Source organism: Nocardia sp. PLKS1-43, assembly GCF_059510335.1.
Genome location: NZ_JCAJZQ010000002.1, coordinates 230,687 through 346,029 on the forward strand (window position 1 = coordinate 230,687; position 115,343 = coordinate 346,029).

Annotated in this window: 103 protein-coding genes (2 of these 103 running past the window's edge); 38 read left to right on the top strand and 65 right to left on the bottom strand. The window is 68.9% G+C overall.

Features of this window, described 5'->3' with window-relative positions:
* The 5 genes from AC5WS7_RS09005 to AC5WS7_RS09025 all read left to right on the top strand — a co-directional run.
* Positions 1-1,445, top strand: the 3' portion of a protein-coding gene (locus tag AC5WS7_RS09005; protein ID WP_495953951.1) for a TldD/PmbA family protein. Its footprint begins 82 nt before the window's first position; 1,445 of the gene's 1,527 nt are visible here — the last part of the coding sequence; its start codon lies beyond the left edge, outside the window; its stop codon occupies positions 1,443-1,445.
* 2 nt (positions 1,446-1,447) lie between these two features.
* Positions 1,448-2,836: a metallopeptidase TldD-related protein gene (locus tag AC5WS7_RS09010; protein WP_495954512.1), complete on the top strand. Its 1,389-nt coding sequence runs from the start codon at positions 1,448-1,450 to the stop codon at positions 2,834-2,836.
* Between the two features lie 109 nt (positions 2,837-2,945).
* Complete coding sequence (locus AC5WS7_RS09015; RefSeq protein ID WP_495953952.1) at positions 2,946-3,362, top strand: hypothetical protein; 417 nt, start codon at positions 2,946-2,948, stop codon at positions 3,360-3,362.
* A gap of 37 nt (positions 3,363-3,399) precedes the next feature.
* Positions 3,400-5,202: a hypothetical protein gene (locus AC5WS7_RS09020; protein ID WP_495953953.1), complete on the top strand. Its 1,803-nt coding sequence runs from the start codon at positions 3,400-3,402 to the stop codon at positions 5,200-5,202.
* Positions 5,202-5,984, top strand: coding sequence for an ESX secretion-associated protein EspG (locus AC5WS7_RS09025; RefSeq protein WP_495953954.1), 783 nt, complete (start codon positions 5,202-5,204; stop codon positions 5,982-5,984). The genes AC5WS7_RS09020 and AC5WS7_RS09025 overlap by 1 nt, the downstream gene beginning before the upstream one ends.
* A gap of 425 nt (positions 5,985-6,409) precedes the next feature.
* On the opposite strand, the gene AC5WS7_RS09030 is transcribed toward AC5WS7_RS09025, so the two are convergent.
* A complete protein-coding gene (locus AC5WS7_RS09030) occupies positions 6,410-6,889 on the bottom strand; it encodes a nitroreductase/quinone reductase family protein (RefSeq protein ID WP_495953955.1) in 480 nt (159 codons plus the stop codon).
* A gap of 98 nt (positions 6,890-6,987) precedes the next feature.
* Between AC5WS7_RS09030 and AC5WS7_RS09035 the strand changes: the two genes are divergently transcribed.
* Complete coding sequence (locus AC5WS7_RS09035) at positions 6,988-7,599, top strand: TetR/AcrR family transcriptional regulator (protein ID WP_495953956.1); 612 nt, start codon at positions 6,988-6,990, stop codon at positions 7,597-7,599.
* Here AC5WS7_RS09035 and AC5WS7_RS09040 read toward each other — a convergent pair.
* The 3 genes from AC5WS7_RS09040 to AC5WS7_RS09050 are packed head-to-tail and all read right to left on the bottom strand — an operon-like array spanning position 7,579 to position 9,658.
* Positions 7,579-8,568, bottom strand: coding sequence for an amidohydrolase family protein (locus AC5WS7_RS09040; RefSeq protein ID WP_495953957.1), 990 nt, complete (start codon positions 8,566-8,568; stop codon positions 7,579-7,581). The two genes, AC5WS7_RS09035 and AC5WS7_RS09040, sit on opposite strands and share 21 nt — an antisense overlap.
* Positions 8,569-8,597: 29 nt before the next feature.
* Positions 8,598-9,344, bottom strand: a complete 747-nt coding sequence (locus AC5WS7_RS09045) for an SDR family NAD(P)-dependent oxidoreductase (RefSeq protein WP_495953958.1) — start codon at positions 9,342-9,344, stop codon at positions 8,598-8,600.
* Complete coding sequence (locus AC5WS7_RS09050) at positions 9,341-9,658, bottom strand: hypothetical protein (RefSeq protein WP_495953959.1); 318 nt, start codon at positions 9,656-9,658, stop codon at positions 9,341-9,343. Before AC5WS7_RS09050 ends, AC5WS7_RS09045 begins: the two co-directional genes overlap by 4 nt.
* A 70-nt stretch (positions 9,659-9,728) precedes the next feature.
* On the opposite strand from AC5WS7_RS09050, the gene AC5WS7_RS09055 reads away from it, so the two are divergent.
* The gene (locus AC5WS7_RS09055; protein ID WP_495953960.1) at positions 9,729-10,607 is read left to right on the top strand and encodes a LysR family transcriptional regulator; all 879 of its coding nucleotides are present in this window, start codon (positions 9,729-9,731) and stop codon (positions 10,605-10,607) included.
* A gap of 240 nt (positions 10,608-10,847) precedes the next feature.
* Here AC5WS7_RS09055 and AC5WS7_RS09060 read toward each other — a convergent pair whose 3' ends face one another.
* On the bottom strand, positions 10,848-11,111 hold the full coding sequence (locus AC5WS7_RS09060; RefSeq protein WP_495953961.1) for a helix-turn-helix transcriptional regulator: 264 nt from the start codon (positions 11,109-11,111) through the stop codon (positions 10,848-10,850).
* Between the two features lie 100 nt (positions 11,112-11,211).
* Here AC5WS7_RS09060 and map point away from each other — a divergent pair, with 100 nt between their 5' ends.
* Both map and AC5WS7_RS09070 read left to right on the top strand, forming a co-directional pair.
* Positions 11,212-11,979 carry a type I methionyl aminopeptidase gene (map, locus tag AC5WS7_RS09065; protein ID WP_495953962.1) on the top strand — a complete coding sequence of 256 codons (768 nt, stop codon included), beginning with the start codon at positions 11,212-11,214 and terminating at the stop codon, positions 11,977-11,979.
* A 168-nt stretch (positions 11,980-12,147) separates the two neighbouring features.
* Positions 12,148-12,531, top strand: a complete 384-nt coding sequence (locus tag AC5WS7_RS09070; protein WP_495953963.1) for a PPOX class F420-dependent oxidoreductase — start codon at positions 12,148-12,150, stop codon at positions 12,529-12,531.
* A gap of 1 nt (position 12,532) precedes the next feature.
* Here AC5WS7_RS09070 and AC5WS7_RS09075 read toward each other — a convergent pair whose 3' ends face one another.
* Together AC5WS7_RS09075 and cobN are read right to left on the bottom strand one after the other, a co-directional pair.
* On the bottom strand, positions 12,533-12,940 hold the full coding sequence (locus AC5WS7_RS09075) for a PPOX class F420-dependent oxidoreductase (protein ID WP_495953964.1): 408 nt from the start codon (positions 12,938-12,940) through the stop codon (positions 12,533-12,535).
* 79 nt (positions 12,941-13,019) lie between these two features.
* Positions 13,020-16,631: a cobaltochelatase subunit CobN gene (gene cobN, locus AC5WS7_RS09080; RefSeq protein ID WP_495954513.1), complete on the bottom strand. Its 3,612-nt coding sequence runs from the start codon at positions 16,629-16,631 to the stop codon at positions 13,020-13,022.
* A gap of 282 nt (positions 16,632-16,913) precedes the next feature.
* Here cobN and AC5WS7_RS09085 point away from each other — a divergent pair, with 282 nt between their 5' ends.
* The 5 genes from AC5WS7_RS09085 to AC5WS7_RS09105 all read left to right on the top strand — a co-directional run bounded on the left by AC5WS7_RS09085 (position 16,914) and on the right by AC5WS7_RS09105 (position 21,359).
* Positions 16,914-17,168 (top strand): hypothetical protein, encoded by a 255-nt coding sequence (locus tag AC5WS7_RS09085; protein ID WP_495953965.1) that lies wholly within the window; start codon positions 16,914-16,916, stop codon positions 17,166-17,168.
* Positions 17,169-17,255: 87 nt separating this feature from the next.
* Positions 17,256-18,449, top strand: coding sequence for a precorrin-3B synthase (cobG, locus tag AC5WS7_RS09090; RefSeq protein WP_495953966.1), 1,194 nt, complete (start codon positions 17,256-17,258; stop codon positions 18,447-18,449).
* A gap of 73 nt (positions 18,450-18,522) precedes the next feature.
* A complete protein-coding gene (locus tag AC5WS7_RS09095; protein WP_495953967.1) occupies positions 18,523-19,158 on the top strand; it encodes a precorrin-8X methylmutase in 636 nt (211 codons plus the stop codon).
* Positions 19,155-20,735 (top strand): precorrin-2 C(20)-methyltransferase, encoded by a 1,581-nt coding sequence (locus AC5WS7_RS09100; RefSeq protein ID WP_495953968.1) that lies wholly within the window; start codon positions 19,155-19,157, stop codon positions 20,733-20,735. The genes AC5WS7_RS09095 and AC5WS7_RS09100 overlap by 4 nt, the downstream gene beginning before the upstream one ends.
* Before the next feature lie 69 nt (positions 20,736-20,804).
* Positions 20,805-21,359: a PadR family transcriptional regulator gene (locus AC5WS7_RS09105; RefSeq protein ID WP_495953969.1), complete on the top strand. Its 555-nt coding sequence runs from the start codon at positions 20,805-20,807 to the stop codon at positions 21,357-21,359.
* Here AC5WS7_RS09105 and AC5WS7_RS09110 read toward each other — a convergent pair.
* From AC5WS7_RS09110 to dprE2, 3 genes are read right to left on the bottom strand one after another with little or no spacing between them, the layout of a single operon-like run.
* Positions 21,356-22,126 carry a cobalt-precorrin-6A reductase gene (locus tag AC5WS7_RS09110; RefSeq protein ID WP_495953970.1) on the bottom strand — a complete coding sequence of 257 codons (771 nt, stop codon included), beginning with the start codon at positions 22,124-22,126 and terminating at the stop codon, positions 21,356-21,358. The genes AC5WS7_RS09105 and AC5WS7_RS09110 overlap by 4 nt on opposite strands.
* The gene (gene cbiE, locus AC5WS7_RS09115; protein WP_495953971.1) at positions 22,119-23,372 is read right to left on the bottom strand and encodes a precorrin-6y C5,15-methyltransferase (decarboxylating) subunit CbiE; all 1,254 of its coding nucleotides are present in this window, start codon (positions 23,370-23,372) and stop codon (positions 22,119-22,121) included. Before cbiE ends, AC5WS7_RS09110 begins: the two co-directional genes overlap by 8 nt.
* Complete coding sequence (gene dprE2, locus AC5WS7_RS09120) at positions 23,369-24,130, bottom strand: decaprenylphospho-beta-D-erythro-pentofuranosid-2-ulose 2-reductase (protein WP_495953972.1); 762 nt, start codon at positions 24,128-24,130, stop codon at positions 23,369-23,371. Before dprE2 ends, cbiE begins: the two co-directional genes overlap by 4 nt.
* Before the next feature lie 107 nt (positions 24,131-24,237).
* Here dprE2 and AC5WS7_RS09125 point away from each other — a divergent pair, with 107 nt between their 5' ends.
* Positions 24,238-24,645: a PPOX class F420-dependent oxidoreductase gene (locus AC5WS7_RS09125; RefSeq protein ID WP_495953973.1), complete on the top strand. Its 408-nt coding sequence runs from the start codon at positions 24,238-24,240 to the stop codon at positions 24,643-24,645.
* 4 nt (positions 24,646-24,649) lie between these two features.
* Here AC5WS7_RS09125 and AC5WS7_RS09130 read toward each other — a convergent pair whose 3' ends face one another.
* On the bottom strand, positions 24,650-25,777 hold the full coding sequence (locus AC5WS7_RS09130) for a M24 family metallopeptidase (RefSeq protein ID WP_495953974.1): 1,128 nt from the start codon (positions 25,775-25,777) through the stop codon (positions 24,650-24,652).
* Between the two features lie 97 nt (positions 25,778-25,874).
* Here AC5WS7_RS09130 and AC5WS7_RS09135 point away from each other — a divergent pair, with 97 nt between their 5' ends.
* The gene (locus AC5WS7_RS09135; protein WP_495953975.1) at positions 25,875-26,843 is read left to right on the top strand and encodes a 5'-3' exonuclease; all 969 of its coding nucleotides are present in this window, start codon (positions 25,875-25,877) and stop codon (positions 26,841-26,843) included.
* A 1,020-nt stretch (positions 26,844-27,863) separates the two neighbouring features.
* Here AC5WS7_RS09135 and AC5WS7_RS09140 read toward each other — a convergent pair.
* From AC5WS7_RS09140 to AC5WS7_RS09215, 16 genes are all read right to left on the bottom strand, one after another.
* Positions 27,864-28,586: a DUF4333 domain-containing protein gene (locus AC5WS7_RS09140; RefSeq protein WP_495953976.1), complete on the bottom strand. Its 723-nt coding sequence runs from the start codon at positions 28,584-28,586 to the stop codon at positions 27,864-27,866.
* Positions 28,587-28,771: 185 nt separating this feature from the next.
* On the bottom strand, positions 28,772-31,465 hold the full coding sequence (locus tag AC5WS7_RS09145) for a DEAD/DEAH box helicase (RefSeq protein WP_495953977.1): 2,694 nt from the start codon (positions 31,463-31,465) through the stop codon (positions 28,772-28,774).
* A gap of 3 nt (positions 31,466-31,468) precedes the next feature.
* Positions 31,469-32,458 (bottom strand): twin-arginine translocase subunit TatC, encoded by a 990-nt coding sequence (gene tatC / locus AC5WS7_RS09150; RefSeq protein WP_495953978.1) that lies wholly within the window; start codon positions 32,456-32,458, stop codon positions 31,469-31,471.
* 105 nt (positions 32,459-32,563) lie between these two features.
* Complete coding sequence (tatA, locus tag AC5WS7_RS09155) at positions 32,564-32,827, bottom strand: Sec-independent protein translocase subunit TatA (protein WP_495953979.1); 264 nt, start codon at positions 32,825-32,827, stop codon at positions 32,564-32,566.
* 63 nt (positions 32,828-32,890) lie between these two features.
* Positions 32,891-33,946 (bottom strand): 2-dehydropantoate 2-reductase, encoded by a 1,056-nt coding sequence (locus tag AC5WS7_RS09160; protein ID WP_495953980.1) that lies wholly within the window; start codon positions 33,944-33,946, stop codon positions 32,891-32,893.
* Positions 33,943-34,971 carry a helix-turn-helix transcriptional regulator gene (locus AC5WS7_RS09165; protein WP_495953981.1) on the bottom strand — a complete coding sequence of 343 codons (1,029 nt, stop codon included), beginning with the start codon at positions 34,969-34,971 and terminating at the stop codon, positions 33,943-33,945. The genes AC5WS7_RS09160 and AC5WS7_RS09165 overlap by 4 nt, the downstream gene beginning before the upstream one ends.
* Positions 34,968-35,963: a helix-turn-helix transcriptional regulator gene (locus tag AC5WS7_RS09170; RefSeq protein ID WP_495953982.1), complete on the bottom strand. Its 996-nt coding sequence runs from the start codon at positions 35,961-35,963 to the stop codon at positions 34,968-34,970. The genes AC5WS7_RS09165 and AC5WS7_RS09170 overlap by 4 nt, the downstream gene beginning before the upstream one ends.
* Before the next feature lie 166 nt (positions 35,964-36,129).
* Positions 36,130-36,966 (bottom strand): alpha/beta fold hydrolase, encoded by an 837-nt coding sequence (locus AC5WS7_RS09175; RefSeq protein WP_495953983.1) that lies wholly within the window; start codon positions 36,964-36,966, stop codon positions 36,130-36,132.
* A gap of 35 nt (positions 36,967-37,001) precedes the next feature.
* Positions 37,002-38,210, bottom strand: coding sequence for a cytochrome P450 (locus AC5WS7_RS09180; protein WP_495953984.1), 1,209 nt, complete (start codon positions 38,208-38,210; stop codon positions 37,002-37,004).
* A gap of 13 nt (positions 38,211-38,223) precedes the next feature.
* On the bottom strand, positions 38,224-38,670 hold the full coding sequence (locus AC5WS7_RS09185) for a PaaI family thioesterase (protein WP_495953985.1): 447 nt from the start codon (positions 38,668-38,670) through the stop codon (positions 38,224-38,226).
* A gap of 4 nt (positions 38,671-38,674) precedes the next feature.
* Complete coding sequence (locus AC5WS7_RS09190) at positions 38,675-40,417, bottom strand: fatty acyl-AMP ligase (RefSeq protein WP_495953986.1); 1,743 nt, start codon at positions 40,415-40,417, stop codon at positions 38,675-38,677.
* Entirely contained in the window at positions 40,414-41,649 is a 1,236-nt protein-coding gene (locus tag AC5WS7_RS09195) for a cytochrome P450 (RefSeq protein WP_495953987.1), read from the bottom strand. Before AC5WS7_RS09195 ends, AC5WS7_RS09190 begins: the two co-directional genes overlap by 4 nt.
* Positions 41,646-42,548, bottom strand: coding sequence for a class I SAM-dependent methyltransferase (locus AC5WS7_RS09200; protein ID WP_495953988.1), 903 nt, complete (start codon positions 42,546-42,548; stop codon positions 41,646-41,648). The genes AC5WS7_RS09195 and AC5WS7_RS09200 overlap by 4 nt, the downstream gene beginning before the upstream one ends.
* 2 nt (positions 42,549-42,550) lie before the next feature.
* Positions 42,551-42,808: an acyl carrier protein gene (locus tag AC5WS7_RS09205; protein WP_495953989.1), complete on the bottom strand. Its 258-nt coding sequence runs from the start codon at positions 42,806-42,808 to the stop codon at positions 42,551-42,553.
* 12 nt (positions 42,809-42,820) lie between these two features.
* The gene (locus tag AC5WS7_RS09210; protein WP_495953990.1) at positions 42,821-43,828 is read right to left on the bottom strand and encodes an acyl-CoA desaturase; all 1,008 of its coding nucleotides are present in this window, start codon (positions 43,826-43,828) and stop codon (positions 42,821-42,823) included.
* A gap of 157 nt (positions 43,829-43,985) precedes the next feature.
* The gene (locus tag AC5WS7_RS09215; RefSeq protein WP_495953991.1) at positions 43,986-45,179 is read right to left on the bottom strand and encodes a cytochrome P450; all 1,194 of its coding nucleotides are present in this window, start codon (positions 45,177-45,179) and stop codon (positions 43,986-43,988) included.
* Between the two features lie 247 nt (positions 45,180-45,426).
* Here AC5WS7_RS09215 and AC5WS7_RS09220 point away from each other — a divergent pair, with 247 nt between their 5' ends.
* The gene (locus AC5WS7_RS09220; protein WP_495953992.1) at positions 45,427-46,791 is read left to right on the top strand and encodes an NAD(P)/FAD-dependent oxidoreductase; all 1,365 of its coding nucleotides are present in this window, start codon (positions 45,427-45,429) and stop codon (positions 46,789-46,791) included.
* Positions 46,792-46,917: 126 nt separating this feature from the next.
* Here the strand turns inward: AC5WS7_RS09220 and AC5WS7_RS09225 are convergent, their stop codons facing one another.
* Together AC5WS7_RS09225 and AC5WS7_RS09230 are read right to left on the bottom strand one after the other, a co-directional pair.
* Positions 46,918-48,186 (bottom strand): cytochrome P450, encoded by a 1,269-nt coding sequence (locus AC5WS7_RS09225; RefSeq protein WP_495953993.1) that lies wholly within the window; start codon positions 48,184-48,186, stop codon positions 46,918-46,920.
* A 53-nt stretch (positions 48,187-48,239) separates the two neighbouring features.
* The gene (locus AC5WS7_RS09230; RefSeq protein WP_495953994.1) at positions 48,240-49,649 is read right to left on the bottom strand and encodes an NAD(P)/FAD-dependent oxidoreductase; all 1,410 of its coding nucleotides are present in this window, start codon (positions 49,647-49,649) and stop codon (positions 48,240-48,242) included.
* A 257-nt stretch (positions 49,650-49,906) separates the two neighbouring features.
* On the opposite strand from AC5WS7_RS09230, the gene AC5WS7_RS09235 reads away from it, so the two are divergent.
* From AC5WS7_RS09235 to AC5WS7_RS09245, 3 genes are read left to right on the top strand one after another with little or no spacing between them, the layout of a single operon-like run.
* Positions 49,907-51,568 carry an AMP-binding protein gene (locus tag AC5WS7_RS09235; RefSeq protein ID WP_495953995.1) on the top strand — a complete coding sequence of 554 codons (1,662 nt, stop codon included), beginning with the start codon at positions 49,907-49,909 and terminating at the stop codon, positions 51,566-51,568.
* 16 nt (positions 51,569-51,584) lie between these two features.
* Entirely contained in the window at positions 51,585-52,373 is a 789-nt protein-coding gene (locus AC5WS7_RS09240) for a ferritin-like domain-containing protein (RefSeq protein ID WP_495953996.1), read from the top strand.
* 4 nt (positions 52,374-52,377) lie between these two features.
* Positions 52,378-52,962 carry a PaaI family thioesterase gene (locus tag AC5WS7_RS09245; protein ID WP_495953997.1) on the top strand — a complete coding sequence of 195 codons (585 nt, stop codon included), beginning with the start codon at positions 52,378-52,380 and terminating at the stop codon, positions 52,960-52,962.
* 34 nt (positions 52,963-52,996) lie between these two features.
* Here AC5WS7_RS09245 and AC5WS7_RS09250 read toward each other — a convergent pair whose 3' ends face one another.
* Positions 52,997-54,064 carry an RNA-guided endonuclease InsQ/TnpB family protein gene (locus AC5WS7_RS09250; RefSeq protein WP_495953998.1) on the bottom strand — a complete coding sequence of 356 codons (1,068 nt, stop codon included), beginning with the start codon at positions 54,062-54,064 and terminating at the stop codon, positions 52,997-52,999.
* Positions 54,065-54,091: 27 nt separating this feature from the next.
* On the opposite strand from AC5WS7_RS09250, the gene AC5WS7_RS09255 reads away from it, so the two are divergent.
* Genes AC5WS7_RS09255 through AC5WS7_RS09265 form a run of 3 tightly spaced genes read left to right on the top strand, consistent with a single transcriptional unit; the run spans position 54,092 to position 56,074 of the window.
* Entirely contained in the window at positions 54,092-54,358 is a 267-nt protein-coding gene (locus AC5WS7_RS09255; protein WP_495953999.1) for an acyl carrier protein, read from the top strand.
* Positions 54,355-55,188: an SAM-dependent methyltransferase gene (locus tag AC5WS7_RS09260; protein WP_495954000.1), complete on the top strand. Its 834-nt coding sequence runs from the start codon at positions 54,355-54,357 to the stop codon at positions 55,186-55,188. Before AC5WS7_RS09255 ends, AC5WS7_RS09260 begins: the two co-directional genes overlap by 4 nt.
* Before the next feature lie 16 nt (positions 55,189-55,204).
* Positions 55,205-56,074 (top strand): acyl-ACP desaturase, encoded by an 870-nt coding sequence (locus tag AC5WS7_RS09265; protein WP_495954001.1) that lies wholly within the window; start codon positions 55,205-55,207, stop codon positions 56,072-56,074.
* A 49-nt stretch (positions 56,075-56,123) separates the two neighbouring features.
* On the opposite strand, the gene AC5WS7_RS09270 is transcribed toward AC5WS7_RS09265, so the two are convergent.
* Positions 56,124-56,588, bottom strand: coding sequence for a PaaI family thioesterase (locus tag AC5WS7_RS09270; RefSeq protein ID WP_495954002.1), 465 nt, complete (start codon positions 56,586-56,588; stop codon positions 56,124-56,126).
* Between the two features lie 154 nt (positions 56,589-56,742).
* Here AC5WS7_RS09270 and AC5WS7_RS09275 point away from each other — a divergent pair, with 154 nt between their 5' ends.
* Positions 56,743-57,939, top strand: a complete 1,197-nt coding sequence (locus AC5WS7_RS09275; RefSeq protein WP_495954003.1) for a cytochrome P450 family protein — start codon at positions 56,743-56,745, stop codon at positions 57,937-57,939.
* Positions 57,940-58,222: 283 nt separating this feature from the next.
* Here the strand turns inward: AC5WS7_RS09275 and AC5WS7_RS09280 are convergent, their stop codons facing one another.
* Together AC5WS7_RS09280 and AC5WS7_RS09285 are read right to left on the bottom strand one after the other, a co-directional pair.
* Complete coding sequence (locus AC5WS7_RS09280; RefSeq protein WP_495954004.1) at positions 58,223-58,918, bottom strand: DUF8020 domain-containing protein; 696 nt, start codon at positions 58,916-58,918, stop codon at positions 58,223-58,225.
* A 109-nt stretch (positions 58,919-59,027) separates the two neighbouring features.
* Positions 59,028-59,957, bottom strand: coding sequence for a PDR/VanB family oxidoreductase (locus tag AC5WS7_RS09285; RefSeq protein WP_495954005.1), 930 nt, complete (start codon positions 59,955-59,957; stop codon positions 59,028-59,030).
* A gap of 145 nt (positions 59,958-60,102) precedes the next feature.
* Here AC5WS7_RS09285 and AC5WS7_RS09290 point away from each other — a divergent pair, with 145 nt between their 5' ends.
* The 8 genes from AC5WS7_RS09290 to AC5WS7_RS09325 are packed head-to-tail and all read left to right on the top strand — an operon-like array spanning position 60,103 to position 67,895.
* Complete coding sequence (locus AC5WS7_RS09290; RefSeq protein ID WP_495954006.1) at positions 60,103-61,263, top strand: acyl-CoA dehydrogenase family protein; 1,161 nt, start codon at positions 60,103-60,105, stop codon at positions 61,261-61,263.
* Between the two features lie 15 nt (positions 61,264-61,278).
* Positions 61,279-61,803 carry a YiiD C-terminal domain-containing protein gene (locus tag AC5WS7_RS09295; protein ID WP_495954007.1) on the top strand — a complete coding sequence of 175 codons (525 nt, stop codon included), beginning with the start codon at positions 61,279-61,281 and terminating at the stop codon, positions 61,801-61,803.
* A complete protein-coding gene (locus AC5WS7_RS09300) occupies positions 61,800-62,705 on the top strand; it encodes an alpha/beta hydrolase family protein (protein WP_495954008.1) in 906 nt (301 codons plus the stop codon). Before AC5WS7_RS09295 ends, AC5WS7_RS09300 begins: the two co-directional genes overlap by 4 nt.
* Positions 62,706-63,878 (top strand): ABC transporter ATP-binding protein, encoded by a 1,173-nt coding sequence (locus AC5WS7_RS09305; RefSeq protein WP_495954009.1) that lies wholly within the window; start codon positions 62,706-62,708, stop codon positions 63,876-63,878.
* Positions 63,879-63,909: 31 nt separating this feature from the next.
* Positions 63,910-65,286, top strand: coding sequence for an ABC transporter substrate-binding protein (locus AC5WS7_RS09310; protein ID WP_495954010.1), 1,377 nt, complete (start codon positions 63,910-63,912; stop codon positions 65,284-65,286).
* Positions 65,283-66,137: a metallophosphoesterase gene (locus AC5WS7_RS09315; protein ID WP_495954011.1), complete on the top strand. Its 855-nt coding sequence runs from the start codon at positions 65,283-65,285 to the stop codon at positions 66,135-66,137. Before AC5WS7_RS09310 ends, AC5WS7_RS09315 begins: the two co-directional genes overlap by 4 nt.
* A complete protein-coding gene (locus AC5WS7_RS09320) occupies positions 66,137-67,090 on the top strand; it encodes a carbohydrate ABC transporter permease (RefSeq protein WP_495954514.1) in 954 nt (317 codons plus the stop codon). The genes AC5WS7_RS09315 and AC5WS7_RS09320 overlap by 1 nt, the downstream gene beginning before the upstream one ends.
* Entirely contained in the window at positions 67,080-67,895 is an 816-nt protein-coding gene (locus AC5WS7_RS09325) for a carbohydrate ABC transporter permease (protein WP_040822400.1), read from the top strand. Before AC5WS7_RS09320 ends, AC5WS7_RS09325 begins: the two co-directional genes overlap by 11 nt.
* 84 nt (positions 67,896-67,979) lie before the next feature.
* On the opposite strand, the gene AC5WS7_RS09330 is transcribed toward AC5WS7_RS09325, so the two are convergent.
* From AC5WS7_RS09330 to AC5WS7_RS09415, 18 genes are all read right to left on the bottom strand, one after another.
* Positions 67,980-69,353 (bottom strand): acetyl-CoA carboxylase biotin carboxylase subunit, encoded by a 1,374-nt coding sequence (locus AC5WS7_RS09330; protein ID WP_495954012.1) that lies wholly within the window; start codon positions 69,351-69,353, stop codon positions 67,980-67,982.
* The gene (locus tag AC5WS7_RS09335; RefSeq protein ID WP_495954013.1) at positions 69,350-69,880 is read right to left on the bottom strand and encodes an acetyl-CoA carboxylase biotin carboxyl carrier protein; all 531 of its coding nucleotides are present in this window, start codon (positions 69,878-69,880) and stop codon (positions 69,350-69,352) included. Before AC5WS7_RS09335 ends, AC5WS7_RS09330 begins: the two co-directional genes overlap by 4 nt.
* Positions 69,881-69,893: 13 nt before the next feature.
* Positions 69,894-71,636, bottom strand: a complete 1,743-nt coding sequence (locus AC5WS7_RS09340; protein WP_495954014.1) for an acetyl-CoA carboxylase carboxyltransferase subunit alpha — start codon at positions 71,634-71,636, stop codon at positions 69,894-69,896.
* Positions 71,633-73,201, bottom strand: a complete 1,569-nt coding sequence (locus AC5WS7_RS09345; RefSeq protein ID WP_495954015.1) for a PfaD family polyunsaturated fatty acid/polyketide biosynthesis protein — start codon at positions 73,199-73,201, stop codon at positions 71,633-71,635. The genes AC5WS7_RS09340 and AC5WS7_RS09345 overlap by 4 nt, the downstream gene beginning before the upstream one ends.
* Before the next feature lie 79 nt (positions 73,202-73,280).
* Positions 73,281-75,185 carry a hotdog family protein gene (locus tag AC5WS7_RS09350; RefSeq protein WP_495954016.1) on the bottom strand — a complete coding sequence of 635 codons (1,905 nt, stop codon included), beginning with the start codon at positions 75,183-75,185 and terminating at the stop codon, positions 73,281-73,283.
* A gap of 116 nt (positions 75,186-75,301) precedes the next feature.
* The gene (locus AC5WS7_RS09355) at positions 75,302-81,937 is read right to left on the bottom strand and encodes an SDR family NAD(P)-dependent oxidoreductase (RefSeq protein WP_495954017.1); all 6,636 of its coding nucleotides are present in this window, start codon (positions 81,935-81,937) and stop codon (positions 75,302-75,304) included.
* A gap of 30 nt (positions 81,938-81,967) precedes the next feature.
* Positions 81,968-82,573: an SGNH/GDSL hydrolase family protein gene (locus AC5WS7_RS09360; RefSeq protein ID WP_495954018.1), complete on the bottom strand. Its 606-nt coding sequence runs from the start codon at positions 82,571-82,573 to the stop codon at positions 81,968-81,970.
* The gene (locus AC5WS7_RS09365) at positions 82,570-83,823 is read right to left on the bottom strand and encodes an NAD(P)/FAD-dependent oxidoreductase (protein WP_495954019.1); all 1,254 of its coding nucleotides are present in this window, start codon (positions 83,821-83,823) and stop codon (positions 82,570-82,572) included. The genes AC5WS7_RS09360 and AC5WS7_RS09365 overlap by 4 nt, the downstream gene beginning before the upstream one ends.
* Positions 83,824-83,966: 143 nt before the next feature.
* On the bottom strand, positions 83,967-85,643 hold the full coding sequence (locus AC5WS7_RS09370) for an AMP-dependent synthetase/ligase (RefSeq protein WP_495954020.1): 1,677 nt from the start codon (positions 85,641-85,643) through the stop codon (positions 83,967-83,969).
* 87 nt (positions 85,644-85,730) lie between these two features.
* A complete protein-coding gene (locus tag AC5WS7_RS09375) occupies positions 85,731-86,663 on the bottom strand; it encodes a LysR family transcriptional regulator (RefSeq protein ID WP_495954021.1) in 933 nt (310 codons plus the stop codon).
* Positions 86,664-86,992: 329 nt separating this feature from the next.
* Positions 86,993-88,351 (bottom strand): Pup--protein ligase, encoded by a 1,359-nt coding sequence (pafA, locus tag AC5WS7_RS09380; protein WP_495954022.1) that lies wholly within the window; start codon positions 88,349-88,351, stop codon positions 86,993-86,995.
* A 184-nt stretch (positions 88,352-88,535) separates the two neighbouring features.
* The gene (prcA, locus tag AC5WS7_RS09385; RefSeq protein WP_495954023.1) at positions 88,536-89,327 is read right to left on the bottom strand and encodes a proteasome subunit alpha; all 792 of its coding nucleotides are present in this window, start codon (positions 89,325-89,327) and stop codon (positions 88,536-88,538) included.
* A gap of 67 nt (positions 89,328-89,394) precedes the next feature.
* Positions 89,395-90,234, bottom strand: a complete 840-nt coding sequence (gene prcB / locus AC5WS7_RS09390) for a proteasome subunit beta (protein ID WP_495954024.1) — start codon at positions 90,232-90,234, stop codon at positions 89,395-89,397.
* A 14-nt stretch (positions 90,235-90,248) separates the two neighbouring features.
* Positions 90,249-90,443 (bottom strand): ubiquitin-like protein Pup, encoded by a 195-nt coding sequence (locus tag AC5WS7_RS09395; protein WP_040823079.1) that lies wholly within the window; start codon positions 90,441-90,443, stop codon positions 90,249-90,251.
* Positions 90,444-90,619: 176 nt separating this feature from the next.
* The gene (gene dop / locus AC5WS7_RS09400) at positions 90,620-92,119 is read right to left on the bottom strand and encodes a depupylase/deamidase Dop (RefSeq protein ID WP_495954025.1); all 1,500 of its coding nucleotides are present in this window, start codon (positions 92,117-92,119) and stop codon (positions 90,620-90,622) included.
* Between the two features lie 200 nt (positions 92,120-92,319).
* On the bottom strand, positions 92,320-93,057 hold the full coding sequence (locus AC5WS7_RS09405) for a TetR/AcrR family transcriptional regulator (RefSeq protein ID WP_495954026.1): 738 nt from the start codon (positions 93,055-93,057) through the stop codon (positions 92,320-92,322).
* A gap of 61 nt (positions 93,058-93,118) precedes the next feature.
* Positions 93,119-93,484, bottom strand: a complete 366-nt coding sequence (locus AC5WS7_RS09410) for an arsenate reductase family protein (RefSeq protein ID WP_495954027.1) — start codon at positions 93,482-93,484, stop codon at positions 93,119-93,121.
* A gap of 68 nt (positions 93,485-93,552) precedes the next feature.
* Positions 93,553-95,751: a DEAD/DEAH box helicase gene (locus tag AC5WS7_RS09415; protein WP_495954028.1), complete on the bottom strand. Its 2,199-nt coding sequence runs from the start codon at positions 95,749-95,751 to the stop codon at positions 93,553-93,555.
* A gap of 314 nt (positions 95,752-96,065) precedes the next feature.
* Between AC5WS7_RS09415 and AC5WS7_RS09420 the strand changes: the two genes are divergently transcribed.
* Both AC5WS7_RS09420 and AC5WS7_RS09425 read left to right on the top strand, forming a co-directional pair.
* Complete coding sequence (locus AC5WS7_RS09420; RefSeq protein ID WP_495954029.1) at positions 96,066-96,677, top strand: TetR/AcrR family transcriptional regulator; 612 nt, start codon at positions 96,066-96,068, stop codon at positions 96,675-96,677.
* 109 nt (positions 96,678-96,786) lie between these two features.
* Positions 96,787-98,358 (top strand): FAD-dependent monooxygenase, encoded by a 1,572-nt coding sequence (locus AC5WS7_RS09425; RefSeq protein ID WP_495954030.1) that lies wholly within the window; start codon positions 96,787-96,789, stop codon positions 98,356-98,358.
* A 315-nt stretch (positions 98,359-98,673) separates the two neighbouring features.
* Here the strand turns inward: AC5WS7_RS09425 and AC5WS7_RS09430 are convergent, their stop codons facing one another.
* The 5 genes from AC5WS7_RS09430 to AC5WS7_RS09450 all read right to left on the bottom strand — a co-directional run bounded on the left by AC5WS7_RS09430 (position 98,674) and on the right by AC5WS7_RS09450 (position 102,226).
* Positions 98,674-98,895, bottom strand: coding sequence for a hypothetical protein (locus AC5WS7_RS09430; protein WP_495954031.1), 222 nt, complete (start codon positions 98,893-98,895; stop codon positions 98,674-98,676).
* Positions 98,896-99,146: 251 nt separating this feature from the next.
* Complete coding sequence (locus AC5WS7_RS09435) at positions 99,147-99,527, bottom strand: nitroreductase family deazaflavin-dependent oxidoreductase (protein ID WP_495954032.1); 381 nt, start codon at positions 99,525-99,527, stop codon at positions 99,147-99,149.
* 379 nt (positions 99,528-99,906) lie between these two features.
* On the bottom strand, positions 99,907-100,773 hold the full coding sequence (locus AC5WS7_RS09440) for a 5-oxoprolinase subunit C family protein (protein WP_495954515.1): 867 nt from the start codon (positions 100,771-100,773) through the stop codon (positions 99,907-99,909).
* A gap of 44 nt (positions 100,774-100,817) precedes the next feature.
* Entirely contained in the window at positions 100,818-101,480 is a 663-nt protein-coding gene (locus tag AC5WS7_RS09445) for a 5-oxoprolinase subunit B family protein (RefSeq protein ID WP_495954033.1), read from the bottom strand.
* Positions 101,477-102,226, bottom strand: a complete 750-nt coding sequence (locus AC5WS7_RS09450; protein WP_495954034.1) for a LamB/YcsF family protein — start codon at positions 102,224-102,226, stop codon at positions 101,477-101,479. Before AC5WS7_RS09450 ends, AC5WS7_RS09445 begins: the two co-directional genes overlap by 4 nt.
* Positions 102,227-102,385: 159 nt before the next feature.
* Here AC5WS7_RS09450 and AC5WS7_RS09455 point away from each other — a divergent pair, with 159 nt between their 5' ends.
* On the top strand, positions 102,386-102,907 hold the full coding sequence (locus tag AC5WS7_RS09455) for an NUDIX hydrolase (protein WP_495954035.1): 522 nt from the start codon (positions 102,386-102,388) through the stop codon (positions 102,905-102,907).
* A 1-nt stretch (position 102,908) separates the two neighbouring features.
* Here AC5WS7_RS09455 and AC5WS7_RS09460 read toward each other — a convergent pair whose 3' ends face one another.
* Positions 102,909-104,213 (bottom strand): aspartate aminotransferase family protein, encoded by a 1,305-nt coding sequence (locus tag AC5WS7_RS09460; RefSeq protein WP_495954036.1) that lies wholly within the window; start codon positions 104,211-104,213, stop codon positions 102,909-102,911.
* 271 nt (positions 104,214-104,484) lie between these two features.
* Here AC5WS7_RS09460 and AC5WS7_RS09465 point away from each other — a divergent pair, with 271 nt between their 5' ends.
* On the top strand, positions 104,485-105,210 hold the full coding sequence (locus AC5WS7_RS09465; RefSeq protein ID WP_495954037.1) for a peptidylprolyl isomerase: 726 nt from the start codon (positions 104,485-104,487) through the stop codon (positions 105,208-105,210).
* Between the two features lie 198 nt (positions 105,211-105,408).
* Here the strand turns inward: AC5WS7_RS09465 and arc are convergent, their stop codons facing one another.
* Positions 105,409-107,169 (bottom strand): proteasome ATPase, encoded by a 1,761-nt coding sequence (gene arc, locus AC5WS7_RS09470; protein ID WP_495954038.1) that lies wholly within the window; start codon positions 107,167-107,169, stop codon positions 105,409-105,411.
* A gap of 471 nt (positions 107,170-107,640) precedes the next feature.
* Between arc and AC5WS7_RS09475 the strand changes: the two genes are divergently transcribed.
* The gene (locus tag AC5WS7_RS09475; RefSeq protein WP_495954039.1) at positions 107,641-108,039 is read left to right on the top strand and encodes an MTB12 C-terminal domain-containing protein; all 399 of its coding nucleotides are present in this window, start codon (positions 107,641-107,643) and stop codon (positions 108,037-108,039) included.
* A gap of 15 nt (positions 108,040-108,054) precedes the next feature.
* On the opposite strand, the gene AC5WS7_RS09480 is transcribed toward AC5WS7_RS09475, so the two are convergent.
* On the bottom strand, positions 108,055-108,888 hold the full coding sequence (locus AC5WS7_RS09480; protein ID WP_495954040.1) for a tRNA (adenine-N1)-methyltransferase: 834 nt from the start codon (positions 108,886-108,888) through the stop codon (positions 108,055-108,057).
* Between the two features lie 71 nt (positions 108,889-108,959).
* On the opposite strand from AC5WS7_RS09480, the gene AC5WS7_RS09485 reads away from it, so the two are divergent.
* Positions 108,960-109,814, top strand: coding sequence for a RecB family exonuclease (locus tag AC5WS7_RS09485; protein ID WP_495954041.1), 855 nt, complete (start codon positions 108,960-108,962; stop codon positions 109,812-109,814).
* Between the two features lie 7 nt (positions 109,815-109,821).
* Here AC5WS7_RS09485 and hisG read toward each other — a convergent pair whose 3' ends face one another.
* The 6 genes from hisG to AC5WS7_RS09515 form a co-directional block, all read right to left on the bottom strand.
* Positions 109,822-110,670, bottom strand: coding sequence for an ATP phosphoribosyltransferase (gene hisG / locus AC5WS7_RS09490; RefSeq protein WP_495954042.1), 849 nt, complete (start codon positions 110,668-110,670; stop codon positions 109,822-109,824).
* A 70-nt stretch (positions 110,671-110,740) separates the two neighbouring features.
* Positions 110,741-111,004 carry a phosphoribosyl-ATP diphosphatase gene (locus tag AC5WS7_RS09495; RefSeq protein ID WP_067666519.1) on the bottom strand — a complete coding sequence of 88 codons (264 nt, stop codon included), beginning with the start codon at positions 111,002-111,004 and terminating at the stop codon, positions 110,741-110,743.
* Positions 111,005-111,018: 14 nt separating this feature from the next.
* Positions 111,019-111,621, bottom strand: a complete 603-nt coding sequence (locus AC5WS7_RS09500) for a GNAT family N-acetyltransferase (RefSeq protein ID WP_495954043.1) — start codon at positions 111,619-111,621, stop codon at positions 111,019-111,021.
* Between the two features lie 104 nt (positions 111,622-111,725).
* A complete protein-coding gene (locus tag AC5WS7_RS09505) occupies positions 111,726-113,573 on the bottom strand; it encodes a choline/carnitine O-acyltransferase (RefSeq protein WP_495954044.1) in 1,848 nt (615 codons plus the stop codon).
* Positions 113,574-113,669: 96 nt separating this feature from the next.
* Positions 113,670-114,509: a class I SAM-dependent methyltransferase gene (locus AC5WS7_RS09510; RefSeq protein ID WP_495954045.1), complete on the bottom strand. Its 840-nt coding sequence runs from the start codon at positions 114,507-114,509 to the stop codon at positions 113,670-113,672.
* Between the two features lie 12 nt (positions 114,510-114,521).
* Positions 114,522-115,343 carry the 3' portion of a HalD/BesD family halogenase gene (locus tag AC5WS7_RS09515; protein WP_495954046.1) on the bottom strand. The gene runs 69 nt beyond the window's last position, so only the last 822 of its 891 coding nucleotides appear in the window; the start codon falls outside the window, past its right edge — the gene reads right to left on this strand; its stop codon occupies positions 114,522-114,524.

Here is a 115,343-nt window from a genome sequence, read left to right on the forward strand (position 1 = left end):
CGCGTGCCGCCGGCGCCGACTACGCCGACCTGCGCGTGCACCGGCTCGTGCAGCAGACCATCCGACTGCGCGACGGCCGCGTCGAGGCGATCACCGATTCGACCGATCTGGGCTTCGCGGTCCGCGTGATCGTCGATGGCACCTGGGGTTTCGCCTCGCACGCCGACCTGTCCGCCGATACCGCCGCCGCGGTCGCCCGGCGCGCGGTGACCGTCGCGACGACACTGCGGGCGCTCAATCGCGAACAGGTCGTCCTCGCCGATGAACCCGTGCACCGCGACGCGCAGTGGGTCTCGGACTACGCCATCGACCCGTTCGAGGTGCCGACGCCGGAGAAAACGGCTCTGCTGCTGGACTATTCGGAGCGCCTGTCCGCCGCCGACGGCGTCGACCACGTCACGGCGCAGGTGTTGCAGGTCAAGGAGCAGACGTACTACGCGGATACCGCGGGGTCATCGATCACTCAGCAGCGGGTGCGGGTGTATCCGCTGCTGGAGGCGATCGCGGTCGACCCGACGGCCGGGGCGTTCGAGACGATGCGCACCCTGGCCGCACCGGCCGGGCGCGGCTGGGAGTATCTGACCGGCGAGGACGGCGTCTGGGACTGGGCCGGTGAACTGGCGCGGATCCCGGAGTGGCTGGCCGAGAAGGTGAAAGCCCCCAGCGTGGAGCCGGGGCCCGCCGATCTGGTCATCGACCCGACGAATCTGTGGCTCACCATCCACGAATCCATCGGCCACGCCACCGAGTACGATCGGGCCATCGGCTACGAATCCGCTTACGCGGGAACCTCGTTCGCCACCCCGGACAAGCTGGGCACGCTGCGCTACGGCACGCCGATCATGCACGTCACCGGCGACCGCACCGAACGGTACGGTCTGGCCACGGTCGGGTACGACGACGAGGGCGTGGCCGGGCAGCGCTGGGACCTGATCCGCGACGGCATTCTGGTCGGCTACCAACTGGATCGGGCGTTCGCGCCGCGGCTGGGCCTGGATCGTTCCAACGGCTGCTCGTATGCCGACTCCGCGCATCACGTCCCGATCCAGCGCATGGCCAACGTCTCGTTGCGGCCGGATCCGGTGCACAACACCAGCACCGCGGAACTCATCTCCCGGGTGCAGAACGGCATCTACGTCGTCGGCGACAAGTCGTGGTCGATCGATATGCAGCGCTACAACTTCCAGTTCACCGGACAGCGGTTCTTCCGAATCCGCAACGGGCGCTTGGCAGGTCAGCTGCGCGATGTCGCGTACCAGGCCACCACCACCGATTTCTGGGGTTCGATGGAGGCCGTCGGCGGCCCGTCGACCTGGGTGCTCGGCGGCGCGGCCAACTGCGGTAAGGCCCAGCCCGGCCAGGTCGCGGCGGTGAGCCACGGCTGCCCGTCGGTGCTGGTGCGGGGTGTCAATATTCTCAACACGCGATCGGAGGCGGGGCGGTGAGCGTGCTACACGGCGGAGAGGTCGTCGAGCGGGCGCTGGCCGCCTCGAAGGCGGACGAGGCGATCGTGATCGTCACCGACGCCTCCGAGGCATCGCTGCGCTGGGCCGGAAATTCGATGACCACCAACGGATCCACGACCTCGCGGGAGTGGTCGGTGGTGTCGGTCCTGCGTTCGGGTCCCGGTTCGGCACGTGTCGGCAGCGTGAGCGCGACGAGCGTGGACGCGGCCGATATCGAGGCGGTGGTGCGTGCGAGCGAAGAGGCCGCGCGCTCGGCCGCACCGGCCCGGGACGCGGTGCCGCTGCTCGAACCCGACGCGGTCGGGCGGCACCTGGACCCGGAGTGGGCCGCGGACCCGCCGGCCACCGGTATCGAGGTGTTCACCGGCCTGGCCCGCGATCTGGCCACCGGATTCGACGGCGCGGACCGGCTCTACGGCTTCGCCCATCATCAGCTGCACACCACCTGGCTGGGCACCTCCACCGGAATCCGCCGCCGCTGGACCCAGCCGACCGGATCGGTGGAGATCAACGGAAAGCGCGGCGCGGCATCGGACACCGCGAGCGCCTGGGTGGGAGCGGGCACGCTGGATTTCGCCGATGTCGACACTCCTGGCCTGCTCGCCGAACTCGCGCGGCGACTGGACTGGAACGCCCGCCGCGTCGAGTTGCCCGCCGGACGTTACGAGACGCTGCTGCCGCCGTCCGCGGTCGCGGACCTGCTGATCTACATGGCCTGGGAGATGCAGGGCCGCGGCGCGAACGAGGGGCATACGGCGTTCTCTCGCGCCGGTGGCACCCGAATCGGCGAGCGCCTGACCGATATTCCGCTCACCCTGTACTCCGATCCCAGCGCCAGGGGTCTGGAATACCGGCCCTTCGTGGCGACCGCCTCCTCCTCGGACGCGATGTCGGTATTCGACAACGGCCTTCCGGCGCAGCGCGTGGACTGGGTGCGCGAGGGCGTGATCGACAATCTGGTCTATCCCCGGGCGATCGCCGCGGAATTCGATGCGCCGGTGACGGTTCCGGGCGACAACCTGCTGATGACCGGCGGCTCCGCGGCCACTGTGCCGGAGATGATCGCCGGCACCGGCCGCGGCCTGCTGCTGACCTGTCTGTGGTACATCCGTGAGGTCGACCCGGCCACTCTGCTGCTGACCGGCCTGACCCGCGACGGGGTGTACCTGATCGAGGACGGCGAGATCACCGCCGCGGTGAACAACTTCCGGTTCAACGAGAGTCCGCTGGATCTGTTGCGCCGCACCACAGAAGCCGGGGCTACGGAGATCACCCTGCCGCGCGAATGGAAGGACTGGTTCAGCCGAACGGCCATGCCTGCCTTGCGAATTCCCGATTTCCACATGTCCTCGGTGAGCCGGGCGACCTGACACCGGCGCATCCGGACCGGACGTGGCCGGTGCGCGTGCGGTCGCGATGGCCACACAACCGACGATTGATATGGCAGAATCGCCGCCACACAGTCGAAGCGGGGGCAGCATGACAGACGACAGCGGGGGCCGGGTCTTCGGTCCACTGATCGAGCAGGCCAAGACCGGCTCGGTGTCGCTCGATGTGGAGCCGGAGGCGTTCCTGGCGCTGGATCGGGCTCTGCGACAACGCAAGACCGAGATCCAGGCGATCCAGAAAATCGTCCAGCAGGTGCAGACGCACGAGGTGTGGGGGCTGGGCGAGCAGGCCGACATCCTCACCTCGGCCCGCACGATCGCGCAGCGTTTCCGGGACAAGGGCGGCGGCGGGGCCAACAACGCCTACGACACGCTGCAGGACCACTGGCGGACCGCCGACGAGATGCAGACCCTGTTCCGCACGATCTGTGCTCGGCTACAGCAGACCGACAGCGAGTTCGCCGCGAAACTCCGTGCGGCACAGGCGGCTACGGAGGAGGCGCTGTGACCGCGCGCATGGTTGCGGTACCGGCGGAGGGGACGCCGTGACGACCTACGATCCACCGGGCATCACCGATCCGGAGAACGTCGACGCGCTCACCCATCAGCAGATCTACGACGCGTTCCAGACCGTCACGCAGAGCGCCGGTGACGTCGTCGCGGCCTGGCAGCAGGCCGGAAGTCAGTGGCGCACTTCCACTACCGGCCTGGTCCGAGCCGTTCGCTCGGCGGTGGACGGACATTGGACGGGCGCGTCCGCCGAGGCCGCGGTGAACGCCCTGGTCGATTACGGCAATCAGGCCGGAGAACTGGCGGATCTGTTCGATGCGGCCGGGCAGGCGGTCTCGAATACCGCGCAGGCCGCGCTCACGACCAAGGCGTACATTCCCAAACCCGTTCCGGTGAACGCCGATCAGACCAAGGACCCGTCCGGTTTCGATCGCCAGACCCGCGATGCGAGCAAGGCCCAGGACGACGCCCGCCAGGTGATGCAGCAGCGGTACGTGACGCCGTTCACCGACCAGGACAAGCGCATTCCCACCTTCCCCGCCGCGGTACCGGTCGGGAACGGCGACGCCGCCGCCTCGACGAGCGAGAGCGACTCGCGGGCTCCGGCCACGTCGACGAAACCGGCCGCGTGGCGCAATGGCACGCGGCCGGATTCGACCGCGCCGGCGAGCGTGACCTCGCTGTTGCACGATCTGCCGTTCCCGGCGTCGGTCGACGCGACGATCGGGCGCCTTCTTCAGAATCCGTCTTCGGCTATGCCGCCCAGCGCGGGCGACGTGCTGTTCCAGCAGCCGACGACGAGCCGTCCGGAACGAGCCGACCGGAACGAGGGAACACCGCCGCCCGCGGCCACCCGGCCGGCGAACGTTCCCGCCGCGTCCGCGCCGACCACGCCGTCGTCGGTACGCCCCGACGCCGCGGCGCCCAGCGCGGACGGCGAGCAGCGGGACCCGACGCAGCAGCGCCCGAATTCGGCTCCGCAGCAAGCCGATCCGCAACGGCCGCACAGCACCCCGGAACAGTCGCAACCGGCCGCGGAACAGCCGGCAGCGCCGGCCCGGACCCAGACTCAGGCCACCGGCACGTCGACCGATGCGGTCCGGCCCGGACACGACAGCGCGGCGACGCCGTCCACCGGCGGATCCTCGGCCAACTCCGCTCCCCCGCCGAGTTCGACTCCCGCGCCGAGTGCACCGCCCGCCGGTTCGTCCGGTCCGGTCCCGGGCGGTTCTACGCCGAACCTCGCCGGTCCGGCGCTCGGCTCGGCGGGGTCGATCCCGGCCGTGCCGTCGCCGGTACCGGGTACGCCCGCACCGGCACCCGCCACGCCGATGCCGGCTACGCCGGTGCCCAGCGCACCGACGCCGATGCCGAGCAATCCCGCGCCCGCACCGAATTTCGCGGCCCCGGCCCCGGCTCCGACGCCGAATCCGCCCGTGCCGGGAGCGAACGCGGCGACTCCGGCGCCGAATGTCCAGGTGCCGCCGCCGGGTTCCTCGGCTCCTTCGGCGCCCAAGCCGGTGCCGAGCACGCCCATGCCGGGCGCACACGCACCGGCGGCAGCCCAGGCGACACCCGCTCGCCCGACGGTGGATCCGCTGCCGCCCGATGTCCTCGCCGAGCCGGCCGCGGCCGCGGTCACCGGGGCGGCCACCGCGGAGGTGCTGTCCGAACCCGGCCACCACCACACCGGCGCGGACCATCGGCCACCACGACTACGGGTCAGATACGAGGGCGATCGGGATCGGACGGGCAAGAAGGTCGACCTACGGCACGAATCGCACACCGCGGAGATGGCCGGAAGAGATGAGCACGTCCAGCCGACGATAGGTGAATAATGGCCACTTGGTCGTTCGAGGACGAGGAATTCGCGGCACTGTGGTTCGGGCCCGCGAACGACCGAATGCTCTATCCGCTGCACTATCTGTCCCGATTCGGCCATGTCAACGAGCGCGACACCTACTGGGAGCAGGTCCGGCACAAGTATTCCGAACAGGGCCGGCTGACCTGGAATCAAGCCGACCTGCTGCGGCGGGCGTTCACGGTGCTGACCGATCCGGAGGTGTGGGCCGAGATTCACGGCGTCTCGGATCAGGCCGGGCCGATCCGGGTCGCCGCGGCTCGGCACGACCGGCATGCCGCTCTCGCAATACAATTCACCCGCCGACCGCGCATCGAACTCAGTATCGTGAGTTCGGATCGGCTCTCCGCGGTCCTGGCCGCTGTTCTGCCGAACTGTTCGCCCGGGAGACAGCCCGCTCAGGCGTTCGCCGCCGCCGACCTGTATCCCGAACGTCAGCCGGTGCTGAACTACTCCGGGGAATCGACTCCGCTGCAACGGTATCGGCGCCTGGTCCGGCGTCCTGCGAGTGGGGCGGGGGTGGTCACGGTGTTCCGCGGGCCGCGCAACCGGGGCGGTGAGCAACCCCGCAAGGTGGGTGCGGTGCGCTGGTACGACATTCACGACGACGGCCGCTATATGGAGACCGGCAGTCGCACGGTCACCGTCCAGCCCGCGGATACGCCCGCGATCCAGGCCGCTGTCGGCCGCCTGCTCGATCTAGCGCTGGCCGAGTATCGCGATTACGTCGACGACGTCGGGGAGTACGCACACCGGTAAGTCGGCGAAACCCGCTCTGCCGCAGCGTAAAACAGTTCGCATTCCGGTATGCCGCTCCCGGTCCGATCTGCGATCGGAAGATGATCGCGTAGCCGCGCAAGGAGAACGCGGCGCAGGATCTTCGCGACGACGGGAACGGGCAGACCGAGCTGATCGAAACGGATGCGATTGCGGTGCGTCCCGGCATTCGAAGCAAACCTACTCCCCCACAGCGCATTCCGCGCCGCCGAACGTCCCTCCGTCCGTACGGCCCGGGGCGGACCGCGATCGACCGGCCCACTCCGAGGTAAGGTGCTCTACTCACGGCGCCGAACTCGACGGCATATTCGATCGAAGCCTGCACGCTTGCCGCACCGCGCTGCCGAGCACGATCGCCGACAGCGGCGCCCTGCGCCCGGAGGTTGAGCGATCTCCGGCTCGTTCGATCAGATTGCGTCGTGCGGGTGCAGGCGCACGACAGCCGTCCCCCGCGCCAGCGCCTCCCGTAATTCGGCGCGGTTCACGCTGCCGTCGGCGTCGAGGCTGATCCCGGCGAACCGGCCGTGGACGGGGTTCTGCTCCAGGATGATCCGGTACAGCTCGGCGATCTGCTCCTCGTCGGTGATCACCGCCCAGTCGGCGCGAATGTCCTTTCCGCGCAGTGTGATCCGCACCGGCTCTCCCGCACGGAGGTTGCGCCGCCAGCGGGCCGCGGTGCCGACCAGCAGATCCCCTTCGTACGAGACGTATCCAACCGGGTTGGCGTACTCGCGCCCGGTCTTGCGGCCGACGACGGTGATGATCAGGAGTTTGCCGCTGAAGAGCCGATGCAACCGGGATCGCAGCAGGTAACGGACGGTGGTGTCCCAGGAACGTTGCAGCCGGGACTGGGCCGGCGCACTGGTCGTGGGGGCGGAACCGGACATGGCGAGTACCTCCGAATGAATTAATTCCTGAGTGTATACTCAGAAAATACGACGGGATACGGCATACTGCAAGGGCGAATCGAGTTTCAGGAGGCGATGTGGCACCCGACCGGGCAACTCGCGGCCGTCCACGCACCGGTGTGCGGGAGGCCGTGATCGCCAGCGCCCAGCAGACGCTCGCGGAATCCGGCCTGGCCCGCACGTCCACCAAGGAGATCGCCCGCCGGGCAGGCGTCGCCGAATCGAGCATCTTCTATCACTTCGGCGACCGCATGGGACTGCTGCACGCGGTGATCCAGCACCAGTTGCGACCATTGCGGGACCTCCTCGCGGACCGCCCCGGGACCGACCACAGCCTGCGCGAGGACCTGATCGATCTGCTGACCGCACTCGAAGAGTTCTTCTTCGCCGCCATCCCCGCCATCGCTGCCGTCCAGTCCGACGCCGAACTGCGCGAATCCTACGAAAAGCGCAGCCGCGACATGGATCTGGGCCCGCACCGCGCCCTCGACGCGATTCTCGCGCACCTGTCCCCCCGCGCCGCCGGCACCGACCTGCGCCCCGCGGCCCTTCTGCTGGCGGGTGCGGCACATCAGCGAGCGCTGCAACGTCACCTGAGCCCGCCCGACGCGCTCGCCGACCTGCCCTCCCGCGACGAGATCGCCGATTCCCTTGTGCCGGTGTTCGATTCAGCGCTGCGCGGTTGGTAGCCGGTCGGCGAGTCCGAACACCCGTTCGGCGGTACGGTGGCCGATCGCGATTCGCTGATCGTCGGTGAGCGGAGCGTCGCGCAGGAAGGCGATGGCCGCTACCGGATCCTCGTACGGATAGTCGATCGCGAACATGATCGAGTCCGCACCGACCGCGCGCACGGCGAGTTCGAGCACGTCCGGATCGTCGATCCCGCTGGTGGTGATCACCATGTTGCGGCGGAAGTACTCGCTGGGAATCAGCGACAGCTTCGGCATCGGCGTGGCCGCCCCGGCCGTGCGGGCGGCGAAGGCGTGCCGATTGTCTATTCGCCTGAGCCAGTAGGGAATTCCTTCGCCGAGATGTCCGAGCACGATGGTCAGCCCCGGATAGCGGTCGAGGGTGCCGCTGAGGATGAGCCGCATGGCGTGCAATCCGGCCTCGGCCTGATAACCCCAGATCGCCCCGGACATCCCGTAATCACCGTAGACGGGCATGCTCGGCGCACGGGGATGCAGATAGATCGGCGCATGGTTGGCCTCGGCGGCCGCCAGCAGCGGGGCGAATTCCGGTTCGTCCAGGTATCGCCCGCCGGTGTGCGAGTTGATCATGATGCCGTTGAGCCCGAGCGGGCCCATCACCCGTTCGATCTCCGTTGCCGCGGCCACCGGATCCTGCGGCGTCACCGTGGCCAGGCCACCGAACCGGTCCGGGTGACCTCGCACGATCTCGGCCAGCGCGTCGTTGAATCGGCTCGCCAGCGACACCGCATCGGCCGCCGGAAACGGCTGTGCGCCAGGTGTATTGAGACTCAGCACCGCCATATCCTGTCCGAGCGCGTCCATCTCGCGCAGCCGGGAGCCCAGATCGGTGAGCCGAGCGCGCAGAGCCGGATCGCGTTCCACCGTCCGAAGCAGATCCACCTCCACCGCATCGGCCGGGCCGACATCCAAACCGTGTGCGACACCGAGGAATTCCTCGGTGGACATATGCTCCTCAACCGCGATGACGCGCCCGCTCATGCCCGCCGCCCGCCGTCGACCGACAATGCGATTCCCGTGACGTAGGACGCGGCGTCCGAGCACAGCCAGACCGCCGCGGCCGCGGCCTCCTCCGGCGTGGCCAATCGCCCGAGCGGGGTGCCCGCGGCCTGTCGCGCGATCATGTCGGTACCGGCCGCCACCTGCTCGAACCCGGGCGTAAGGGTCGGGCCCGGACAGACGGCGTTGATCCGGATACCGCGGTCGGCGTAGTCGACCGCGGCGACCTTGGTGAGCCCGACGATCCCGTGTTTGGCCGCGACGTAGGCCGGTGCTGTCGGGATCGCGTAGAGGCCGCCGTTGGAGGCGACGTTCACGATGGCGCCGCCGCCCGCGAGCAGCGGCAGCTCGTACTTCATACACAGGAATGTCCCGGCCAGATTGACGCCGATCACCCGCTGGAATTCGTCCAGGGTCATCTTGTCGAGCCGCCGATGATGCGAGGCCAGCCCGGCATTGTTCACCGCGAAATCCAGGCCGCCGTATGCCGCGACGGTGCGCTCGATCCCGGCTCGCACCGAAGCCTCCTCGGCGATGTCGACGGTGACCGCCAGCGCCTCGCCGCCCTCCGCCCGGATCGTCTCGACGGTCTCGGCCGCCGCGTGCGGGTCGATGTCGAGGACGGCGACCGCGGCCCCGTCACGTGCGAAGGCCACCGCCGCGGCCCGGCCGATCCCGCTGCCCGCGCCGGTGACCAGGCCGGCCTTCCGGGATTCGCCGCTCATGCCAGCGGCTCGTGGTTGGCCCAGGCCACCTTGTACGGGTGCCGCGACTGCCAGCGGTCGATGACCTCGTGCAGACCGGGGTCCGCGAACGCCTTGCCCAGCGTCTCGACATCGGGCAGGGCGACCTGCACGATCGCCGTCGCGATCAGCGCCGGTATGGCTTGCTCGCCGGGAATCGGGATATGCCGCCGCGCCGCGACCGACTCGACGAGCCCGGTGTCCAGCATGCACTGTTCGATATCCGTCAGGTATCGGTCGAGCTCGCCGTCGGGCAATGGCCGATCGAAGGAAACAATCATCGTGTGGTTGATCATGAGGTAATTCTCGGTCGACTACCCGGCGCGCGTCCAAGATCGGTTCGTTATTCGGCGATAACCTGGAGGCATGGTCGAACTGGAAACCCGGGAGCTGGAGTACTTCATCGCGGTCGCCGACGAACTGCATTTCGGCCGGGCCGCGGTGCGGCTGTCGATCGCGCAGCCGGCGTTGTCGAAGGCGATCCGGCGGATCGAGAGCAGGCTCGGTGTTCCGCTGTTCGTGCGCTCGAGCCGCCATGTCGAACTCACCCCGGCCGGTGCGGCGCTGCGCGAGCACGGGCGGCACGCGCTCAATGCGGTCAGTGCCGCGGTGCGCAACGCGCGGCATGCCGGTGATGTCCGGGGTCACCTGCGGCTGGTGCTCAAACCGGGCGGCGATGCCGGGCTGCTGTCCGGAATGCTGGCCGAATACTCCCGTCAGCCGGACGCGCGCCGAGTCGAGATCCTGTTCAGCGGTCCCGTCGATCGCGCCGACTTCCTGCGCGAGGATCGCGCCGACGTCGGCCTGCTCTACGCGCCTTTCGACGACCTGAGCGGCCTGGCCCACGAGATATTGCGCACCGAGGGACGGGTGGTCGTCGTCCCGCGCCGCCATCGCCTCGGCGGCCGGACTTCGGTCCGCATGTCCGATCTGGACGGCGAGACGCTGCCGTACTGGAAAGGGCTCCCCGGCGAGGAGGGCACCGGCCCCGAGGTGTCCGATGTGGTTCAGATGATGCACATGATCTCGGTGAACCGCATGATCGCGATACTTCCCCGCTCACTGGTCGAGAGCACCCCGGCCGATCTGGTCCGCATCCCGGTCTCCGACGCCCCGCCCAGCCACCTCGTGCTCGCCTGGAACGAACTCGACCACCGACCGTCGGTCGAGTCGTTCGTGGCAGCCGCACTCGAAGCCTGCCGCGACGAATCCCGGTTGCGCACCGAAACCGTTGTGTACCAATAGTTTCGAGGAGATGGATACCTGACTCACGCGACCCCGTGCGATGGTCGGTCGCGTCGATTCGCCCCCAGCGTCGGCTTGTCCGCAGACGGAAAGCTCTATATCGCAGTCGATTCCAGTTCGACGGCACGAACCGAGCGAAGGGCCGACCGGCCGGAGACGTCGCTGCCGACGCTGCGGTGGCGCTTGAATGCAGCGCAACCCGCCCGTCGGCGGCGTTCAGCGTGAACGGCCCGCCCTTGTTCAGGCCGACTCGGCCAGGGCGGCAGCCTGCCAGACGTCGGCCAGATCCTGCAGAGGGACGTCCAGGGCCCGGCTCAGGCCGACGACGGTGCCGAAGGCGGGGCTGGGCAGTCGGCCGGATTCGATCTTGCGAAGTGTTTCCGGTGAGATTCCGGCGGACCGTGCGATATCGCCGAGATCCCGGCCCGCGCGTGCCGAGCGCAGGCAAGCGCCCAGGCGGCGGCCTGCCTCGATCTGGGCCGGGGTGAGCGGGAGACGGACCATCCGCACAGACTACCGAGCGGTATACAAATACCGCAAGCAGGTTGGTATACAAATACCGATTGCAGTACGGTGGTATTTAAATACCCCCGAGGAGGTACCCGTGGTCGAGCTGAAGACGCCCGACGAGATCGAGAAAATGCGCGTGACCGGACAGTTCGTCGCCCAGATCCTGGCCGAACTGCGCGAGCGCGCACAGGTGGGCGTGAATCTGCTCGACCTCGAACTTCATGTGCGGCAACGCATTCGGGAGCGCGGCGCGAAGTCGTGCTACTGGGACTATGCACCGTCCTTCGGCCGCGGCCCGTTCCGCAACACCGTCTGCCTGTCGGTGAACGACGCTGTGCTGCACGGACTTCCGTTCGACTATGTGCTGCGCGACGGCGACGTCCTGACCATGGACCTGGCCGTCGAGGTCGACGGCTGGGCGGCCGACTCGGCCGTCACGGTGATCGTCGGCACTCCCGCGGAGGCCGACCAGCGGCTCGTCGCCGCCACCGAGGAGGCGCTCGCGGCCGCCATCGAGGTGGCCGTGCCGGGCAATCGGGTCGGCGACATCTCCGCCGCGATCGCCGCCGTCGCCCGTGCGCACGGATACCCGATCAACACCCAATTCGGCGGGCACGGCATCGGCCGGACCATGCACGAGGATCTGCACATCCCGAACGACGGCCGGGCCGGACGCGGATTCACCCTGCGCCGCGGACTCACCATCGCCATCGAACCGTGGTTCGCGGCCACCACCGACCGCATCGTCGTCGATCCCGACGGCTGGACGTTGCGCTCGGCCGATGGCTCACGCACCGCCCACAGCGAGCACACCATCGCCGTCACCGATGAGGGACCGAGGATCCTCACCCTCGCCGCCTGAAACCGGGATGCGCCCGCCGAACCGGTTGCCGGGGAGAGCGTTCGGACATACCTCGGGCCGGTCGAGCGGGCGGCAGCGATCGACGCCGCTCACGCACCGTCGTGCTCCCCTCTCCGGACACGCGCACCGGCAGTGCCGGCCGCGCGGCGACAGCGATAGGCTGCACGCGTGGAGAACCCCTTCGGCGCGGTCGGCACCGCGAATTACGTGTTGCTGACCAGCTTTCGCAAGAACGGCACCCCGGTCGGCACGCCGCTGTGGGCCGCTCTGGACGACGGCAAGCTGTACGTCTGGACCGTCACCGACAGCTGGAAGGTCAAGCGGATCCGCCGCAATCCCGCAGTCACACTGCAACCCTGCACCGTCTCCGGCACTCCGCGCGGAGCGGTCGTCAAGGGCACCGCGCGCATCCTCGACGACGCCGGTAGCGATCGGGTGCGGCGAATGATCAAGCGCAAGTACTCGATTCAGGGCTGGCTGGTGGTGGCCGGCAGCCAGTTGCGTCGCGGACGGAAGGGCACCATCGGCATAGAGATCACCGCCGACGCCTGACTCACCCGCTCGCGACGGGGCCGCCGCTATCGGCCCGCGGGGTGATCGACAGCCCGACCGAGCCGTCGCTCCCCTTGATCAGTTTGTGCCCGCGGATGAGGAGCGTGCCGATCACGCCATACTTGTGGCCGACGATCCCCCGAACCCGCTCGGTCCCCGGCGCGTCGAGCACCTCGGCCGTACCCGTCAGCACCTCCTCGGAGGTGACGCGACCACGGCTGTCGCACGATTGCAGCCGGACCTGCGGATTACGGCGGATCCGCTGCACCTTCCACGACGAGCCGTAGGTCCACACCACGATCCGGTCGCCGTCCGGCGCCACCCACACGGGCGCACCCACCCCGGTGCCGTCCTTCTTGTAGCTCGTGAGCAGCGCGTACTTACCGTTCGCCAGTTCGTCCCAGGTCATGGCACAACGCTAGGCCGGGGCCCGCCGCACACACATCCGTCCGTGGTCGGACCCGGCAGTACGCCCACGGGTGTACCCGCTACTCGAGTTCACCCTCGGTCTCCAGGTACACCTGCCGCAACCTGTCCAGAGTCTCCTGTTCGGGCTGCTCCCACAGCTTGCGCTCGGCCGCCTCGAGCAGGCGTTCGGCGATGCCGTGCAACGCCCACGGATTCGACTGCTCCATGAACTTGCGGTTGGTCTCGTCGAATACGTAACTCTCCGAGAGCTTTTCGTACATCCAGTCGGCCACCACATTGGTCGTGGCGTCGTAACCGAACAGATAGTCCACGGTGGCGGCCATCTCGAACGCGCCCTTGTACCCGTGCCGGCGCATCGCCTCGAGCCAGCGCGGATTCACCACGCGCGCCCGGAAGACCCGCGCGGTCTCCTCGGACAGGGTGCGGGTGCGCACCGCGTCGGGGCGGGTGCTGTCGCCGATGTACGCCTCGGGATCGGCGCCGGTGAGCGCGCGTACCGCGGCCACCATGCCGCCGTGGTACTGGAAGTAATCGTCCGAGTCGGCGATGTCGTGCTCGCGAGTGTCGGTGTTCTTGGCGGCGACGGCGATTCGCCGGTAGGCGGCGCGCATATCGTCCGCGGCGGGTGCGCCGTCCAAATCGCGCCCGTACGCGAAACCACCCCACGCGGTGTACACCTGCGCCAGATCGTCGTCGGTGCGCCAGTTGCCCGAATCGATCAGCTGGAGCAGGCCCGCACCGTAGGTCCCGGGTTTGGAACCGAAAATGCGTGTGGTGGAACGACGTTCGTCGCCGTGCTCGGCCAGGTCGGCCCGGCTGTGCGCGCGCACGTAGTTCAGCCGATCCGGCTCGTCCAGGTTCGCGACCAGCCGCACGGCGTCGTCGAGCATGGCCAGGACGTGCGGGAAGGCGTCGCGGAAGAAGCCGCTGATCCGGACGGTCACATCGATGCGCGGGCGACCCAGTTCGTCCTGCGGGATCACCTCCAACGTGGTGACCCGCCGGCTGGCCTCGTCCCAGACCGGCCGCACCCCCAGCAGCGCCAGCACCTCGGCGATGTCGTCACCGGAGGTCCGCATGGCGGAGGTGCCCCACACCGACAGCCCGACCGAACGCGGGTAGTCGCCGTGGTCGGCCAGATACCGTTCGAGCAGCGACTCGGCCATGGCCTGACCGGTCTCCCAGGCGAGCCGGGAGGGCACCGCCTTGGGGTCGACCGAGTAGAAGTTGCGGCCCGTCGGCAGGACGTTGATCAGCCCGCGCAGTGGCGATCCGCTGGGCCCGGCCGGAATGAACCCGCCGTTCAGCGCGTGCAGAATGCGCGCGATCTCCACCCCGGTCTGCCGCAGGCGCGGCACCACCTCGGTCGCGGCGAAGCCGAGCACCCGGCGCACCGCGTCCAGGCGTTCGGGATCGGCACCGGAATCGGCGAGCAGACGCTCGGTGAGCGCATCGATCTCCGTGACCGCCCAGTCCGTCTCCTGCATGGCCGAGACGAGTTCGCGCGCCCGCCGCTCGAAGGCATCGACGCGTTCGCGCGATTCGTCCCCGGATTCGCTGAGCCCCAACGCTTCTCGCAGGCCCGGCACATGATCCTCACCGCTCCACAGCTGCCGGGCGCGCAACATGGCCAGCACCAGATCGACCTCGGCCGCACCGCTGGGCGCCCGGCCCAGCACGTGCAGGCCGTCGCGGATCTGCACATCCTTGATCTCGCACAGCCAGCCGTCGACGTGCAGCAGCATATCGTCGAAGGATTCCTCGTCCGGGCGCTCGGTCAGGCCCAGGTCGTGATCCATCTCCGCGGCGCGCATGAGGGTCCAGATCTGCTGGCGGATGGCGGGCAGTTTGGCCGGATCCAGCGCCGAGATGTTGGCGTGTTCGTCCAGCAACTGCTCGAGCCGGGAGATGTCGCCATAGGTCTCCGCCCGCGCCATCGGCGGAATCAGGTGATCGACCAGGGTGGCGTGGGCGCGGCGCTTGGCCTGGGTGCCCTCGCCGGGATCGTTCACCAGGAACGGATAGATCAGCGGCAGATCGCCCAGTGCGGCGTCGGTTCCGCACGCCGCGGACATGCCGAGCGTCTTGCCGGGCAACCATTCCAGGTTGCCGTGTTTGCCCAGATGGATCATCGCGTCGGCGGCGAAACCGTCCGGTGCGGCGAGCCAGCGGTAGGCGGCCAGGTAGTGGTGGCTCGGCGGCAGATCCGGATCGTGGTAGATCGCGACCGGATTCTCGCCGAAACCGCGCGGCGGCTGCACCATGAGCACCACATTGCCGAAACGCAGTGCGGCGATGACGATTTCGCCGCGCGGATCGGCCGACCGGTCGACGTACATCTCCCCCGGCGGCGGACCCCACGCCTGCACGACCGCCTCGCGCAACGCCGCGGGCAGGGTCTGGAACCAGGCGGTGTAGGCCGCCGCGCCGATCCGAATCGGGTTGCCCTCCAGCTGTTCCGCGGTGAGCCAGTCCGGGTCCTGACCGCCCGCCGCGATGAGGGCGTGGATGAGCGCGTCGCCGTCGGACTGCTCGAGGCCCGGGATCTCGCCCGGCTCGCCCAGATCATAACCGGCCGAACGCATCTCGCTCAGCAGCTCGATGGCGCTGGCCGGAGTGTCCAGGCCGACGGCGTTGCCGATGCGGGCATGTTTGGTCGGATAGGCCGACAGCACGATCGCGATTCGCTTGTCCGAGGCCGGAATATGCCGCAGCCGCGCGTACCGCACCGCGATCCCGGCCACCCGCGCGGCGCGTTCGGCATCCGGAACGTACGCCGACAGGCCCTCCTCGTCGAACTCCTTGAACGAGAAGGGAACCGTGATGATGCGACCGTCGAATTCGGGCACGGCCACCTGGGTGGCCACGTCCAGCGGCGAGAGGCCCTCATCGCTGTCGGCCCACTGCTCGCGCCCGGTGGTCAGGCACAGGCCCTGCAGAATGGGCACGTCCAGATCGGCGAGTGCGCCGATGTCCCAGGCCTCGTCGTCACCCCCGGCCGACGCGGTGGCCGGTTTGGTGCCGCCCGCGGCCAGCACCGTCACCACCAGGGCGTCGGCGGCGCGCAACGTGGCGATCAGCTCCGGTTCCGCGGTGCGCAGCGACGCGCAGTACAGCGGCAGCGGACGCGCCCCGGCCGCCTCGATCGCGGCGCACAGGGCCTCGACGTAGGCGGTGTTCCCGGCCAGATGCTGGGCGCGGTAGTACAGCACCGCGACCGTGGGCCCCGCGACATCCGCCCGCGCGGTCCGCTCGAGTTCGCCCCAGTTCGGCAGGTGCACCGGTGGCTCGAAGCCGTATCCGGTGAGCAGCACGGTGTCGGACAGGAAATTGTGCAGCTGCAGCAGATTCCCCGGACCACCCGCGGCCAGATAGTTGTGCGCGTCCGCGGCGACGCCGCCGGGCACGGTCGAGCACTCCATCAACTCGGCGTCCGGCGCCATCTCCCCGCCGAGCGCGACCAGCGGGACGCGGCTCGCGCGCACCGCTTCCAGGCCCTGCTCCCATGCCCGGCGTCCGCCGAGGATGCGCACCACCACCAGATCCGCACCCGCCAGCAGGGCGGGCAGATCGTCGGGCAGCAGTCGCGCCGGATTGCCGAGCCGGTAGTCGGCGCCGCTGGCCCGGGCGGACAGCAGGTCGGTGTCGGAGGTGGACAGCAGCAGGATCACGATCGGCCTTTCCTCGGGTGACGCGCCCATCAGGGTTTCGTGCCCGCCGGGAGGGTCTGACTGTCACAGTGGCGCGACCGCACCGGAATTGCACCGGTTTCCTCGGGGACAGGCGAGCACCCGGGATGCTACCGCGCCGCTCCGACACCCCCGCTCAGCGGCCGTAACGAGCTGGTTTACACCCTCCCGGAACGGACAACACGGGCGTACGCTCGACGTATGCCGAACTCACCAGGTTGGGCCAGGCGGAATCGCTTCGCCGCCTGGTCAGGAATCACGTGCATGATGGTTGCTGTCGCCTTGCTGGCAATGGCACTCGCGGCTGCTGCCGAGCAGCGCAACTCTCTGGCGATCATCGCGGCGTGCGTCTGCGCGGTAGTCGCGATCGCCGGTCTGCTGATCTTCGAATCCACGGCCCGCGCCGATCGGAACCGCCACCACAACGCTCCATGTCTGTTGTCCGACAGCTATATTCCGGCTCCACCGTGGGCGCACGGCGCCCGTGCGGTCGGCGGTACCGACCGAAAAGAACGCTGAGCGCGCGTTCGAGCGCGCCGCTCCCGGGCGTGGGCCCGCTTCACCCGCGGCGGATCTCGTCGGCACGAGCCGTACGCTGAACGGATCATGACTCGCTCCGCCCCCGATTCCTGCCCCGGTGTGCTGCGCCTGCACGAGGCCGCCGACGGACCGCTGGCGCGCATCCGCTTACCCGGCGGCCGGTTGCGCCCGGATCAGCTACTGACTCTGGCCGAGGCTGCTCGTGATCTCGGTGACGGCGGTATCGAACTCACCTCGCGCGGCAACGTCCAGCTCCGCCGGATCGGTGATGCCGATGCGCTGGCCGCCCGCCTCGGGACGGCCGATCTGCTGCCGAGCCGCACCCACGAGCGGGTGCGCAATATCGTGGCCTCGCCGCTGTCCGGCCGGGTCGGCGGACTGGCCGACATTCGGGACCTGATTCCGGAGCTGGACCGTGCCCTGCGGGCGACGCCGGCCTTGGCCGATCTGCCCGGCCGGGTGCTGTTCACCCTCGACGACGGGCGCGGCGATGTCAGCGGCCTCGACGGCGATTTCGGCATGCACGCCGTGGACGTGGACTATTACACGCTGCTACTGGGCGGCCGCGACAGCGGCGTCCGGGTGCCGGGCACACAGGCCGTCGAGGTTTTGCTCGCCGCCGCACAGGAGTTTCAGGGTGTGCGCGGTGAACAGTGGCGGCTGCGCGAAATCCCCGGCGGAGCCGCCCGGATCCTTGCCGCACTCGGCCTGGAACCGATCGAGAAACCACTGGAATTGCCCGCACCACAAGGTATTCCGATCGGCTGGTTCGCTCAGGCCGATGGCCGGGTGAGCCTCGGAGCGGGTGTGCGGCTGGGCGTACTGCCCGCCCGGACGGCCGAATTCCTCGCCGCCGTGGAGCGTCCGGTCGTCGTCACGCCCTGGCGCAGCCTGATCCTGTCCGACCTGGACGAATGGACCGCCGAACAGGTGGTGCGGGTGCTGGCCCCGATGGGCCTGATCTTCGACGCCGACTCCCCCTGGCTGCTGGTGACCGCGTGTGCCGGACAACCCGGCTGCGCCAAATCCCGCACCGATGTGCGCGCGGACGCCGCGGACGCGGTCACCGAGGGGCGGGTCGCACCGAATGGCACACCGTCCCGCGCGCACGGCTCGGCCGCCGCGGAAATCGCGGTTCCGGGACGTCAGCACTGGTCCGGATGCGAACGCCGGTGCGGCCGACCGCGCGGCGTCGTCACCGACGTGGTGGCCGCACCGGACGGCTACCGCATCACCCCGCCCGAACCTCCGCGCGCCTGATCGGCGTCGCGCCGCACACCCGCCGGCACACTCGGTCCAGGAGCCCGTCCGACCGGGAACTAGGGTGTACGCCATGTCCGACGTGCGTACCAGCTACCTCACCGACGGTGCCGAGATCTATCGGCGCTCGTTCGCGACCATCCGGGCCGAGGCCGATCTGGCCCGGTTCCCGGCCGACGTCGCGCAGGTGGTGGTGCGGATGATCCACGCCTGCGGGCAGGTCGATCTGGCCGCCGACGTGGAGCACAGCGAGCACGTCGTCTCCCGGGCCCGCACCGCGCTGCGAGCCGGTGCGCCGATCCTGTGTGATGCCACCATGGTTGCCGCCGGGGTAACCCGCAAACGCCTGCCCGCCGACAACGAGGTGATCTGCCTGCTCGCCGATCCCCGGGTCCCGGAATTGGCGCAGGCCATGGGAAATACCAGATCGGTTGCGGCACTGGAACTTCTGCGCGACCGCCTGGACGGCGCGGTGGTCGCGGTGGGCAATGCGCCGACCGCGCTGTTCCATCTGCTGGACATGCTCGACGCCGGTGCGCCCCGTCCCGCCGCGGTGCTGGGCATCCCGGTCGGCTTCGTCGGCGCCGCGGAGTCCAAACAGGCTCTGACCGAATTCGGCGGTGTGGAGTATCTGACCGTCCGGGGCCGGCGCGGCGGCAGCGCGATCACCGCGGCGGCACTGAATGCGATTGCGAGCGAGCAGGAATGAGCGATCAGGAGCGCGGACGGCGGAGCGGGAAACTGTGGGGCGTCGGACTGGGGCCGGGTGATCCGGAACTGGTCACGGTCAAGGCGGCGCGGATCATCGGTGAGGCCGACGTCATCGCCTTCCACAGCGCCCGGCACGGCCGCAGCATCTCGCGCGGGATCGCCGCGCCCTATATGCGCCCCGGGCAGCTCGAGGAACACCTCGTCTACCCGGTGACCACCGAGACCACCGATCATCCGGGCGGTTACCAGGGCGCCATCGACGAGTTCTACGAACAGGCCGCGGCCACCCTGGCCGCCCATCTCGCGGCCGGGCGCTCGGTTGCGCTGCTGGCCGCCGGAGATCCGCTGTTCTACAGCTCGTACATGCATATGCACCGCCGCCTGGCCGATCGGTTCGAGGCGGAGATCGTCCCGGGCATCACCTCGGTCAGCGCCGCCTCGGCGGCCCTGGGCACCCCCCTGGTGGAGGGGGACCAGGTGCTGACCGTACTGCCCGGCACCCTGCCCGCCGAGGAGCTGAGCCGGCGGCTGGCCGAGGCCGACGCGGCGGTGGTGATGAAGTTGGGGCGAACGTATCCGGATGTGCGGCAGGCGCTTTCGGACGCAGGCCGGTTGGACGACGCGTACTACGTCGAGCGCGCCAGCACCGGGCGGCAGCGGGTGTTGCGCGCGGGCGAGGTGGACGCCGCCGAGGTGCCCTACTTCGCCATCACCGTTGTGCCCGGCCCGACGCCCACGACCGAGATCGCGCTCACCGCAGCGGATTCCGCACGTTCCAACGCCACCGTCGCCTCGGAAACCGAAGTGGCGCAAGATGTTCACCCGGCGATCGGCGAGGTCGTGGTCGTCGGCCTCGGCCCGGGATCACCGGACTGGACCAGCCCGGAGGTCGCCCGCGCGCTGTCCGAGGCGACCGATCTGGTCGGCTACGCCACCTATGTCGACCGGGTGCCCGCCCGTCCGGGGCAGCGCCGCCACGCCAGCGACAACCGGGTCGAATCCGAACGCGCCGCCATGGCGCTGGATCTGGCCAAGCACGGCGCGCGGGTCGCGGTGGTCTCCTCCGGCGATCCGGGCGTATTCGCCATGGCCGCCGCGGTGATCGAGGAATCGGCCGATCCGCAGTGGCGCGACGTGCCCGTGCGGGTGCTGCCCGGGATGACCGCCGCCAGCGCGGTCGCGAGCCGGGTGGGAGCGCCGCTGGGACACGACTTCGCGATGATCTCGCTCTCGGATCGGCTCAAGCCGTGGGAGACGGTGGCCCAGCGCATTTCCGCGGTGGCCGCGGCCGATATGGCCATCGCGGTGTATAATCCGGCCTCTTCGCAGCGCACCTGGCAGGTCGCGGCGCTGCGCGATCTGGTGCTGGAACACCGCAAGCCGGATACGCCGGTCGTGCTGGGCCGCGACGTCGGCGGCCCGACCGAATCGGTTCGCGTGCTCACCCTGTCCGAACTCGACCCCGCCGAGGTGGATATGCGCACACTGCTCATCATCGGAGCCTCGACCACGACCGCGTTCGACACCCCTACCGGGCAGCGGGTGTTCACCTCCCGGCGGTATTCGACCCCCTGACCGCGCGCTCCGGTCCGAGCGTTAATATTCCAATGTGGAACGTTGATGGGTGGAAGGGGTGCGCACGATATGGCCGAGAGTGAACCGAAACGGGGGCTGAACTCCACCGCGGCCTCGCTGCTGGGTTTCCTGCACGAGGGGGCGATGGCCGGATGGGATCTGGTCAATCTCGCTCAGGAGCGGATCGGGGACTTCTGGACGATCACGCAGAGCCAGGTGTATCGAGAACTGGCCGCGATGGACCGGATCGGCCTGGTGGAGAAGGGCGAGACCGGAGTGCGCGAGCGCACGCCGTACCGGATCACCGAGGCGGGCCGAGAGGCCTTCGCGCAGTGGATCGCCCGCGATCCGGGCGCGGAAACCATCCGGGTGCCCCTGCTGCTGACCCTGGCGTTCGGCGAATTCGTCGAGCCCGAGCGGCTGAACCGGATCATCGCCGCCAATCGCATCATCCACGAGGAACGACTCGCGCGATACCTCGCGAGCATCGACGAGACGCGATCCCGATGTGAGAGTGCCACACTGGATTTCGGGATCGGCTACGAACGCGCGGTGCTGGAGTGGTTCGATCGGCTGCCCGGGTTGCTGGACCGGTCCGGCCGCGACCGGCCGGCTGCCGGTTAGCTGCTGCCGCACGGCAGTGTGCGCAGCCATTCGCACGCGGCGGCAACCGATTCCGCGGCTTGCGCACCCGCGGGCAAGCGCGGGCGATCGATCATGACGACGGGGATGCCGCAGGTTCGGGCCGCGATCAGTTTGGCCAGGGTGAGCTCGCCGCCGCTGTCCTTCGTGACCAGGACATCGATCCGGTGTTCGGTCAGCAGGCGAATCTCGTCCTCGACCGCGAAAGGCCCACGCGCCAGCAGCAATTCGTGGTCCGGTGGCAGCGCCGCGGTGGGCGGATCGATCGCCCGGATCAGGAACCACCGGTCGGTCAGGCCCGCGAACGCACCGGCCCCCTGACGACCGATCGTCAGGAATATCCGGTACCCGCGCTCGGCGACGGCGCCGACCGCCGAGGCGACGTCGGGAACCCGGATCCACTTGTCTCCCGGACGTTCTCGCCATCCCGGCCGACGTACGTGCAGCGCCGGCAGGTTCAGCGCCGCGGCCGCGGCGGCCGCGTGGGCCGAGATGACGCCCGCGAACGGATGGGTGGCGTCGATCACCGCATCGATGTCGTTGTCGCTCAGCCAGTTCCGCAGCCCGTCCACACCGCCGAAACCGCCGACCCGGACCTCTCCGGCCGGCAGCACCGGCTCGCGGACCCGGCCCGCGAGGGAGGATACGACCTGGAAACCGCTTTCCCCGCTGATCATTTCGGCCAGTTTGCGCGCCTCCCGGGTTCCGCCCAGGATCAGCACGCGGCGATCGTCGACGCGCTCACCCATCCTTCACCACCGCCCACTGGGTGATGGGCAGATGCGGACGCCAGGCGGTGAAGCCGCCGAGCGGTTCGGCGCGGTAGACCTGGAACCGGCTCAGCGCACCGCCGAATTCGGCGGCCCATGTGCTCAGTAGCGTCTCCGATTCGGCGGTGACCGCGTTGACGACCAACCGGCCACCGGAACGCAGTCGCACCCAGCAACTTTCGAACAGGCCCGGCTGGGTCAGCCCGCCGCCGAGGAATACCGCGTCGGGCGTGGGGAATTCGTCGTCCGACAGCTCCTCGAGCACCTCGCCCAGGACTGTGATTCCCGGCACGCCCAAGGCCAGCGCGTTGGCCGCGATCTGTCCGCGTCGCGCGCCGGATCGCTCGAAGGTGATAGCGCGGCAGGACGGATGGGTCCGGCACCATTCGATCGCGATGGTGCCCGAACCGCCGCCGACATCCCACAGCAGCTCGCCCGGGGACGGCGCGAGCGCGGCGAGCGACAGGACGCGCACCTCGCGTTTGGTGAGCTGGCCGTCGCCGCCGTAGCTCTCGTCCGGCAGTCCCGGTAGCCTGGTCAGCCGCGGGGCGGCCGGATCGGCGAGACAGTCCACGGCGACGATGTTGAGCCGATCGCCCGACGGTTCGGACCAGCGACCCGCGACGCCGTCCACCGCACGTTCGGCCGGACCGCCGAGCTGTTCGAGCACAGTCATCCGCGATGCCCCGAAACCGTTGTCCGACAGCAATTTCGCGAGTTCGGCCGGAGTGCGCTCGTTTTCGCTGAGCACCAGGATCCGGCGGCGGTGGGCCAGCTCGGGCAAGACCGTCTCGATCGGGCGTCCCACGGCCGTGACCACCGCGATCTCGGCCAGCCCCCATCCGAGCCGGGCACAGGCCAACGTGGCCGAGGACGGCTGCGGAAATACCCGAAGCGCCTGCGGCCCGAGCAGTTTCGCCAGCGACACGCCGATGCCGTAGAACATCGGATCACCGCTCGCGAGCACGCAGACATGTCTGTCGCGGTGCGCGGCAAGCAGGTCCGCCAGCGCGGGCAGCAGCGGCGAGGGCCAGGGCAGGCGGTCGGGCCCGCCCGAGGGGATCATCGCCAGCTGCCGATTCGAGCCGAACACCACATCGGCGTGCTCGACGGCCGCACGCGCCGCCGCGCCGAGTCCGTCCCAGCCGTCCGCGCCGATACCGACCACCGCGATCGGGGACCGGACGGGCCACGGTTCCATTCCCGGACCCGGTATGCCATTCATCGCGGCAACCGTCGCCAGACAGATCGCGGCAGGAAGCGCACGGCGAAGTAGAGCGGGCGCATCATCGCCGGGGCCCAGGCGATCGCGCGGCGGGCCCGCAGAGCCGCGACGACCACATCGGCGACCTGACCCGGCCGCACCGAGAAGGGCGCCGGATCCATGCCCTCGGTCATCCGGCCGATCACGAATCCGGACCGCACCAGCAGCAGGTGAACTCCGCTGCCGTGCAAGGCATCCGCCAATCCGGTGGCGAATCCGTCCAGGCCCGCCTTACCCGAGCCGTAGACATAGTTGGCGCGCCGGACCCGGAATCCGGCGACGGAGCTGAAGACCACCAACTGTCCGCTCCCCTGCGCACGCAGCATGGCCGCCAGGATCGTCAGGACGCTGACCTGCGCGATGAAATCGGTCTGCAGGACCGCGACCGCCGCCGCGGGGTCCCGCTCGGCCAGTTCCTGATCGCCGAGCACACCGAAGGCCAGCACGGCGACGCCGATCCGGCCGTGCTCAGCGGCGATCTTGTCCAGCAGCGGCTGATGCGAGGGCAGATCGTCGGCGTCGAACTCCACGGTGTGCACCGCCGCCGCGCCCGCGCGGTCGAGCTCGGCACGTTCGCCGGCCAGATCGGCGCTGCGCCGCGCGGCCAGGATCACCACTCGGCCGCGCGCCATCCGCCGCACGATCTCGAGGCCGATCTCGCTGCGCCCGCCCAGCAGTACGATCGCGCCCTCGTCGATCTCGTGTGCCCGCATTCCCATGACGAATAGTCTGCCACCGCCCCCAGGCCGAATCGGACACGTGGGTGCGGTCGGGTCCCTCGGGTGCGGGTGCGGGTGCCGCGGCGGCGATTGTTAGCGTCACATCCATGACCAGCACCGGCGCACGTATCGCACTGTCCGCGGCCGCCCTCGGATTCGTCGCCGAGCGGCGTGTGGCGACGCTGACCACACTCCGCGCGGACGGCACCCCGCACATGGTCCCGATCGGGTTCACCTGGGATCAGGACAGCGGCATCGTCCGCATCATCACCTCCGGTGACACGGTGAAGGCCCGCAACGTCCGCCGCACCGGTTACGCGGCGGTCAGTCAGGTCGACGGCGCCCGCTGGCTTACCCTCGAGGGACCCGCGGAAATCCTCGCCGATGCGGACGCGGTCACCGAGGGCGAACGCCGCTACGCCGAGCGTTACCGCACTCCGCGGATCAATCCCGCCCGCGTCGTCATCGCGATCCGGCCGACTCGCCTGCTCACCGGAGCGGCTCTGCGCGGCTGACCGCTCAGACGGCGGTCAGCCCGTGCGGGCGGTGGTTGACCGATTCGTGCCCGTCCTCGGTGACGACGACGATGTCCTCGATGCGAGCGCCCCATTCGCCCGGGAAGTAGATGCCGGGTTCGATGCTGAAGGCCATTCCGGGTTCGAGGACGATCTCGTTTCCCGCGACGATGTACGGCTCCTCGTGTACCGAAAGGCCGATGCCATGTCCGGTGCGGTGGATGAAGGCATCACCCAATCCCGCCTGCGCCAACACATTTCGCGCGGCGGCGTCGACCGATTCGGCGGTCACGCCGGGGCGTACGGCCGCGACGGCCGCCGCCTGGGCCTGCTCGAGCACCGCGATGCGTTCGGCGATCTCCGGATCCGGCTCGCCGACGACGTAGGTGCGGGTGGAGTCGGAGTAGTACCCGGGCTCGACCGGGCCGCCGATGTCGACGACCACCACATCGCCGGATTCGATCGTGCGCTCGGACTCCTCGTGATGCGGACTCGCGCCGTTCGGCCCGCTGCCGACGATGACGAACGCGGCCGCGGTATGCCCCTCCTGCACGATCGCGGCCCGGATGTCCGTGGCCACCTCGGCCTCGGTACGTCCGGCGCGCAACCACTCCCCGACCCGGGCGTGCACCCGGTCGATCGCCGCGCCCGCACGTCGCAGCGCGTCGATCTCGCTGGCGTCCTTACGCATTCGCAGCTGTCTCAGCACGGGCGTGGCCGAAACCGGCAGAGCGTTGAGCGTGTCCGCGATCGGCAGCAGATGCAGCGCGGGCATGGCATCGGCGACCGCGACTCGCGCCCCGGCGTTCAGCGTCGACTTGACGGTCTGGTGCGGATTGACCCCGTCGACCCAATCGATGATCCGGAGCCCGAGAGCGCCGGCCGCCGAACCGGCCAGACCGGCAAGTTCCAGTTTCGGCACGATCACCGACGGCGTCTCACCGCTGGCGGGCACCAACAGACAGGTCAGCCGCTCGAACGACTGCGCGCGGGACCCGATCAGATACTCCAGATCCGGGCCCGGCGTGATCAGCAACGCGTCCAGATGTGCGGCGCGTACCAGTTCCGCCGCCCGCTCCAACCGGCTTCCGTACACCTCGGCCTCGAACCGTGATTCCGTTTGCGCGCTCATGGTGATCAACGGTACGCGGTCGGGCGAGTCGCGACGCGGGTACCGGGCGCGCGCACCGGCGCCGCATTGTCGGACCGACCGGGTAGCGTCTGCAGCCATGAGTTCACCCGCCCCCGGACCACTGCTGCTGCTCGACGGCGCCAGCCTGTGGTTCCGCGCCTTCTACGCGATCCCGGAGAAGATCACCGCGCCCGACGGCCGGCCGGTCAACGCGCTGCGCGGATTCACCGACATGGTGGCGGCACTGATCACCCGGCACTCCCCCGCGCGGCTGGTGGTCTGCCTGGACCTCGACTGGCGTCCGCAGTTCCGGGTCGAGTTGATTCCGTCGTACAAGGCGCACCGCCTCGACCAGTCGGTGGATGCGGATCCCGGCGCGGAGGAGGTGCCGGACAATCTCACCCCCCAGGTCGACATGATCCTCGAGGTGCTCGAGGCGGCGGGCATCGCGACCGCCGGGGCGCGGGGCCTCGAGGCCGACGACGTGATCGGCACCCTGGCGACCCGCGAGTCCACCGACGAGGTCGTCGTCGTCAGCGGCGACCGTGACCTGCTCCAGCTGGTGCGCGACGATCCGCAACCTCCCGTGCGGGTCTTCTACGTAGGCCGCGGCCTGGCCAAGGCCGAACTGTTCGGACCCGCGGAGGTGTCCGCGAAATACGGTGTGCCACAGGACAATGCGGGCCCCGCCTACGCGGATATGGCCACCCTCCGCGGGGACGCCTCCGACGGCCTGCCCGGCGTGGCGGGCATCGGCGACAAATCCGCCGCCACGCTGATCTCCCGCTATGGCAGCCTGGAAGCCCTCGTTGCCGCGTCCGCCGACCCCGATTCCGACCTGGCCCGGGGCGTGCGCACCAAACTGACCGCCGCCGAGGACTACCTGAAGGCCGCAGCCCCCGTAGTCCGCGTGGTCCGCGACGCCGAGGTAACCCTCTCCCGCCCCGACGCCGTGCCCACCACGCCCGCCGACCCCGACCGCCTGCACACCCTCGCCGCCGCCTACAACGCCGAAAGCCCCATCAAGCGCCTGATCACCGCCCTGGAATCCAACGGCGCACGCTAGAGGTCAGGAGCGTCCTCGCTGTCCCCGGCCGAACGCGCAGCGAGCTGAGCAATCCCACGACACGTCCGCAGGCGTGACTCGTCTCCAGTTCGTAAAATACTTGGAACGCACTGTCGCACAAGACTTTCCGCTGACGAACGGTTCACTTCGATAGCTGTTCGAAAGACCACGACACTCTCGGAAAGACAACACCGCGCAGCGCACCCGTCGGCGAAGCAACTCCGCCCGCCCAGCCAATCGCGCCGAACGCCAATACCCAACGCTTTCAACGCAACCGGCACTCGGGCGCCTTTCCCGACGGGCGACGACGAATCACCCTCGGCGTACGGCCCCACCGTGTCCGTACGCCGAAACCATCAGACCAACCGTAGCCCACCCCAATACGACACCACTCCGCACCGACCTCGCCGAGGCGAGGCGAAACCCCAACGCGCCCAGCTATGAAGCGTCTCGGTGCGCTGTAAGTCGCCCGCGAAGCCAAAGATCCAACAACAACATCCCAAGATTCGGCACGGCCCGCACCGAACCCCTATCCGAAGCGAAGCAAGACGAAACCCCAACCCACCCAGCGGCGAAGCGTCTCCGCCCCCTGGAAGCGCCCCCGCGAAATCAAGAGTTCACCATCAACATCCCAAGGTTCAGCACAGCCCACACCCACCCACCGCCGAAGCGAAGCAAGGCGAAACCCCAACGCACCCAGCGGCGAAGCACCTCCGCCCCAGAAAGCACCCCACGAAACCAAGAGTCCAACAACAACCCAAGATTCAGCACAGCCCACACCCACCGCCCCGCCGAAGCGAAGCGAGGCGAAAGGTCAACGCGCCCAGCGGCGAAGCGTCTCTGTGCGCTGGAAGTCGCCCGCGAAGCGAAAGGTTCAACAACGCCAGCTCCAAGGTTTTCGGCGCGGGCTCGTCGTTCAGCCCTCGAAGCGCATGGCCGAAGGCCGAGTCTCGAGGGCTGAACGACGAGTCTTAAAGCGCCGAAAACAGCCGGAGCGGAGCGGAGGCCAAAAATACAGCACTAGTTCGGCCGGCCGACCTCGTAGGTGCCGTCGGACTTGGTGACCTTGATCGTCACGCTCTTCTGTTCGCCGCCCACCTTGAGTGAGCAGGTGAAGGTCTTGCCGACTTCCACCTTCTGCCCGGACGGGCAGCTGACGTTCTGGACGTCATCGATGCCGTAGGAATCCTTGAGCACCTTCTGCACCCCGGACTGCACGGCACTGTTGTCCAGCTTGTCGCTGCCGAGGAAGACCACGGCCAGCACCACGACCACCGCGATGACGACGACCGCGCCGATCCCGCCGCCGATGATCAGACCGCGACGCGACTTCTTACCGGTGGGCTGCAGCGAGAGCTGCTGTTCCTGATTCCACTGACCGGACTGGTTCCACTGCTGCGGTTGCTGCGGCGGCTGACCCCACTGCTGCTGCGTCGCCTCCCACGGCTGCGGCTGCGCCGGCTGCTGCTGCGGCCACGACGTCGCGCTCCCCTGTCCCCACTGCTGCTGACCGGCGGGCTGCTGAGCACCCCACTGCTGCTGGGTCGGATCGGCGTTGCCGCCGGCCTGCGGCGGCCACGACGTCTGCCCGGACTGACTCCACTGCTGCTGACCGGCCGGTTGCTGACCACCCCACTGCTGCGTCGGGTCGGCGGGCTGCTGACCGGTCCACTGCTGAGTCGGATCGCTACTGTGTCCCTCCCCTGGACCAGGGGTATCGTTCGGTCCGTACGGGCCGCTCATCTGCCTGCCTCCACTCGTCGTCCTACACACGCTTGCCCCCCGCGTGAGGTCGTCAGTCGCTCACCACGGTCGGTACTCGCAAGCATCAAATCACAGTTGAGCACAGTCTGTTCGCATTGGCTGTGTCTGTTCGCATGTGCCCCTCGACAGCAGGTCCCGCCGGTCATTCCCACGTTCGGCACCACTCACGCCGAGTCGACCGCGACCACACCGCGACGGATGGCGCGGACCGCCTTCGCCGCCGTTCCCGCCACTTCGACATCGTCGGCGGTGTTGTGGATCTGGTCGAGCAGATCGATCAACTGGCGGCACCAGCGCACGAAATCACCGGCCGAGAGCGCGTTACCCTGGTCGCCGCTGGCCAGCAGGGATTCGGCCAGTCCGTCGCCACGAGCCCACTTGTGCAGCCCCGTGACGAAGCCGAGGTCCGGTTCCCGGGTCGGGGTCAGTTTGTGCTGGGCCTCGTCGGTGCGCAGTTCACTCCACACGGCCATGGTCGCCGCGACCGCGCGCCGGATCGGGGCGGTCGGTCCCGCGGGGCCCAAATACCCTGTGTCCTGGCGTGATTCGTACACCAGCATCGAGACCACCGCGGCGAGTTCGGCCGGCCCGAGCCCGCGCCAGACGCCCTGCCGCAGGCATTCGGCGACGACCAGGTCGGCCTCGGTGTAGATGCGCGCGAGCCGGCGACCGTCGGCGGTCACCTCGCCCGCCTCGTCCACGTAGCCGCGTTCGGTGAGCAGCTCCACGATGCGATCGAAGGTGCGGGCCAGCGAGTTCGTCGCGGCGGAGACCTTCTGGCGCATCGCCTCGGTCTCGCGTTGCACGCGGTTGTAGCGTTCGCCGACGCGCGCCAACTGCTCCCGGTCCGGCCGCGAATGCGCCGGATGCGAACGCAGCGCGCGCCGCAAGGTGGCCAGCTCCCGATCCTCGCCGCCCTTGGCCTTGGTACCGCGACGCTGCCGGCCGGGTGGGGTGATGCCGGTGCTGCGCAGGGCCGAGGCGAGGTCGCGACGGGTGCGGGCGGTGCGGTGGTCGACATGGCGCGGCAGCCGCATCCGGCCCAGCGGCTGCGCGGGCGTCGGGAAGTCGGCCGCGGAGATGCGCCCGGCCCACTTGTCCTCGGTGAGCACCAGCGGACGCGGATCGCCCGGGGACTGATCGGGTTCCAGGATCACCGCCAGCCCCTGCCGCCGCCCGCTCGGGATGGCCACCACGTCACCGCGCCGCAGCGAGGTCAGCGACGCCACCGCCGCGCCGCGCCGATCCGCCCGGCCCTGCCGCTCGATATCGCGCTCGCGCTGGGAGATGCGCTCCCGCAGCGACATGTACTCCAGGAATCCGTCGTGGTCGATCTGCGACCGCAGTTTGCGCATCTGGCCTTCGTTGCGCTCGATGCCGCGCACCAGACCGACGACCGAGCGGTCCGCCTGGAACTGCGCGAACGAACGTTCCAGCAGCGCCCGCGATTCCTTGGCGCCCATCCGGTCGATGAGGTTGATCGACATGTTGTACCCGGGGCGGAACGAACTGCGCAGCGGATAGGTGCGAGTCGACGCCAGGCCCGCGACGGCGCTGGTGTCCACGTCGGGGTGCCACACCACCACCGCGTGTCCTTCGACGTCGATACCGCGCCGCCCGGCCCGTCCGGTGAGCTGGGTGTACTCCCCCGGCGTCAGTTCGGCGTGCGATTCGCCGTTGAATTTGACCAGCCGCTCCAGGACCACCGTGCGCGCGGGCATGTTGATGCCCAAAGCCAGTGTCTCCGTGGCGAATACGGCACGAACCAGGCCGTTGACGAACAACTCCTCCACGGTGTGCCGGAAGGCGGGCAGCATACCGGCGTGGTGCGCGGCAAGGCCGCGGAACAGCCCCTCGCGCCACTCCCAGTAGCCGAGCACCTCGAGGTCGGCGCGCGGCAGATCGCCGGTATGCGCGTCGATGATCTCCGCGATGCGCTCGTGGTCGTCCTCGCGGCTCAGATCCAGCCGGGAACGCAGGCACTGCGCGAGCGCGCCGTCGCAGCCCGCGCGGGAGAAGATGAACGTGATCGCCGGGAGCAGACCCTCCTCGTCCAGGCGCGCCAGCATCTCGGGGCGGTGCACCGGGCGGAAGTCGCGCCGCGGGCCGCCGCGGTGCCGCGGGCCGGCCCAGCCGTTCATCCGGTCGGCTTCCTCGCGGTGCTTGATGTACCGCACCAGATCCTCGTCGACGAGAACCTTCTGATCACTGGATTTCTGATCGAACAGATCGAACATCCGCCGCCCCACCAGCACGTGCTGCCACAGCGGCACCGGCCGGGTCTCGTCCACGATGACGGCGGTGTCCCCGCGCACGGTCTCCATCCACGCGCCGAACTCCTCGGCATTGCTCACCGTCGCGGACAGGCTCACCAACCGCACGTCCGGCGGCAGGTGCAGGATGACCTCCTCCCACACCGCCCCGCGGAAGCGGTCGGCCAGGTAGTGCACCTCGTCCATGACGACGTACGACAGGCCCTGCAGCGCGTCCGAACTCGCGTACAGCATGTTGCGCAGCACCTCGGTGGTCATCACCACCACCGGCGCGTCCGGATGCAGTGACTGGTCACCGGTGAGCAGCCCCACCTGACCGCGGCCGTAACGCTCCACCAGATCGGCGTACTTCTGATTCGACAGCGCCTTGATCGGGGTCGTATAGAAACACTTGCCACCCGCGGCCAGGGCCAGATGGACCGCGAACTCACCGACGACGGTCTTGCCGGCCCCGGTGGGCGCACATACGAGCACGCTGTGCCCATCCTGCAGCGCCTCGCACGCCTGCTGCTGGAACGGGTCGAGCGTGAATTTCAGTTCAGCGGCGAATGCCGCTAGTTCGCCGATCGGCGACCGTTGTGCCACTCGTCAGAGCGTATCGGAGTAGTCCGACACGGGGCGCGGTGTTTTCTCCGAGGCACCGGGCAGGATCGTCGCCGCCGGATCGATCGGCTGCACCGGGCCGACCGGCTCCACCTGACCGACCGCATCGGTTCCGGTCAGCGGAGATGCCTGGTCGTCGGACAGGTTGCTCCAGTCCTCCCGCTGCCGCGCGCGCCGCTTGTCGTTGACTCGGGCCACCTGCACCGCGACCTCGAACAGGACGGTCAGCGCGCAGGCCAGGGCCAGCATCGAGAACGGGTCCTGCGGGGTGACGATCGCGGCGAAGACGAACAGTCCGAAGACCATGCCGCGCCGCCACTTCTTGAGCCGCTCGTAGGTGAGCACACCGATGGCGTTGAGTCCGATGATCAGCAGCGGCGTCTCGAAGCTGACACCGAAGATGATCAGCAGTTTGATGATGAACCCGAAATACTGCGTACCGCTCAACGCGGTGATCTGGACGTTGTTGCCGATCGACATCAGGAACCGCAGCGCGTGGGCGACCACCCAGTACGCCAGCAGCGCGCCGACCACGAACAGCAATGCCCCGGAGGTCACGAAGCCGATGGCGTACTTGCGTTCCTTGGCGTACAGGCCGGGTGTGACGAACCCCCAGATCTGATACAGCCACACCGGGCTGGCCAGGACGATTCCGGCGGTCAGGCCGACCTTGAACCGGAGCATGAACTGCTCGAACGGTGCGGTGGCCAGCAGCCGGCAGGCGCCGTCGGCGCTCAGATTCGCCCGCGAGGAGGCGGGCAGCGAACAGTAGGGGCCGCGCAGGATGTCGCCCAGGCTGTGTACGCCGAGAAATCCGTACTGGTACCACAGGAAGCCCAGTACGGTGGTGAGACCGACGGCGAGCAGCGCCTTGAGCAGCCGCGAGCGCAGCTCCTCGAGATGTTCGACCAACGACATCGTGCCGTCGGGATTCGTTCTACGTCGGCTGTGCCGGGGGTCGAACGGAATGCGCATGGGTTCTGAAAGCCTCGCTGCTCGCCGGACGCCGGACCTGGACGACTCGCCCAGCGCCGCGATCGGGGACGTCCCGGTTCGGCGCGGGCGGAGCCGACGTCTCGGCTAAGCCTTGTGCACTTCCGGATTCGGCTGGGCCTGCGGAGCGGGCTGGGCCGGCTGCGAAGCGGGCAGCTCCTGCGGGGCGGGCGCGGGGGCGGGCTGCTGCGCGGATTGCGAACTCTCGGACTGCATCTCGCTCATCTCGCTCTTGAAGATGCGCAACGAACGTCCGAGGCCACGAGCCGCGTCGGGCAGCCGCCTGGCACCGAACAGCACCAGCACCAGGACCGCGATGATGATCCAGTGCGTCGGGCCGAATGTACCCATCGATTACCTCCAAAACTGTGGTAGGTCCGATGTTACCGGACCGGGGAAGAACGATAACGACCGTCAGGCGGGGTCCGCTGGACGGGCGGGGTCTGCGGCCGCATCATGTTTCGCCGCGCGCAACCGCGCCAGCAGATCCCGGGCGGTCCACCGGCGCGGATCGCCCCGCTCGGCCGCACCGATCAACTCGACCAGACAGGCATTGACCGGGGCCGGTATGCCGACCATCGCGCCCAGGCTCACGATCTCCCCGGACAACCACGCGATCTCGGTCTTGCGGCCGAGCCGCAGATCGTCCGCCATCGAGGAGCGGGCGTGGGGATCCACCGCCACCACCCGTCCGGCGAAGCGGCTGAACAGCAGATCAGGCACCGTCAGCAGCCGCACCATCACGCGCGGCGACAGTAGCGTCAGCCGTGCCGGGCGGATGTGCGCGCGGTGCATCACCGCCAGCGCCTCGCCTTGCGCGAGCGCCAGCGCGCGCCGGTAGTCGCGCTGACCGAGTTCCTCGCGCAGCGGCAGGCCGGACAGGGCGTTGATCGGGTTGTTCAGGTTCAGCAGCAGTTTGGCCCACTGCACCGGCAGCAGATCCGTGTGCCGCTCCAGCGGCAGGCCCGCACGCGCGAACAGCGGCGCGAACCGATCCAGCGCGGGGTCGTCGGCGACCGCCAGGCCCCCGGCCGTACCGCGATGGAAGCCTCCGCCGTCGTGGTGCACGACATTGAACATCACCATCCCCGCCAGCACCACGCAGGAGGGCAGGATTTCCTGGATCACCGTGTCGTTGCCGATGCCGTTCTGCAGGCTCAGCAACACCGTGTCCGGGCGCACCCGGCCCACCAGCTGTTCGGCCGCGACCGCCGTCTGCGGCGACTTCACCGTGACCAGGATCAGGTCCGCGGTGGCGGCCGAGGCCGGTTCGGTGTCCACGGCGAAGGCGCCCGGAGCAACCCGGTCGGCGCCGCCGTCCAGATCAGTGAGGTGCAGCCCGTTCTCGGCGATCTCGTCGAGCAGGCGCGGACGCCCCACGAAGGTGACATCGGCGCCGGCCGCCGCAAGTTTGCCGCCCACGAATATTCCGATACTGCCGGCGCCGAGCACCGTCACACGAAATGTCACGCGGGGCCTACCTCCTCGATCAGCGTGTCGCCGTAGCCCGGATCCTCGGCCAGCGCGGCGTAGGCCTCCAGGGCGGCGCTCGAGCGCTCCCGCACGGCCGTGACCAGTTCGGCCGGCCCCAGCACCGTCACCCCGGAGCCGAAGCCCAGCAGCAGTCGCGCCATCCAGTCCAGGGTCGCGAAGCGCATCGTGGCCTCGACGTCGCCGTCCGGCAGCAGCGCGGTGCGCTGCATCGGGTACTGATCCAGTACCCAGCCGTAGTCGGCACGAATTCGCAAGTGCGCCAACGGAACCGCAGCGTCCTCAGAGAACAGGTCGAGTGCGGCGGCCGCGTCGGTGGCATGGCTGGGCGGACGGGCCGGCTCGTCGAGTTCGGTGGCCTCCTCGATCCGGTCGAACCGGAACAGCCGCACCCCCTCGGCCCGGCGGGACCACGCTTGCAGATAGGAGTTGTTGTCCACCAGCACGATTCGAATCGGATCGACCACCCGCTCGGAGACCTCGTCCCGGCTCGCGGAGTAGTAGACCAGCCGCAGCGCCCGGTTCGCCGCCAGCGCCGAACGCACCGTCGTCACAGCCGGAGCCTCCAGTGGCGCAACCGATTCCGCTCCCGCCGGTGTGCCGGTCCCGGCGATGGCCGACTCGATCTTCGCCAGCGCCGCGTGTGCGGCCGTCGGATCGACCATGCCCGGAAGATCGGCGATCGACCGCAACGCCACCAGCAGCGCGGTCGCCTCGGTGGAGGTCAACCGCAACGGGCGGTCGATTCCCGCGGAGAAGGTGACCTCGACACTCTCCTCGGAGAACGACAGGTCGATCAGATCGCCCGGCCCGTATCCCGGCAGGCCGCACATCCACAGCTGGTTGAGGTCGTTCATCAGCTGTTTGGTGGTCACGCCCAGGTCCTCGGCGGCCTCCGCGGCGCTGATCCCCGGGTTGGCCAGGAAATACGGGACCATGTTCAGCAGCCGGGACAACCGCGTGGACAGCCGGCTGCTGCTCATGCGGGGGTTCTTGGGTGTCATGCCGGAACCTCTGTGCGCTCGAGCACCGACCGCAACCGCTCCACGACGTCCGCGCGCAACTGCGGCGGCGCCAGCACCAGCGCGTCCGGGCCGAGTCCGGTGATCAACCGGGCCAGCCAATCGCGCGACCGCACCGGAACCTCCACCACCGCACCCGCGCGACCGGCGACCTCGCGATCCTCCACGACCGCGCCGAGACGACGGATCTCCTGGCCGCGGCCGTCCGCCACCCACACCGTCGCGGTTCCCGTCACCGGGGCCGCGCCGGTCACCCGGGCGACCATCGCGCGCAGATCCACGCCGTCGGGTTTGCGCACCGCGTTCTCCGGGCCGTACGCGGTGACATCCTCGCCGATCCGGGACAGGCGGAAGGTGCGCACCGCGTCGCGGATCCGATCGTGCCCGACCAGATACCACCGTCCGTGATGGGTGACCACACCCCACGGCTCCACATCGCGCATCAGATACGGCGCGTTGTGCGAGTTGCGGTGCTCGAACCGGACCGCGCGTCCGGCATCGATGGCGGCCAGGAGCTTGCCCAGCGCCGCCTCCGATCCGCGGGTGCGGGCCGGCACCGGCGGCACCGAGGCCAGTGCCGCCTCGGGCTCGACGTGAATTCCGGCGGCTCGTAGTTTCAGCACTGCTCCCTCGGCCGCGGCGGCCAGTTCGGGAGAGTCCCACAGCTGCACCGCCACCGCTACGGCCGCGGCCTCCTGGCTGGTCAGATCGATTTCGGGAAGTTCGTAGGCGTCGCGATTGATCCGGTACCCCTCCTGGCTGGTGTACCGGCCGACCGGGCCGACCTCCAGGGGAATGCCGAGGTCGCGCAACTCGTTCTTGTCGCGCTCGAACATCCGGCTGAACGCCTCGTCACTGGCCGAATCCTCGTAGCCCGCCACGCTGTCGCGAATCCGTTCGGCGCTCAAGAACTGCCTGGTCGAGAGCAGCGCGATAACCAGATTCATCAACCGCTCGACCTTGGATATCGCCACTCGGACAAGAATAATGCGACTCGCCGCGCTGGTGTGCGCTGGTACTCGTATCAATACATCCGGACGGCGACCGCATGTCCAGGTCGGACGGTTTTCCTCGGCCGGCGCACCGCCGCGCCCATGCCGTTCGCGTCCCGCGACCGTGAACCGATGCCCGAGCTGGGGATCATCGCAGCGCGCTGGAACAGTCCACGGATTCCAGGAACCGGATCAGCATCGCGGTCACCGCCGCGGGCTGTTCGAGTGTGCTGGTGTGCCCGCAGTCCGCGACGAGATGGCACAGCGCGCCGGGAACCAGGTCGGCGATGCGGCGGGACCGGGCGGGCGGGGTGGCGCGATCGTCGGCGCCGACCGCGACCAGAGTGGGCATCGCGATCGCGGATATCTCGTCCTCGACCGAGGCGCGGTCGGCCACCCCGAGCACCGCGCGGCGCACACCGGCCCGATCGCACCGGGCCAGTCGCGCGGCCCACTCATCGATCACGGGCCGGCGCGCCCGGTCGGCGCGGATGGACGGACCGAACAGATGCGCCGCGATCAGGCCGCGGATCGGCCGCACACCGAACCATCGCAGCGCCAAGGCCAGGCGCTTGTATTCACCGATCTTCGCGGCTTCCTCGGCGCCGGCGCTGGTGTCCAGCAGGGTCAGCGAACGCAACAGCGCGCCGTGCCGGGCTGCGAGCCGCAACCCGACGAATCCGCCCATCGACAACCCCACCCAGTGCACCGGGCCGAGATCCAACGCGCGCAACAAACCGACCGCGTCAGCGGTGAGGGTGTCCATATCGTAGCCGTCGGCGGTGGCCGGGGTGCCGCCCTGGCCGCGCCAATCGATGCTCACGCAGCGGTAGCGCTCGCGCAGCGCCTCGATCTGCGGCCCGAACATCCAGCCGCCGAACAACAATCCGTGTCCGAACACGACGGTCGGGGCGTCCGGGCGGCCGGGCGGGACACCGGTGTCGGTGTACGCGATGGGTACGCCGTCGATGGTTGTGGTTGGCATGATCTCCTCATTTTCCCGGCCGCGCAGACGGCGGCCTACACCGTCACCGACAGCAGCGCCGGTCCGCGCACGTTGATCCGGCCGTTCCAGCGCACCTCGTCCAGTTCGGCGGATGGAAGGCGGGACACGAACAGCGGGAACACGATTCGCGCCTGCATCCGCACCAGGGCCGCGCCGAGGCAGTGGTGGATGCCCGCGCCGAAGGTCACGCTGCGGGCGGCCTCGGGCCGGTCCAGCCGCAAGGTGTCGGCGTCCGCTCCCCAGAACTCGGGATCGCGATTGGCCGCCGCCAGGCAGGCCACTACCCAGGCGCCGGCCGGAATCTCGTTGTCGCACACGCGCACCGGCGTCACGGTCACCCGCCGCATGAGGTGCACCGGAGTGTCGTAACGCAGCAGTTCCTCCACCGCGTTCGCGCTCAGTTCCGGCTCCTTACGCAGCCGCCGAGCCTGATCGGGATGCCGCAACAGTGCCAGCATGCCCGCGGCCAGGTGGTTCACCGTCGTCTCGTGCCCGGCGATGTAGAGCAGCATCACCTGCGCCACCAGTTCGTCCTCGCCCAGCACATCGCCCTCGTACTCGGCCGTGATGAGCGCGGTCAGCACGTCGTCACCGGGGTTGTCGCGTTTCCACCGGACCAGATCGGCCGTCATCGCGCGCAGTTCCGCGTCGGCCGCCCGGATCCTGGATTGCAGGGCCGGATCGGCGAGCGGCTCCAGAGCCAGCACCAGCACCGCGGTCAACTCGCGCAACCGGGCGCTCTCCAGCACCGGGATGCCCAGCATCTCGGAGATGATCGTGAACGGCAGCGGAAACGCCAGTTCCGCAACGAGATCGGCGTGGCGAGACGCCACGATCCGGTCCAGGGCGTCCGCCACGTGTGCGGCCGCGCGCAAGCGCAGCGCGTCCACGGCCCGGGGCGTGAACGCCTTGGCGACCAGCCGCCGCAGGCGAGTGTGGTCGGGCGGATCCTGATCCAGCATCGACAGCCCGCCCATGATGCGGTTCGCCCTGCCGAGCCGGGCGCTGTCGCTCTTCCAGGCGGGCAGGCGGGTGAGGTGTCGCTCGTCCACCGAATGGGCAGAGGACCGTTGCAGCGCAACAACATCCGCGTACCGGGACACCAGCCAGAAGCCCAGGGGATGTTCGTACGCGGGGGCCCGGTCGCGCAGCCTGGCGTAGTGCGGATAGGGGTCGGCGGCGAAGTCCGCGGCGAACGGGTCGAACACGAATGCCTCGGTCATGACAGCTCCCGGGTCAGGTTGTCGCCAGTTTCACGTTCCGCATGGTGACCAGCGCTGTGGCACAGAGGATTTCACCCTCGGGCTCGACGGAGAAGACCTCCGCCGCCGAGACCGTCAGGAGCGTGCCGGGGTTGACCACCCGGCCGCGAGCCACCACCGTCGCCCCCTTGGCCGGGGCGAGAATCTTCACGGTGTAGTCGATGGTCATATTGACCCAGCCCGGCCGCAACAGCGTCCCGGCCGCCGAACCGGCCGCGAAATCCGCCAGCGATCCGAGCACTCCGCCTTGGAAGTACCCGTCGTGCTGGGTCAGTTCCGGGCGATGCGGTTGCACGATCTCGACGCGGCCGGGCATCACCTCGCCGAAGTCGAATCCGAGATGGCGGGCGGCGGGCATGCTGAGCACCACCGCTCGCACCATCTGCTCGAAATCCGGATCGGGCGCTTCCCAGGTCGGCACGATGTCAGCTCCTCCGCTGCGATTCGGTGGCTTCCGCCGGAGACGTTCGCCGCGGCCAGATCTCGAATTCGGCCGCCAGATATCGCCGGCGCGTCGCGGCCCGCATGATCTTGCCACTGCTGGTCTTCGGCAATCGGCTCGGCAGCGTCAGCACCAGATCACCGAGGGACAGTTGGTGTTCGCGCAGCACCGCGGCCCGGATCGCGCCGAGCACGTCGGCGGGTTCGGCGGATTCGACGTGCTCGCGACGCAGTTCCTGGACCACCACCAGCCGGTCGGTCTCGGCGCCGGGCACGGCGAAGGCGGCGCATCCGCCGGGCCGCAGGGCGGGATGCGCGGACTGCACGGTGAGTTCGATGTCCTGCGGATAGATGTTGCGGCCACGGATGATCGCCACGTCCTTCAGCCGCCCCACCACGTACAGTTCCTCGTCCAGCAGCAGGCCCAGATCGCCGGTCCGCAGGAAATCGCGGCCCGGGTCGTCGACGCAGCGGGCGCGGAAGGTTTCGGCAGTGGCCGGCTCGCGTTCCCAATAGCCTTGTGCGACATGGTCTCCGGACAACCAGATCTCACCCACCCGGTCCGGCGGGCAGGTTCGCCCGGTCTCCGGGTCCACGATGCGCAGCACCTCGCCGCGCGGCGCCCGCCCCGAGGAGACCAGCGTGCGGGCCCGGTCCCCCGCCGGGGCGTAGCGCCGTTGCGCGAGCGCGTCGGGATCGGCCTCGATGGTGCGCGGGCCGCGTCCCTTCACACTGCCCGCGGCCAGCAGCGTGGCCTCCGCCATCCCGTAGCAGGGATACAGGGCCGCGGCACGAAAGCCGTACGGGGCGAGAGCTTCCGCGAATCGGCTCAGGGTCTGCGCCCGGATCGGTTCGGCGCCGTTGAACGCGACCTGCCAGCTGCTCAGATCGAGGCCGGGTTCCGGTTCGGCGCCCGCGGCCAGACGCGCGACGCAGGCGTCGAAGGCGAAATTCGGTCCGCCGCTGGTATGCCCGCGATACCGGGAGATTGCCGAGAGCCACAGCAGCGGCCGCCGGATGAACGTCGCCGGGGCCATCTGCACACTGGTCGCACCGACGTACAACGGTTGCAGCGCATTGCCGATCAGGCCCTGGTCGTGGAAGAACGGCGCCCAGCCGACCAGCGTGGAATCGCGGTCGTGGCCGAAGCAGCGCCGGATCATCTCCTCGTTCGCGATCAGATTGCGGTGCGTGACCATGACGCCCTTGGGCGCGGCGGTCGACCCCGAGGTGTACTGCAGGAACGCCGTCGAATCCGGTTGCGCGGCAACGACCGGGCCGGTGTCGGCCGCAGGCAGCAGGTCGACCCCGATCCAGTGCTCCGCCCGGAGCCACGGCTCCGGGTGCGCGCGCAGCGGTTCGACGCCGGCTCCGAGGGTGAGCACCGCGGCCGGACGGCAGTCCCGCACGACGGATCGGGTCGCCTCCGGTACCGCGTTGCGGCGCGGCGGATTCAGCGGCACCGCCACGATTCCCGCGTACAGGCAGCCGAAGTAGGCGATGAGGAATTCGGGGCACTGCGGGAAGATCAGCAGCGCGCGGTCGCCGGGTGCGCATCGAGCGCCCAGTTCCGCGGCCACTCCCAGCGCGCGCCGGTGCACATCCCGGTAGCTCAGAACGGCGCTCTGCGAACCGTTCTCGTCCAGGAATACGTAGGCAGTGCGGTCGGGTTCTTCCGCGGCGCGACGCGCCAGGATGTCGGGAAGCAGCTCACTGTCGATATTCATGACGCCTTCCGCACCGCGACCGGCAACGCGGTCAGCCCGCGCACGATGAAACTGTGCTCCTGCCAGCGCCATTCGTCGGTCAGCGCAGTCATGCTCGACGAATGCCGGTAGAGGTATTCGAACACCACGCGCGCCTGCAGTTCGGCCAGCAAGCCGCCCAGGCAGCCGTGCATACCGTGACCGAATGCCAAGTGGCCGTGCGCATTCCGGTTGAGGTCGAATTCGTCGGGCCGGTCGAACGATTCCGGATCGCGGTTGGCCGCGCCCAGGCACACCAGTACCTGATCACCGGCGCGCACCGGCTGTCCGCCGATCTCGACGTCCCGGGTCGCCAGCCGTTTGGTCAGCTGCAAGGGGCAGTCGTAGCGCAACGCCTCGGTGACGGCCGCGTCCGCGAGTTCCGGTCGCGCCCGCAGCAGCGCGTCCTGGGCGGGATGCCGCAGCAGCGCGAGCAGACCGTTGCCGATCAGCGATTTCGTGGTCTCGTTGCCGGCGACGAAACACATGATGCAGACGAAGATCAGTTCTTCCTCCGCGAGCCGGTCCCCGCCCGCGGTGTGCGCGGCCAGCAGCCTGCTGATCAGGTCGTCGCCGGGCCGCAGCCGACGCTCGGCGATCACCTCCGTCAGCGCGTCGGCGAACAACTCCACCACCTCGCGCACCCGCGCGAAGTCGGCCGCCTTCATCATGCCCGGCTCGAGCAGGAATCGGATGTCGTGGGTCCAGGGCCCGACCAGCTCGCGCAGCTGCCGCGGCAGCGCCATCCACTCGCACAGCACCGTGATCGGCAGCGGCGCAGCCAGATCCGCGATGACGTCCAGTTGCCCGGCGGCCCAGGCCGGTTCCATCAGGCGCTCGGCGACGGCACTCACCAACGGCCGCAGTTCGGCCACCGCGCGAGCGGTGAACACCCGGTTGACCAGTCCGCGCAGCCGCGCATGGTCCGGGTTGTCGGTGAACACCAGGGATTTTCGGCCCAATCGGCCGATCCGGTCCACCCCGCCCTGCCCGAGCCGCGCGGCCTGGTCGTCCACCAGTCGCGGGATCAGGCTCGCACTGAACGAGCGGTCGTGCAGCACCGCGCGCACGTCGGCGTGCCGGGTGAGGACCCACATGCCGAGGGTCCGGTGCACCGGATGCGTCTCTCGCAGTTGGCGATACATCGGATAGGGGTCACGGCGGAACTCGGCGCCGAACGGATTGAACCGGACCCGGCCGGGGGCGACGGTCATCGCGGCCGTCCCGCCCGATCGGCGAAATACCTGTCCGTATAGGGCTTCAGGACGATCCGGTACAGCGCGATCTTGCCCATCCGGAACCCCAGCGCCGACTGAGCCAGATACCGGCGATACCGGGCGACCGTCTCCGGTCCGACCAGTTCCGTTGCCCGCGTGCGGTTCTCCCGCAACCGCGCGGCCCACTGCCCGCAGGTCCAGGCGTAGTCCAGCCGGCCGTTTCCGATCGAGCGAATTTCGAAGATGCCCTCGGCGGCGGCCGCGATCTGCGCCGGTGTCGGCAGATCGGCGTCCGGGAAGATCTCCTGCTGAATGAAGGCGCTGGCCTGGTCGCGGGACATATTGCCGTAGGCGATGGTCTGCAGCGACAACGTCCCGGAATCGGTCAGCCACTCCCGGCAGCGGGTGAAGAAATCCCGGTAGACCCGGATCTTCGCGGCATCGGAGTCGTCCGGGCGGGCGAAGTGCTCGAAGGCGCCGATCGAGACGATTCCGTCGAAACGAATGTCCGGCTCGTAGTGCAGCCAGTTCTCGGTGCGCACTTCGACCCCCGAAAGGCTCTGGGCGCGGACATAATTCGCCTGCTCCGGACTCAGTGTGAGACCGACCGAGCGCGCCACCCGGTGCCGTTGCGACAGCTCGCGCAGGATCGCTCCCCAGCCACACCCGATATCGAGCACGGCATCGGCGCGGTAGGCGTCGATCGCGTCGAGGTGGTATCGGAGTTTGCGCTGCTGGGCGATCTCGAGGGTGTCCTCGGCGTGCTCCCGCAGCGCGCAGGAATAGCTGAGCGTGGGATCCAGCCACAGCCGGTAGAAGTCGTTGCCGACGTCGTAGTGGTGCCGGATCGCGGCCGCCGCGGCGGTCGCCCGGTCGGCGCCGGTCGGGGCGACCATGGCTAGGCCACGCTCCGGCTGCTCTGCTCGTGCAGATAGGTGGCCACGGCGTCGAGGTTGGGGTACTCGTAGAGGTCCTCGGGCGACAGGTCGATCCCGTAGCGCTCCTCGACCTCGATCAGCAGTGCGACGGCCAGTGCCGAGTCGACACCCAGCCGGTCGAAGTCGGCGGCCGGGTCGATGGTCCGGGCCGGCACCTCGAGCAGATCGGCCAGGTACTCCTGGCACCAGGCGACGATGGCGTCCTTGCTGGTATCCACGATGGTATTTCCTTACGCTGCTGCGGCATCGCCGGCGACGGTGGGTTTTCCGGAAATTCGTTTGGCCGCCAGACGTTCATCCGACGGAAGCTCGAGATCCCGGGCGAGCCCGAGCGATTCCAGGGTCTTGATGAGCCAGAAGCCCGGGTCGAGGCGGTACCACTGCAGCCCGAACGACGGCGAGGTCGGGAAGGCGTGGTGATTGTTGTGCCACGATTCCCCGAAGGTCAGCAATGCGAAGACCCCGCCGTTGCGGCTGTTCTCCCGCGACTCGTACGCGCGGGTGCCGAACATGTGCAGGAAGGAATTGATAGCCCAGACGGTGTGCTCCAGCAGGAACATTCGCGCGAAACCACCCCACAGCAGACCGGCGACCGCGCCGGTCCAGCTCATCGTGAGCAGTCCGCCCAGCACGGTGGGAATCAGCAGGCCCAGCGCCACCCACCAGTAGTAGAGCCGGGCGACCCGGACCAGGCCGCGGTCCTTGATCAGGTCGGGGGCGTAGTGCACGACGTTCGGATACTCGTGCCGCCGCATCCACAGGAAGTGCGAGTGCATCAGCCCGCGCAGCCGTCCGGACCAGCCGGCGCCGGACAGGTTGGGCGAGTGCGGATCTCCGGCGCGGTCGCTGTACTCGTGGTGCCGCCGGTGCAGCGCCACCCAGGACACCACCGCGCCCTGGCCCGCCATCGACCCCATGACCGCCAGCACCGACGCCACCCACGGCACGGCCTTGAAGGTGCGATGCGTGAACAAGCGGTGGTACCCGGCCGTGATTCCCAATCCGGTCACCGCCCACATCACGAAGAGCAGGGCGAATTCGGTGATTCCGAACGGACGCACGAACAGGAAAGCGACGGCGCCGATCATCCCGAATATCGGCAGCACGTCGAACAGCAGAAAATGCCTGCGCTGCAGCCGGTGGATGTAGGGGCTGTCGATGGTCTTGCGGCGCGGCGCGGGCTTCCCGGCCGGGTCCCCGGGCTCCGGGGACCGGTCCGGATCATGGTCTGTGGTCATCTGTATCCAACACCTTCGCGAATGCCGAATCCGGTTGACGCCCGGACGGTTTCGACACTAGCGCCGGTTCGGTCGCGCCCCGTCCCCGTACACGTCTGCCGATCGGCGGATCGGAATTGCTTATCAGCCGTCCAGCCGGAACCGTCGCAGGACTCGTTCACGCACGCATCCGGAGGGGCAGCTGCGCCGGGCCGCGCATCGACACCGAGTCGCGGAACGGCGGTGCGGGATCCAGCAGCTCGAAATCCGGTGCGCGGCACATGAGTTCGGTGAACAGGACCTCGCCCTGCAACCTGGCCAACGGTGCGCCGACACAGAAGTGCGGTCCGTGACTGAAGGCGAGATGGCGTGCTGCGCCGCGCCCGGTCGCGAATCTCAGTACATCCAGCGAGTCCGGGTCCGCGAAGGCCGCCGGGTCTCGGTTCGCCGAACCGACGAGCAGGATCAGGCCCGTCCCCCGCGGCAACGTCCGCCCGGCGAACTCGACCTCGCGAAGGGTCACGCGGGTCGGGAACGGCACCGGGGTGTCGAAGCGGAGGAACTCTTCCACCGCGTAGCGGCTCGATTCCGGTTCGGCCCTGAGGATTTCGCGTTGGCCGGGATGACGCGCGAGGGCCAGCACGCCGGTCGCGATGAGATTCATCGTGGTCTCGTGCCCGGCGATGAGCAGGAGTACCGCCATGTCGACGAGTTCGCTCGGCTGAAGTTCGGTCCTGGCCGCGAGCCGGGAGAGCAGATCCGCGCCCGGCTCGGCGCGGCGGCGTTCGACGAGGTCGGTGAAGTATTCGCCGAACGCCCCGACCGCGTCTACGCGCGCACGTTTCTCCGCCTCCGACAGCAGTGCGTCCGGGTCCAGGCCGCGGCTGATCGCGGCGGTCCACACGCCGAACCGGGCATGGTCGGCGGCGGGAACGCCGAGCAGGGTGCAGATCGTGTTCAGCGGCAACGGATATGCGACCTCGGTGACGAAATCGACCTCGCCCGCGGCGACCGCGCGGTCGAGCAGCGTCGCTGCGGTCTCGGTGATCCGGTCCCGCAGTGCGGCGATCGCGCGGGCGGTGAAGGCCGGGGCCACCGAGGCGCGCAGCCGCGTGTGCTCGGGCGGGTCCATCAGCAGGAACGAACCGGGCAGCGTTCGCGGATCAACGCCCGGACGGAACGGATTGATTCCGGCGAAATAGCCGTGTCCGAACGCCGGGTCGGCGAACACCGCGTCGCAGTCGGCGTAGTGCGGCACGAGGTGGATGCCGGGCCGGAACTCGTGCAGCCTGCCCGCCGCGCGCAGCGAACGGTAGGCCGGTACCGGGTCGGCACGCAGTTCCGGCGAGAACGGGTCGAGTATGCCGGTCATCGCACAGTCCCTTCGACAGCGCGCGAGCGCGTCGGCACGATCGCGCGACAACCGGCGAGGACAACCGGCGTGGCCGGCAACGCCACCGACACTCGTGCGGGATTCACGTTCCGCAGCTCAACACCGGACGATGGCGAAATCGTGAACGGACCGCGAATTACCTTCTGCCATAGCGTAGTTCGATGGCGGCATAGTATGCGGTCGGCACCGCTTGTCCGGTATGCGCCACCGGTCGACGATTCGGGGGGTGAATTCCGATTCCCCGCACGCCGTCGTCCTGGGCGCAGGCCTCGCCGGACTGCTGGCCGCGGTCGTGCTGGCCGAACACTTCCCGCGCGTCACGGTGCTGGAGCGCGACACGCTCGCCGGTAGCCAGGCGCGCAGAGGGGTCCCGCAGGCCAGGCATCTGCACGGCCTGATGGAAGGTGGCCGCGCCGCCATCGAAACACTCTGTCCCGGACTGACCGACGAGATCGTGGCCGCCGGCGCGCCGACCACCGAGGTGCTGGCCGGATCCCGGTGGTACCTGAGCGGGCTGCGTGCGGCGCCGACCGAGACCGGACTCGTCACACTGCTGGCCAGCCGTCCGCTGCTGGAATGGGGATTGCGGCGGCGCGTGGCCGCGCTGCCCGGGGTGAGAATGCGGGAAAACGTTGCCGCACAAGGGCTCACCGCCGAATCCGGCCGGATCACCGGCGTCCTGGTGCGCGAGTCCGGCGGCCCCGGGCAGGCCGTGCGCGCCGATCTCGTGGTCGACTGCACCGGGCGGGCGTCGCGGGCGGCCGAATGGCTGCCAGGGGTCGGCGCGCGGGCGCCCGAGCAGGACAGCGTGGTGATCGACCTGGGCTATTCCTCGCGCACCTACCGGCACCGGCCAGAACATCTGGACGGGCAGCTCGGCGTGGTCGTGTCGACCATGGCCGGTCGTCGCGGCGGCGGTGCGATCGTCGTCGAGGGCGGCAAGTGGCACGTCACCCTGGGCGGGATGCTCGGCGATCACCCGCCGACCGATCACGAGGGCTTCACCGCATTCGCCGCGACGCTGCCCGTGCTCGACATCCACCGCATCGTGACCGCGGCCGAACCGCTGAGTGATCCTGTGCCGCACAGGTTTCGCGGTTCGGTCCGGAGGTACTTCGAGCGGCTTTCCACGCATCCGGAGGGATTTCTCGCGCTCGGCGATTCGCTGTGCAGTTTCAATCCGCTGTACGCGCAGGGCATGACCGTGGCGGCACAGCAGGCCCTCGTCCTGCGCGCCTGCCTGCGAGAGGGCGGCGCGCACTTGCCCGCCCGGTTCTACGCCGGCGCCGCGCACCATGTCGACGTGGCGTGGCGCATGTCCACCGGCGCCGACCTGAATCATCCGGGTGTGGTCGGTCGGCGGACGCCGCGAGTGCGGCTGCTGAATTCCTACATCGGACGTGCGCACCGTGCGGCCCATGTCGATCCGGCCGTCGCGCGCGCGTTCATGCGGGTGGCCAATCTCGTCGACCCGCCCGAGACTCTGCTGCGGCCCGGGACGGTCGCGAGAATTCTGTGGCACGGTCGTGGCAGCCGACCGCGCGACGACCAGCGGCCGGGAACCAAGGAGAGTCCGCGGTCCGAGCGCTGAACCGACACGTGCCCGGCGACGGCACACCCGATTCACGCCACTCGTCCGGTGCGGCAGGACAAGTGGCCGGGACCGTCCGCTGCGACCGTCCACGACGGCCGGCCGCAGCGGATCCGGCCCGGCCGATCAGGCCGCGGTGAAACGCACCGGCAGCGATGCCAGCCCGCGGATCACCACATTCGGTTTGTACGAAGGAGTTTCGGTGAGCACCTCGAGCCGCTTCACCCGGCGCAGCAGCACATCGAGCAACACTTCCATCTCCAGCAGCGCCAGCGGTGCGCCCAGGCAGTAGTGGATGCCGAGGCTGAAGCCCAGGTGCTTCTTCGCCGGACGCATCGGGTCGGAGTACCGCGCCACATCGACCTTGTCCGGGTCGGTGTACGCGGCGTCGTCGCGGTTGGCGGAATTGATCAGCACCACCACGCCCTCGCCGGTCTGGAACTCGTGGCCGGCCACCGTGATCGGCCGGGTCGCGGCACGGGTGGTGACCTGCACCGAGGGCTCGAGCCGCAACAGCTCGTCGGGCGCGTACTCGGTCAGGTTCGGCCGCTGCCGCAGCAGCTCGAGCTGATCCGGATTGCGCAGCAACTGCAACATACCGGTGCCGACCAGGTTCGCGGTCGTCTCGTGACCGGCGACGAAGGTGGTGATGCAGGTGGCCAGCAGCTCCTGTTCGGTGAGCACGTCGCCACGATCCTCCACCTGCGACAGCACGCTGAGCAGATCGTCCGCCGGACGGCGGCGGCGCTCGTCGAGCAACTCCCGGAAGTAGCCCATGAAGCCGCGGGCCGCGACGCTGCGGGCGCGCAGTGCCTCCGGCGGCAGCGTGTAGTCGTGGTCGAAGCCGCGCGCCAGGTCCTGCGACCAGCGATGCACCTGGTCGTACGCCTCCTTCGGCACACCGATCAGCTCGGCGGCGATCGTCAGCGGCAGCGGGTAGGCGATCATGTCGACCAGGTCGAATTCGCCTGCGGCCAGGGCATTGTCGACCAGTTGCTCGGTAACCTCGACGATCCGGGGACGCAGCCGGGTCACCATGCGCGGGGTGAAGCCCTTGGTGACCAGGTTGCGCAGCCGGGTGTGGTCCGGCGGCTCCATCCACAGGAACGAGGTCGGCAACTCCTCCGGCGCGTCCTGCGCGGAGACGGTCGGGTGCATCATCCCGGCCTCCTCGGCATGGCTCCACGCCGTGGTGGACAGCACCGCGGTGCAGTCCTCGTAGCAGGTCAACACCTTGTGGCCCAACGGCGTACTGTGCAACGGGCCCGCTTCACGCAGTACCCGTCCCGGTGTGTACGGGTCGGCGCGTCCGGCCGGGCCGAACAACTGCTCGATCGCGGTGGCGATCGCCGGATCCTCCCCGGCGACGGCGGTGGTCGGTGCTGCCAGGTCCATCTCGGATTCCCTCCTGATCGGTGGCAGACCGGCTCCGATGCCGGATCTGCCGCTCATACGTTGCCGTGCAATAGGATTCGTCGTGCGATACGCGGATTCAGCAGGGCCGTGGGCGGTTCCACGAGATTGGCTACACGCAAGAAGGTCCGGGCCACCCGCGGATCGAGATGCGCGGCGCGCTGCGCCCGTGCCACATAGGCATTGGCGAACCGGGTGCGCAGGCCGCGCGGACCCGCGACGCCGGGGTGCGCCAGATCCGCCGAGGCCGCCAGTTGCCAGGCGGCCGACACCACCTTTCCGGCGGCGACGTAGAACCGGGCCGGCAGTTCGCGATCGGGTATATGCAGACAGTCGCGCAGTGCCAGCGCCTGCTGTGCGGCCACCGTCATCCCCTGCGCGTACAGCGGGTTGAAGCTGCACAACGCGTCGCCCAGGACCAGGAACCCCTGCGGGACGATGGGCTGGCGGTCGAACCGCCGCCGTACCGAATGCCGAAACCGATGCGGCACCGGATCTCCCAGCGGTTCGCAGCCGGTGACGATGTCGTGGATATCGGGTCCGGCCAGACCCGCGGCGAAGGCCGCGAACGCCGCCGGGTCCGTGGGCGGGTGATCACCGAGCATGCCCGCCAGCGTGACGTGCCAGCGCTCGCCCTCGACCCGGATCGCACCGCCGCCGTGCCCGTTCGCTCCGGTGGAGATGATGATCGAGGCCGGGCCGTCCGCCGCGCCCGGATCGCGCCGGTAGAACCGGGAGCTGTACCCGAGATCGACCTCGAGCCGCTCCTCCTGCGGAGCGCGGGCGCCGAGCCGGGTGAGCCATTCCGGCGCCCGCGATCCGCGCCCGGCTGCGTCCACGACCAGATCGCCTGTGAGCGTGCACGTTTCGTTGTCGCTGACGGCGACCACGCCGCGCACCCGGTGCGCGGTTCCGATCAGGCCGTGCGCGGTCGTGTGCGACCGCAGCCGCACGTTCGGCATCGCCAGGGTCCGTTCGCGCAGCACCGCCTCGAGCAGCGGCCGGGTGGCCATCACCGAGGTCAGCCCGGTTTCAGCGGTCGCGACCCGCAATCCGGCCACGTACCAACGGGTTCCGATCAGCACCTCGGCGGTGCCTGCTCCGCGTCGCGCCATCTCACTGGTGAAGCCTGGAAACAGCTGTTCGATGGCGGTGCGGCCGCGATCGAGCAGCCCGTGCAGATGCCGGGCCTGTGGAACGCCGCGCCGGGTAGCGGCCTCGCTGGATATCTGCTCGCCGTCTTCGGCGAATTCGTCACGTTCGACCAGCGTCACTCGCGCGAACCGGTCGGCGAGCACCCGGGTCGCCAGCAATCCGGCGATACCGGCACCGACCACGATCGCATGGCCGTGGCCCGTCGCATCCGCACCGGCGGCGTGCGGACGCCCCGCTGGATCGGGATGGGCCGGGGTCGTCCCCGCCACCGTGGTCTCGTCGGAACTCACCTGGGCAACTCCTGAACAGCGAACGGGCACCGAGGGAAAACGACCGCGACGTCCCGCACCGGCGAGATGTACGACCGTGTCGGCGACCATCCTCGCCGCGGCGTGCCGCACGCCTCGCGGCGATCACCGGGTCCTATCGCCCGATAGTCGAATATCGGTATCCGGCAACGCAATTGGCCGATCGACAACGCTTATCACCGCACGCATTTCACAGCCCGTTCAGGGTCCGGAAACCCGGCGCTGCTGGGCTGGGGCGCATGACGATATCCGCAGGGACCCTGCCGGGGGAGCTGGCCGCGATCGCCGCCCGCCATCCCGAGGTATCGGCCACGTTCTGGTCGCTGTCGCAGAGCTTGGACTACGCCACACTGCACCGGAAAGCGACCGGCGCGGCGGCGGCGCTGGTGCGACGCGGCGTGCGGCGCGGCGAGCCGGTGGGCATCCTGTGTCCCAACGCACCGGAATTCCTCATCGGCCTGTTCGCGATCACCGCCGCCGGGGCCGCCGCGACCCCGTTGCCGCTGCCCGCGGGCGCGCGGCAACTCGAGACGTATCCGGGCAAACTGGCCGCCATCGTCACCGCCGCAGGCATGCGGACCGTCCTGGTCTCCCCGCAGTTCGCGACCATGACCTCGGCACTGTCCGCGATCCCGGCCGAATTCCTCGACACCGCAACGCTGTTCGCCGAGACCGCCGACGCCGAACTGCCCCGGGTGCGGCCGGAGGATCCGGCCGTGGTGCAGTTCACCTCGGGCAGTACCGCCGCCCCGAAGGGGGTGCGGCTGACCCACCGCAATGTGCTGGCCGGCCTGGCCGCCATTCGCGCCGGTATCGACCTCGGCCTGTCCGACCGGGGCGGTTTCTGGCTGCCGCTGTTCCACGATATGGGCCTGTTCGGCACCCTGTCGGCCATCCTGCGCGGCATCCCCGCCCACATCTGGTCGCCCAGCGCGTTCGTCAAGGACCCGGCGCGCTGGCTGTGCGAATTCGCCACCAGCGCAACGACTGTCACGGCGATGCCGAACTTCGGTTACGAGGCGCTGCTGGCCGCGGTGCCGCCCGAGCGGGTGCCCGAGTACGACCTGCGGCACTGGCGCATCGCCTTCAACGGCGCCGAACCCATCTCACACGAGGTGGTGACCGCGTTCTGCCAGCGGTTCGGCCCGGCCGGTTTCGATCCGGCGGCGATGTTCGCCGTGTACGGCATGGCCGAGGCCACGCTCGCGGTCACCTTCCCGCCGTTGGGCCGAGCACCGCTGTTCGACTGGGTGGATCGCGGCACTCTCTCGGATTCCGGTTGGGCGCACCGGGTTTCGCCGGGCGCACCGGGTGCTCGTGCGGTGGCCGGGGTCGGGCGGCCGGTGGCCGGGCTGCGGCTGCGGCTGGTCGACCCGGAATCCGGCGTCGCGATCCCCGACGGAGAAGTCGGAGAAATCCTCGTTCGCGGCGATTCGGTGACCGAGGGCTATCTGACCGCCGATCCGGCGCGCACGGCCGAACTGTTCACCGACGGCTGGCTGCACACCGGCGATCTCGGCTACCTGCGCGACGGGGAGTTGTTCGTCACCGGCCGCAGCAAGGACATGATCACCGTGCGCGGGGTCAACTACTACGCGCAGGACGTGGAGGCCGCAGTCGGCGACCTCGACGGCATCCACCGGGGCCGGTGCACCGCGACCACCGACCCCGCCGATGCGGACATCATCGCTCTCATCGTGGAGACCAACCACACCGATACGGCCGCCGACGACCTGGTCACCGCCGTCCAGGGCCGCATCGCCGCCCGTCTGGGCCTGACCGCGGTGCGGGTGTACCTGACGGCGCCGCGCAGCATTCCCCGTACCAGCAGCGGCAAACTCCAGCGGTCGGCCGCCCGCGAACTGATCGCCGACGGTGTTGCCGCGCAACGCCTTCCGTAGAGAAACCGGAGCCCCCGTGCACAGCTACGACGTCTTCCGCCACTACGAGCGCCTGCACTGGAAGCTGGGCGACCTGGACCTGGACAGCATCGATCCGAGGCTGGTCCGGCCCGAATACGTGACCCTGGCCAAGAGCGCAACCATGGGCGAGTCCAATGTCATCGCCGCGGTCCACGGCTTCCTCGACGAATTCGTCGACGACTACGACTTCTCCACCTTCGCGGTGGTCTGGGGCTTCCAGGAAGTGCAGCACCACTATGCTTTTCGCGCCTGGCTGGCCGCGCTCGGGGAAAGCGTCGACGACACCGCGGTGCACGCCATGCGGGCGCCGTACGCACCGGGCACCACCCCGTCGGCGACCCTGGCGACCAACATCATCTCCGAACTCACCGTCAACCACGTCTACCGCACGATGTCGCGGTGGGTGGACGAGCCGGTGTTGCGGCGCCTGCTGCTCGAGGCCAGCCGCGACGAGGCCGGGCACGCACGCGAATTCATCCACTACACCGCCGAGCGCCTGGCCCGCCGCCCCGAGGAACTGCCTTCGGTGCTCGAGACGCTGTACGTCTACAGCTCCGAGGCGCGGATCAAACATCCGGTGAGCACGTTCAAGTCCGGTATCACCGAACTCGGCGAGCACGCGACCATCGACACCGGCTTCGAGTTGTTCCTGGAGCAGATCGCCGACGACGGCGAACTCGAGGTGCTGCACGACAAGGTGCGCCGGACCTTCGCCGGTATCACCGGGCTCGACCTGTCCTCCAATGCCAAGGTGCGCCGGGCCCTGGCCGATGCGATCGCCTGAACCGATGGCCGATCGCACCGACACAGCGTCGGCCGACGTCATCGCCGTGCCGTGGACAGTGCTGCCGGACTACCACTGTTTCGGCTGCTCACCGCATAATTCGTCGGGCCTGGGCCTGCGCTTCACCCGGCATGCGGACGGTGTGCAGGCCCGGTTCCGGCTCGATCGACGCTTCGAGTCCTATCCGGGAGTGGTACACGGCGGGCTCATCGGGGTCATCTGCGACGAGGTGATGGGCAATCTCATCGTCCTGGCGCGACGGGTTCCGGCCTTCACCGTCTCGCAGCGCACCCGCTTTCTCACACCGCTGCTCATCGATCGTCAATACCGTTGTGTCGCAACGCTGCTGACCGACAGAGAGGGGACCATCAGGGCAGCCGCGGACATCCTCGGCGAAGACGACGGACTGTGCGCCTCGTCCAGCGCCGTCTATCAGCCCTTCGCCCTCGCCGACGTCCGGCATCAACTCACCCTCGACGACGCCGACGTCGCCCGCCTCGAACACGCCCTGTCCACCCCTGACACGCACTTCGCGCCGGACAACCCGCCCGGCCCGAACACCCTGTACCGGAACGGAGTTCATCCTTAACGGTTCTCCCGCTTGAAGGCAGGAGATTTCCAGCTCAGACCGCATCCGAACCACCCACCCGGAGGAGGTGATCCGATTGTCTTACATCCTCGACACTGACGTGGCCCCGTTCTGCCACGGCCAGAACCACTCTGGCGGCGTTCCGGTCTCTCGAATCGGCGTAATCGCATTCGGGGCACCGGAAGTCTCTCTCGTGCAGTTCCGGTCTTTGCTTGGCTCTCGCAAAGCAGGAACTACATGGCATGGTCGTGTATGCGGGCCGGACCATCACCACCTTCCGCCCGGCCCGCCTGGCACGGTCGATGAGTTCACGCTTCGCCGCACCGATCGCCGCGTCAGCGGCTTTCCGCGCCATCGTGGACCTCGTCAAGAATGCGGGCTTGAAGTCCTCGACCGCGATCACCTCATAACGATCAACAACACGTTTGGCCCACACCCGCGAGTCGTGCACGGTCTGTCGAGCCGCTTTCTTTGCCAGCCGGGCAGCCCGCCGCCTGGCATCACGGTAACCCCGCGACTGTGGTCGGCCTTTGCGGTGACGCCGGGCCATCGCGCGCTGCGCCTTCGCCAACTCCGCGGCGCATCGCTTCCGGTACCCGAGGTGCGGCAGATCCTCTCGGCACACCACGAACGAGGCGTACCAGCAGCCCAGGCTGTCGCGATAGACGCGAACCGACGTGGGCGGCGACGGCAACTCTCGCGACCGAACGACCGGAATCGTAACGCCTTTCGGCAACAGCAAACGACCATCTCGGATCGAGAACCCGCGGGTCGTGTACTCCAGGCTCGGCAGAGACTTTCTGCGAGACTTGAACTGCGGGCGACCGCGGCCCTTCACTGTGAACGAGCGGTGCAGCGCGTGAGCGTAATCGCGGAGCATCTGCTGCTGGGCGACCTGCGACCCCTCACGCAACCACGGCAGTTTCGCCCGCGCTCGGGACAGCAGCGTCCCAAGCCGCGCGAACGTCGGCTTCTGCCCGGACTTCTGCTGATGCACAGCTTCATTCCACAACCACCGGCAGCGACCCCACTCGGCCAGCAACGCTGCCTCGGCGGTGCGTCCGGGCCTGAGCCGGTATGTATAGCGCACCACCTCATCCATTCGAACATTCTATCGAAAGATAATGGCATGCAACAAAAGCACGACAGCGAGCAGATCCTGCACACCGTCACCGAGATCGCGGTCGCCGAGACCGCCATCCCGGCCGCCGAACTGCGCCCCGACGTCGACCTGCGCGGGATGGCCGGCGTCGATTCGGTCCGGGTGCTGCGCATGGTGGCCCGCATCGAGCGGACCTACGACATCGAGCTCGAGGATTCCGATGTCTTCGGCATGTCCACCCTCGCGGACGTGGTGACCGTGGTGGACAAGGCGCTGCGGGCGGAGGCGGCGTGACGACCACCGCGGATACCAACCAGCATTACGATCTCGATCCGGAGATCTTCGGCGAATTCCTGGATCCGTTGCGCAAGTATAGTTCCGCGCTGTACCGGACCCCGCAGGACACCCTGGAGCAGGCGCAGCGGCACAAATTGCGGTTCGTCGCGGACCGCTTGGGCCTGACCGGCGGGGAGCGACTGCTCGATGTCGGCTGCGGCTGGGGCGCGCTGATCCTGTTCATGGCGCAGGAATTCGACTGCCGCACCCTGGGAGTCAGCCCGGCCCCGCGCCAGCACGCGTACATCGCCGCCCAGGCCGCCGCTCGCGGTTTGACCGATCGGGTGCGGACCCGCGTCGGACATTTCGAGGAACTCGACCTGCCCGAACGGGGTTTCGACGCGGTGACGCTGCTCGGATCCATCGTGCACATGCCCGATCTCGATGCGGTCTTCGGCCGGGCTCGCGGCGTGCTGCGCCGCGGCGGCACGCTGTACGTATCGGAGAGCTGTTTCCGGAATGCGATGGCGCGTAACGCTTTCGACGAGAAGGACGGCACCCGGTTCGTCCGGTCGGACATCTTCGGCTTCGGTGAGCTGCGTCCGCTCTCGGAACTGGTGACCGGCGCGGAGAACGCCGGTTTCTCGGTGATCGCCGTGGATGATCTGACCACGGACTACCGCCGCACCATCGAAGCGTGGATCGGCAATGTGGACGCCGCCGCGGACCGGATCGACGCGCACCGTCCGGGCCTGGCCGCGACGTTGCGGCGCTATCTCGAAATCGCCAATGCCGGTTGGGGTTACACCACCAAGCATTACGCGCTGACCTGCCGCAACTCGCGCTAGCCGGAGAGGAATTCCGATGACCCGGGAGATCCCCGCGGCGACGCTGCCGACAGCGGCTGTCCTGCTGCCCACCGACGAGGTGACCGCGGCGGTGGACGGCTTCCTGGCCGCGTCGCCGGCCGCCCGCGCCTGGGATGTGGAGACCGCGTTCGACTGGGCGAGCGCCGATGCCGGCCGACTCACCGAGGGCCAGCGTTCGGCGGTGCAGTTCGTCACCTATATCGAGGACCACCTGCCCGGCTATTTCGATGTGTACCAACGGTATTTCCCGGTGGACGACCGCGTCGACCAGGACACCTACCTGCACAACCGCGAGCTGTACCACTTCACGGTGCGGTGGGCGGTGGAGGAGGACACTCACGCCCGTGCGCTGGCGCGCTATCAGCACGCCGCCGGGATGGCCGAAAGAGTCACGCTGCGAAGCGAACTCGCGGTCGAGGGCCGCAAACCCTTCGATCTGCCCTACCGGCATCCGGTGCAGTTCTTCGCCTACGCGCTGGTGCAGGAGAAGGCGACGCAGATGTACTACCAGTCGCTGCGCGAGGTTTGCGGCGATCCGGTGCTGGGCGCGGTGCTGACCCGGCTGGCTCGCGACGAGGCCCGGCACTTCAGTTTCATGGCCGACGTGGTGGGCCGCTACCTGCGCACGCAGGGCGACGCGGTGGTGGAACCGATCCGCGAGGTGGTCGCCGGATTCCGGATGCCGTTGGCCGACACCATGCGTGGCTACTGGCGGTGGGCGCTGCGCATCGCCGACGTCGCCGACTACGACCACACCGCCGCCTACGAGCATCTGGTCAAGATCATCGATCGAGCGGTCGACACCCGCACCGAACCACTGGACGAACTGGTCCGATTCCTGGACCGCTGTCGCACGCTGTCCTGAGCCGGATCGGCCCGGTCGCCGCATGGTGGCCGGGCCGATCCGCGCGCGATCACTGCGGCTGCAGCACCAGAATCGTGGTGGACCCGTGTGCGATCAATTTGCCCTTGGCGTCGGTGATCCGCCCCTCGGCGGTCGCGGTCCGGCGCCCGACGTGCACGGCGGTGGCCTCACAGGTCAGCCTGCTGCCGTCCAGGGCGACCGAGCGGATGAAATTCACCTTCAGCTCCAGCGTCGTGTACGCCACACCGTCGGCGAGGGTGGTGAAGACCGCGCTGCCCATCGCGGTGTCCATCAGCGTCGCCAGGACCCCGCCGTGCACGGTGAACATGGCGTTGATCGTCGCCGGGTTCGGGTCCAGGTAGTACCGGGTGAACCCGGCCCCGGCCGAATCGAGCCGGATGCCGAGCGAGGCGCCGACTCCCAGCTTCTCGCGCAGGCCCCGCTCGAAGATCTCGGTGAGTTCGCCGACCCGGGCCGCGACCACGTCTGCGGCCTGAATATCGGTGCTGGTCATAGGTTTTCCCTCCTGCCGAACGATACGAAGCCATTCGAACAGCGTTCGGTGAACTGCGGATGGCCGCCGCGCCGGCGATACTCACCTCCGATCGGATGATCGGAACACCGCGCGCGGTCGCCGCGGACCCGGCCCGGCCGGTACCGTCGCGGCTGTGGCCGAGACGCTGGGCGCCGATTTCTTCGCCGATCCGCATGCCTACTATCGGCGCTGGCGCGCCCGGGGGCCGGTGCACCGGGTGCGATTCCCGGACGAGACCGAGCGGTGGGTGGTGATCGGTTATCCGGAAGCTCGTGCGGCGCTGGCTGATTCGCGCCTGCGCAAGGACATCGCGCGCCTGGACGGGGTGATCAGCGCCAAGCGCGGCGGCGGGTCCGATCCGCGCACGCTGGCGCTGATGTCGCATATGCTCAACAGCGATCCTCCCGAGCACACCCGGCTGCGCAAACTGGTCACCAAGGCGTTCACCACCCGCCGGATCGCACAGCTGCGGCCGCGGATCGAGCAGATCACCGCCGATCTGCTGGATGCCGCGCAAGCGTGCGAGCGGGTGGATCTGCTGACGGAATTCGCTGTGCCACTGCCCATTACGGTCATCTGCGAGATGCTGGGAGTGGCCGTCACGGACCGGGACTCCTTCCGCCGCTGGACCACCGATCTGGTCGGCGTGGTCGGCCGCGAGGAACAGCGCCGCGAATCCACCGTGGCGATGGCGGGCTTCCTGGGAGATCTGGTGCACGACAAGATCACCCGGCCCGGACAGGATCTGCTGTCCGCGCTGGCGCACACCACCGACGACGGTGATCGCCTCACCCCCGCCGAACTGGTGTCCATGTCGTTCCTGCTGCTGGTGGCCGGGTACGAGACCACCGTCAACCTGATCGGCAACGGCACCCTTGCGCTGCTGCGCAACCCAGAGCGGATGGCGGAGCTGCGGGCGGATCCCGCCCGGATCCCCGCCGCCGTCGAGGAGTTCCTGCGCTTCGACGGCCCTGTCGGCCTGTCGATGGCGCGCTACACCGCCGAACCGATCACACTCGGCGACACCGAGATTCCGGCCGGCGAGATCGTCTACGTCGCCTTGGCGGCGGCCGATCGCGACCCGTCCCGATTCGCCGACGCGGACGTCCTGGACCCCGCCGCGGACCGCACCGGCCACCTCGCGTTCGGGCACGGCATCCACTTCTGCCTCGGCGCCCCGCTGGCCCGGATGGAGGCCACGATCGCCTTCACCGCACTGCTGCAACGCTTTCCGGCATTGCGCCCGGACCCCGGCGCAGCTCCCCTGCGCTGGTACGAGAGCACACTGATCCGGGGTCTGGTGGCGCTACCCGTACTGCTGCGCGACTGACCCATACCGCGCCGATCCCGCCACGCTCGAGGTCCGGGTTGCGCACCGGCGCAATACCGGCCGTCGCCTTCTTACTCGCGCCGGTTCCGACAATTACTCTGCGCCAACAGCATTCGTACTCGTTGTGTGAAACCCGACCGATTCGTGCGGCAACGACGCCAGGCGTGCGGTGGCAGACGAGGTGACACGTGCTCGATCCGAGACGGCCGCGCAGACCGAGAGCCCCGCCCGGAATTCCGGGCGGGGCCTGGTGTCCCCCCGGCACTCACACCGGGGCGTCTGTTTACTTCGCGGGCGTGAACGGCTGGTTGATGGTGGTGAAGTACTGAGCCGCTGCCGCGATGGCCACCGGCGCGGTCACCAGCAGCTGACCGGCCAGGGTGCCCAGCGCGCCGACGGCGATGATGCCGCCGAGGCAGCCGACGGCGGCGGCCGGCACGAAGGCGCCGAACAGGCCGACGATGGCGGCCGCGGCCACGGTAGCGCCCGCGATGCCGCCGAGCAGGCAGCCCACCGCACCTCCGGCGAGACCGCCCACCAGGGTGCCGATCGTGGCGCCGGCGGAGATGGTGGTCACCATGCGGTTCCAGGCCGCCTGCTCACGGTCGTACGGGGTCTTCCACGGCGCGGTGTTCTCGTAGGGCAGCGCGACGGGCTTGTAGACCGCGTGCGCGACGTCGAGCTGCGGGGTCAGCGTCGCGGTGTGGTCGTGAATGTCGGCCGCGATCGGGAAGACGAAATCATCCACCCGGAAAGACAATTCGGTGCCGGCCAGCACAGTGCCGTTGGCTGCCTTGATCTTGAAGACCCCGTCCTGCGCGGACATCGAGCCCGCGTCGGTGGAGATGATGGTTGCCGTCTTGGTGGTGGTGGCCTTGTAGTTCACCACACCGCTGTCCGCCGGCGCCGCGCCGGCCACGCCGGCCGTGACGGCCAGCGTCGTGACCAGAAGGGTCGACGCCGCAGCGAATTTCCTCATCCTTGCTGCCTTCTACTCGTTCTGTGTTCGGGTGGAACCGGCGCGCGGTTGCGCGCACGTCTGTGGTGCCGGCGGACGATCGATTCGCGCGCTGGAAGATTCGCCGCCGTCAGAGATCGAGGACCAGGACCTCCGAGCAGGCGCGCGAGACGCACAGCATCATGGTGTCGCCGCGGGCGCGCTCGTCCTCGGTGAGCAGACTGTCGCGGTGCTCGACGGCGCCGGACAGCACTCCGGTTTCGCAACTGCCGCAGGTGCCTTCGCGGCAAGAGGTGACGATGGGCACCCCAGCCGCCTCGAGTACGTCGGCGATCGACTGCTCGGCACCGACCCGGAAGGTGTCGCCGCTGCCCGCGAGCCGTACCTCGAAGGAGCGATTCTCTTTCCGCGCCACTGCTTTCGGCGCGAAACGCTCGAGGTGGACCGCGACGCCAGATGCGGCGCCCGCGTTCTCCACGGCCGTCAGCAGCGGCTCCGGACCGCAGCAGTACACCGCGGCGGCGCCGGCTTCGCCGACGATTCGCTCGATCGGCAACAGGCCGTCCTCGTCCTGCGGCACCAGCACCACCCGTCCACCGTGACGGGCCAATTCCGCGGTGAAGGCCAGGTGCGCACGGGTGCGCGCGCCGTAGTAGAGCGTCCACTCCGCGCCCGCGGCCGCCGCGGCGGCTGCCATCGGCAGCAGCGGGGTGATGCCGATGCCGCCCGCGACGAAGACGTACGACTGCCGGTCGACGAGTTCGAAGTTGTTGCGCGGCACCGAAACCCGCAGTTCCGAACCGGGCAGTGCGGTCTGGAACAAGTGCTCCGAACCGCCACGTCCCGCTGGTTCGCGCAGGATCGCCACGCGCCAGTGCCGCGAGGCGGGATCCCCGCACAGCGAGTACTGCCGCACCCCGTGCGGACCCACGCCGATATCGATGTGCGCTCCCGGCGACCAGGCCGGTAGCGGCGTGCCGTCGGCGGCGGCGAGCTCGAGGCCGAACACGCCCTCGGCCTCGTCCCGGCGGGTCTGGACCCGCACCCCGAACTCCGTCATCCTGGTCCTCTCGGCCCTGTCGTTCGTCGCCACCACCGTGGCCGAGACGCAGATCCGATGCACGATGGTTGCGCGGACTCTTCTAGACCGATCGGCGTTGACTATCGCCCTCGGTATCGGGACGAACCGGACCGACACTGAGCGCATGACCCCGGTGACGGAACTGGTCGACAAGACCAGCGAGTTTGTTCGAGAGCATGTCATACCGATCGAGCGCGAGATAGTGGTCGGCGGCCGCGTGATGGACGACGCGTTGCGCCTGGATCTGCAGAAGAAGGCCAAGGACGCGGGCGTTTTCGGACCGCTGTCGGCCCCCGGGTACGGCGGCCTGGGACTGGACACCCGGGCCCAGGCCCGGGTGCTGGAGGCCGCCGGCGCCAGCCTGATCGGCCCGCTCGCGGTGAACGCGTGGGCTCCCGACGACGGCAACATCCACCTGCTGGCCCACGTCGCCAATCCCGAACAGCAGGAGCGGTATCTCGCACCGCTGGCCTCGGGCGAGGTTCGCTCGGCGATCGCCATGACCGAACCCGCGCCCGGCGCCGGATCGGATCCACGCATGCTGCGCACGGTCGCGGAGGAGACCGACAACGGCTGGATCATCAACGGCGCCAAGCATTTCACCACCGGCGCCCAGGGCGCGGCCTTCGTCATCTGCGTGGCCAGAACCCCGGACGGGCCGACCATGTTCCTGGTCGACTCGGACAATCCCGGACTGCGAGTGGGCCGCCGGATGCCGACCCTGGACCACACCAGCGCCCCCGGTGGGCACTGCGAGGTGGAGTTCGCGGACTGCGAGGTACCCGACTCCGCGGTACTGGGCACGGTCGGGCACGGACTGGAACTGGCGGCGGTGCGGCTGGCGCCGTCCCGGCTGACGTTCTGCATGAACTGGCTCGGCTTGGCGGTGCGCGCTCAGCAGCTGACCCTCGATCATGTGGTGCGCCGCACCGCCTTCGGCACGCCGATCGCCGAACACGGTCTGGCCCAGGGGCTCATCGCGGACAGCGAGATCGACATCGCGGCCGCCCGCGGCCTGATCCACACCGCGGCCGCCACCATCGACGCCGAGGGCGCGGTGTCCGCGCAGGCCCGGCACGAGACCTCGATCGCCAAAACCTTCGTCTCCGAGGCGGTCTGGCGGGTTCTGGACCGGGCCGTGCAGTTGCACGGCGGGCTCGGCGTCTGCGAAGACCACCTGGTTGCCCGATTCCTGGTGGAGGCCAGGGCATTCCGCATCTACGAAGGCCCGTCGGAGGTGCTGCGGTGGTCGATCGCCCGCCGCGCCCTGCGCGGACCTCGCTGACCCGAGGAGGACAACATGACCCAGCGCACGATCGGCGGATTCGCCGCCGCCTACCCCGAGCTCGACCCGGCCGCAGTGGATTACGAATACCTGCGCGCGGTGTCGCAGGACATGGTGCCGTTCGGCCGGCATGTGGGCACCCTGATCACCGAGGTCGGCCCGGAGCAGGCGGTGGTGGAGATCCCCGCCGTCGACCACGCTCGCAATCACATGGGCACCGTGCACGCCGGCGCCTTGTTCACCGCCGCCGACATCGCGGGTGCGGCTGCCTTCGTCGGTGCGGCCGCCGCCCGGTTGCACACCGTCGAGCGGCTGGTGCTGCGCGGCGGCACCGCAGCCTACCGCAAGCCGGCCGTGGGCCGCATCCGCGCGATCGCCACGGTGGACCAGCGCGAACTGGCCGACATCCTGGGCGCCGAGCGGTCCGAGCGTTTCGAACTCGGCGGCAAGGCGCTGCTGCGTGACGACAACGACGTGGTGGTCGCGAAGTTCACCTTCGACTACGTCTGCGACATCGTGCTCGGCGGGGACCGGTCATGACCACTGCCACCCCCGAATCCCGGTCCGGATTCGGCACGTTGGAATCCACCACCGTGACCACCTCGGACGGGGTGGATTTCACGGTGCGCTGGCTGCCCGCAGAACGCGCCGACGCGCCCGTGGTGCTGCTGCTGCCTGCCATGGCGATGAAGGCCAAGGCATACTTCTTCCTGGCGAAAGCGCTGCACGCACAAGGCCTTTCGGTGGCCACCTGCGATCTGCGGGCGCAGGGCGAGGCTCGTCCGGCGCTCGGCGAGCACGCCGACTTCGGCTATCGGGAGATGCTCGAGATAGATATGCCCGCCATCGTGTCCGCTGTCGAGCAGCGCTTTCCGGGCGCACCGCTGCGGCTGTTCGGGCACAGCCTGGGCGGTCAGGTGGCACTGCTGTTCGCCGCCGCGGAACCGGAACGCGTTGCGGGAGTGGCGGTCATCGGCACCGGCACCGTGTTCTGGTGGGCGTTCGGGATGCGCCGCTGGTTCGAGGCGTTGAGCCGGATCCAGTGGATCGGGCTGGTGGCGCGGATCAAGGGGCACTGGCCCGGCGGCGTGCTGATTCCGGCCCCGATGCCCGGCGGGGTGATGCGGGACTGGTCACTGCACTCGCTGACCAGTTACTACCGGCCGCGCGGCACCCGCCGCCGCTACAACACGCTGCTGGCCGCGATGCCGCTCCCGGTGCTGGCGATCTCGCTGTCCGATGACCCGCTGGGCCCGAAATCCAATGTGGAATTCCTGGTTTCGCGGATGCCGTCCGCTCGGGTCACCCGCTGGCATCTGGACGAGCGCTCAGAGGTGGTGCACCGCGACCACTTCGCCTGGGTCAAGGACTCCCCCGCGATCGCGGCCGGTGTGGCGCAATGGATCTCGGCGGGCACCGTACCCGAGCCCAGGGAGCCGTAGGTGGCCGGACTGCGCCTCGAGGCGGTTTCCAAGAAGTTCGGTGGCACGCGGGCCGTGGACGAGGTGAGCCTCGATATCGCCGACGGTGAGTTCCTGGTGCTGCTCGGTCCCAGCGGTTGCGGCAAGTCCACGTTGCTGCGCATGATCGCGGGGCTCGAGGAGCCGAGTTCCGGGCGAATCCTGCTGGACGGCAACGACATCACCGATGCCCCGGCCCAGCGCCGGGATCTGGCGATGGTGTTCCAGAGCTACGCCCTGTACCCGCATCTGACGGTGGCGCAGAACATCGCCTTCCCGCTGCGGGCGCGGCGACGGCGGCGGGCGCGCGTTCGCGAGCAGGTCGCCGAGGTGGCCGCGACGCTGCAACTGCAGGAGTTGCTGGGCCGTCGCCCGGCCGCGCTGTCCGGCGGCCAGCGCCAGCGAGTCGCGTTGGCGCGGGCCATGGTTCGCGATCCGGGCGCGTTCCTGATGGATGAGCCGCTGTCCAACCTGGACGCCAAACTGCGCAGCGCCACCCGCGCCGAACTCATCGCGCTGCATCGGCGCCTGGGCGCGACCTTCCTCTATGTCACCCACGACCAGGTGGAGGCGATGACGATGGCCACCCGGATCGCGCTGCTCGACGCGGGCCGGGTGGCGCAGGTCGGCACGCCCGAGGAACTCTACGACCGGCCCCGGTCGGTGTTCGTGGCCGGATTCCTGGGCTCGCCGCCGATGAATCTGTTCCCGGCGGTGGTGCGCGAACGCGACGGGCGGGTGCGGGTGACGGCCGAGGGAATCGATATCGCCCTCGACGCCGCCGCGAACCGCCCCGCCGACGACTCCGGCACCGGCAGCACCGCCGCGGACGTCGTCGAACAGCGGGTTGTCGCCGGTATCCGGCCGGAGCATCTGCTACTGGAGTCCGGCGACGGCGATATCCGCGGCACGGTGACCATGGTCGAGAACCTGGGCAGCGAAGAGCTGGTTCATTTCTCGGCCGGCGAGCTGTCGCTGTGCGCCCGGGTCACCCGCCCGGCCGGCGTCTCGGTCGGCCGGCGCATCGGCGCCCGGGTGATGCCCGAGCGGATCCACCTGTTCGATCCCGAGTCCGGTTTGCGGCTGCGCCGACGCGAGCCGCGGCCGACCGTCCCCGCCGAGCACGACGACCGTCCGGTCGTGCCGGTTTCCTGAACTCCGCCACCACTCGATGAGGAGAAATACCGTGAAACGCACCATGCCCCTGCTGGGCCTGGTATTCGCCTGCACCCTGGCGCTGAGCGCCTGCGGTGGCGTCGGCGGCACCGATGGAACCACTGCCGCGACGAGCGTCGCGCAGATCCCGCAGCTGAAGCCGGATCAGCAGGTGTCGATCGTTTTCGAGTCCTACAACTACGGCCTGGCCGGGCCCTGGACCGACACCTTCAACGCGCTGATCGCCGAATTCACCAAGCAGCACCCGAACATCAAGGTCACCGCGCAGAAGCCGCAGGGCAACAGCCCCAACCCGGCGACCGACACCATCTCCAGTATCCAGAACCAGATGGCCGCCGGCACACCGCCGGATGTCGCCCAATTGGGTTTCAGCGACCTGGATTTCACCATCCACCAGCTGGGCGCCAAACCGCTGGACGAGCTGGTCGGCAAGCAGGAGGTGCAGGCCGAATTCGACGGGCCGCAGCACGCGTACGCGCCACGCGCCCGCACCCTGGACGATTGGGGCGGCCACACCTACGGTGTGCCGTTCGTCTTCTCCACTCCGGTGCTGTACTACAACGCCTCGCTGTTCCAGCAGGCCGGCCTGGATCCGGCCAAGCCGCCGGCCACCTGGCAGCAGGTCGCCGACGCCTCCCGCGCCATCGCCGACAAGACCGGTAAGGGCGGGGTCTACATCGACTGCCTGACCAAGACCGCGAAGGACTGGTGCTTCCAGTCCATGGTGCGTTCCAACGGCGGCCGGGTGATCTCCGAGAACCGGAAGACGCTGACCTACGCCGACGCACCCGCGGTCCAGGTGACCCAGTTCGGGCAGCAGTTGGTGAGCAGCGGCGAGATGCCCAAGCTCGACCAGAAGCAGGGGTACGAGAGCTTCGCCCGCGGCGATATCGGGATGATCCTCGAGACCAGCGCCGTGCAGGGAGTGTTCGAGAAGGGCGCCAAGGGCAAGTGGGATCTGCGTGACGCGCAGATGCCCAGCTTCGACGGCAAACCCACGGTACCCACCAATTCCGGTGCGGGACTGCACATCCTGTCCAACGATCCGGCCAAGCAGCGCGCCGGATGGGAATTGATCAAGTTTCTCACCAGTCCCGAGGCGTTCACCATGATCTCCAAGGGCATCGGCTACCTGCCGCTGCGCACCGGACTGTTGCAGGACCCGAGCGGCCTGCAGAGCTGGGCGCAGCAGAACCCGCTGGTCACCCCGAACGTCGCCCAGCTGGATCGGATGGAGCCGTGGGTGTCCATGCCCGGCGGCAACTATCTCCAGGTTCGGGACGGCATGATGGACGCGGTCGAATCGATCGTTTTCCAGGGCAAGGACGCCCAGTCCACCCTCACCGCCGCCCGGGACGCGGGCGCCAAACTGCTGCCGGCGTCATGAACGATCTCACCGTAATCCAGCTGACCGACACCCACATTCGCGCCGCCGGGGAACTGCTGCACGGCTGTGTGGACACGATGGCGAATCTGACCGTCGTGCTGGAGGGACTGCGCAACGGCGCGAAGATCGATGCGCTGGTGCTGTCCGGCGACCTCACCGACAACGGTTCGCCCGAGGCGTACCGGCGCTTGGCCGCGGCCGTGGAACCGGTGGCGGCCGACCTCGGCGCGACGGTTGTCTACGCCATGGGCAATCACGACGAGCGCACCGCGTTCGGGGCCGAATTGCTCGGCCTCGACCCGGACGGCATCGATCCCGCCCGGCCGCACGATTCGGTCGTGACCGTCGACGGACTCCGGATCATCGCGCTGGACAGCTCCACTCCGGGCAGGCACAACGGCCGCCTCGAAGCGGACCAATTGGATTGGCTCGCCGCGCAATTGCGCACGCCCGCGCCGCGCGGCACATTGCTGATGCTGCACCATCCGCCGATCCCTTCGGCGAACCCCGCGGCCGAGGTGCTCAAACTCCAGCAGGCCGAGCACCTCGAGGCGGTCCTAGCGGGCACCGACGTGGGAATGATCATCTGCGGGCACAACCACTTCACCGCGGCCTCGGCGCTGGGCGGGATCCCGGTGTGGCTGGGCCCGGCGGTGGCCTACCGGCTCGACCCGATGGCGCCCGCGGGCCGGCACCGGGGCATCGCCGGATTCGGTTACAGCCGAATCGATGTCGTGGGTTCGGCGTTCGTGGTCACGGCGGTGGAGGCCACCCCGGCGCCGGCGGTCTACGACCGGCCGCAGTCCGAGGTGCTCGATCAGCTGGCGGCGCTGGCCGCCGAGTCGCAATGATGTTCGTCGTCGACACCACCGCCGAGGAGCAGCGCGATCGCGTTGCGGCCGAGACGGTTCCGGCGCGTCGTTCCGCCCTTCGCCGGGCGGGACGGCGCGCCGTGCCGTATCTGTATCTGGCTCCCGCGCTGATCCTGCTGGTCGTGTGGACCTATCGGCCGCTGGCGCAGGCGGTGCAGCTGTCCACCTACTCCTGGAATCTGCTGCCCACCTCGCCGAGCACACCGGTGGGTCTGGCGAATTACCGTCGGCTGCTGGATCTTCCGGAGTTCACCGACTCGATCGGGCGCACCGTGGTGCTCATCGCCGGGCTGCTGCCGTTCACCGTGCTGCTGCCGGTGCCGATCGCCCTGGCCGCCCGGCGCGTGTCCGATCGCGCGCGCACGGTGTACCAGGCGTTCGTCTTCGCGCCCTTCCTGGTGGCGCCGGTCGCCGCCGCCGCGGTATGGCGATGGCTGCTGAACCCGCGCAGCGGCGCGGTGGATCGGGTGCTGGGCTCGGACCGCAACTGGGTGTACGAGCCGTCCACCGCGCCGTGGGTGATCATCGTGATCACCGGCTGGCAGCTGCTGGGTTTCGCGGTTCTGGTGGTGTGGGCCGGATTCGCCGGTATCAGTGGCGATTACGACGAGGCGGCCCGGGTGGACGGCGCCCGGCCCGGCCAGATCCTGCGCTGGATCACGCTGCCGCTGCTGTCGCCGACGCTGCTTTTCCTGGTGCTGACCACGGTGCTGCTCAGCCCGGTGCTGACCTTCCCCCTGATCGACACCCTGACCCAGGGCGGACCGACCCGGGCCACCACGAACATCTATTACCTGTTGTGGGACTACGCCTTCCACAGTTTCGACGCCGGACTGAGCGCGGCCGCGGGTGTGCTGCTGTTCCTCGGTTTCGGGGCGGTCGCCGGAGTGCTGGTGTGGATCTCGGAAAGGGTTTCCTTCCATGATGATTGACCGGCTGCGCACCGCCGGCAGCCATCTGCTGCTGGCGGTAACGGCGCTGCTGTGCGCCTTTCCGATCTACTGGCTGTTCGCCACGGCGCTGCGCCGGCCGCAGGACGTCTGGTCGTTGTCACCGGTGCCGTGGCCGCTCTCGGCAGCCAACTACATCGATGCCGCGCGCCAGGTCGACGTGCTCGGACTGATCGGGAACACGTTCTTCATCGCCGCCCTGTCCGCGGCCGGGCAGTTGCTGGTGGCGCTGCTGGCCTCGTACGCGTTCACCATGTACACCTTTCCGCTGCAACGGGTGCTGTACCTGGCGTTCGTCGGCACCTGGCTGGTGCCGTTCCAGGTCACGATGCTGCCCAACTACATCCTGCTCAACCAGCTGGGGCTGCTGAACACGCTGATCGGCGTGGTGTTGCCGACGCTGTGCTCGGCATTGGCCGTACTGCTGCTGCGTCAGCACATGGCGGCCTTCCCGAAGGAACTGGTAGCGGCGGCCAAGATCGACGGACGCTCGTCCTGGTCGATCCTGTGGACGGTGGTGGTACCGAATCTGCGCCCCGCCCTCGCCGCACTGGCGATCCTGCTGTTCATCAACGAGTGGAACGAGTACTTCTGGCCCGCGGTGGTGCTCCGAAAGTCCAACGGGGTACTGCAACTCGGATTGCGCAGCTTCCTCAGCAGCGCCGAGCAGGATCAGTGGGGCCCGATGATGGCCGTCGCCAGCCTCGCGTGCCTGCCGGTGATGCTGCTGTATCTGGTGTTGCAGCGCCAGATCGTCAACGCGTTCGTGCGATCGGGGTTGAAATAGCACGGACTTCGTTCTGCGGCAACGGCAATGGGCCGGTCCGGGAGATCTCCCGGACCGGCCCGTTGTCCTTCGGGTCGGTCGTCCTCAGCGCACCGCCACCGCTGTGGTGAGCGAACCGATCAGTGCTGTGTCGTGCTCGCCGGCCCGGAAGCGCGGATGATCCAGGATGTCGTGCAGGAATTGTGCCGTGGTGACCACACCGCGACCGTCGATCCTGGTCTCCGCCAGGGCCCGTCGCATCCGCGCGATGGCCCCGGCGCGGTCCGGCGCCCACACCACGACCTTCGCCAGCAGCGAATCGTAGTGCGGGGGAATCGAATAGCCGGTCTCGATGTGCGTGTCGACGCGTACGAACGGCCCGCCGGGCAGTACGCATTCGGTGAGAGTGCCTGGTGCCGGAGCGAATTCGCGGCCCGGGTCCTCGGCGTTGATCCGGCATTCGATCGCCACCCCGTTCTGGCGGGCGGAAGCCGGCGGTACCGACAGCCGCTCGCCCGCCGCGATGCGCAGCTGTTCGGCCACCAGGTCCAGGCCGGTGACCATCTCGGTGACCGGATGTTCCACCTGCAGACGGCAATTCACCTCCATGAAGTAGAACCGGCCGTCCGGGGCGAGCAGGAATTCGAAGGTGCCCGCACCGACATAGCCGACCGCCGTGGCCCCGCGCACCGCCGCCGCGCCGATCCGCTCGGCCAATTCGGCGGACAGGCCCGGCGCGGGCGACTCTTCCACGAGCTTCTGGTGCCGGCGTTGCAGCGAGCAGTCCCGCAGGCCCAGATGCACCACGCCGCCGTGGGTATCGGCCAGGATCTGCGCCTCGACGTGCCGCGCCGAGTCCAGATAGCGTTCCACGTAGAGGCGGCCGTCACCGAAGACGGCCGCGGCGCCGGCTCGGGTCTCCTGCCAGGCCGCGGCGAATTCGGCGGGGTCGCGCACGACCCGCATGCCCCGGCCGCCGCCGCCCGCGACCGCCTTGATGATCACCGGGTACCCGATCTCGCCGGCCAGCGCCTCGGCCTCGTCCACCGCGTCGATCGGATCGCGGCTGCCCGGCAGCAGCGGAAGTCCCGCGGCCGCCATCAACGCCCGGGCACTGGATTTGTCACCCAGTTCCGCCATCACCGGCGCCGGCGCGCCCACGAACACGAAGCCCTCGCTCTCGCACACCTCGGCGAAATCGGGGTTCTCCGAAAGGAATCCGTAGCCGGGATGGATGGCGTCCGCGCCGGTCGCGCGAGCCGCCTCGATGATCGCCGGAATGTAGAGATAGCTGCGCTTGGCCGGACCGGGGCCGATCTGGATGCGCTCGTCGGCCAGCCGCACCGCGGCGCTGTCCCGGTCGGCGGCGGAATACGCGGCGACCGTGGCGATTCCGAGTTCGGCGCAGGTGCGGATGACCCGGACCGCGATCTCGCCGCGATTGGCGATCAGCACCTTGCCGATCGGACGGGCGGTCACCGCACCACCTCGAGCACCATCAGCGCCTGACCGTGTTCCACGGCCTCGCCGTTCTCGACCAGGAAGCGCACCACCCGGCCCTCGCGGCCGGTGGTCACCGGGATCATCAGCTTCATCGCCTCGACGATGCCGACCTGCTGGCCCGAGCGCACCGGATCCCCCTCGGTGACGAAGGGCTCGGCGCCCGGCTCGGTCGCCCGGTAGAACACGCCGACGGTCTCCGCGGTGACGGTGAATGTGTCTGCGGCACTGCCGTTCCCGTTCGTCACCGGGTCCGCGACGGTGACGGCCGCCGCGGGCTGCGGCACGGCCTCGGCGAGCACAGCGTCCGGTTCGATCGACGGCCCGTCCCCGCCCTCCCAGCAGATCCGCAGGGACACCGGGCCGTTCGCGACGGTCACGGAAGTGGCGGCGGTGGCGGCCGAGCGCACGCCCAGCGCGTGCCGGGCGAGCACGGCGAGGGTGCGGTCGGCGGCGGTCGCGTCCACGGCGCGGCCGATCGTCTCGGTGGTCACGGTCTCGGTCATCGCAACTCCTCGGTCACGCATCAGGGGATGTGGGTTCGTCGGTCACGGTGCCGGGGCGCACCGCGTCGGGCTGTCCGGCGTCGATCCGGCCGAAGGCACGAAACCGCCGATAGCGGGCGGCGGACAGCTCACCCGGCGACAGCGCGCGCAGCGTGGACAACGTTTCGGTGAGCGCGGCGCGCACCCGGGCGAGCATCGCGGCCGGATCCCGGTGCGCGCCGCCGGGCGGCTCGGGTATCACCGCGTCGGCGACACCCAGCCGCAGCAGCGACCGCGAATCCACCTGCAGGGCGCGTGCCGCGCGCGGGGCGTCGGCGGCGTCCTTCCACAGGATCGACGCGCAACCCTCCGGACTGATCACCGAATACACCGAGTTCTCGCACACCAGTACCCGATCGGCCACGCCGAGGGCCAGCGCGCCACCGCTGCCGCCCTCGCCGGTGATCACCGCGATCACCGGAACGGGAAGTCCGGCAAAGAGTTTCAGCGATTCGGCGATCGCCACCGCCTGACCTCGCTCCTCTGCCGCCACCCCCGGATAGGCCCCGGCGGTGTCGACCAGGGTGACCACCGGCATGCCCAGCTTGCCGGCCAGCCGAGCCAGCCGAGCCGCCTTGCGGTAACCCGCCGGACTGGGCATACCGTAGTTGTGCCGGGACAATTCGGCGGCGTTGTGCCCCTTCTGGGTGCCCGCGACCACCACCGGCGCGCCGTCCAGCCGGGCCAGGCCCGCGATCAGCGCCGGGCAGTCGGCGGAGAGCCGGTCACCGTGCAGTTCGATGAACTCGTCGAAGGCGCCGGATAGATAGTCCAGAGCGGTCGGCCGGGCCAATTCCCTTGCCGCTCGGACACATTGCCACGGATCGCGCTCGGCCACCGCATCGGGATCGGTGGCGGTGAGCGACTCGGGCTGTTCCGATGCGTCGGCGAGCCCGGTCACCGCCGGTTCGCGCACGGTCATCGCGACCAGCCGGGTGAGCCGGTCGCGCAGGCTGTTGCGGTGGCAGATCAGATCGATGAATCCGTGCTCGAGCAGGAATTCGGCGGTCTGGAAGCCGGGCGGAAGCGTTTCGCCGATGGTCTGCGCGATCACCCGCGGCCCCGCGAAGCCCAGGCGCGCACCGGGTTCGGCCACGATGATGTCGGTGGAGGTGGCGAACGACGCCGCCACTCCGCCGTAGGTGGGATCGGTGACCACCGAGATGGTCAGCACGCCGGCCTCGTCCAGCCGCCGCAGGGCGTGACTGGTCTTGGCCATCTGCATGAGCGCCAGGATGCCCTCCTGCATCCGGGCGCCGCCCGAGGCGCTGGCGATGATCAGCGGAGCGTGGTCGGCCAGCGCCGCCTCCGCGGCCGCGGTCACCGCCTCGCCCACCGCGACCCCCAGACTGCCGCCGAAGAACCGGAAATCCAGCACCGCCAGCACGACCGGCACCCCGCCCATCCGGCCCCGCGCGCAGCGCGCCGCATCCGGCATCCCGGTGCGCCGCCGGGCGTCCGCCAGCCGTTCCGGATAGTCGCGAGTATCGCTGAACCGCAATGGATCCGGCACCGTCGCCGCGGTCACGACGGCCTGCGCCGAATCGGCGTCCAGCAGCATGGCGACGCGCTGGTCCGCGGTCAGCGGACCGTGGCTGTCGCATTCCGGGCACACCCGGTCGCCGCGGTCGTAGCGCTTGCGGTAGATCATGTCGCCGCACGCGGGGCAGCGCATCCACGAACTGGCCGGGACCTGCCTGGTCTCGAGTATGGTCATCGCTCCTCCGGGGGTCGAGGCACGTACCGGGCACACGCCGCGGGCAGCCGGGCGCCGGCCGTACGCAGCTGGGCGACCCGGGTGAGATAGGCCGCGCCGTACATCAATTCGTCGGCCACATCGGCCACGCGCCGATGGGTCGGGGCCGCCAGATAGGTACCCGCGACCCAGGTGTTGAACGCGCCCATCGCCGGGCCGCACCAGATCTGGTAGTCGGCCGAGCGGTCGGCCGCACCGCGGATGCTCCACCCCGACGACAATCCGAGGTACCACCGGAACACCAGGGCCATCCGATGTTTCGGATCCTGCGCGGCACCGGCGAGCTGGGCCGGATCGCGTTCGGTGAAGAACTCGACGCAGTCGCGCCAGATCTCCTGCACCGGACGCCGCAGCACGGTGCGCTCCAGTTCCGCGCGCTGATCGGCCGGGATGTCGTCGAGTCCGTCGTGCGCGCGGTAGAGCTCGTAGAGCCGCTGCGCGCGGGCGGCGAACATGGTCCCGCGGCGCAGCACCTGCACCTGCACCCCGAGTTCGAACATGTCCGAGGACGGGGCCATCGTGCAGTCCGCGAATTCGGCTGTGGCCAAGAGCTTTTTGGTGTGGTCGCATTGCGCGGCCTCGCGACAGGACTGATTCACCGACCCGGTCACCACGTACGCCGCGCCGAGCGCGAAGGCCGCCGCGACCGCGTCCGGGGTGCCGATCCCGCCGGCCACCCCGATGCGCACCGCGGCCGCCGCCGGCAGTTCGCGAGCGATCCGGTCACGGGCGCTGACGATCTCGGGGAACAGCACGGTCAGCGGCCGCCGGTCGGTGTGCCCGCCGGAATCGGCCTCGGCGGTGATGTCGTCGGCCATCGGCGTCCGCGCGGCCAGCCGGGCCTGCTCCGCGGTGATCTCGCCGCGCTCGGTCAGCACCCCGAGCAGCCTGGCCGGCGCGGGCCGCAGGAACAGTTCGGCGACCTCCACGCGGGATACCTTGGCGATCAGCCTGTTCCGGCGTTCGATCCGGCCCTGCCGGTCCACCGCCAGTCCGGTCGCGCGGTACCGCACGACCTCGGTTGTCAGATCCATGAACGCCGACGCCTCCACGCATCGCACGCGGTGCCGCAGGCAGGCGTCGACGATGGCACGCTCCAACGCCGGTTCGGACGGGCTGTGAATGAGGTTGCAGGCGAACGGTTGTCCGGGCAACGTGCGGGCGAGTTCACCCAGCGCCGCGTCCACCACCGCGGGTGTCACCCCGGCGGCTCCGTAGGAGGCCAGATATCCCGCGTGCGACATCGCCGCCACCAGGCCGGGCGAGGCTATCCCGTTGGCCATCGCGCCCGCGGCGTAGGCGGCGCGCACACCGTGCTCCGATCGGAAAGCACTGTCGCCCAATCGTTCCGGCGGCAGCGGGCCGACCGCGGTCAGGACTTCGGAGCGGGCCGCCAACGCTCGGGAGGCGGTCACCCCGATCCGGCCCTCGTGCCGGACGACCCAGCAGGGGATGTCCAGGTCCAGCAGTATCGCCGAGATGTCCGCATCGCTCTCGGCGAGGGCGGGGTTCCCGAAGGTCGTCATTGCCGTTCCGTCCTGCCTCCGGCACCGGCTGCCGGTCTTCTCTGCCTGCGGGCGCCTGCACCCGGCTGCTCGGTGGTGATCACGGCAGCACCGCCCGGTCGGCGAGTTCGATTGCGAGATCGACGAGTTCGTAGATACGCAGGCCCGGCTTCCACAGCGATCCGTCAACCACCACGGTGACGGTGTGCGCCTCCCTGCGGACCTGCTTGATGTGCGCCTCGAGTTCCACGGTGCCGTCGGTGGGCAGGAACTGCCCCCGGTAGCGCCAGGAGAACTCGATATCGCACGGGATGCGGAACACCGGATCGGTCATTCCCGCCGCGTATCCCGCGTCGAGCATCCACTCCTGCACCGCGTGGATCACCGATTCCACTCCGAGCGAGCCGGGAATCACCGGATCGAGGTGGAAGTGCCGCTCGAAATACCAATCGGTGCCGTCGATCTCACGCAGCGAGTGCAGGTAGCCCGCCTCGTACTTGCCGCCGCCGTCGACCACCTCGACGCGGTCGATCAGGGCCAGGGTCCGGCGCGCACACAGCGGTGCGGCCGGGTCGGCCCGGCGAGCGGCCACATCGATCACCCTGGCCGGGGCCTGCGGATGCTCGGCCCGCCAGCTCGGCACCGAACGACCTGCGTCCAGGCCGGTCTGATTGGCCAGTGCCTCGTCGCTGAAGTAGCCGAACATGGTCTCGCCGGTGTAGAACGGCTCCCCCTCGACGGACAGGGTGTAGTCGAACGTCTGCAACGAGGAGCCCGGCAGCAGCGTGGTCGAGAGCAGCCGCGATGATTGCCGAATCGTTTTGTCCCGCAGATCGATTCGCCGCAGCACTCGCGCGCTGCCGCCGAGGTTGCGCAGACTAAGCGTGGTATCCGGCTCGCTCAGCGTCGGCCCGGCGTAGTACCCCATCAGCAGCGCCGCCTGCAACGAGGTCTCCATGTAGACGAAGTGCGGCATGGATTCGTTGGCGGTGTCGCCGTAGTACCAGGAATCGGCGGGCGAGTCGTATTCGCTCGTGTAGGAGGCGCCGTCGAGAACGCCACGCGCGCCGTCGAAGTCGAGCACCCGGTCCACCAGCAGCAGCCCGCCGGTCGGCAACCGAGTCGCGCGAACCCCGGTGTACCGCGCGAATTCGGGCCCCATCGCGATGGCCTGATCACCTCGCGACAGGTGCACCATGTGAAATTCGTTGAGCAGCAATCCGGATACCGCCGCGCCCGGCCCGACTCCGGCACCGGCGGGTTCGGTCGCGGTGATCCTCACCGTCGATGCCCCGGCCGTGGTGTGCGCCACCGCGTCCAGGTGCGGGCGCGGAATCAGATCAATCTCACCGACCACCAACTCGATTCGGCCCGTGCCGGTGCCGGCGGCGCCGTCCACCGTCGCGGCCAGGGCGCAGCCGGACAAGCACAGGTGCATACCGGTGAAGATCGCGAACAGTTCGGCGGCCTGTACCGCCGCCGCGCGCACATCACCCTCGAATTCGGCCGCTACCCGGCCCTTTCCGTTTCCACCGCGCAGTTCCAATATCTCGACCCGGGTCAAGACCAGCGGTTGCCCGGCGGCAAGGCGTACCGCCGATACCACGCCCGCGCGCCGGTAGGCCGGGCCGAACACCTCGGTGACCTCACCGCGGGTCAGCTGTTCCAGCGCAGCACGATCGAGCGTGGTGCGCGCGGACCGGGCAAGCGGTTTGAACACATCCTCCGCCGCGACAGCCGTCGGCGTTACCGCCGCGACCTGCCCGGCCGCTACCGCCCCGGTAGATACGTGCGCTCCCGCTCCGGCCGGAACCGTTGCGGCGGTCGATAACCCGCCTGCGCGGGCCCGCTCCCACAGCGCGCGTTGCACCGCGAGCTGCGCCGCCAACGCGGCCCGATGGGCGTTCACCACCCCGGCACGAACTTCCGGCAGTACGTTCCGCGCGGCGAACCCTGTTGCGGCCGAAGGCTTCTCGGTCGCGGCCAACTGGGTTGCGACGGGCACAACCGGTGCACCTCCCACGGGCGCGGCCGGCGCCCGACCGCCGGGCTCGGCCACTTCGCCACCGGCGCGCGATACACCGGTCGGGTCGAAGGCGATACCGTCGAACTCCAGGACTGTCATTGCTGCCACCGCCTCACCGAGGTCCGGAACTTCTCTGTCAGATCCGGGGTCGTCACCACGGTGACGCCCGAGAACCGTTGCAACACTGTGCCGTTCAGGTCGGTCGCGGTCGCGTCGATGCTGACCTCGAACGAACCGCCGCGCGGATTGCCGACCATCACCAGGAACGGCTCCCCCGCCGGCAGCGGCCGGTAGTACTCCGCGCGCCCGATCCCCAACGGCAGGCAGGCCGCGTCCAGCAACCGGTGTCCCAGCACCGGCGGGCACTGCAGGATCAGGTCCGCGAGGGCCGGATCGTGCAATCGTCCGCCGTAAGCGCCCGCGCCGATTCGCGTTGCGGGCAGGACACATTCGAAGACCATCGCGGTATCGGAGGCGTCGCGCACCCGCCGCAACCCCTGCAGGGCCGGGCCGTGGAACTGCACCCCGTCCTGGTAGATCCACGCCGCACTGGCCCCGGGACCGCTCGGTACCGTCACTCGCGGTGGGACGTCCGCTGTGCTGGTGCACACCAGGGTGGCCCGGTAGTGCGTGGTGCGTCCACCCACCATGCGCACCTCCACCGTGACCGAATCGGCGGCGGTCTCGGCGGGATCCACGACGATGTCGACCTCGTCCACCGGACGATCGAAGACGATGCCCTTGACCACCTCGAAATCGTGCACAGCGGTCACAATCAGCCCGGGCAGCCGCCGTTCGGTGACATTGATCAACGCACCGAGCGCGAAGGTCGCGGGCAGTACGACGTGCTCGCCGATCCGGTGCGCCGCGATCACCGGCTCCTCGGTGAGCCCGGCGAAGCTGCGCCGCACCCGTGCGGGTACGGGCGCGGGCGCCGCGCTCGACAACGCGACCGCCTCGCCGACCAGCACCACGGTGTCGGCGCGGCGCGCCGAGGTGAACTGCTCGGCGAAGGCCGCGGCCCCGGTTTCCGGCGCCAGCAACGGAATTCCGCGCTCGCGGAAGTGCCGGCGCAATTCGGGGGTGACCATCCCGCCGTCCCAGGCGCCCCAGTCGATCGCGACACAGCGGCAGTCCGGATGCCGGGTGCGCCAGCTGGTCGCGAACCGGCACAGCGCTTCGTTGGCCGCCGCGTAATCGGACTGCCCGGCATTGCCGAACAATCCGGCGACCGAGGTGAACAGGACCAGATGCCGTGGCTGCTCCACCACCGACAGTGCCGCGGCCAGCCCCGCGAGCTTCGGTCGCAGCACCCGGGTCACCGATTCCGCGGTCTTGTCCGCGATCATCGAATCGGCCAGCACTCCCGCGCCGTGCACGATCCCGGTCAGCGTGTCCCGCCACGGTTCGACCGCCGCGCGGACCGCCCCGGCATCGGTGACATCGGCCGCGGCGTACACCGCGCGGTCGCCGAGTTCGGCCAGGGTGGAACGGATCTCACGCACCGCGCGGACCTCGGCGCAGCTCCGGTCGATCTCGCGCGGGGTCACGCGGGTACCGGCAAGGGCCCGCACCGCGGCCGTCTTCAGGTCCGAATCCGGCACGCCCACAGCCCATTCCGGTTCCGGCGCGAGTTCGGTGCGGCCCAGCAGTACGAACCGGGCCGCACTGCGCCGGGCCAGTTCCAGCACACACAGTGCGGTTACACCGCGCGCGCCACCGGTGACCAGCAGGACATCGTCGGCCGACAGCGTCGTCGGGTCCGGATCACGGTCCGGATCCACCCACGTCACCGTTGACGCGGATGCGTGCCTGCTGGGCACCGGCGCGCGGCGCACCCCCGCCGCGTCGATGCCGATCTCGGCGGTGTCGGTGGCGGCGTCGAACAATTCGGTCGCCACCCGGGCCGCGGCGCCGGCCGCGTCCACCGCCGGATCGATATCCAGTGCCCGGCAGAAGAGCCCGGGCTCCTCGGCCGCGACCGTCTTGACGATGCCGCCGATTCCGCCGAGCAGCACGGACACCGGATCCCGGTCGCCGCGATAACCCAGCTCCCCGTCGAGCCGGGTCACGGTGAGGAAGGCCGCCCGTTGGGTGGCCTGCCGCAGCTCCGGCACCGCACGACCGGCGGCCAGGATGGTTTCGGTCAGGATATCCTGCGCCGCTTGCCATTCCGTGGCAGTTCCGATGACCGCGAGGACCGCGTCGACCGGATCGTCGGCCAGCGTGGCGGGATCGGTGGTGTGCCGTGCGGTCCAGCCGAGTCCCCGCAGGGCGGTGGTGAGCGCGGCGCAGTCGGCCTCGGTGTCGCCGCCGATCCCGAGCACCACCGCGAAGGCATCGGCGGGATAGGGGTCGACAAGCGCGTCCACCGGTGCGACGGTGATCAGCTCGACGGCATGCCGCGGCGCACCGGCCGCGGCCTCAGCTTTTGGGTCCGCATCACCACCGGTGGCGTCCGCGAGCCGGGCGGCGATGAGGTCCAGGGTGCGTAATGTCCCGAGCTGTTCGGGGCCGAGGGCAGGCAGATCCGGATACCGCTCCTGCAACGCACCGATCACCTGCACCCGCTTGATCGAATCCACCCCGAGATCCGCCTCGAGATCCATCGCCGGATCCACCATCTCGACCGGATACCCGGTCTTCTCCGCGACCAGTTCCCTGAGTGCGGAACGCAATTCGTCCGCGGAGGCACCGGAGGCCGGGCCGGAAACAGAGGCCGCGGGTGTGGACCCGGCCGGCGCGGTGAGCGCGTCGGCCACCTGGTTCAAAGTTCGCAGGGTGCCCAGTTGCTCGGGCCCGAGGCTCGGCAGCTGCGCAAACCGCTCCTGCAACGCACCGATCACCTGCACCCGCTTGATCGAATCGACTCCGAGATCCGCCTCGAGATCCATCGCCGGGTCCACCATCTCGACCGGATAGCCCGTCTTGTCCGCGACGACTTCCTGCAGCGCGCGACGTAGCTCGTCTGCGGTCGCACCATTCTCGGCCGCCGCTGCCGCGGCGGGAGCCGAAGCCGCGGTACCGGCCAGCAGTGTCGCCACCTGATCCAGCGTGCGCAGCGTGCCCAACTGCTCGGGCCCGAGGCTCGGCAGCTGCGGAAACCGCTCCTGCAACGCACCGATCACCTGCACCCGCTTGATCGAATCCACCCCGAGATCCGCCTCGAGATCCATTGCCGGATCCACCATCTCGACCGGATAACCCGTCTTGTCGGCGACCACTTCCTGGAGCGCACGACGCAGGGCCGCGGCATCGACCGCTGACTCGGCGGCCGGGGCACCGTTCGACACGGCATTGCTCGAATCTGCGTTGACGGACGCGATGCCGTTGGTGGCCGGAACCGTCGGAGCCACTGCCGTGCGGACCGGCTCCGGCGCGTACGCGGCCGCGGCCGAAATATTCTGCCGCGAAGTCTGTTCCGCGGGCGAGGCAGCGGCCAGGGCGCGCGGTGCGGCCTGCGGCGCCGGGACCGCGGCGGTCCGGTGCGCCGGCACGATGTCCGCCCCGCTCTCCAGCCCGGCCAGCTGGGCGAGTACTGCACTGGCGTGAGAATGACTGTCGCTGATGGCGATTCCGTGTTCTTTCACCGCCTCGATGGCCCGGACGGTGCCCTCATCCAAACCACCGTGCCCGAGCGCACCGGCGAGGCTGCGCGCCAGATCCAGCTGGCCGTCGAGGTATTGGCGGTGGATGTCCAAATGCTGTACCAGCGCGGAATCCAGGGCGGTGTAGTCCGGAACGGCGGCGGCCCCGGCGTCGCGGTAGGACGGTTGGGATGACACGAAATTCTCCGGTAGGTCGGCCGAGCGGACCGGGGACGGCTCGGCGGCGGGGACGATATCGGTGTGCGGCGCACCATTATTCGAGGAGGGCACCGGTGGTGTGACCACCGGCGACGACGCGGCGGCAGTGACCAGGTACCCGTCGGCGAGAGCCGCCGCGTGGGCGGCCCGACGAGTTTCGGGAACATATTCCGGCGCCGACAGGGTCACGGTCATGCCCCGTGGCGGCGCGGTCGCGGGCGCCGGTGCGGCATAGCGATTGATCCCGCGAATATCGAAGCCCAGCACCGCGAGTCGCACGGCCGCCCGTTTCAGGGTCAGGTCGCCGTCGCCGATCGGGCCGGAGTCGGCGGCGATCGCGATCACCTCGTCGCCGAAGGTGCGCCGGACCAGTGAGGTGAGGATCTGCTTGGGGCCGAATTCGACGAAGACATTGCATCCGGCCGCGCGCATCGCGCTCAACGCGGCCGCGAATTCCACCGGCTTGCTGAGCTGCCCGGTCAGGGTGGCCCGATTCGTCTCGGGATCGTCGCCGTATCCGGCGTCCGGCGAGTTCGCGTAAACCGGGACCGCGGGCGCGCCGATGGTCACCTCGGCCACCGCCGCCGCGAAGCGATCCACCGCGTGCGCCACGTACGGAGTGTGGAAGGCGCCGGAGACCGGCAGGTCCCGGGTGGCGATCCCGCGCTCCGCGGCGCGCGCGGCCACCTCGGCGATTCCGGCCGCACCACCGCCGACGACCACCTGATCGGGTGCGTTGTGGTTGCAGATCCAGACGTCGCCGACCCCGCCGATCAACTCGGCCACCACCTCGCGGGAGGCGCCGACCGCGGTCATGGTGCCCGCGTCCTCCCCCTCGGGCACCACCATGGCCGCACCCCGCGCCCGGGCCAGGGCGAAGTAGTCGTCGGTGGACACCGCGCCGGAGGCCCACAGCGCGGTGAGTTCACCGAAGCTGTGCCCCAGCAGCCCGTCCGGCCGGAAGCCGAATTCGTTCAGCACCCGGAACTGTCCGACCGCCAGCGCACCGATCGCGGGCTGCGCGAAATCGGTGCGCCGCAACAGCGTTTCCTGCTCGGCCTGTTCGTCCTCGTCGAAGGCCGGAGCCGGGAACACCACGCTCGCCAACCGCCGCGGCGCATCGGCGAAGACCGCGTTGGCCGCGTCGAAGGCCGCGCCGACGGGCGGATTATTCAGTGCCGCAGTCGATCCCATGTCGACGTACTGGCTGCCCTGGCCGGCGAACAGCGCACCCGCCGTGCGCTGCGGCAGCGCCGCGGCACGGAAGTGGATACCCTCCGGATGATCCCAGGCCGCGACGTCGGGATTGCGCAGCAGCTCCTCGACCGCCAGGTCCCGCAGATGCTCGGCGTGCTCGTCGTCGACGGCGACGAATCCGACGCGGGCATGCTGCTCCGGAATGTCGCCCCCGTCACCGGATTCGTCGGCGCGCAACGACTCCGCCAGGCTCGCCACATCCGGCGCATGCCACAGGTGCGCGCGCGGCACCCGGTGCAGCACCAGTTGCCCGGACCGGTCGGCGTCGGCCTCCTCGAGCACGACGTGAAAGTTGGTGCCGCCGAATCCCATCGCGGAGGCGGCGGCACGGCGCACCGGGCGGCGCGGATCGCGGATCCACGGCCGGGTGCGGGTGTTGACGTAGAACGGCGCTGTGCCCCAGTCGAAGTCGGTATTGGGCGCGGCCACATTGATGGTGCCGGGCAATACCTTCTGATGCAGTGCCAGGGCCAGCTTCATCACACTCGCGGTACCGGCCGCGCCCTTGGTGTGACCGATCTGCGATTTGACGCTGCCCAGCGCCACGAACCGGGATTCCTCGCTCGATTCGGTCAGCAGCCCGTTCAGCGCGGTCAGCTCGGTGCGGTCGCCGACCGCGGTGCCGGTGGCGTGGGCCTCGATGAGTTCCACGTCGGCGGGCGAACATTCGGCGTCGCGATAGGCGCGGTCCAGCGCGGCCCGCTGTCCCTCGGCGCGCGGCGCGTAGATGCTCTTGGAGCGCCCGTCGCTGGAGGAGCCCAGCCCGCGGATCACCGCGTAGATCCGGTTCCCGTCGCGGCGCGCGTCTTCCAGCCTGCGCAGCGCCAGCATGGTGATGCCCTCGCCGAGCAGGGTGCCGTTGGCCTCGTTGGAGAACGGGCTGATCCGCCCGGTCGGCGACAGCGCGCCGACCTTGCTGAAGCACATGTAGATGAAGATGGTGTTCTCGGTGTCGACGCCGCCGGTGATCATCATGTCGGCGCGGCGGTCCTGCAATTCCGCGATCGCGGTGCGGATCGCGGCCAGCGAGGCGGCACAGGCCGCATCGACCGTGCAGTTCATCCCGCCCAGGCCGAGCCGGTTGGCGACCCGGCCCGCGACCACATTGGCCAGCAGGCCGGGGAAGGAGTTCTCCTCCCACGGTGCGAAAGCCGTGACGAACCGGTTTGCGATCGCGGCGGCATCCTGCTCACTCAGGCCCACCGATCGCGCCGCCTCCAGGAGCACCGGCGTCGAGAGCCGGGCCGCCAGCGGATGCATCAGCGGCACCGGACCGGTCGTGCCCAGCACGACTCCCGTGTTCGCCGCGTCGTACCAGTCCGATCCGACCGCCCCCGCATCGATCAGCAGGTCCCGGGCCACACCGAGACTCAGGGTCTGCATGGTGCTGGTGACCTCGAGCTGATTCGGCGGCAGGCCGAACTCCAGCGGATCGAAATCAACATCGGGCAGGAAGGCGCCGCGCCGGGAATAGGTCTTGTCCGGCGCCGCCGGATCGGCGTCGTAGTAGTCGTCGAGCTTCCACCGCGACGGCGGAACCTCCTCGATGCAATCGACGCCGTCGACGATGTTCTGCCAGAACTGAACATGGTTGTGGGCTCTGGGCAAGAGCCCCGACATCCCGACGATCGCGATCGGGTCGCGCGCCAGGCGTCTGTCGTCCGTCACAGGGAATCCTCTCGAACCTGGTGGACCGCGTCAGGCGGCCACTGTGGTGGCGGTGGTCGACGAGATCGCTTCGGCGGCCGCGGCCGCGAACACGCGATGTCCGAGCGAGCTGGGGTGCAGCCCGTCGTCGGTCCACATCTCCGGGCGCGCCCACTCCGGGCGGGCCGCGATATCGATCAGCAGGGTGCCGGTCCGTGCGGTCACCTCGGCGAGCGTGGAGTTGGCGTAGGCGAACCGCTCACGCAGCAGCTCCCGGAATTTGTCCGGAACCGGCAGCCGCGCCGGGATATCCGGATAGGTGGCGGTGAAAACCGTTGCACTGCCCTGGTTCAGCGTGCCGAACACGGTGGCGAGGTTGTCCGCGAACCGATTCGGGTCGTAGTCGCTGACCAGATCGTTCACGCCGACCACCACGCCGTACACCGCCGACCGCGCCGAGACCGCCGCGGGCAGCTGCCGCGCCACCGTGCTCGTCGTGGTGGCACCGTGGGTGCCCAGATTGCGCACGGCCCCGCCCCGCAGGCCGAGCTGGCTGCCCAGCCGGGGCACCCAGCCGCGGAACGTGCCGTCCGGCCGCACATCTCCGCGCCCCTCGACGAAACTGTCACCGATGGCGGTGAACGCCACTCCGCTCATGCCGGCACCCCCGCGTCGCGGGTCAGGTAGCGGCGCTCCGACGGGAAGCCGACCGTTTCGTACAGCTCGGCCAGCTCGGCTTCGCCGAAGAACTTGTCCGGCGGATACAGGCCCGCGATCAGACCGAAGAACTTCTTGGAGTAGTCCGGGCTCAGACTCGTCGCGCGGAACACCGAGTCGTAGTACGGAGTGAGCGACAGTTCCGAAATGCTCTGCGTCAGTTCGTAAGTGCTGGCGCTCTGGGCGTCGCGCTCGCGCTGGTACTCGGCCAGGGTCTGCTCGAACGGCCGCACCCCGGACAGGCTCTCGTCCACCAGGTCCGACAGCAGCTGGGCGTACTTGAACGCGTCGGTGATTCCCCAGCCGGTGAACGGGTCCTTGTGGTAGCCGGCGTCGCCGACCAGCGCCCAGCCCGGGCCGAAGGAACGGCGGCGGTAGTTGTCCGGGTACAGCATCGGCCGGAACGGCTCCACCCGCTTACCGGTAGCCCGCAGCCGCGCACCGATTTCCGGGTCCACCTGGTCCACGATCTCCTGGACGCCGGCATCGGGGTCGGCGCGGAATTCCCGGAACCGGTCGCGCTTGCGCATCACCGCCACCAGAGCCAGGCCGTCGTGGGTGGGCCAGGAGGCGAACTGCTGCTCACCGAATCCGGTGCGGTGCTGCATACCCCAGTCGACGCCCTCGTAGTAGGAGTAGAACACGAAGCACGCCGCCGGCGAGCCCTCGTAGACCTGCGCGCCGACCTGCTTGGCGACCGTGGAGTTGGCGCCGTCGGCACCGATCACCAGCTTCGCCTCGAACTTCTGCTCCGGGCCGTCACCGGCCCGCCCGCGCAGGCCCGTGACCCGGTCACCGTCGAATTCCAGTGCGGTGACGGTGAATCCCTCGATCACCTCGGCTCCGGCGCCGCGCGCGGCATCCACCAGCAACTTGTCCAGCACGGTGCGCCGCGGGCAGTACACGGCGTCGATGCCGTCCGCCGACGGATCGGCCATCCCGTTGATCACGATGTCGGTATAGGTGAAGTTCAGGTTCCGCACGGGCGGGCAGCCGGTGGCCACCAGCCGGTCCAGCAGTCCCCACGACTTCAGCAGGCTCAGGCCGGCCTGGTGGATGTAGTGGGTGGAGACGGTGTCGCTCGGGAAGGTGGCGCGGTCCACGGCGAGCACGCGGTAACCCTTACGCGCCAGCAACATGGCCAGCGGGGCCCCCGCGACGCGAGATCCGACCACGATGACGTCGTACATGTGCCCATCACTTTCGCTAGAGGAATTCCGGTTTCGAGTCTGTTCGCGATATCGGCCGAGAACTACCGTCGGCCAATGCAATTCATCGGCCGATCGGTCTCGGCTATCGCGACGGATGAATTGGCGAACGGTTAGCGGCAGGTTCACTCACGCGCAACATAGAGCTGCCGGATATCGTCGGCGTACGCCTCGGCGATGGCGGCGCGACGCAGTTTCAGCGACGAGGTCAGCATTCCGTTCGCAATCGTGAAATCACCCGGCACGATCCGGAATGCGCGAATCGATTCCGCCCGGGAGACGAGTTCGTTGGCCTCGTCCACTGCCGCCTGCACCGCGTCGGCCGGATCGCCGTCCGGATGTTCGGCACGCCACTGTTCGGCCCGCTCGGCATCCAGGGTGACCAGCGCGGTGACATAGGCCCGGCCGTCGCCCAGCACGATGCAGTTGCTGACCAGCGGGTGCAGCCGCACCCGATCCTCGAGCGGGGTCGGGGCGACGTTCTTACCGCCCGAGGTGACCAGAATCTCCTTCTTGCGCCCGGTGATTCGCAGATGGCCGTCGTCGAGTTCGCCGATGTCACCGGTGTGCAGCCAGCCGTCGGCGTCGACGGGGCGCTGCTCGCTCGCCGCACCCCAGTACCCGGGCGTCACGTGCGGACCGCGGACCAGGACCTCGCCGTCCTCGGCGGCGATGCCGACCGCCGTGCCGGGAATGGGACGGCCCACGGTGCCCAGCCGGTTGGTCTCCGGCGCGTTGACGGTCACCGCGGTGGCCGCCTCGGTGAGGCCGTAGCAGTTGAGGATCACCACTCCCACACCGGCGTAGAAGCCCGCGGTCGAATCGTCGAGTGACGCACCGCCGGAAATCACGTACCGCAACCGTCCGCCCAGCGCCGAGGCCACCGGTTCCACGGGCAGCGCCGGATCACCCCGCCGCAGCAGATCCAGTCCGCGCGTGACCGCCTCGCGTTCCGCGCCCTCGGCGAGCAGCGCGCGGCAGTGCTTGCGAATCTTCTCCAGCCCGTAGGGAATCAGCGGCAGGAAGGTCGGCCGCAGCCGGGCCAGGGCCGGAACCAGATCCGGAATCCCCGGCAGCAGATAGCTTTCGGTGCCGCCGAACAGGCACGCGAACAGCATGGTCTGGCCGAAGACGTGCGAGAGCGGCAAGGCCAGCACGGTCGTGCCGTCGAACAGCGCCCCGGTCTGGCGAACGGTATTGGCCGCGGAGGTGTACATGTTGCGGTGAGTGATCATGCAGCCCTTGGACAATCCCGTGGTGCCGCTGGTGTACACGATCATCGCCAGGTCCTCGGCCCGCACATCGGCGATCGGCGCGTCCGGAACGCTATCGGCACCCTTCTCGGCCCAGCCGGATATCTCCGAGAAGGTATGGACCGCGCCCGCACCGGCGGCTCGCAGCCGGACCGCGTCGTCCTCGGTCTCGGCGGCGAAACACGTACTGCCGCTGTCGGTCAGGATGTGCTCGATCTGGCTGGGCGAGGAGGTCGGATAGACCGGTACCACGACCCCGCCCAACGCCAGCACCGCGCAGTCCAGCAGAACCCATTCCATACTCGTGCGGCCCAGGACCGCCACCCGATCCCCTTGCCGCACACCATGTTCGGCCAGCGCCGCGGCGACCGCCCGAACCCTGCTGTCGACCTCCGCACGGGTCAGCACCGTCCCGTCCGGGTGGCCGAGCGAGAGCCGGTGCGGATCCTGCCGGGCGCCGCCGGAGACAATCGAGTACAAACTCTCGGAATCCGCCGGCTGGATTCCGTTCTCGGTGACCGATATCTCGATGCCTGAGACTGTATTCACGCCTTGGAATTCTTCTCCGCGACAACATATTCGGTCCCGGTCGCGGTCGCATTCCTAACGCGCGAATGTCACGGCCTATCGAAGTGGTCAGGCCGAAATGGGCGAGGCAGTATCGATCTCCGATTCCTCCGGAAAATCCACGCAGTCCAGAAACAGCGAAACCGCCGGATTCGTCTCCTCCGCATTCCACACGGCGTACAGATCGAGAGTAGGTACGGGATCGACCAGTTTCACCGCTACCGAGGTGCTGCCCGGCACCACCATGCCCATGGAGATCGCGCGCGGCAGCGAGGCGAACCCGACGAGCGGGCGCACCGCCACCATATGCGCGGTCGCCCCCGGATCGTCGGCCATCTGGGCCACGGTCAGCGAGATGCCGTTGTCGGCCGCGGCCCGCAGGATGGAGTCGTACATCGCCGGGCATTGATCCCGTGCGAACAGCACGCACTGCTGGCTCGCCAGCTCGGCGAACCGGACCCCGGGACGCTCGGCCCAGCGATGCCGCCGGCCCACCACCGCGACCAGCGGCACCCGGTGCAGCAACCGCCGGTACCGGAACTCGGCGGTGCCGGGGTGCCCGTACACCAGCGCGATATCCAGTGAGCCGTCCGTGAGTCCGGCCAGCTGCGGCCCGGTTCGCTTCTCCCACAACGAGACAACGATGTCGGGGTGGTCGGTTGTCATGCGGGCCAGCGCCTCCGGCAGCACGTGACGGCTGGCCGGCAGGTTGTAACCGATGTTGAGGGTGCCGGCCCGCCCCGCGGCGGTCGCCCGCGCCGAATGCGCGGCCCGCTCCAGCTGGGCGACGATCTGGCGGGCCTGGCCCTCGAATTCCACTCCGGCAGCGGTCAACCGGACATCGTGCGAGTTGCGTGCGACCAGTTGCACGCCGAGTGATTTCTCCAGCTTCTGGAGCTGCGCACTCAAACTGGGCTGAGTGAGGTGAAGGCGCTGCGCTGCGCGGCCGAAGTGCAACTCCTCGGCGATGGCGATGAACGAAACGAGATGTCGGATCTCCACAGCCGACTCCTTCCGTGTACCCAGCACGGTAGCCCGAGCAGGTAACTGAAAATGAATCAGACTGTCACGACAGGCAGCGTCTGCGTTGCAAACCCGTGAACCACGGTGAGATCGCCCCGGCGGCGCAGCAGCGGCCGGGCCGGCACGGCCCTTAATAGAACCACAGATCACTTGCGGCCGCGAACCGAGCGATCGGCCTGCGCCCGTGCGGCGCGGTCGACTCCGTGCCGCACCGAACCATAACCCGGTCCGCGCCGGATGACGTCGCTGCGGTCACGCACAGCGTCGCGAGTCCCACGATGCCATCGACGCGGCCCGCGCAGTCCCGGTCACATCGACGCGATCAGGCGATCCACGCGCTCGTCCACCGAACGGAACGGATCCTTGCACAGCACGGTGCGCTGGGCCTGGTCGTTCAGCTTCAGGTGCACCCAATCGACGGTGAAGTCGCGGCCTGCCTCCTGGGCGGCGGTGATGAAATCGCCGCGCAGCTTGGCGCGGGTGGTCTGCGGCGGGGTCGTGACGGCCGCGTCGACCGCCTCGTCCTCGGTGACCCGCTTGGCCAGGCCCTTGCGCTGCAGCAGATCGAAGACCCCCCGACCGCGCTTGATGTCGTGATACGCCAGATCCAGCTGGGCGATCTTGGGGTCGGACAGGTCCATGTTGTACCGGTCCTGATAGCGCTGGAACAGCTTGCGCTTGATCACCCAGTCGATCTCGGTGTCGACCTTCGCGAAATCCTGCGCCTCGACCGCGTCGAGGGTGCGACCCCACAGGTCCACCACCGCGTCCACCTGCGGATCCCGTTCGCGGTTGCGCAGATGTTCCACGGCGCGGGCGTAGTACTCGCGCTGGATGTCCAGGGCGCTGGCCTGCCGCCCGCCTGCCAGGCGCACCTGACGTCGCCCGGTCAGGTCGTGCGACACCTCACGGATCGCCCTGATCGGATTGTCCAGGGCGAAGTCCCGGAACGAAACGCCCGCCTCGATCATCTCGAGCACCAGCGAGGCGGTGCCCACCTTGAGCATCGTGGTGGTCTCGGACATGTTCGAATCGCCGACGATCACGTGCAGGCGCCGGTACTTCTCGGCGTCGGCGTGCGGCTCGTCGCGGGTGTTGATGATCGGCCGTGAACGCGTGGTCGCCGAGGAGACGCCCTCCCAGATGTGCTCGGCACGCTGGGACAGGCAGAACGTCGCCGCCTTGGGCGTCTGCAGGATCTTGCCCGCGCCGCAGATGAGCTGGCGCGTCACCAGGAACGGCAGCAGCACGTCGGAGATGCGGGAGAATTCACCGGCACGCACGACCAGGAAGTTCTCGTGACAGCCGTAGGAGTTGCCCGCGGAGTCGGTGTTGTTCTTGAACAGGTAGATATCGCCGCCGATACCCTCCTCCGCCAAGCGCTGCTCGGCATCGATCAGCAACTCCTCGAGCACTCGCTCACCCGCACGGTCGTGGGTGACCAATTGCACCAGGCTGTCGCATTCGGCCGTCGCGTACTCCGGATGGGATCCGACATCGAGGTAGAGCCGGGCACCGTTCCGGAGAAATACGTTCGAGCTACGGCCCCAGGAAACCACCCGGCGGAACAGATACCGGGCCACCTCGTCAGGGCTCAACCGACGGTGGCCGTGGAACGTACACGTCACCCCGAACTCGGTCTCGATCCCCATGATTCGTCGCTGCACACCATCGACAGTACAACCAACGCAACCCCGAAAGTGGCTGTGCGAGCAAGTGGTTGCATACGTCTTCACAACGATTTCACCGGTGAGGGGCCGGATTCGCGATCTGGACCCGCCCGACGACAAGGCCCCTTACACTCGCACTCCACGAGTGTAAGGGGCCCGGGCACACCGGATTACGCGACTGCTACGAGTTCGACGGATCTCCTGCCGACGGCGTTTGCGGCTCATCCGAATCGTCGGATGTGTCGGCCGAACCGGTATCGGCCGTCCCTGCCAGCAGGGTTTGCAGAGCGGCGGGCGTGATCCGCCGGAACGCCCGGCGCGGCCGCGACTGCTCGAGCGTGGCCACCTCGAGCGAACCGACGCCCAACGTCCGTTTCTCCTTGTCGGTGCCCTCGGGAACGGCCTTCTGCAGTGCCTGCACGGCGGTGTCGAGCGCGCTGCGCAGATCCAGACCGGACTGGTAGGTCTCCTTCAGCGCGGTCGCGATGGGATCGGTGTTGCCGCCCATCACCACGTATTCACGCTCGTCGACGATGGAACCGTCGAAGTTGATCCGGTAGAGCACCGAATTGGTGGGCTGCTCGGGATGGCCGACCTCACCGATGCAGATCTCCACCTCGTACGGTTTGAGCTGATCGGTGAAGATCGTGCCCAGCGTCGAGGCGTACACATTGGCCAGGGCCCGGCCGGTGACGTCGCGGCGGTCGTACTGGTAGCCGCGCAGATCGGCCTGCAGGATACCGCCACGACGCAGGCTCTCGAACTCGTTGTACTTGCCGACCGCGGCGAAACCGATGCGGTCGTACAGCTCGCTGATCTTGTTCAAGGTCGCCGACGGGTTCTCCGCGACGAACAACACACCCTTGTCGTACACCAACGCCACGACACTGCGTCCCCGTGCGATCCCCTTGCGCGCAAGTTCGGTCTTGTCGCGCATGATCTGTTCGGCCGACGCGTAGTACGGCAGTGTCATGCTGCAATTCCTTTCCGCATGCCCGGGCGGCCCACGTGGTTACGCTCCGCCTCCGGCCGCTGACCGTTCATGCGGTGGCACCCCCTTCTTCCGCCTCGCGCTCATCGGCCAGCGACCGCGCGATCTCCGCCAAACGCTCCTCGGGAACTTCCACCGCACCCTCGGCGTCGATCAGGACGGCCGTGGGATAGATACCGCGCAGCAGGTCCGGGCCACCGGTGGCGGTGTCGTCGTCGGACGCGTCGATCAGCGACTGCACCGCGATCCGCAGGGCCTGCTCGGCATCGAGACCGCGACTGTAGGTCTTCTTCAGCGAGGATTTGGCGAACATCGAGCCGGATCCGGTGGCCGCATAGCCGAACCGCTCCTCGGTGCGGCCGCCGACCACGTCGTAGGACACGATGCGACCGGCGTGGTCCGGATCGCCGGCCTCCTGGTCGTACCCCGCCAGGATCGGTACCGCGGCCATCCCCTGCAGCGCGGCGGGCAGATTGTCCCGCACCATCCTGGAGAGTTTGTTGGCCTTACCGTCGAAGGTCAGCGAGGTGCCCTCGATCTTCTCGTAATGCTCCAACTCCACCGCGAACAGCCGGATCATCTCGACTGCCACGCCCACCGTGCCCGCGATCCCGGCCGCGGAATAGGTGTCGGTGATGTACACCTTCTCCATATCGCGACTGGCCAGCAGGTTGCCCTGGGTCGCACGACGATCACCCGCGATCAGCGCACCGCCGCGATACGTGATCGCCACCACGGTGGTGCCGTGCGGGGCCAGATCCTGCGACGCCGCCCCACTGGGGGCGGCGTCGCCGGTGTTGCCGAATCTGTTGGCGGGCAACAGTTCCGGAGCGGACTGGCGCAGATGTTCGGTGAACGACGACAGCGCGTACCCCGTGTGGAGCCGCATGGGGTCACCTGATGTCACTGGCCGCCCTTCTGAACATATGCGCGCACGAAGTCCTCCGCGTTCTCCTCGAGTACGTCGTCGATCTCGTCGAGCAGGTCGTCGGTGTCCTCCGCCAGTTTCTCGCGGCGCTCCTGCCCCGCGGCATCGACGCCGGCAGCGTCGTCGTCCTCGTCGCCGCCACCGGCGCGCCTGGTCTGCTCTTGTGCCATAGCAGCCGACCTCCTCTGATCATCGGCGAGCACCGGATACTCCGATGCTCGTCCCTCAACACTACCCAGCAGCGCCGACAACATGCCGGATTACACCGCAATGTGCCGACGCCGCAACGTCGCAGCAGCCCGGCATCGCACCCGGTGGGATGGCGATTCGGCCGCTTCGCCGACGACTACGTGGTCAGCTGTTCCACCAGTTCGGCCGCGGTGTGCACACCGTCCAGCAGCTTGCCGACATGCGATTTGGTGCCGCGCCGGGGCTCGAGCGTGGGGATGCGCACCAGCGAATCGCCGCCCAGATCGAAGATCACCGAATCCCAGCTGGCCGCCGCGATATCGCCGCCGAACCGGCGCAGGCATTCGCCGCGGAAGTAGGCGCGGGTGTCGGTGGGCGGGTTGGTCATCGCGTCGAGCACCTGCTGCTCGCTGACCAGCCGTCGCATCGAACCGCGTGCCACCAGGCGGTTGTACAGCCCCTTGTCCAGGCGCACGTCGGAGTACTGCAGATCGACCAGATGCAGTTTCGGCGCGGCCCAGCCCAGGCCCTCGCGATTGCGGATGCCCTCGAGCAGGCGCAGCTTGGCGGGCCAGTCCAGCAGGTCGGCGCATTCCATCGGATCGCGCTCGAGCAGATCCAGTACGTGCGCCCACTTCTCCAGCAGATCGGTGACGCGGGCGTCGTCGGTGCCCTCGCGGCTGTGGTATTTACCCACCCGATCGAGGTAGATCCGTTGCAGCGCAAGGCCGGTCAGCTCGCGGCCGTCCGACAGCGCGACCGTCGCGCGCAGCGTCGGATCGTGGCTGATCGCGTGCACGGCGGTCACCGGACGCGCGAGTTGCAGATCGGTCAGATCCTCCCCCGCCTCGACCAGGTCCAGCACCAGGGCCGTGGTGCCGACCTTGAGGTAGGTCGACCATTCGGCGAGGTTGGCATCCCCGATGATGACGTGCAGCCGGCGGTACTTGTCCGCGTCGGCGTGCGGTTCGTCGCGAGTGTTGATGATGCCGCGCTTGAGCGTGGTCTCGAGACCGACCTCGACCTCGATGTAATCCGCGCGCTGGGACAGCTGGAACCCGGCCGTATCGCCCGACTGGCCGATCCCGACCCGGCCCGACCCGCAGATCACCTGCCGCGAGGCGAAGAACGGGGTGAGACCGACGATGATCTGGTTGAACGGCGTATCGCGGCTCATCAGATAGTTCTCGTGGGTGCCGTAGGAGGCGCCCTTGCCATCCACGTTGTTCTTGTACAGCTGCATCGGGGCCGCGCCCGGCACACTCGAGGCGTAGCGCGCCGCCGCCTCCATCACACGCTCACCGGCCTTGTCCCAGATCACCGCGTCCAGCGGGTCGGTGACCTCGGGGGCGGAGTATTCGGGGTGCGCGTGGTCGACGTAGAGCCGGGCCCCGTTGGTGAGAATCATGTTCGCCGCGCCGACCTCGTCGGCGTCGATCACGGGGGCGGGTCCGTTGAGGCGGCCCAGATCGAAACCACGAGCGTCGCGCAGCGGCGATTCCACCTCGTAATCCCATCGGGTGCGCTTGGCCCGTGGCACGCCCTCGGCGGCGGCGTACGCCAGCACCGCCTGTGTGGAGGTGAGAATCGGGTTGGCCGAGGGTTCGGTGGGCGTGGAGATCCCGTACTCGACCTCGATTCCGATAATGCGCTGCATGAGTTGAATCGTAACCGCGTCGCGCGGCGTCACCCGGGCGGGCGGTGCGCGGGACGGGCCACGACCGGCGGGCGGGCGGTGCGCGCCGGGCGTGTTCCGGGCGCGGCGGACAACGCGTCTGCGCAGGCCGCGGCGGATTCCGCGCCGCCGGCGGTCACCCGTATCCGCCTCCCGGTCTGCGCCGGACAGTGCGGTATCGCTCAGGACGCCGAACTCTGCGGACTGGCCAGAAGTACCGCGACAGGGGTGTCACGGGCCAGCGGAACGCCGAGACCGCGCGCATTGCCCTCGAACAGCGCCAGAACCGATTCGGTGAGCATGCCTTCGATCTGCTCGCAGGTCAGCGCCGTCGCCGAGTCCGCGCGCCAGCTGTTGACCACGCCGTCCACGAATCCGACCACACCGAAGGCCATCGGCCGCGCACTGGCCGAGTCGATACCGAACCGCGCCAGCGCGGAGGTGAACAGATCGGCCAGGCGGCCGCCGATCCGGTCCCGGGCGCCCGCGATAGCCTGCGACGAATCTCCCTGCGGCGCAATGCCATCCAGGAATCGGTGCAATCCGGGGTGCCGATCGACCCATTCGACGTAGGTACCGACCGCGCCGCGCACCGCGTCCCGCACGGTGCCGTCGACGCGCAACGCGGGCATCAACTCGTCCAGCAGCGCTTCCAGGATCCGGCGGCGAATGTGCTCGTCCAGATCGGCGCGGCCGTCGAAATGGCGATAGACGACCGGGCGCGGCAGCCGCAGCCGATCCGCGATCTGCTGTACGGAGATATCGGCGCCGCATTCCTCGATCACCTCGACCGCCGCGTCCAGCACGGCGGCGCGGCGACGTTCCTTGTGCCCGTTCCAGCGCGTACTACGGCCGTCGACACTTCTGCGCGCCTCCGGTGCGGTCCGCCGGGACGCGGACCCTCCACCGGTCTCGCTCACACCGCAACGATACCGGCCACCGATATGGCCGATACGCAATGTCTCACGAACCTTCGGCGGTTCAGAGCAGCGATCGCAGCGATTCGTCGTCCCGGGCGACCACCGCACCGCGGCTGTTCGCCACGATCGGGCGCTGAATCAGCTTCGGGTGGTGCGCCAGGGTCTCGATCCAGTGCTCGCGATCCTCGGCGGTGCGCGACCACCCGGAGATACCGAACTCCTTCGCCACATCCTCGCCGGTGCGCGTGATATCCCACGGTTCGAGACCGAGACGATCCAGCATGGTCCGGATCTCGGCCACGCTGGGCACATCCTCGAGGTAATGCCGTTCGGTATAGGAGACCCCGGCCTCGTCCAGCGCCTGCTTGGCCGCGCGGCTCTTGGAACAACGCGGGTTGTGCCAGATCTCCATCTGATCGGATGTCATGTTCGCACCCTAGCCCGGCCGGGCACGCATCCGGCAGGTCCCGCGGCCCGATCCCGGCTCGCCGTGGATCAGCCGCGACGACCGCCGCCGCTGGGCAGGAATCCGCCCGACGCGTCCCGGCCACCGTTCCGCGCACCCTGGCGATGCCGTCGCCCCGGCGCACCCGACCGATCCGCCCCGCCCGCGGGCGCGTGCCGCGAACCCGTCCACTCGTGACCGTTACGCCCGGCGCGCGCCGAACGCCCGTCCTCGGACGAATGCGCTTGCCGCACACCGGCTTCACCACGCCCCTGCTCGCCGGGCGCCTTCGCGCGCCGCCGTCCCGCGGAACCGCTCGAATGCGACTGTCGCGCATCGGGTTGCACCGCACGCGCAGGACGGTCGTCCGCTCCCCGAGCACTCGCGTTCCGCGAACCACGACCCGACTCGCCCCGAGCGCGGCCCGCGTCCGAAACATCCTGCCGGGCACCGGGTTCCACGGCGTCGCGGTTCGATGTCCGCCTCTTGCCCGAATCCGCACGCTCAGCACGCGGCACATCCGCGCGCACGCCCGAAGTCATTACCCGGTCGCGGCCACGCCGGGAACTCCTGTCGGCCCGATCCCGCTCCGCAGCCACGCTGTCGATCGCCTGCGGCACATAATCGTTCGCCATTTCGCGACGGCTGCGACGGGCATCCGGATCGGACTTCGTTCGGCGCGAGCCACTTCCGGGCTCACGCGAGATCCCGTCGACCGAACTACCCTGCGGCACAGCGCGGCTCGTTCCCACCCGACGATCCGGCAGCGAAACCGCGTCCCGGTTCGCAGCACGCCTGCGGCGGCCGCCCGTGTCGGGTGCGTGCGTCTGCCCAGCGGAGGTCGGCGCGGACTCGACCCGCCGACGACGCCCGGCCCGGTCGTTGTCCGAATCCGCCGTTCCGGCACGGCCGGCGCCGGACACTTTCGCGCCGCGGCCGTTCCGGATCGACGTATCGGATTCCGCACGGCTACCGGAACGTCGTGCCCGAGTGGAGGTTCCGCCGTTGCCCGGCGATTTCTGCGCAGCAGGCGACGGCGTGACGATCGGGGCGATGACGCCGACCAGCTCGCCGACCGCCCGCGAGTCCGCGGTGACCGACTGCGGGCGAACGCTGATGGCGGCCTTGCGCAGCAGGATCGAGGTGTCCTTGCGCTGATCGGGCAGAACCAGGGTGACCACGTCGCCCGCGCTTCCCGCCCGCGCGGTGCGGCCGGACCGGTGCAGGTAGGCCTTGTGTTCGGCAGGCGGATCCACGTGCACGACCAGTTCGACCCCGTCCACGTGCACCCCGCGTGCGGCGACGTCGGTGGCCACCAGCACCCGCGCGGTCCCCTGGGCGAAGGCCGCCAGGTTGCGGTCGCGAGCGTTCTGGGCCAGGTTCCCGTGCAGATCGACCGCCGGAATCCCTTCCGACGTCAGCGTTTTCGCGAGCTTACGAGCCTGATGCTTGGTCCGCATGAACAGGATCCGCCGGCCGCTGCCCGAGGCCAGCGCGCGGACCACGTCCTTCTTCACCGCCGGACTCGCGACCTCGAAGACGTGGTGGGTCATCGCGGCCACCGGCGAATGCGCCGCGTCCACCGAGTGCAGTACCGCATCGGGCAGGAAGCGTTTGACCAGTTTGTCCACGCCGTTGTCGAGGGTGGCCGAGAACAGCAGCCGTTGTCCGCCCGCCGGCGTCGCCGAGAGAATCCGGGTGACCCCTGGCAGAAAGCCCAGATCGGCCATGTGGTCGGCCTCATCGATCACGGTGATCCCGACGCGGCCCAGGTCCACCAGGCCCTGCCGCATCAGGTCCTCGAGCCGCCCGGGGCAGGCCACGACGATGTCCGCACCCGCCGCCAGCGCCTTGACCTGGCGATTCTGCGAAACACCGCCGAATACCGTGGTGACTCTCATCGCATATGCCGCGACCAGGGGCTCGAGCGCGGTGGCGATCTGGGTGGCGAGCTCCCGGGTCGGGGCCAGGATCAGCCCGGCGGGACGATGTGGTGCGGCGATGCCGGACAGATCACTCGCGAGGCGCGCCACGACGGGAATGGCGAATGCCAGCGTTTTGCCGCTCCCGGTTCGGCCCCGGCCCAGCACGTCGCGCCCGGTGAGAGTGTCGGGCAAGGTGCCGGCCTGAATGGGGAAGGGTGCGGCGATCCCCGCGCCCTGCAGGGCGCGTACCAGCGGAGCCGGTACGCCCAGGGCGTCGAAGGATGCGGTCACGGCAACGCCGGACGCGGATTCGGTGGGGTTCACAGGGATACCGATGTCTTTCGGGGCAGGGTGCCCGCGACGCGCTGCACTGTCGGATCGCGCGGGGGCACACGGTGGCGAGATGGCCGATGGGCCATATCGATCGCCGCAAGGAGAGCCGGTGCCACAGCGCGGGTACGCGGTGAAAGCAATCTACGACGTCGGATGCGGGCGAACCGCATCCGACGATCATGGTAGCCCACCCATAGCCCCGCGACGATTCGGTGTAGCGATCGTCACCAATTTTTCTGCCCATCGGGCAATTTTTCTCGCCGAGCATCCTTGCCTGGTGGGCAATTTTCTGCCAGACTGGATGCATGGCCGACGAACAGCCCCTCGGGCTCCGGGAACGCAAGAAGCTCGACACCCGCAAGGCGCTGAGCGATGCGGCGCTCGAGCTGATGTTCGAACGCGGCCTGGAAAACGTTGTCCGAGAGGACATCGCGGCGCGGGCCGGAGTCTCGGTCCGCACCTTCAACAACTATTTCTCCAGTAAGTTCGAGGCCCTGGCCTACCGGCAGATCGAGCGTCTGCGGCGGGGCGCTGATCTGCTGCGCGAGCGCCCCGCCGAGGAACCGCTCTGGACCGCGATCACCGAGTCGGTGCTCGCCCCGTTCGAGGCCGACGGCGTCGGGTGGGGCCCGCCCACCCGCGAGATACTGGCCGAGAACCGCAAACTGCTCGCATCGCCGGAGATGTTCGCCGCCTTCGTGCACGGCACGGGCGACGAACTGGTCACCGCGGTGGCCGCCCGCACCGGCACCACGCCGGCCGACCTGTATCCGAAACTCGTTGCGGCAGCGGTCAATGCCGCCTGCACCGCCGCGATCGACGTCTACGTCCACGCCGACCCGCCCGAGATCGTCACCACGATCCTGCGCCGGGCCCTGACCGAACTGTCCCGGGGGCTGCCGGACCCGAGCGTCTGAGCCGCCGGTCACCGAAATCCACACAGCGGTAGCGCATTCGGCGCTTCCGTGATTCGCCGCACCCTTCTCCATGGAGAAGGCGCCTATATCGACAGGGGTTGATCTCGTCATGTCCGAAACAACAACCGGCGTCATCATTTCCGGCGCCGGGCCGAACGGCCTCATGCTCGCCTGCGAACTCGCCCTGGCGGGGGTCGAGCCGATCGTGCTGGACCCGCTCGCGGGCCCGAGTCCCGAACCCAAGGCGAACGGCCTGATCGGACAGGTGGTCCGGATGATGGATATCCGGGGCCTGTTCGCCCCCAACGAATTCGAGATCTTCGATTCGTCCCGGACCGAACATCCCGAGCCCATGCCCCACTACATGTTCAGCGGCCTGCCCTTGGATTTGACCGCGGTGCGGCACAATCCGATGTACGGCTGGTCGATACCCCAGCCCCGCCTGATCGAACTGCTCGCCGCCCGCGCCGAGGAACTCGGCGTGCGGATCCGGTGGGGGCATCAGCTCACCGGCTTCGATACCGACGGCGAACAGACCGTCGCGATGGTGGCCGGGCCCTCGGGCACGTACCGGATCACCACCCGATACCTGGTCGGCGCGGACGGCGGAAAGAGCCTGGTGCGCAAGCAACTCGGAATCGCCTTCCAGGGTACCAGCGCCGATGACCGAATCACTCGCTTCGCCCATGCCCACGTCCCGGCCGAGCTGCGGACCGAGGACGGCGGGATCGAGATTCCGGGTGCCGGTCGATTCGCCTTCGGGCACAACCGAGTCGAGCGCGGCATGTTCGTCTATGCGGAGATCATTCCCGGACGTCCGATGATCGGCGCGAGCGAGTACGGTTGCGATCCCGTCTCGAACGACGAGCCGGTGACATTCGACGAGGTGCACCGGGCGGTCGAGCGCGTCCTGGGCGTTCCGGTGCCGATCACGCCGCCCGAGGGGCCGGGCCCACATGCGTTGCGTCGCACGGTCGGTCAGAACACCCTGCTCGCCGAGCACTATCGGCAGGGCGGCGTATTGCTGCTGGGAGACTCCGCCCATGTCCATTCGGCGATGGGCGGGCCCGGCCTGAATCTGGGCTTGCAGGATGCGATCAATCTGGGCTGGAAGCTCGCCGCCGTGGTGCGTGGTGACGCGCCCGAGGATCTGCTGGATACCTATGAGAGCGAACGCCATCCGGTTGCCGAGCGGGTCATGATGCACAGCCTGTCGCAGACCGCGCTGATCGCGCCCGGCCCCGAGGTGACCGCACTGCGTGAACTCTTCGGCGAACTCATGCAGCTGCCCGAGGTCGCGAACCATCTCGCGAATCTGCTTGCCGGGTCCGATGTCCGGTACGCGGTCGGCGACGATCACCCGCTGTCCGGCCGCCTGGTGCCCGAGTTCACCGTGACGACCGAGGCCGGGCCGGCGCGGGTGGCGGAGCTGCTGCGCCCGGCACGTCCGATCCTGCTGGATCTGACCGGCACCGTGGCCGGGCACGCACGCGAATGGGCCGATCGGGTCGAAATCGTCACCGCCACCGCGGGCGACGCGCCCGCCGTGGCCCTGCTGGTCCGTCCGGACGGTTATGTCGCTTGGGCGGCAAGCGATTCCGAGATCGACACCGATGCGCTGCGGCGGGCGCTGACCCGCTGGTTCGGGCCCGCCCGCGCGCTGGCCGGGGTGACCGACTGATGCACAGACATATCCACTGCGGACTGTGACCAGCGCTCGCGCCGGTCGGTGCGGTTCCGGATCGTCCCGTTCCCGGGTTCCCCAGGGAATCCGAGCCGGGCGTCCAGTTCTCCGGCCGGCGCGAACTGGCTCCGCGACGCGGCTTCGGACCACCGACCGCGACGACCACAGCGCCCGTCCGGTGGTGTGCCGAAGGAGCCGAAATCACGGCTCGGGGCCGTAGACCGGCGGTAGCTGGCTCGGCCGAGCTGATCCGATGCGCTTGCCTGCCAATATCTATCGGCGAGCAGGATGACATGGGATCGTTCGGCCGGGTCAGCCCCTGGCAAGCACGAGTGGCCGCGTCGTCGAACCGGTCCAGCCGAATCGGCCGTAGAGCTGGATCCGGACCGCTTCGCGCGACGGCATGGTCCGGTCCGCCGAGCGCCACGGCGTCACGTTCAGGATCAGCATCGCGGCCGAAACCCCGAGTGCGACAAGGACTCTGGTCAGCGACCACCGCCACACCGAACATATCCACCCGAGCGGCGGAGACACCCACCGCACCGACCGCAATCACCGGCCCGTATATACCCACCAGGTAGTGCACCCGCCCCTCGGCGATCATCACGCCGGGCAGGAGCAGCGCCACACCGAGAAAGCCGCCGCGAAACGGGCATCGGTTGCGCGCTCCACCATACCGATCCTCGCGAGCACTCCGGCTGAGCCGAAACTTCGCCGAGCCGAAACAGGTTCGCTACCAAGTCAATCCGATGTCCCGGCTGCCGCTCGGACGTCCTGCGGACCGCTTACGCCACGGGGCGCGCCTCGACATAGCAGTCCGCGGACAGCGTGTGCAGCATCTGCCGCACACCGATCGGGGCCCAGCCGACCTGCGGATCGTGCCGCACGACCGGATCGGTGAGCGCGATGGTGTGCCCGTCGAGTTCGAGTTCGAATTCACCGGCGGCCAGAATGTTCTTGAGCCAGTCGACATCCCGGCCGTAGCTGAGCGCGATGCGATACGCGCCGTCACGGCTGAACACCGTCACGGGCGTGTGGTACTCGCGCCCCGAATTGCGACCCCGATGCACGAGCACCCCCAGTCCGGGCATCCGCCCGGCGACCAGGCCCGCGACCGGATTGGTAACCCGCCGGTTGAACCTGGCCAAGGCCCGCGGCAACGGCATCGTCATCCCCTTCCCGAAATTCCTGCGCCCACAGGCTACGCGCGAACCTCCATCGCCGCGCGCCATGATCGAAAACAGCCGAGGGGCGAATCCCGCTCGAGTCGCCGTCGGCGGTAGCTGATCAGCGCCGCACACCCAGGCGCCTCTTGCTCTCCGATCGGTTCGCCGCCACTCTCGGCTTCTCAGATCCTGCCCGGAATCGCCTCACCACGGGAATTCCACCGCCTCCCTGGCACATTCGGGTACGAACCGGCATACCGGGCGCAACCGGGCCGGAGCGGCGACATCAGCGTGACCCGGTCAACCTCACGGCGAGCCGCACCAGGAAAACGCGCACGCCACGGCCGATACCGCCACCTGAATCCGGGACAACGCCGGCCTACCCGCGTACGAATCGGATGCGGCGGCCGGGCCGAGCCTGGGCGAGGGCGTCGACATCGGCGTCGAGAACCGTGGCGATCACCGGGTAGCCGCCGGTGATGGGATGGTCGGCCAGCAATACCACCGGCCGGCCCGACGGTGGTACCTGAATCGCCCCCAGAGGCATTCCCTCGGTGGGGAGTTCGGCGTCGTCGACTCTGGTCAACGGCGGACGGTCCGGATCGCCCTCGAGCCGGATGCCCACACGGTCGGTATCGGGACTCACCCGCCAGTACCCGGCGAAAAGGTTTTCGGGACGGCGGTACCAGTCCTCGCGCGGCCCGAGCAGCGCCCGGACGCTCAGCGTCTCGTCGGTCAGCGGCGCGACCGGGGCGATGTCGACCTCCGGCCACCGCCGCGGCGGGGCTCCCACTGGGAGGATGTCCGAGGCCCGCAGCGGCTCGGGTCCGATTCCGGCGAGCGTGTCCCGGCTGCGGGAGCCGAGCACCGGCGGCACCTCGATGCCGCCGCGGACCGCGACGTAGCTGCGCATACCGGTCGCGGACGTGCCGAGTGTCAGGCGCTGGCCGGGTCGCGGGCGCAGAACCGAGGAGTGCGCGGCCGGACGGCCGCCGAGCGTGATCGGCGCCGGTGCGCCGGTGACCGCGACGACAGCGGGTGCTCCGAACTCCAGGACCAACCCACCCAGCAGGCATTCGATCGCGGCGGCGGATTCGTCGTTGCCGACCAGGCGGTTGGCCAGTGTGCACGAGCGGCGGTCGGCCGCTCCGGAAACGCCGACACCGGCATGGAACCATCCCGGCCGGCCGGAATCTTGAATGGTGCTGAACATGCCGGGCTCGACCACGCGCAGCGCGGGCGCCATCGAGCCGTCCGGGCTCGCGGGGTGCAGCAGCGAGACGGACCGGGTCATGCGGCGCTCTCCAGCGCGGTGAAGCGCACCCGGGTGCCGGGCCGCAACAGCGCGGGCTCGGGCCGATCGAGATCCCAGAGCGTCACCGCCGTGCTGCCGATGATCCGCCAGCCACCGGGCGAACTGCGCGGGTAGACGGCGCTGTACCCGGCGGCCAGCGCGACGGACCCGGCCGGTACCGACGTGCGCGACTGCCCGCGGCGCGGCACCGTCAGCTCCGCGCCGGGGGCTTCGAGATATCCGAATCCCGGTGCGAAGCCGATGAAGGCGCAGCGCCACGACGCGGCGGTGTGCCGGGCGATCAACTCCGGCGGGGAGATCCCGAGCAGGTCCGCGGTCTCGGCCAGGTCGGCGCCGTCATAGCGCACCGGGATCTCTACTGCCGCAGCATCTTTCACATCGAGGGCGGCTTGTTCCGGCACGGCGGCGAACGCTGCGCGCAGCCGTCTGACCACGACCGCCGGATCGACACCGGGCTCGAGTGTGACCAGTATCGTGCGGGCGGCCGGAAGCACGTCACGCACGCCCGGGACCGGGTCGTCCCGCAGCCGGTCGATGAAGCCCGGCAGATCGGCCCGATCGGACGGTTCGGCCAATAGAGCCCGGTCCCCGGCCTGCCGTACCGTCAGCCCGGCTTGCTTCACCGCCTCGGTGCTCATGTGAAAGCCCGAAGCTCGACACCCCGCTCGGTCAGCGTGCCGCGGATCGCCCGCGCCATCGCGACCGCGCCGGGCGAATCACCGTGTACGCACAGGCTGCGCGCCGGCACCGCGACCGGCGCACCGTCCACATCCCGGGCCTTGCCGTCCGTGGCGATCGAAACAGCCTGCGCCAGAGCCGATTCCGAATCCAGGACGCTCCCGGGGCGGCTTCTGGGCACCAGCGTACCCGCCGGAGTGTAGGCCCGGTCGGCGAATCCCTCGGCGTGGAAGCCGATTCCGGCCGCCGCCGCTGCCGCTTCGAACTCACTTCCGGGCAGCCCCAGCAGGCTCAGACCGCCGTAGGTTGCCACCGCCGCCGCGATCGCCTGCGCGATCTCCGGATCTTCGGCAGCCGAATTATACAGCGCGCCATGCGGTTTCACATATCGCACCCGATCACCGGCGGCACGAGCGAAGCCGTCCAGGGCGCCGATCTGATACAGGCATTCGTCGGTAAGCTGCCGCGCCGGCATGGAGATCGCTCGCCGCCCGAAGCCGGCCAGATCACGGTAGGAGATGTGCGCGCCGATACGCACCCCGCGTTCGACGGCCGTCGCACAACTCCGGCGCATGATCGACGGATCCCCGGCATGAAATCCGCAGGCGATATTGGCGCTGGTCACGACCTCCAGCAGAGCATCGTCCTCCCCCATCGACCAGGCGCCGAATCCCTCCCCGAGATCGCTGTTGAGATCGATCGTCACGGCCGCCTCCTTCATCCGATCCCACCACCTCACATCAGCGGGTGGTGACCGACAGCCCGCTCATCATGCCTCTCGGAATCCTCCGAGACGAACTGCGGCGAGAGTTCCAGTGTATATATGCTCACCCGGCGAAAACCGACTTCCGACGAGGACGAAACGATGGGCGAGGTGATCGCGGTCTATGACCGCGCCGGGCAGGAGATCGACAGCGCCGAACGTTCGGCGGTCTACGCGCGCGGGCTCTGGCACGCCAGCGCGGGCGTTCTGGTGCGATCCGGCGACGGCGAGCGCGTGTACGTACACCGCCGCACCGACACCAAGGCCGTCTTCGCCGGGATGCACGACTGCCTGGCCGGCGGAGTGCTCGGACCGGGTGAGGATCCGGCCGCGGCCGCGGTGCGCGAACTCGGCGAGGAACTGGGAATCACCCTCGGCGACAACGTTTCTCGTCCCGTCCTTCGAGCGCGCGTCAGCTGGGACGGCGAATGGCTCGGCACGCCCATGCGATGCCACCTGTACGCCTACGAGATCCGGTACGACGGGCCGATCCGGCACCAGCCGGAGGAGATCGCCGACGGCTGGTGGTGGACCGACGCGCAACTGCGCGCCCACCTGGACGACCCGGCATGGCCGTTCGCCCCCGACACGCGCGTGCTGATCGGGAACCTGCTGCGTTCCTGACTCACCGCACGAAGGAGTCGGACACCGTCAGCACGTCGTCCAGAATCTCCATCCCCGTACGCAATTCGTCCGCCGAGGTGGTCAGGGGCGGCGCGATCTGCAGTCGATTCGCGGCGACGAACGGCCACAGTCCGCGCTCCTTGGCCGCGGCGGTGACGCGGTTCATCGGTTCCGCGGCGGCGCCACTGGCGGCAAAGGGAATCAGCGGCTCCCGGGTATCCGGATCACGGACCAGCTCGAGTGCCCAGAAGAATCCCATACCGCGCGCCTCGCCGACCGATGGATGCCGAGAAGCCAACTCGCGCAACCCTTTTCCGAGTACATCGGAGCCGACCGAACGCACGTGGTCCAGAATGCCCTCCCGCTCGAAGACCTCGATGGAGGCCACCCCCGCCGCGCACGCCAGCGGATGTCCCGCATAGGTGAGCCCGCCCGGGTACACCGTGTCGTCGTACCGGGCCGCGATCGGCTCGGCGATGAGAACCCCGCCGAGCGGCACATAACCCGAGTTCACTCCCTTGGCGAAGGTGATCAGATCCGGCGCGACATCGAAGGCCCGCACCGCGAACCATTCACCCACGCGGCCGAATCCGACCATCACCTCGTCGGCGATGTAGACGATTCCGAACTCGTCGCACAGCTCGCGGACACCGGCCAGATATCCCGGCGGCGGCACCAGCACGCCATTCGTACCAACCACCGATTCCAGGATCAGCCCCGCGATATGTTGCGGGCCTTCGAGTTCGATCACCTGACGCAGATGCCGCAGCGCCGCGGCGGTCTCCTCCTCGGGGGTGGCGGTCTGCCAGGCGGAACGATACGGGTACGGCCCGAAGAACCGGACCACGTCCACATTGGTGGGCTCGGCACCCCAGCGCCGCGGCTCACCGGTCAGGCCGATCGCCACGCCCGTACCGCCGTGATAGGACCGGTAGGCCGAGAGCATCTTGGTCCGCCCGGTGTAGCTGCGGGCCAGTCGCACCGCGTGCTCGATCGCCTCGGCGCCGCCGGTGGTGAACAACACCCGGTTCAGCCGGCCGGGCGCACGTTCGACGATCAACCGCGCCAGCTCGCTGCGCACCTCGTTGCCCACGGTCGGCGAGATGGTCGTCAACGTCCCGGCCTGCGCCACGATCGCGGCCACCACGTCCGGGTGTTGATGACCGATGTTGACATTGACCAGTTGGGACGAGAAATCCAGATAACGCTTGCCGTCGGCGTCCCAGAACCAGGATCCCGAAGCTCCCGTGACCGGAACGGGATCCACCTTCGCCTGCGCACTCCACGGATAGAAGACGTGGTCCACCGGCAACCTCCCTCGTCGGGCCGCCGCACGCGAGCCGTTTCCGCCGCACGCACGGCACACTCCTGCCCGTGATCAAACCAGATCAGCGGGCACGTCGTCCCGGGTTCGCCGCGATCGCCGGCATTCCGGGTGTTTCCGTTTCGACCGCCGAGACAACGGGTACCAGTCAGCGCAACGGACGGTCCGGCCGCTCACGCGGACATTCCTCGACCACCGTGGCAAGATGCGCGGCAACCTGCCGCATCCGATGTTATGAAGGAGTCACCCCCCGGTGAACAGTGTTCCGCAGCACCCGCAGCTCGACGACGATCGGCCGTCGCGCCGAATTCACTTCCGGCGCAATATGGTACGGCGAATCGGCCTCGTCGCGGCCGGTCTGTCGCTGGCACTGTTCGGCACCGGGCAGGCGCTCGCCGCGCCTGCTCCCCTGCACACGGGGGCACCCGGTTGTATGAACGCCGCGCCGGGCAAGTCCAACGGCAAGCAGTGGCCCGCCGAACCGGGCATGACGATCAACCAGAAGGCCACGTACACCGCGAACCTGGAAACCAACTGCGGCACCATCACCGCCCAGCTCGACGCCGCGAAGGCGCCCCGGACGGTCAACTCCTTCGTCTTCCTCGCCGGACAACAGTTCTTCGACCACACCCGCTGCCACCGCCTGACCACCGAGGGCATCTTCGTACTCCAGTGCGGCGATCCGACCGGCACCGGCCGCGGCGGCCCCGGCTACAAGTTCCCCGACGAGAACCTCGCCGGCGCGACGTACCCCGCGGGCACCCTCGCGATGGCCAACGCCGGACCGAACACCAACGGCAGCCAGTTCTTCCTGGTCTACAAGAACTCCCAGCTCCCGCCCAACTACACCCCGTTCGGCCACATCACCGGCGGCACGGATGTCCTGCAGAACATCGCCGCGGGCGGCACCAGGGATCACTCCGGCGACGGCGCACCGGCCACCGATATCGTCCTGCAGTCGGTCACCACCCACTCCTGACCCGGACGCTGCCGGATCCGATCGGTCGGGTCCGGCAGACGCAGTCCCGGCAGCGCACCGCACCTGCAACTTCAGCAGGCGCGGTGCGCTTTTCCATGAATCAATGCGTCGCCGGAGCACGCCCCGGAATGTGTCGTCGCAGTCGGCGACAAAGGGCTGCAACCTCCGAAGAGGTTGCAGCCCTTCGCGTTTTGCTGATTACAGGTACTGACCGGTGTTCGACTCGGTGTCGATCGCCCGGCTCGCACTGGCGTTCTTGCCGGTGACCAGCGTGCGGATGTAGACGATCCGCTCGCCCTTCTTACCCGAGATGCGAGCCCAGTCATCGGGATTCGTGGTGTTGGGCAGGTCCTCGTTCTCGGAGAACTCGTCCACGATCGAATCGAACAGATGCTGGATGCGCAGGCCCGGGTTGCCGGTGTCGAGCACGGACTTGATCGCGTACTTCTTCGAGCGGTCCACGATGTTCTGGATCATGGCGCCGGAGTTGAAGTCCTTGAAGTACAGAACTTCCTTGTCGCCGTTGGCGTAGGTGACCTCCAGGAACCGGTTGTCCTCGCTCTCGGCGTACATGCGGTCGACGACCCGTTCGATCATCGTCTGCACGCACTTGGCCCGATCGCCGCCGAATTCGGCGAGATCGTCGGCGTGCACCGGCAGCGTCTCGGTGAGGTACTTGGAGAAGATGTCCTGTGCGGCCTCGGCGTCCGGGCGCTCGATCTTGATCTTCACATCGAGGCGTCCGGGGCGCAGGATGGCCGGGTCGATCATGTCCTCGCGGTTGGACGCACCGATCACGATGACGTTCTCCAGGCCCTCCACACCGTCGATCTCCGACAGCAGCTGCGGCACGACGGTGGTCTCCACGTCCGAGGAGACGCCCGAACCGCGGGTGCGGAAGATCGAGTCCATCTCGTCGAAGAACACGATCACCGGAGTGCCTTCGGAGGCCTTCTCCCGCGCCCGCTGGAAGATGATCCGGATGTGCCGCTCGGTCTCGCCGACGAACTTGTTCAGCAGTTCCGGACCCTTGATGTTGAGGAAGAACGACTTGGCTTCCTTGGCGTCCTCACCGCGGGCCTCGGCGATCTTCTTCGCCAGCGAGTTGGCGACCGCCTTCGCGATCAGCGTCTTACCGCATCCGGGCGGACCGTAGAGCAGCACACCCTTGGGCGGGCGCAGCGCGTATTCGCGGAACAAATCCTTGTGCAGGAAGGGCAGCTCCACCGCATCGCGAATCTGCTCGATCTGGCGCGAGAGACCGCCGATGTCCTCGTAGCCGACGTCCGGCACCTCCTCGAGGACCAGATCCTCGACCTCGGCCTTGGGGATGCGTTCGAAGGCGAAACCGGCCTTGGTGTCGACCAGCAGCGAATCGCCCGCACGCAGGCGGCGCACCGGACGATCGGGATCGTCCACGTCGTCGACATCCACCAGGGCGGCGAGCGGGCCGGAAAGCCACACCACCCGCTCCTCGTCGGCATGACCGACCACCAGGGCCCGGCGGCCGTCGTCGAGGACCTCGCGCAGGGTGCCGAGCTCACCGGTCTGGTCGAAGTTGCCGGCCTCCACGACGGTCAGCGCCTCGTTCAGCCGCACGCTCTGGCCGTAGTGCAGTTCCGAGGTGTCGATATTGGGCGAACAGGTCAGCCGCATCTTGCGCCCGGAGGTGTAGACATCGACCGTCTGATCGTCGAACACGCTGATCAGGATGCCGTAGCCACTCGGTGGCTGCCCCAGCCGATCGACCTCCTCGCGCAGGGCGACCAACTGCTGGCGCGCCTCTTTGAGCGTGTCCATCAGCTTGGTGTTGCGAATCGTCAGCGAATCTACGCGCGCTTCCAATTCTCTTGTACGATCCGGCGAGTCGGCGAGTTGCCTCCGGAGTGCAGCCGCCTCGGCGCGTACCGCCTCGAGCTCTCTCCAGGCCGCCGAATCCGAATTCTCGATGGGGCTCATGATGCTGCTCCTCCCAGTCCCGGTCTATCAACGCTACCGGGCCCGAACCGTTCTCGCTTTCCGACATGGTTTCGTCGTGATCACATCTGGGCTGCGTGGTGCGGCTGGTCGGGCGCTCGTGCCGTTGTTGACCCGCCGCTTCCGGCGCGTTGATCGCCGGACCCGAGCCGAGTGATGCGGACCGATGCTCCTTTCACCGGTCGTACTGTTGTAGCAGTAACGCCACGCGGACCGTATCTGTTTCCGTGGCTGACGCGTTCGCGGCCCGGAGCGTTACCGACCATCACAGCATCGACCACCGACACATTCGGCCCGAATCGCTCCAGCACACAGGATCAATACCCGATGATCACCCACGCCAACAATTAGGCTACCCTTAGTTTTCTTGTTCGGACACAGATTGAAAGGCATTCGCTTCATATGCTTGCCCAGACCCGCGGCCGTATCGCCACCAGAACTCTTCGCACCGCTGTGACCAGCGTATTCGCCGCGGCGGCAGTGGCCGGCGGCACCGCGATCGCCGCCGCCGACGCCCCCGCGCCCGCTCCCAGCGAGCTGCAGAGCGGCCTGGATCAGTTCGTCGACCCGGGCATCCCGGCCGCCGCCAAGACCAAGCTGATCGTCGGCGGCGACCGGCGCGAGCGCAACATCGAGACGATGAACAAGGGCCTGGCCAACTACGGCAAGGTCGGATTCACCGTCTCCGACGTGCGCACCAAGGGCGACACCGCCGATGCCCGGGTCGCGATCGTCTCGCCGCACGGCACCATGCCGGGCGTCCCGATGACCTGGCAGCACACCGCCGCGGGCTGGCAGATCTCCGACGGCACCGCGTGTGTGATCCTGGCCATGGGCAAAGCGCCCTGCTGACCTGGTCCGATCGGCTCAGCCCTTCGAAGGGCGGCGCTGCGGCTTGGGCGCGACCACGCCATCGGCCAGCCGCCGCGCGCTGATCAGGAACGCGGTGTGGCCCTGCATGCGGTGTTCCGGGCGGACCGCCAAGCCCACCACATGCCAGGGCCGCACCAGCGACTCCCAGGCCCGCGGCTCGGTCCAGCACTGTTGCTGCCGGAGCGCCTCCACGGTCTCCGAGAGCTGCGTCACGGTCGCCACGTAAACGATGAGCACGCCGCCGGGAATCAGCGCCTTGGCCACCGAGGGCAGCGCGTCCCAGGGTTTGAGCATGTCCAGGACGGCGCGGTCGACCGGTTCGCCGTCGTAATCGGCGACGTCACCGAGGGTCAGCGTCCAGTTCGCTGGACGTTCGCCGAAGAATCGTTCGACATTGCGGATCGCATGGTCGGCGTGATCGTCGCGGATCTCGTAGGACAGCACCCGCCCCTGCGGACCCACCGCGCGCAGCAGTGAGCACGTCAGCGCGCCGGACCCCGCACCCGCCTCCAGCACGCGGGCGCCGGGGAACACGTCGCCCTCGTGCACGATCTGCGCGGCGTCCTTCGGATAGATCACCGCCGCGCCGCGCGGCATCGACAGCACATAGTCGACCAGCAGCGGGCGCAGCGCGAGATACGGTGTGCCGTTGGCGGATTGGACCACCGTGCCCTCGTCGGAGCCGATCAGGTCGTCGTGGCGGATCTGGCCCTTGTGAGTGTGGAATTCCTTGCCCGGCTCCAGCACGACCGTGTGTTGGCGGCCCTTGGCGTCGGTCAGCTGCACCCGGTCACCTTCGGTGAATGGACCGGTCCGTCTGGCCGTCATGGATCTCCGTTCTCTGCTGCGACTACTCCATCGGGCGCGAATTGTCGGTGCCCCCGGATAGCCTGCCAGGTATGTCAGCGCCGCCGACGATCACCCCGCAACCGGAGCCCGCGCCCGCGTACACTCCGGCGCTGTCTCCTTCGCGGGCAATGGATTTCAAACAATGCCCGTTGAAATACCGCCTGCGCGCGGTGGATCGGATCCCGGAGCCGCCGGCGCGTGCCGCGGTGCGCGGCACGGTGGTGCACGCGGTTCTGGAGGCACTATACGGGTTACCCAGCGGCGAACGGATTCCCGACCGCGCCGCCACCCTCGTCACCCCCGCCTGGCACCGTTTGCTGGACGAACGCCCGGAGCTCGCCGAGGTGGTCGAGGAGGGCGGTCTCGACGGCTTTCTGGACGAGGTGCACCGGCTGGTTAGCAGCTACTACCGCCTGGAGGATCCCACCGCCTTCGACCCCGAATCCTGTGAGTCGCTGATCGAGGTGAGCCTGCCGGACGGCTCCCCGCTGCGCGGATTCGTCGATCGCATCGACGTCGCTCCCGGTGGCCGCCTGACCGTGGTGGACTACAAGACCGGCCGCTCCCCGGCCCCCGGCAACGAGAACAGCGCCCTGTTCCAGTTGAAGTTCTATGCCCTGATCATGCTGCGCACCCGCGGTGTCGCACCCACCCGCCTGCGCCTGATCTACCTGTCCGACGGCCAGATCCTGACCTACCACCCCGACGAGGCGGAACTCCTGCGCTTCGAGCGCATCCTCTCGGCCCTCTGGGCAGCCATCAGCACGGCCCTGCGCACCGGGGATTTCCCGCCCAACCGCAGCGGACGCTGCCAATACTGCGACTACCAGCCCCTGTGCCCCGCATTCGGCGGCACTCCACCGCCCTACCCGGGCCCGCCGCGAACCGTGGCGGACCCGCGCTAGGCGCTTCCTAGAACCTGCAGGAGCGGATGTCCGTGGCGAGGACCGCCTTGGCGCCCAGCTCGGCGAGTTGGTCCATGACCTCGTTGCTCTGCTTGCGGGGGACCATCGCGCGCACAGCGACCCAGCCCGGGTCGGCGAGCGGGGAGACGGTGGGCGATTCCAGGCCGGGAGTGATCTGCACGACAGTGTCGAGCAGATCCTTCGGGCAGTCGTAGTCGAGCATGAGGTACTGCTGCGCGAAAACCACACCCTGGACACGGGCGACGAGCTGGTTGCGCCCCTTGTCGCTGCGGTCGGACCCGGCGGCCTCGATCAACACCGCTTCCGAATCGCAGAGCGACTCGCCGAACGCCACCAGATTGTGCTGACGCAGCGTGCGACCCGAGCCGACCACATCGGCGATGGCGTCGGCGACACCGAGCTGAATGGAGATCTCCACCGCGCCGTCGAGGCGGATCACCTCGGCCTCGATGCCACGACGCCGCAAATCCGCCAGCACCAGATTCGGGTAGGAGGTGGCGATGCGCTTGTCGTAGAGGTCTTCGACCTTCCACTCGCGTCCGGCGGGCGCCGCGTACCGGAATCGCGAGCCGCCGAAACCCAGGCTCAGCCGTTCCTGAACCGGCGCACCGGAATCCAGCGCGAGATCGCGGCCGGTGATGCCCAGGTCCAGCTCGCCCGAGCCGACGTAGATGGCGATGTCCTTGGGCCGCAGGAAGAAGAATTCGACCTGATTGCTGTTGTCGAGCACGGACAGGTCACGCGAATCCGTGCGCTTGCGGTAACCGGCTTCGGTGAGGATGGCGACGGCGGCCTCGGACAGGGCGCCCTTGTTGGGGACTGCGACGCGGAGCATGGAGATGTCCTTTCCGGACGTGTGATGGAGAGTTCTGCGGGGACCGCGCGGGCATCGCGCAAGCTATCCGTCACAGATGTCGGTACACGTCCTCCAGACGCAGTCCGCGCCCGACCATCAGCACCTGCACCCAATACAGCAGCTGCGAGATCTCCTCGGACAACGCGTCGTCGCTCTCGTGTTCGGCTGCCAGCCAGACCTCACCGGCCTCCTCCAGCACCTTCTTGCCCTGCGAATGCACACCCGCGTCCAATGCCGCCACGGTTCCGGACCCCTCGGGGCGGTTGACCGCACGATCCTGGAGCTCGGCGAACAGGGTTTCGAAAGTCTTCACGGCTCGTGATTCTTTCAGATCAGGTCACGCTGGGCGTTTTCGGCCTCCGCTTCGTTCCGGCGACCAGGACGGCCGATCGCGTAGACGTAGTGGTGGCCGTCGTCGGCCGGACTGTCCGGCGTCATCGGCCCCTCGGCGATCCGGCGCATGCCGGCCTTCTCCAGCGCGCGCCAGGACGGACGGTTCGCCGCGGCGACCGGGATGATGATGCAGTCCGCCAGCGGGTATTCGAACCAGGTCGCCGCGATCATCGCGCGAATCATCGCCGGACCGAGACCGCATCCGACTCGTTTCGGATCACCGATGAAGTAGTCGAGCGAGGCCGCCTCGGCCGGCACCGTGATCAACTTCGCCAGGTCCTCGAGGTACTCCGGATAGTCGGTCAATCGACAGCGCTGGATCAGGCCGATCGGTTCGCCGTCTGCGAAGATCAGCAGATCCTCGCCCGGTTCCTCGCCGCGCATACCCGGCCCGAAGTCGCGTTCGACCGCCGCCGCGGTGAATTCGTGATTCCACCAGCGATGCACATGCGGCTGGGCGAGCCACCCGCACAACAGCGGGAAGTCCGCGGCGGCCAGCCGCCGCCAGGTGAACTCGGGCAGGGATGCGCCGGTCATGCAGCGACGCTAACAGCCCCGGTAGTCCGTTTTCACCCGATTTTCCGCGACTGCCGAGCGACCGCGGATTCCGGTGACCGCGCACCGGAATCCGCGGCGAGTGGCTATCCGGCGAGCAGTACCTGCAGTTCGGCCACGGCAATCCGCAGCTGTTCGGCGAACGCGTGCATCTCGTCTGCCACCGAGGTCGGGGTGGCCAGGTACAGGTTCCAGCGATCCGGCAGCAGAACGTACGCCACGCCGATGCACTTGGCGCTGGTGCAGCCGAAACCGAAGTACTCGATATTCGCCGACGGCGCGGAGCTGGTGCTCAGATAGTCGTCCCGGGTGATCAGCCATCCGGGGCTCTCGTAGAAGGGCATCGGCTCGGTGATGCCGAGTTCGGCGCCGCGACGCCGCTGGATCAGCTGCAATTCCCACAGATGCTGTTCGGGCGCCCTGCCGCTCTGGCAATCCTTCGCCCGGGCCACGTGCGCCTGCGCGGCGGCGCGGGCGATTTCCTGCCGCTGCTGCGCCGAGAACGCCGGGTCATCCATGGCCGCAACGAATTCCAGAATCTCCGGAGTCACCACCCGCATCGCCTCGGTCCGCCCGTTGCGGTACTGGCGAGTGGCGATCGACTCGTAGGTGGCACCGGTGCGGCCCTTGCTGCGCCGATGTGCGAGCTGATAACTCAACTGCGCGAAGGCATCCGGCGAGATGCCCAGCGACTTCGCCTGCTGGGTACCGAAATCCGGGAAGGAGACCGTGAGGGTGGCGTTGTCGGCGGCGAAGGCGGCGAACGACGCTGCGGCACGGCGGATTTCACCGCGCAACGCCTCGTCCAACCGGAATTCGATGGCCTCGATCGGCGGGACGCCCTGCGCCCGCGCACCGGACCGCTCGGCGTGCTCGGCGACGGTCTTCTCCAGCAGCGCGTCCACGAAGGACAGGATCGTGGTGCCGTCCAGTCCGCAGTGCTCGACGTTGATTCCGGCGGTGCCGTCGGCGAAGACCAGGAAGGACACCGCCTTGTCGAACCACCGGTTCCCGCTGTCGCCGTGCAACAGCTGGTCGCAGGCGTGCTGAGTGTCGTGCGGGGCGAAATCCTCCAGACAGACACAGAACAGCGCGGTCTCGATGACATCCAGTGCCGCGGCGTTCACGGGCTCGGAACGCAGCGTCGGGTACACCCCTGCCCACTCCACCCGGGACAGCGTGGTGAGGTGCCCGACCGCCGTGCCGTCCGCCGCGCGGGTAGCGCCGGACTTCATCACCGCGCACAACCCGCCGGCGAGATCCTCTGGTGCATACGGGGTTCCGGACGGGTCGAGCACATCCATCCGGAACAGGTTGCCGCGGAACAACACCACGATGTGCCGGGCGTCCGACGGTCCGGGCCACTGCTCGCTGTACGGCCGGCGCACGGTGTCCTGCGGATCGCCGGGAATCCTGGTCTCGGAGAACAGCGATTTGTTCTGCGCCATCGAAAGATGCTGTCCGCGTTGCAGGATGGGCGGAATCAGCTCCTGGTCCAGCAGCAGTTTGTAGTCCACCGCCGCGGTGATGATCGCCGCGGCCCGATCGACCTGGCGAGCGTCCGCGGCGTCGTCGGCGGTCGCCGCGGACACCGACGCGGCCGAGCGAGCCAGCGGCGTGTCGTCGCGGAAGAGGAAGAAGAAGTTGGCGTTCAACGCGATCCGGTCGCGCCGGCCCAGATACCGGGACGGCCAGAACTCGTCCAGCCAGCTGTCCACGCCCGGTTCCGCGTCGAACCGCACCAGATCCGCGTGCAGGGCACGGGCCGGGCCGTCTTCGCGCAGCAGATCCTCCACCGCACGGCGGGTCTGCTCGAATTGCTCATCGGTGAGCAGCGGTGCACTCCACTGCAGGAAACGGGCGCAACTGTCTTCGAGTGTCGGCAGCGGCACACGCGGCAGCTGGTCGTCGAAGGCGAAGGTGCGGTCGGTCACTGGCGGTCCTCGGGGTCGATGGGTACGGGGCCGGTTGGTGAGACATGTGCGTATCGATCATCGCGTCCGGTCGCCGGGCGACCGGACGCGGGCCGATCAGACCGAGTCGGATCGTCCGGGGACGGGTGAATCCGGCTCGTACGGTTCGGGTGTCGAATAGTACAACTCGGCGTGCATCCAGCCGTCCTCCTCCACCCCCGAAGGGTCGATTCCCCTGGCGGACAAGGTGTTCAGCACCTGGGTCCGCTCGGCATCGGAGGCGAACCGGCGCTGGTGGAAGGTCCCCGGCATCTTCCGGGTGTGGTAACCGAGCCGGGCCAGCCGCCGCGCGATCGGCTCGTAGTCGTACATCCGCAACACGAAATGCGCCATCCAGGGCAGGCGGTCGCCGTGCGCGTGCACCACCTGCAGCAGCGTGCGATCGGTGACGTAGCCGATACAGCCGGTGGATATCACCATGTCCGTGGACGCGAGCACCGTGCGCTGCGCCGCGGTCGGCGGGCCCGACTCCAGGTCGGCGTGGACCGCGTCGTGCAGCAATCCGGCCGCGGTCGCGTACGCCAGCGCGGGCGCGGAGGCGTCCATACCCACGAAACGTACCTGCGGCTGCCGGTCGCGCGCCGCGAGCCGGGCACGGTCCCGCTCGATCCGGGCCGCGGTGTCGCCGCCGCGGTAGTGCTCGGCGAGCTGGGCGACGCTGGTGTCGAAACGCAACAGCGCGGCGTTCACCCCGTAGGAGCACCCGATGTCCAGAACGGTCGGCGCGGCACCGGCGGCCGCGCGGTAGTCGGCGATGAATCTCTCGAAGTGCGGTTTGGCCAATTCCGGTATCCGATAGTCCAATTCGGACATTCGGAGGTAGTAGTCCCGAGGGTCGGTTCGGTCGTAGATGTCGTCGAACGAGGCTTTTCCAGTGCTGTGCAAGGAAACCGGCACTCCGCACTCCTCTCAATCGAGTAATCGGTCACCGCGCACGGATCGGCCCGCCGCGGCCAGATGGTCCGGCAGGACCCGCCCGAACAACTGCCTGGTGCGCTCGGCTGTACCGATCACTCCGGGACGCTCGTTGTAGGCGAAAATCGCGGTGTGCCGCTGTCGATCTCCCGCGACCGGCGACACCCGGTGCAGCGAGAACCGGCCCTGGAACAGCTGCAGATCTCCTGGACGCAGCTCGAGCCGCCGGACGAGTCGATCCCCCGCGCCGGTCAGCACCGCGCGCACGTCGTCGAGATTCTCCGCCCGCGGCGACCGAATCCCCGGGCAGTACTCGAAGATTCCGCCCTCGTCCGGCGACTGGGTCAGCATCGATACGGTGAATTCGTTGGTATCGAAATGCCACGGATGGGACATGCCCGGCGAGACCACGTTGAGGCAGAGCCCGGCCAGCGGGTCGGCGAACTCGTGGAGTTCGGGCAGTTCGAAACAGTCGGCGAGGAATCGCCGGAACAGCGGACTGCTGTACAGGACCTGGATCAGCGCCTCGGGCGGGATGAGATCGCGTGCGACGAAAGCGTTTCCGCGCTCCAGCACAATCCGGCCCGGATGGTCCGGCGGCAGATCCGCGTCCAGCGGGATGTTGTACGCGTTCACCCGCTCGACGCGGTAGTAGGCCTGCGGGGCGAGCGCGACGCCCTCGGTGCGCAGCGCCTCGAGCAACTCCGGCCGGATGAAACCCCGGAGCACACAGCAGCCGTCCCGGCCGAGTTCGGCACGCGCCGTGCCGACTACCTCGTCCCATGCCGCGGATCGCGGCTGCCGCAACGGATACCG

Coding starts and splice junctions, on each gene's coding strand:
- AC5WS7_RS09015 (WP_495953952.1), top strand. CDS start 2,946: ATGACAGACGACAGCGGGGGCCGGGTCTTCGGTCCACTGATCGAGCAG.
- AC5WS7_RS09025 (WP_495953954.1), top strand. CDS start 5,202: ATGGCCACTTGGTCGTTCGAGGACGAGGAATTCGCGGCACTGTGGTTC.
- AC5WS7_RS09030 (WP_495953955.1), bottom strand. CDS start 6,889: ATGTCCGGTTCCGCCCCCACGACCAGTGCGCCGGCCCAGTCCCGGCTG.
- AC5WS7_RS09040 (WP_495953957.1), bottom strand. CDS start 8,568: ATGTCCACCGAGGAATTCCTCGGTGTCGCACACGGTTTGGATGTCGGC.
- AC5WS7_RS09045 (WP_495953958.1), bottom strand. CDS start 9,344: ATGAGCGGCGAATCCCGGAAGGCCGGCCTGGTCACCGGCGCGGGCAGC.
- AC5WS7_RS09050 (WP_495953959.1), bottom strand. CDS start 9,658: ATGATCAACCACACGATGATTGTTTCCTTCGATCGGCCATTGCCCGAC.
- AC5WS7_RS09055 (WP_495953960.1), top strand. CDS start 9,729: ATGGTCGAACTGGAAACCCGGGAGCTGGAGTACTTCATCGCGGTCGCC.
- AC5WS7_RS09060 (WP_495953961.1), bottom strand. CDS start 11,111: ATGGTCCGTCTCCCGCTCACCCCGGCCCAGATCGAGGCAGGCCGCCGC.
- AC5WS7_RS09075 (WP_495953964.1), bottom strand. CDS start 12,940: ATGACCTGGGACGAACTGGCGAACGGTAAGTACGCGCTGCTCACGAGC.
- AC5WS7_RS09085 (WP_495953965.1), top strand. CDS start 16,914: ATGATGGTTGCTGTCGCCTTGCTGGCAATGGCACTCGCGGCTGCTGCC.
- cobG (WP_495953966.1), top strand. CDS start 17,256: ATGACTCGCTCCGCCCCCGATTCCTGCCCCGGTGTGCTGCGCCTGCAC.
- AC5WS7_RS09095 (WP_495953967.1), top strand. CDS start 18,523: ATGTCCGACGTGCGTACCAGCTACCTCACCGACGGTGCCGAGATCTAT.
- AC5WS7_RS09100 (WP_495953968.1), top strand. CDS start 19,155: ATGAGCGATCAGGAGCGCGGACGGCGGAGCGGGAAACTGTGGGGCGTC.
- AC5WS7_RS09105 (WP_495953969.1), top strand. CDS start 20,805: ATGGCCGAGAGTGAACCGAAACGGGGGCTGAACTCCACCGCGGCCTCG.
- AC5WS7_RS09110 (WP_495953970.1), bottom strand. CDS start 22,126: ATGGGTGAGCGCGTCGACGATCGCCGCGTGCTGATCCTGGGCGGAACC.
- cbiE (WP_495953971.1), bottom strand. CDS start 23,372: ATGAATGGCATACCGGGTCCGGGAATGGAACCGTGGCCCGTCCGGTCC.
- dprE2 (WP_495953972.1), bottom strand. CDS start 24,130: ATGGGAATGCGGGCACACGAGATCGACGAGGGCGCGATCGTACTGCTG.
- AC5WS7_RS09125 (WP_495953973.1), top strand. CDS start 24,238: ATGACCAGCACCGGCGCACGTATCGCACTGTCCGCGGCCGCCCTCGGA.
- AC5WS7_RS09130 (WP_495953974.1), bottom strand. CDS start 25,777: ATGAGCGCGCAAACGGAATCACGGTTCGAGGCCGAGGTGTACGGAAGC.
- AC5WS7_RS09135 (WP_495953975.1), top strand. CDS start 25,875: ATGAGTTCACCCGCCCCCGGACCACTGCTGCTGCTCGACGGCGCCAGC.
- AC5WS7_RS09140 (WP_495953976.1), bottom strand. CDS start 28,586: ATGAGCGGCCCGTACGGACCGAACGATACCCCTGGTCCAGGGGAGGGA.
- tatC (WP_495953978.1), bottom strand. CDS start 32,458: ATGCGCATTCCGTTCGACCCCCGGCACAGCCGACGTAGAACGAATCCC.
- tatA (WP_495953979.1), bottom strand. CDS start 32,827: ATGGGTACATTCGGCCCGACGCACTGGATCATCATCGCGGTCCTGGTG.
- AC5WS7_RS09165 (WP_495953981.1), bottom strand. CDS start 34,971: ATGACACCCAAGAACCCCCGCATGAGCAGCAGCCGGCTGTCCACGCGG.
- AC5WS7_RS09175 (WP_495953983.1), bottom strand. CDS start 36,966: ATGCCAACCACAACCATCGACGGCGTACCCATCGCGTACACCGACACC.
- AC5WS7_RS09180 (WP_495953984.1), bottom strand. CDS start 38,210: ATGACCGAGGCATTCGTGTTCGACCCGTTCGCCGCGGACTTCGCCGCC.
- AC5WS7_RS09190 (WP_495953986.1), bottom strand. CDS start 40,417: ATGAATATCGACAGTGAGCTGCTTCCCGACATCCTGGCGCGTCGCGCC.
- AC5WS7_RS09195 (WP_495953987.1), bottom strand. CDS start 41,649: ATGACCGTCGCCCCCGGCCGGGTCCGGTTCAATCCGTTCGGCGCCGAG.
- AC5WS7_RS09200 (WP_495953988.1), bottom strand. CDS start 42,548: ATGGTCGCCCCGACCGGCGCCGACCGGGCGACCGCCGCGGCGGCCGCG.
- AC5WS7_RS09210 (WP_495953990.1), bottom strand. CDS start 43,828: ATGACCACAGACCATGATCCGGACCGGTCCCCGGAGCCCGGGGACCCG.
- AC5WS7_RS09215 (WP_495953991.1), bottom strand. CDS start 45,179: ATGACCGGCATACTCGACCCGTTCTCGCCGGAACTGCGTGCCGACCCG.
- AC5WS7_RS09225 (WP_495953993.1), bottom strand. CDS start 48,186: ATGGACCTGGCAGCACCGACCACCGCCGTCGCCGGGGAGGATCCGGCG.
- AC5WS7_RS09235 (WP_495953995.1), top strand. CDS start 49,907: ATGACGATATCCGCAGGGACCCTGCCGGGGGAGCTGGCCGCGATCGCC.
- AC5WS7_RS09245 (WP_495953997.1), top strand. CDS start 52,378: ATGGCCGATCGCACCGACACAGCGTCGGCCGACGTCATCGCCGTGCCG.
- AC5WS7_RS09250 (WP_495953998.1), bottom strand. CDS start 54,064: ATGGATGAGGTGGTGCGCTATACATACCGGCTCAGGCCCGGACGCACC.
- AC5WS7_RS09255 (WP_495953999.1), top strand. CDS start 54,092: ATGCAACAAAAGCACGACAGCGAGCAGATCCTGCACACCGTCACCGAG.
- AC5WS7_RS09265 (WP_495954001.1), top strand. CDS start 55,205: ATGACCCGGGAGATCCCCGCGGCGACGCTGCCGACAGCGGCTGTCCTG.
- AC5WS7_RS09270 (WP_495954002.1), bottom strand. CDS start 56,588: ATGACCAGCACCGATATTCAGGCCGCAGACGTGGTCGCGGCCCGGGTC.
- AC5WS7_RS09280 (WP_495954004.1), bottom strand. CDS start 58,918: ATGAGGAAATTCGCTGCGGCGTCGACCCTTCTGGTCACGACGCTGGCC.
- AC5WS7_RS09285 (WP_495954005.1), bottom strand. CDS start 59,957: ATGACGGAGTTCGGGGTGCGGGTCCAGACCCGCCGGGACGAGGCCGAG.
- AC5WS7_RS09290 (WP_495954006.1), top strand. CDS start 60,103: ATGACCCCGGTGACGGAACTGGTCGACAAGACCAGCGAGTTTGTTCGA.
- AC5WS7_RS09295 (WP_495954007.1), top strand. CDS start 61,279: ATGACCCAGCGCACGATCGGCGGATTCGCCGCCGCCTACCCCGAGCTC.
- AC5WS7_RS09300 (WP_495954008.1), top strand. CDS start 61,800: ATGACCACTGCCACCCCCGAATCCCGGTCCGGATTCGGCACGTTGGAA.
- AC5WS7_RS09315 (WP_495954011.1), top strand. CDS start 65,283: ATGAACGATCTCACCGTAATCCAGCTGACCGACACCCACATTCGCGCC.
- AC5WS7_RS09320 (WP_495954514.1), top strand. CDS start 66,137: ATGTTCGTCGTCGACACCACCGCCGAGGAGCAGCGCGATCGCGTTGCG.
- AC5WS7_RS09325 (WP_040822400.1), top strand. CDS start 67,080: ATGATGATTGACCGGCTGCGCACCGCCGGCAGCCATCTGCTGCTGGCG.
- AC5WS7_RS09335 (WP_495954013.1), bottom strand. CDS start 69,880: ATGACCGAGACCGTGACCACCGAGACGATCGGCCGCGCCGTGGACGCG.
- AC5WS7_RS09340 (WP_495954014.1), bottom strand. CDS start 71,636: ATGACCATACTCGAGACCAGGCAGGTCCCGGCCAGTTCGTGGATGCGC.
- AC5WS7_RS09345 (WP_495954015.1), bottom strand. CDS start 73,201: ATGACGACCTTCGGGAACCCCGCCCTCGCCGAGAGCGATGCGGACATC.
- AC5WS7_RS09360 (WP_495954018.1), bottom strand. CDS start 82,573: ATGAGCGGAGTGGCGTTCACCGCCATCGGTGACAGTTTCGTCGAGGGG.
- AC5WS7_RS09365 (WP_495954019.1), bottom strand. CDS start 83,823: ATGTACGACGTCATCGTGGTCGGATCTCGCGTCGCGGGGGCCCCGCTG.
- prcA (WP_495954023.1), bottom strand. CDS start 89,327: ATGACACTGCCGTACTACGCGTCGGCCGAACAGATCATGCGCGACAAG.
- prcB (WP_495954024.1), bottom strand. CDS start 90,234: ATGCGGCTCCACACGGGGTACGCGCTGTCGTCGTTCACCGAACATCTG.
- AC5WS7_RS09395 (WP_040823079.1), bottom strand. CDS start 90,443: ATGGCACAAGAGCAGACCAGGCGCGCCGGTGGCGGCGACGAGGACGAC.
- dop (WP_495954025.1), bottom strand. CDS start 92,119: ATGCAGCGCATTATCGGAATCGAGGTCGAGTACGGGATCTCCACGCCC.
- AC5WS7_RS09410 (WP_495954027.1), bottom strand. CDS start 93,484: ATGACATCCGATCAGATGGAGATCTGGCACAACCCGCGTTGTTCCAAG.
- AC5WS7_RS09420 (WP_495954029.1), top strand. CDS start 96,066: ATGGCCGACGAACAGCCCCTCGGGCTCCGGGAACGCAAGAAGCTCGAC.
- AC5WS7_RS09425 (WP_495954030.1), top strand. CDS start 96,787: ATGTCCGAAACAACAACCGGCGTCATCATTTCCGGCGCCGGGCCGAAC.
- AC5WS7_RS09435 (WP_495954032.1), bottom strand. CDS start 99,527: ATGCCGTTGCCGCGGGCCTTGGCCAGGTTCAACCGGCGGGTTACCAAT.
- AC5WS7_RS09440 (WP_495954515.1), bottom strand. CDS start 100,773: ATGGCGCCCGCGCTGCGCGTGGTCGAGCCCGGCATGTTCAGCACCATT.
- AC5WS7_RS09445 (WP_495954033.1), bottom strand. CDS start 101,480: ATGAGCACCGAGGCGGTGAAGCAAGCCGGGCTGACGGTACGGCAGGCC.
- AC5WS7_RS09455 (WP_495954035.1), top strand. CDS start 102,386: ATGGGCGAGGTGATCGCGGTCTATGACCGCGCCGGGCAGGAGATCGAC.
- arc (WP_495954038.1), bottom strand. CDS start 107,169: ATGAGCCCCATCGAGAATTCGGATTCGGCGGCCTGGAGAGAGCTCGAG.
- AC5WS7_RS09480 (WP_495954040.1), bottom strand. CDS start 108,888: ATGACGGCCAGACGGACCGGTCCATTCACCGAAGGTGACCGGGTGCAG.
- AC5WS7_RS09485 (WP_495954041.1), top strand. CDS start 108,960: ATGTCAGCGCCGCCGACGATCACCCCGCAACCGGAGCCCGCGCCCGCG.
- hisG (WP_495954042.1), bottom strand. CDS start 110,670: ATGCTCCGCGTCGCAGTCCCCAACAAGGGCGCCCTGTCCGAGGCCGCC.
- AC5WS7_RS09500 (WP_495954043.1), bottom strand. CDS start 111,621: ATGACCGGCGCATCCCTGCCCGAGTTCACCTGGCGGCGGCTGGCCGCC.